The following is a 115,343-nucleotide window of genomic DNA, read 5'->3' as shown; positions in this document are numbered from 1 at the left end:
AGAACGGCAAACCCAAGGGCCGCGATAAGGCCCAATGCCCCCATCGCGCCAAGGGCAACATGCCAGCCAAACAGATCGGTCAGGAAACCGATCACGACACGGCCACTTAGGCCGCCGATCGCCGTGCCACTAATATAAATACCCATCGTCATGCCAAGGCCTTTGGGATCGATTTCCTCGGCCAAATAGGCCATCGCAACGGCCGGAACCCCGCCCAGCATCAGACCTTCCAGCGCACGCACCACAAGAAAGGCATGCCAATCGGAAAGAAACGGCGCGATCAGGTTCAAAACCGAAGCCACACAGATAGAGATCAGCATCAATTGCTTGCGCCCGACGGCCTCGGACACAGCACCGGCCAGCAAAATGGCAAAGGCCAGAAACCCGGTGGTCAATGAGAGTGCGAGCGAGCTTTCAGCCGGTCCAACCACAAAGTGGTTTGCAAGTTCCGGCAACAGTGGCTGCACACAGTAAATCAGTGAAAAGGTCGCGTATCCGGCCAAAAACAGTGCAATGCTGATACGGCGAAATGCGGCCGATCCCGGTTTAATCCACACCGGATCGGCAGACGCATTTGCGTTGGTGGACGCGAGCGGGCTTTGCGAACGTATGGGGGGCGTTGCATCAGATGACGCCGTATCAGCAGCACTATCAGAATGTTGTTCTGGGTCATTGTCCCGGGAAACAGACATTTGCGACCTCTTTTGGAATGGTTCGTGGGGTGACGCTTATGATTGCACTATCGCGCCTATCCGTCCAATATATGGTACTGTCTTCTGTGATATCTTTTGGATATACCACCAATGGAACTGCGCCATATCCGCTACTTCCTTGCCGTCGCCCGCGAGGGAAATTTTACCCGTGCTGCGGCCCGCATCGGCATCGGGCAGCCACCGCTTAGTCAGCAAATCCGCGATCTGGAAAATGAAATCGGCACGGCCCTTTTTCATCGCGTCCCCCATGGCGCAGAACTGACGGAGGCAGGCATGGCGTTTCTTGAGGTCGTCGCCCAATTTCCTGATCTGGCAGAGCGCGCCATTCGTGCCGCCCAACGTGCCGGGCGCGGCGAAGTCGGATCGATCCGGGTTGGCTTCACGGCGTCCGCTGCATTCAGCCCGTCTGTTCCGCGCGTGTTCCGTGATTTTCGGCGCAGTTATCCCGGCGTTGAAATGACGCTCGAAGAAGCCAACTCCGCACAGCTTGTCGCCGGCCTGCGAGATGAACGCCTTGATGCTGTATTTCTGCGCCAGGATACGATTGCGGGCGATGGCATTCGCCTGCATGTGATTTCAAGCGAACCGATGGTGCTTGTCCTACCCTCCGGTCACCCGGCCGCCCAACGTGAAAAGGTCGCCCTGTCCGAACTCCGTGACGAGGCCCTGATCCTGACCCCACGCGCGGTCGGCCCAACCCATTACGACAAGGTCGTCACCGCCTGCCGGGACGCCGGGTTTGAGCCGCAAATGGGCCAGATCGCTCCGCAGCTTGGGTCCGTGATCAATTTCGTTGCGGCCGAGCTTGGCTTTTCGCTGGTTCCCAAACCAATGACGCAGCTTCAGGCAAAGGGTGTCGCCTATCGCGAAATAGAAGGCGAAGTGCCGATTGCACAGCTTTCACTGGCTTATCGCAGCAACGATATCTCGATTGCTCTTCGCAATTTCGTCAGCCGTACGCTTGTCGCCCACAGACAGCCAAGAATTGATGAATAGACGAAAAGCTATGTTTTAATTCAGATACTGGCGATCTTCTTCCGAACAAAACTGACAAGTATGTCAGAAGAAGCACAAAGCGATTGCGCAGCAGTATCAATCACCAGATCCACATCCGGCCAGGGGTGATATTCACGATCACAGACCTTTTTCCAGTCGGGCAGTTTCAGGTTTTCTATGTCACCCTTTCGGGTTTCAACCCGGTAACGATGCTCATCAACATCAGAACAAATCAGTTCAATCTGCACAAAAGGCTTGTCTGCGATTATCGCGGCTTCTCGCCACGCGGCGCGGGATAATTCGATCGGATTTACCGCATCGCCGATCACAAGGTGGCCAAGGCGCAGATTATCTGTCGCGATCCGGTTTGCAGCGACATACCCAACCGGGCCCATTTCATCGGATGGCACGACACCGCAATCAATAACAGCCTGCTCGATTGTATCAATTCGCAGATGGATCGCGCCAAGTTCCTGAGCCGCCAATCTGGCAATTGACGTTTTGCCGACACCGGGCAATCCACCAAGAATAATCAACATTTTCAACGTCCCTTGATTGTGCCTGTATATGAACATTCCAGTTAGGGACTGGCAAGATGGTTCATTCACGCTAGATTAATGCCAACTGTGAAATCAGGCGCGCCGCAGATATGTAACTTCTGCGATGTCCGCGCCAAACCGAAAGTCTGGCTATGCTAAGATATTCCCTTCTTGATCTTTGCCCGGTAAATGCGGGTGAACATCCCTCTGATGCGCTGCGCAATACACTTGCCCTCGCCCAACATGCCGAAAAGCTTGGCTATCATCGTTATTGGCTGGCCGAACATCACAATATGCCCGGCATTGCCAGTGCCGCGACGTCTGTTGTCATGGCCCATGTCGCCGCTGGCACCAAAACCATTCGCGTCGGATCAGGTGGTGTGATGCTGCCCAACCATGCGCCGCTGGTGATTGCCGAACAGTTCGGCACCCTTGATGCGCTTCATCCGGGCCGTATTGATCTGGGCATTGGCCGGGCACCAGGCACGGATCAACGCACCGCAGCCGCCCTTCGCCGTGACATGCATGGCTCCGAGGAACGCTTTATTCAGGATGTATTGCAGGTTCAGGCCTTCCTCGCCCCGCTTGAAGGCAACCCGCCAATCCGCGCCGTGCCGGGCTATGGGTCGCAGGTCCCGATGTGGCTTTTGGGCAGCAGCCTGTTTTCAGCCGATCTTGCCGCACGCCTTGGCCTGCCCTTTGCCTTTGCATCGCACTTTGCACCCGACATGCTGATGGATGCCCTGACCCTTTATCGCAACCGCTTTGAGCCAAGCGAAGCCCTTGATAAGCCCTATGCAGTTGCCGCGATGGGTTTCTTTGCGGCTGACACCGACGAGGAAGGCGAATATCTGGCCACCTCGATGCAGCAGCAGTTCCTGAACCTGCGCCGCGGGACACCGGGCCAATTGCCAAAACCGGTCAAGGATATGAGCGAAATCTGGAACCGCGTCGAAAAGGCTGGCGTTGATCTCGCCATGCGCTATGCCGCAATCGGCGGGCGCGATACGGTGCGCAAGAAACTGCGCGAATTCGCCTATATGACCAAGGCCGACGAAGTCATGGTCACCGCCAACATCTATGATCAGGCGGCACGCCTGAAATCCTTTGAAATCGCTGCCGAGCTGTTTGGCGAAATGAACGCAAAGTCTGAGAACAAAGACTGCGCCTAAGGCCATGCGGCACCTTAATTTCTGCAAATGCCGGGTTCCTCTGTGAATCCGGCATTTTGCTTTCATCATACGAAATACCGGAACACACCACTTGCGCTTGCATCATTGGTCGGACAATATGCGCGTCCCGTTGAAGACTTCAACGATAGCCCCTTGTTTCAAAAGGTTATGGTGCGCCCTTCATGACCAACTTCCTGCTGGCAGCCCTGCCAATTGCGACCATTCTGTTTCTTATGATCAAGGTCAACTGGGGCGCTGCGCGTGCTGGTGCGGCTGCCTGGTTTGTCACCGTTATCCTTGCCGTATTCTTCTTTGGCGCGCCGACAGACATGCTGATCATCGCCCAGGCCAAGGGCGTGATGCTGGCCCTTTACATCCTTTATATCGTCTGGGCGGCATTGATCCTTTATTTCGCGGCCGAAGAAGCCGGCGCGATCAAAACCATCGGGCGTGCCATTCGATCACTCACGGATGATCGGCCGCTACAGCTTTTGATATTGGGCTACGTGTTCGCAAGCTTCCTTCAGGGTGTGGCAGGCTTCGGCGTTCCGATTGCCGTCGTTGCGCCGCTTTTGCTTGGCATGGGCTTTTCACCGGTGTTGGCGGTTGCCGCCCCGATGATCGGCCATAGCTGGTCAGTTCTGTTTGGCAATATGGCAACCTCGTTCGAGGCATTGATTGGTGTTACCGGCATTCCCGGCACCGAATTGACGCATTATTCGGCGATCCTTCTTGGCCTGTCGGGCTTTGTGTGTGGGGCGGCTGTTTTGTGGCTCGATGGCGGATTCCGCACCATTCACCGTCGCATTGTGCCGCTGGTCCTGATTTCCGGCGTGATGGGCGTTGTGCAGTATTTCATGGCCAATTACGGTGTCTGGACGCTGGGTGGCCTGACCGCCGGGATCGCCGGGCTTGTCGCCTCCATCATTGTGACCCGGTTCTGGAAACCACATCCCGATGATGTCGCTGAACAGGTTGCCGATGATCATCAGCACATGCCCTTGATCGAGGCACTGACCCCTTATCTGGTGTTCATCGTACTCGTCACAATGGCGACCTTTGTTCCGGCGGTCGAGATGCTGCTTGGCAATATCCGCTTCACGCTTGATTTCCCGGAAACGGCCACGGCCGCCGGTTGGGTGATCGAAGCCGAAAGTGCCAAGGCCATCGCGATCTTTGGTCATCCCGGCGCGCTTTTGCTTTATACCGCCGCCATCAGCTTTACGTTCTTCAAGCTGCGCGGTCATTATGATGCCGGCATTGGCAAACGTATCTGGCAACGCACGCTGAAAAGCGGCCTTCCGACCAGTATCGGCATGGTGCCGGTGATCGGCCTTGCCATCATTATGGACCATGCGGGCATGACCTATGCCCTGGCCGAAGGCGGGGCTGCGGTCTTTTCCGGGGCCTTTGCCGTCGCCTATCCGGTGATTGCACCGGCAATCGGTGCGCTTGGTGCCTTCATGACCGGCAGCACGAATAATTCCAACGTTGTCTTTGGCATGTTCCAGCGCCACACTGCCGAACTTTCCGGCCTTTCAACCGCCCTTGTTCTGGCTGCCCAAGCAACGGGCGCATCACTTGGCAGCATGCTGGCTCCGTCAAAAATTCTGGTTGGCTGTTCAACAGTGGGTCTGTCGGGCAAGGAAGGACCAGTGCTGTCGGTCGTTCTTAAAACCGGTGTCATCCTGACCGCACTGTGCGGTTTCATGGCGCTGGGCATACTTCTGATCACGACGATGAACGGGGGCGCATAAGATGAAACAGAAATTGTTTAACCCGGTCTTTCTGGTCCTGACTTCGATCATTCTGCCAATTGCGGCGTTTGAGGCACTGGTGACAGACAACGTCGCTGCAAGCGACATTCTGTTCGCCCTGTTTTGTGCCGTCATGGCCCTGATTGTCGTGCGCAAATAAAAAGCCCGCCGATCAATCTGACCAACGGGCTTATCAGAATATCTTGGCCAAACCTTATGGGCGAAGGGCTGCCAGCTTGACGCCAAAGGCAATGAATACTGCACCAGTGGTTGCCTTAAGCGCGCGCTGGAAACGGCCACTCCCGGCAAAGCGGGTCAGGCGTGCCAGCAACATGATCATGGCTGCAAACCAGATGGCGTTGATTGCCGCATGCAAGCACACCAGCATGAAGGCCGAGGTCACCGCCCCCTCTCCCACCGGGATGAATTGCGGAAACGCTGCCAGATAAAAGATCGAGACTTTCGGGTTCAAAGCATTGGTCAGAAATCCTTCGCCATAGGCCTTGATCAGGGTGCGCTTGCGCTTTGCCGGCGATACTTCGGCAACCGTTTTCACCCCGCGCCAAGCATCGCGCAGTGCCTTGAACCCGACCCAGCACAAATAAGCCGCCCCCAAAAACTTCACGATCATGAAGGCCTGTGCCGATTGCACAAGGATGACCGAAATACCAAGGATCGACAAAGTCCCGTGCAGGTAAAAGGCCGTCACAAATCCGGCCACATTGGCCATCCCGGCCATGCGTCCTGATGTCGGCACGGTCTTGGCGACCAGAACGCCATTGGGCCCCGGCGACATGACAAGCAGTGACGCAACCAGCGCAAAACTCAAAACCTGTGACCAATCCATGGGGCGATCCTTTGCAAATGATCAAACGGTACGCATTGACTGATGACGTTTCGCACCTTGCCTTGACTATATCCCGCCTTGATCAACCAACAAGAAAATCATTGTGACCATACATTTTCCCTGCCCGGTCCGGTCAGCCTGCCGGGATCAGGAAAATGATAACTTCTGGGAAAATGATAAAGAATAGAAGTGGCCGCCAGGATCAGGCGGCACTACGGTCGGTGCAATAAAAATCAATATGGCAAAAGCCATGCAACGTCGGGGCACAAAACTCCCCACGAGCAAAATCTTCTGATGTCTTGGCAATGTGCCTGCCCCGCAGGCGCAATGTGAGCCCTGCTGACTAGGTTAAACATGCACGTTACACGATCCATCCGCTCCATCGCCCTTTGCGCCCCCCTCCTGCTTGCCTCCACACTTGGTAACGCCGAAACCGCGGGTCCTAAATGGGGACCGCATATTGACCTGGAAGGCAAAGGTGGCACGGATCGTAACCTTGGCGAGACGGACCTGTTCATTCCGCTTTGGCAGGATGAGGACACACTGACCTTCACCAGCCTTCGCGCCCGGATGGATGACAATAACAGCCACGAAGGGAACTTTGGTCTTGGCATCCGGCAGATGCTTGATTCGGGGTGGAACATTGGCGGCTATGGTTACTTTGACCGCCGCCACAGCCCCTATGTCAACAAATTCAACCAATTGACCTTCGGCGCAGAGGCACTGTCGCTTGATTGGGATTTTCGCGCCAATGCCTATGTGCCGATCGGCACAACACAATACATGGAAGACAGTCTGAGTACTGTTGATGTGAGCGGCACCTCCTTGATGTACAATCAAGGTGAAGAACGCGCATTGCGTGGCTTTGACGGGGAAATTGGCTGGCGCATTCCGTTATTTACGGCTGATGCCGGACAGCAACTCCGTGCCTATGCCGGTGGTTATCGCTTTACGGAAGACGGTGTTGATACGGTACAGGGTCCGCGTGGGCGACTGGACCTGACCTTTGATGAAGTCCCCTTTTTGTGGGAAGGGTCACGCTTTTCGCTCGGGGCGGAAATTCAGCATGACAGCCCACGGGGCACGCAGGGCTTTGCCAGCTTCCGCCTTCGTATCCCGTTGCAAGGCTTCGGCGATACTCCGAAACCCCGCCTGAGCGCGATGGAACGGCGCATGACCGATCCCATCATTCGCGATATTGATGTGGTCAGTCAGGCCGGACAGTTTTCAGAAGCAAGTGAAATCACCCAGACTGCGGACGGGGAAACGATCACAGTTCTGAACAGCAACTCGACATCGGCGGCGAACTTTGCCACTGACATTGCCAATGCAGGTGCCAATTCAACCGTAATCCTGAGCGGCAATTACACCGCAATCAATTCCGTCACAACGGTTCAAAGTGGACAAACAATTGTCGGGGGTGGCGCACTCGACATCAAAACCCCTACAGGACGGTCGGTTACGGTCACCATTCCGGATGCATCAATCTCAGGCAGCGGCAGCAATGGCGGCGCCGGTGGTGCTAAGCGTTTCTTTAACATGGCCGATAACAGCAGCCTGGTTGGTGTGACCGCGAACGTTAACACGACCGGGTCAGCATACATCGTCCACATCGAAGGAAAGCAGAATGTTACTATTCGGAACAACAAACTGACAACGCAGAACGACACCTCAACAGCAGGCACTATTACAATCGAAAACAGCCAGGATGTTACGATCAAGAATAATGTTTCATCCATTACCTCCGATGGAAATGGTACCCGATTCCTGGCGATTATCGGCAACAATTCCAACATCAGCGTCGATGACAACAAGCTTTCCGTGAGCGGAGCAGGCTTCGACAAGCGATTTGTATTCTTCGCCAATTCATCAACCATAAACAACCTGTCAGGGACAGGTAACACCACCAATAACCTCAACCCATGTGGTGACGGCGGCGGAACCCTTCCCACCGTTACTGGCTCAGTCACGGTAGACGGCACCGCGGTAGACGGCAGCGCCTGTCCATAACGTGATGCTGTAAAAATCTGGACATATCGGCTTTGGCTTGAATGTTCTTCTTTTGTTCTTTATTGTGAGCGCATGAAGAACAATATCAGCCAACCCCACGCCCACACCCCCGCCGCCATTTTTGATGATGGATGGTCAAACGCGAAATGTGATCTGAACATCTTGCCCGCCCGCGGACAAAAGGGACGCGGCGCGGTGTCCAATATTGACGGGCGATTTGAACGTCATATCCATCAGGCGGTTGATGATGGATGGCTGGGCACATTGTTGGAAGATCAGGACGCCCCACGAACCAAAACCACCCTTGGCATAGATGGTGCGCGTTCTGTGATCACCCGCAATCAAAGCCCGGATGTCCCGTTTGATCGGTCCATCAACCCCTATCGCGGGTGTGAGCATGGCTGTGTCTATTGCTTTGCGCGCCCGACGCATGCCTATCTGGGTTTGTCCCCCGGTCTTGATTTTGAAACCAGGCTTTTCTGGAAACCGGAAGCAGCCCAGCTTTTGCGCAAGCAACTATCATCAAAGGCCTATCAACCGGCCCCGATTGTTATTGGCACAAGTACGGATCCCTATCAGCCGGTCGATCGCGACAAGAAACTGACGCGGTCGATCATTGAAGTCCTGTCAGACTGTCAGCATCCCTTTTCCCTCATTACCAAAAGCGCGTTGGTCACCCGTGACATTGACCTGATCGCCCCGATGGCCGCCCGAAACCGGGCATCGGTGGCCGTATCCGTCACAAGCCTTGATCACCGGCTGTCAAACCTTCTGGAACCCCGTGCCTCTGCCCCACACCGCAGGCTTGAGGCCATCCGGAAGCTTTCAGGTGCTGGCATTCCCGTCACTGTCCTTTGTGCGCCTATTATTCCGGGCCTGAATGATACGGAGATCGAAAAGATCGTTGCGGCTTGCAAGGACGCCGGTGCGCAATCGATTGGTCACATCGTCTTGCGCTTGCCGCTTGAAATCGCCGATCTGTTCGAAGAATGGCTGGAGGCCCATTACCCTGATCGCAAGGCAAAGGTGATGTCGCTGATCCGTCAGATGCGTGATGGTCAAACCTATCAATCGGAATTTGGCACCCGCATGCGCGGCACGGGTCCGATTGCCGATCTGATCGCCAAACGCTTTGACGCTGCGCGCAAAAAACATGGCCTGACCATCCGGTCTCTCAACCTTGATTACAGCGGCTTCAAACGTCCCAGCGCGAACGGGCAAATGTCGCTGTTCTGACATCAGCAGCAACATTGCCCATATCCCGCAACAGATACCGCATCCGGTTCAGTCCGCGCGCCGGATCAGCATCGTGCTTTTGCCCCCAACCGTAAGGCGCAGCACTTCGCCATCATCAAAGGCGTAGCTCAGGATATGATGGTCAGGATCAATGATCTGCTTGCCTTCGATGGTGACAGCACCACGTGCAACCAGTTCACTTGCCGCCGTACTGGTCTCGGCAAAACCGGCCATCAGAATAAGCGGCACCACCCCGATCCCGTCTTTCAGGGCATTGGGCGTGAAATCAAGTGTCGGCATGCGATCAGCAAGAGAGATATGGGTCATTTTCCGGTTTCCTTGTTGGTGAAGCCACCTCGGGCAAACCGGTTTATGGAAAAAACAAAGGCCGCCCTGGGGCAGCCGGTCTTGGTTTAATTTACAAACACATCAACAGGCGCCGCGCTATGTGCACGACGTAAAATAGGCGTTCTGATGTGTAATAATGTTTTCCATGCTTTTATGCATATGGCGCTTTTTTCGTTTGGTCAAGCCGCTTGTTGGCCACACCCCACGCCAAAGAAAAACACCCGCCAGCAAAACCGGCGGGTGCAACGAGACATTGATGGCCTGACCTGTAAGCGAAGATGCTAGCTGACAACCCGATAGCGGGCATGTACGGCCGGTTCGCTGATGATGGCGGGATCGATCATGGCATTCACCGCGTCCTGTGCTTCGCTGGCGGCCACACCTTCGCGGTCCTTGGCGTTTACATTTCCGTCTTCGCAAAGCGCCCTGGCACGTGCACTTTCAAAGAAGCGCAAACCACGTTTTTCCATGACATACAGGGTTTCACCACCCCACTGTCCGGTCCAGACAAGACCAGAAAGACCTTCCATTTCCCGTTCAATCCGGGTCGGAGAAATCGGCATCCCGAGACAGGTGGTCAAAAGGAAGGAAAGTTCGGCTGCGGTCACCCCGTCTTCACAGCATTCCTCGGCCAGAACCGACATCACCGCCATGGTCACAACCCGAAGCGAAACCTTTTCCGCATCAAGTCCCGGGAACCGGTTTTGCTGAAGTTCAACAATGTCGTTGGCAATACGATCAACATCGCCACGAATGACATAACGGCCCCGCCATACCCGGCAGCTGCTTCTGACTTCCCACGCGCTCATGATTTGGTCCCACCCGTTTTTGTTTGTCCCTACTAAAAAAGATACAACAAACATACATAACGTCAATATCTTTTTCGACTTTTTGTATTATTTCATACACTCATCACGAAACCAGCGGAAGCCGTCAGTTGCAACGGTGTAACCGTCTTCGCCCTCGACTTCTTCAAGGTAGCCTCTTGCCACGGCCGCATGGAAATCCCGGCTAAAATTGCGCGGCATCCGCAGATGATCCTGGCGGCGCAAAAGGCGGCGTACATCACCGCGCGTTACAAAACTCCTGCCATCGCGATATTGCAGCCAGATTGCCGCCAGCAAGATTATCTCGGCAAAGCCACGTGGTTGCAGGCGTCCGACCAGATCGGAAAAACTGCCAACAAATCCCGTAATGAACATGCCGGGATCTATTGCGCCGGAAAATGCCGCATCGCCTGTATATCCAATGGCACCATGTGTCTCGCCCGCCCCCGGCACGCCACGGGTTGCCGTCACGGCGCGATCATCCACCTTGCCCCCCGCACCTTCATTGGCGAAGACATCAACCCCACCGTTCTCGCGCGGGCGACCGCCATCCGAAACACCAGGTACAGAACCATGCATTGCCCCAACAGCCATTCCCGGCACTGACGGTGCCTGCCCGAACAATGCAGCCATCACCACCGGCAAACGCGCAGGCGGAATCGCACATTCGAGATCGACTGGCCCGAAGTCCCCTTCGCCGGAAAGCTTGACATGAATAATGGCTGGCACGGCTATATCACTCCTGAATTACACCGCAGCGATACCATACATTACGTACAATTTTCAACATCAATATTACATTTATGTATACTAACTTACATTCCACCCGAAGGATTGCCGCAACTTTGGTCTCGACAATTGCCGGTCCGCCACCGCACCATAATCCCGGCAATCATTCCATTCGCACCAATCCTGCGCGACGAACGGACGCCCCGGCACCAAACGCCGGGCGGTAAAATCAAGAACGCCATCAACCGCCACCAACGGGAGACCAGAAAACATGACACGCCTGATGTTTCGCGAAGACGCCTATGCAAAGAATTGCAACGCCACCGTCACCAGCATTTCGGATCGCGGGATCGAACTTGATCAAACGGTGTTTTACGCAACCGCCGGCGGCCAATCGGGTGATATCGGCACACTAACCCTTGGCGATGGCGCGGCCCTTCCGGTCGTTACCACAGTCAAGGATCGCGAAACCGGGCGTATCTTGCACATCATTGCCGATGATCATCCCCTGCCTGCGGTTGGCGATACGATCACAGCCGAACTTGATTGGGACAACCGCCACAAGCTGATGCGCTTTCACACCTGCCTGCATCTTTTGTGTGCCGTGATCGAAGGCGATGTCACGGGCGGCAACATCGCCGCCCAGAAGGCGCGGCTGGACTTCAACCTGCCAGAAGTCACGCTCGACAAGGATGAAATCAGTGAGAAGCTTAACGAACTGATCGCACGCGATGCCGATGTCTATGACGGGGAAATCTCCGTAGCCGAGCTTAAAGCCAACCCGGAACTGGTGCGCACCATGTCGGTACAGCCGCCGATGGACGGACATTCCATCCGGACTGTCACCATCGAAGGGATCGATTTCCAACCCTGTGGCGGTACCCATGTGCGCAAAACCGGCGAGATCGGCAAGGTAATGGTTTCCAAGATCGAAAAGAAAGGCCGCCAGAACCGCCGGATCAATATCGTATTTGACGACTGATGCCTTCTATAATTAGCAACCAGCAAACATACGGATCATCACCATCCGGTTTGACTGCCAGTTGCCAGCAAGCGGCAGGACCGTTACAAATTTAAATAGATTCAGGACCAAATTTAAAACAATCCCGGAACCAACCGGAAATCCACCACCGTCAATCGGAGCTTGTCCATGACCAACCCACTTTCCGACGCCCTTGTGTCCACCCAATGGCTTGCGGATCACCTTGATGCACCGGACGTGCGCATCGTCGATGCCAGCTGGTACATGCCGGCCGAAAACAAGAATGCCCGCGACTTCTACGATGCCGAACACATTCCGGGCGCGGTTTTCTTTGATATTGATGATATCGCCGCCGATGACAGCGCCCCGCTGCCGCACATGATGCCCGATGCGATCAAGTTTTCCGCCAAGGTCCGCAAACTTGGCCTCGGCGATGGTGTCCGTGTGGTTGTCTATAGCCAAAAGGGTTCCGCCCTTGCAGCCTGCCGCGCATGGTGGATGCTGCGTCATTTCGGCCATCATGATGTTGTCGTGCTAGATGGCGGCCTGCCAAAATGGATCGCCGAGGGACGCCCGGTGACTGATGCACCGACCCCGCCGCGCGAACGCCACTTTACCGCACGCGCCAACAGCTTTTTACTGCGTGAATATGATCAGGTTCTCTCGAACGTCAAAACCAAACGCGAACAGCTGGTGGATGCGCGCGCAGGCGAACGGTTCCGTGGCGAGGTTGATGATCCCTGGGGCAAATCTGGCCACGTGCCGGGCTCCTACAACCTGCCCTTTACCGAACTTCTGAATGCGGATGGCACGTTTAAGTCGGCGGATGAAATCAAAGCTGCATTCGACGCAGCAGGTGTCGATCTTAACAAACCGATTGTTGCAAGCTGTGGTTCGGGCGTTACCGCCTGTGTTCTTGCCATGGGGGCCTATATTTCCGGCCACAAACAGGTCGCGGTCTATGACGGATCCTGGGCGGAATGGGCCACCACGGAAGACAGCCCGGTTGATACCGGCCCGGCCTGAACATCCGGCCCCGTCCGTATCACACATTTAAAATGAGAAACCCGATGCCCGCCCCATCCCCGTTCGGTTCGGATATGACGAACAAAACCGCCGATGGCGCGGGCATCAGACTTGAACAGCTTAAAGCGCCGTCAAAAGACGACATTGCCGCCATCACCCGCCTTTGGATTGCGACCGGACTGATCCCGGCGATCCGCGATGCACGGCAGGATATCGAAAACTGCATTGCGGCCGATAATGGCAGCCTGATTGTCGCGCGCATGCCAGATGATCAGCAAATCTTTGCCACCATGATGACCGGCCATGACGCTGTGTTTGGCTGGATTCATTATCTGGCGATCGCCAAGCACGCCCAAGGCAGTGGCATTGGCCGCGAACTGGTAAGTTTGGCCGAGGATATCCTGCGTCTTTCGGGCTTAAGTGAAATCCGGGTCACAATTGAAAATGCCGCAGCGGGTGATTTTTACGCCAAACTCGGCTATGACTTTATAGCAAGCGTCACCGATCAGGCTGATCCTGATCCGCACCAAAACAAGATAATGCGCAAGAGTTTAGTCCAATGACCCCATCCAATCCGCGCAAGCTGGAAGTTGTTATCAGCTTCCTTGAAATGCAAAGCCCGCCCGAACGCGCGCCAGCCATCGTCCCGCCCGGCAAGGTCGCGATCATCCGGGCTGAAAACCCGACCCTGTCATTTTATCGCTACCTATATAATACGGTCGGCGAACCATGGCTGTGGTGGCAACGCCGCCTGATGAGCGACGAAGAACTCTCTGCAATCCTCGCCAAGCCGGAAACACATGTTTATGTGCTTTATGTTTCTGGCGTGCCTGCAGGCTTTGCCGAGCTTGATCTGACGGATTTTGAATCGGATAACGTCATTGATCTGCACTATATGGGCCTGATGCCGGAATTCATCGGCAAGGGCTTTGGCAAATATCTGCTGGATTGGGCGATTGATACCGCCTGGAGCTTCAAACCCACCCGCATCACGGTCAATACCTGCACGCTTGATCATCCAAGTGCACTTGGGGCTTACCAAAAGGCAGGATTTGCTATATATGATCGCCGAACCGATATTGTTGATGATCCGCGTGATACAGGACTGATCCCGCATATCGACCACCATGTCGATCATGATGGTCATCCCGCGAGCGATACACCTGATCGCGAAAGTGATCCGGAAAATGCAAATAATGCAGATTCCGACACTTTGATCGTTGACTTTCCCGACCGCGCACGGTAACAAGCGCGCCTGAGTTTACCCAAGCCAGAGGATGATGACCCATGGCAGTGCCAAAGAAAAAAGTGACCAAGTCCCGTCAGGGCATGCGTCGCTCGCATGACAAGCTCGCCAAGGGCTCGTACCGCGAAGACAAAGAGACCGGCGAACTGCATCGCCCGCACCACATTGACCCGAACACCGGTATGTACCGTGGTCGTCAGGTGGTCGAGCCGAAGATGTAATTCCGCACCGGAGAGCTTTTTGCTCTTTGGCGGTTTGCGACGCTATATATTTCCGCGCCAGTCCTATCGGACTGGCGTCTGGTTTAAAAAGGGATGAAACCGTTTGGTTTCATCCCTTTTTATTTATCCCTACTCAAACCCATCCATACCGGTTCCGCACACGATCACCCCGACCCGCCCCGGGTTGGGATCACCGAGGCGATCATTCATCACCGCGGCAATACCGGCGGCGGCGGAAAGTTCGACCGAAATGCCAAACTCCTTCCACAGCCACTTGGCAGATTTTTGCATTTCCTCGTCACTGACCAGTGCGATGCGATCCACATTCTTGCCAATCAGATCGACATTAAGTGCAGATGACTGACGCGGCGCCAGACTGGTGGCGGCTGTATTCACGCTGGGCAAAGTCGCGACCTCGTTGGCCTTAAGGCTTTCAAACAAGGTTGCCGCCCCGGTCGGCTCCACACCGATCACCCGGATCGATGGGCGCAACAAGCGTGCGGCTGTCGCCACACCTGCAATCAGCCCGCCGCCGCCAATCGCCACAACCAGCGTATCAAGGTCGGGTTGCTGTTCTAAAAGCTCAAGCGCGATGGTTCCCTGCCCGGCAATCACCTTGGGATCGGCGAACGGGTGGATATAGGCCATACCGCTTTCATGTGCGTGCTCCATCGCGGCACGGTTGGCGTCATCCCAAACGGCCCCGATCAACGCCACATCAACACCCTGCGCGCGCAGTTTTTTGACTTTGGGCTGCGGGGTGTTGGTCGGCAGGAAGATTTTCACTGGCACACCCAGTGTGCGGGCCGCATTGATCACACCCATGCCATGATTGCCGCCCGATGCCGTGCACAGCCCGGCTGATCTTTGTTCGGGTTCAAGGGCCAGTGCGGCATTCATCGCCCCGCGTGCCTTGAAGGACCCGCTGACCTGCATGTTTTCAAGTTTCAGGAACATCTCGGGGATGCGATCACGCGCGACAAAGCCCGATATATCGCCAAAATTTCTGGCCGCAAACACCGGGGTCAGGCGCATATGGTCCGATATCGCCTTGCGCGCAGTGCGAAAATCCTGAAGTTCAATCACGGGGCCCCCTTGCTGTATTCTGTGTCATTCGTTTCTGTTATTGCCTGTAAAAAATAGCCTGATATCAGGCATTAACAATGGCTTTGACGCAAAAAGCCTTGAATGGCCGCCGCCAAGGTGGTTTGTCTTTGAAGCATAAGACGTCGCGCCCAAGGAGAACCGCCTGTTATGTCATCGCAAAGCCCCAAACATACCGCAACCAAACTGGTCCATGCCGGTCGCCGTTCCAGCCAGTATCACGGCGTGGTCAATCCGCCGGTTCTGCATGCCTCGACCATCCTGTTTGACAGCCTGGCAGAACTTGAAAAGGCCGGTGCCTCGGTCCCCGGAAAAACGACCTACGGCCGCCACGGGACGCCGACGCGCTTCCTGCTCGAAGAAGCCGTTGCCGAACTTGAAGGTGGCTATGGCACGCTGTGCGTTTCATCGGGCGTTTCGGCGATTACCAATGCCATCCTCGCCTTTGTGAAGCCCGGCGATCATATCCTGATCACCGACAGCACCTATTTCCCGACTCGCAACCTGTGCAATACGTTTCTTAAGAAATTCGGGGTCGAGACGGAATATTATGATCCGGCGATTGGCGGCGACATTGCGGGCCTTATTCGCGATAACACCGCCCTTGTCTGGTGCGAAAGCCCGGGGTCGCTGACCTTTGAAATGCAGGATATCCCGGCAATCGCCAAGGCCGCGCACGCGCGCAATGTAAAGGTGATGCTTGATAACACCTGGGCTTCCCCGATCCTGTGCCGTCCGTTTGAACTGGGTGTTGATGTTTCGGTCCAGGCCGGGACCAAATACATTGTCGGTCATTCCGATGTCATGCTGGGCACCATCACGACTGCGACCGAGGAAGACCTTCTGACCATCAAGAAGCAGGTCCTGATTTCCGGTGACGCGGTTGGTCCGGATGATTGCTACCTCGCCCAGCGCGGACTTCGCACCCTTGCCGTGCGCCTGAAACAGCACCATGAAAGCGGCCTTAAGGTCGCGAACTGGCTCCAAACCCGCCCGGAAGTCAAACGCGTGCTGCATCCCGGTCTCCCCGATGATCCGGGCCATGCGATCTGGAAACGCGATTTCACCGGTGCGTGCGGTCTGTTTTCCTTTGTCATGCAGCCGGTCGAAAAGGCGCAGCTTGCCAATATGGTCGACCATATGGAACTGTTTGGCATGGGCTTTAGCTGGGGCGGTTTTGAAAGCCTGATCCTGCCGTCTGATCCGACCAAAATCCGCACTGCCACCAAATGGGACGACGATGGTCAGCTGGTCCGGCTCCATATCGGCCTTGAAGACCCCGATGATCTGATTGCCGATCTTGAAGCCGGGTTCGCGCGACTTAAAACGGCCTGAACCCGAAAATGACAAAGGGCGCTGAACTTTCAGCGCCCTTTTCAGCTCAAGCCCTTCAACCTTCGTGATCTTAGAGCCACGCAAACAAAAGCGACGCAATTACAATCACCGACAGGATGACGCGCAAGTTGCCATACCACGCTGGAAACTGCCCACTTTTCACGGTCTGCAAATCGATCAACAGCATGGCCGCAAAGCTTGCTGCCAGAACAGGCAACCCAATCGCCAGCGGCACAAGCAGTGCCAACCATCCGATAAGCGACGGCACCACACTGATGCCAAGCGAAACCCACAGGAACTTGTCGGCAACCGTCCCCTGATCAAAAACCTTGATCGCCCTTCCCCAATGCACACCACCCAGAAATGACAAAATCACCGCGCCATAGGCGACAAGGGTGAAATAGGCCAGTGATTGATGCGCGCCGGATAAGAACGCCCCGCCAATCGACAGGGTAACAAATGGGATCGCGCCACTTAGCCCGAACCAACGTGCGGGCACAGGGATGGACGCAAAGAAAGGTTCATCCTTCCGCGAGCCCGAAGCGGATGGTGGATTACGATCTGTTGATGATTGCTGCGGCACGCCGATATCCTTTCACGCGGTTCTATCTGCGCTTTACGGAATCGGGTGCCACTTTGATCACCGTGTTTGCGGTGATAACGGGTTAGCTACGTGCAAAGTGGCGCTTGGCACTCATTACAATGCCGCTGGCAACAAAGATCGCCGCGGCCGAAATCACGATGCTTGGCCCCGCAGGCGTATCCACATGCCAGGACAGGGCAATCCCCGCCAGTACCGACGCCGCACCAAACAGCCCGGCACCAATCGCCATCTGTTCAGGTGTGCGGGCAAAGAAACGCGCACTTGCGGCTGGCACGATCAAAAGGGCTGTAATCAGCAAAACCCCGACAATCTTGATCGCCATGCCGATCACAAGTGCCATCAGAAGCATGAAGATCAAACGCAGCCGTTCGACCGGGATGCTTTCGGCCGCGGCAATTTCCGGACTGACGGTCAGCGCAAGCAACGGCCGCCACATCCAGGCAAGGATGCCAAGCGCAAAGGCCCCGCCAACCGCCAAAAGCAAGATATCCCCGGCATTGACCGCCAGAATATCGCCAAACAGATAAGCCATCAGATCAACAGCAACACCCTGCACAAAGGCAAGGGCCACCATGCCCAGTGCCAGCGTGGAATGCGCCAGCATGCCCAGCACCGTATCACTGCCAATCCGCGATTGCCTTTGGCCATAGGCCAGAATAAGCGCGGCTGCCAGACAGGTCGCGATCATGCCGATCCGCACATCGACGCCAATAAGAAGGCCAAGTGCGACCCCCAGCAATGCCGTATGCGCCAGCATGTCGCCAAAGAACGCCATGCGTCGCCAGACGATAAAGGCGCCAAACGGTCCACAGACAATGGCCAGCAAAACACCGCCCAAAACGGCGCGAAACAGGAAATCATCCATCATTGGTTTGTTCCCGCCCCTTCTTTGACGGCTTTATTGTGATCATGCGCGTGATCATCTGCATGATGGTGATGCCCATGGTCATGCGAATGATCGTGACCACATCCGCCAACAACATGGCCCGAAAGATCATGTTCGTGATCATGTTCGTGGTGATAGATACCAATCGCATCGGCCTCGCGCACGCCAAACAAAGACCGGTATTCCGGATGCTGGCGCACGGTTTCGGGAATGCCTGAACAACAGACATGACGATTGAAGCACACCACCTGATCGGTCTTGGCCATCACCAGATGCAGATCATGCGAAATCATCAGAACGGCGCAATCAAGTTCACGGCGGATCTCATCAATCAGGCGATAAAGCTCCGCCTGCCCGGAAACATCGACCCCTTGCGTCGGTTCATCAAGCACCAGCAAATGCGGACGCAGCAAAAGGGTGCGGGCCAGCATCACACGCTGCGTCTCGCCGCCGGAAAGCTGGCTCATCTGCGCGTCAATCACATGCCCGGCCCCGACCTGACCCAGAACCTGTTCGCAATCCGCCCGGCTCACGGATCGGGTCAGGCTCAGAAACCGCTTCACCGTCATCGGCAAGACCTGATCGATGGCAAGCTTTTGCGGCACATAGCCTATCGTAAGCCCGCGTTTGCGCACGACCTCGCCACTATCGGCTTTCTGCAAGCCCAGAAGCGTCTTGACCAGTGTTGATTTCCCGGCACCATTTGGCCCGATCAGGGTAATGATTTCACCCGGATGAATGGCAAGCGATACCTGATCAAGCACGCGCTCATTACCAAAGGACAGAACAAGGTCACGGCCTTCAATGAGTGGCGCAGTCATGGCACAGCCCCTTGATCTCGACCGTGGTCGCCTGAATGGTAAAGCCGACACTGCGCGCCGCCTTGCGCACCGCGTTGCTCATGTCCTCGTTGACCGCCTCGGCGACGCGGCCACAATCGGTACAGATGAAATACTGCCCCAGATGTTCGCAATCAGGCCTATCACAGCCGAAATAGGCATTAAGCGACTCAATTCTGTGCACCAGACCAAGCTCGGTCAGGAATTCCAGCGCGCGATAAACCGTTGGCGGCTGCACCCGCTGGCCTTCAGCGGTCAGCGCATCAAGCAACTCATAGGCCGTAACCGCCTTGTGCGATTGCCAGATCAGGGTAAAGACCTTGCGGCGCATGTCGGTAAAGCGCGCATTTTCTCTGTCACAGACTTTCTCTGCCTGCGCAAGTGCGCTATGCACACATCTGTCGTGATCATGGCCCTTTTTGGGGAAAAGATCGCTCATAGCTGAATATCTCGTATCGACGGCCATCTGGTTTCGGCGGTTTCGGCCCAACCGATTTCAAAAAGCCGTGGCATCTGATGAAATGTTATAATATATCATTTTCTGACGCGCCGAACGTCAAAAGTCAACCACCATCGACCGGAGCTTCCCCATGACGGGCTCAAATGCACTGATTGCCGACAAACTGAAATTCAACGAAAACGGCCTGATTCCGGTAATCGCCCAGCAACATGACACGGGCGAAGTCCTGATGATGGCCTGGATGAACCGCGATGCCGTGCTTGAAACCCTTGAAACCGGCCGGGTGTGCTATTTCTCACGCTCCCGCGGGAAACTGTGGCGCAAGGGTGAAAGCTCCGGCCAGGTGCAGAAACTTGTCGATTTTCGTTATGACTGCGACATGGACACCATTCTGGTCGAGGTCGATCAGATCGGGGTCGCCTGCCACACCGGACGGCGCAACTGTTTCTATTTCGCCGCCCGCGATGGCAACGAAGTCGTGATTTCCAAACCGGAAGTTTCGACCGAAGAACTATACGGCAAGAAATAAGCCCCCAAATCCCACGCCCAGCGCAAAAGACCTGATTGATCATGGCCCTTTCCAACGAACAGTTTGACCGCATCGCCACCACCGTCATCACCGGCTTTCTGGGCAGTGGCAAGACCACGCTTTTGAATGCCCTGCTGACACAGGATGGCATGGATAAGACGGCGGTCCTGATCAACGAGTTCGGTGAAATCGGGCTCGATCATCTTCTGGTGCGCGAAGTGTCCGAAGATGTGGTGTTGCTCAATTCCGGCTGTATCTGTTGTTCGGTGCGCGGTGATCTGATTTCGGGGCTGCGTGATTTATTTGTCAAACGCACGCGCGGTGAAATCCCGGAATTTGATCGGGTGATCATAGAAACCACCGGCCTTGCCGACCCGGCCCCGATCCTGCACACCCTGATGACCGACCCGCTTCTGACCACCAAGTTCCGCCTTGATAGCGTGGTGACCACCGTCGATGCCATCCATGGCGCGGGGCAGCTTGATAACCATCCCGAAAGTGTCAAGCAGGCGGCCGTTGCCGACCGCATCCTGATGACCAAGGCCGATCTGGCCGATGAGGCGACGCGCACAGCCCTTGAAGCCCGCCTGCGCGCGCTTAACCCGGCCGCCCCGATTTATCCGGTGGTCAATGGCGATATTGCGGTTTCAAAGCTGTTTAATGCCGGGCTGTATGACCCGACAACCAAAAGCATGGATGTGCAGAAATGGCTGCGTGATGAAGCCTATGAGCAGCATGGCGATGCGCATGATCATCATCACGACGATCACGGCCATCACGATCATGACCACCACCACGATCACAGCCATGACGTCAACCGCCATGACGACCACATCCGATCATTTTGCATCACCTTTGATGAACCGATCCATTGGGATGCTTTCGTCACCTGGGCCGAAATCTTTACCCAGATGCGCGGCGAGAGCCTTTTGCGTGTAAAGGGCATCCTTAATCTGGTCGGCGAAGACGCGCCTGTCGCCATTCATGCCGTGCAGCATGTTTTCCACCCGCCGGCATCCCTGCCCGCCTGGCCAAGCGATGATCACCGGTCCAAGATCGTCTTCATCACCAAGGATCTTGGGCCCCAGGTAATCCGTGAATCGCTTTATCACCTTAACGCCGCGGTCAGCGAAACCAATGATGGCAACACGGTCAAAGAATAATCGACTGCGTTTGAGCCACATCAAGGATCATCGCCGGTGATTGCGGCAATCTCGTTCTTGGCTTGATACAGCCTCACTCTAAGTCCTGAACTTCGGGCGACCCATGAATTTGGTCGCCCTTTTTCTTTGCCTGAAAATCCCCACCCGCACACGGGGCAGCCCCGGCCCTCTCGCCAATTGCACAGCCCGTACCATCCTGATGTACAGGTTGCGATCGGCGACATGCGCACTAAATCTGGCGCAAATCGGGCAAACTGACACCAGATCGTCATTTGCACATGACACCGCGCAGACCCAAAATCACAACAATCAAACGAAACAAGGGGGTACACCAGTATGATTTACCGGAACTGGCAGGACACTAAAATCCCGGCCCTTGGCTTTGGGACGTACGAGCTCAACAACGACGAAGCGGCGAAAATGATCGCTGAGGCCGCCAAGATCGGCTATCGCCATTTCGATACCGCCCAGATGTATCACAACGAACAGGGCGTTGGTCAGGGCCTGAAAAATTCCGGCCTTGCGCGCGATGACTACTTCCTGACCACCAAGGTCTGGTACGACAAATTCCAAAGCGGTGATTTGCAGACCTCCGTGGTCGAAAGCCTGCGCAAGCTTGATCTGGACCATGTTGATCTGTTGCTTCTGCACTGGCCCAATGATGACGTGCCGCTTGAAGAAACCATGGCAGCCTTGAACGAGGTCAAAAACCTTGGCATGACGCGCCTGATCGGGATTTCAAACTTCCCGACCGCCCTGATTGATCAGGCCGTGTCGCTGACCGATGCGCCGCTGACGGTCAATCAGGTCGAATATCACCCCTATCTTGACCAGTCCAAGGTACTCGAAAGCGTGCGTGCGCATGACATGCTGCTGACGGCTTACTGCCCGATTGCACGTGGCAATGTCATGAAGGACGCAACGCTTAAGGCCATCGGTGAAAAATACGGCAAGTCGCCCGTGCAGGTGACGCTCCGCTGGTTGCTGCAACAAGACAGCGTCATGGCAATCCCGAAATCAGGCTCACCGAAAAATGCCGCGGCCAATTTCGATATCTTTGATTTCGAACTCTCGGAAAACGACATGGAAGCAATCCATGACCTTGCCAATCCAAATGGTCGCCTGATTGATCCGTCCTTCGCCCCGGAATGGGACAAGGCCGCCTGATCACCATCCGGCGTAACCGCGAACAAACATACAAAATTACCAAGACCGGCTTGCTTTAAGCCGGTCTTTTGCGTTTAGCGACACCGTTACATCAAAAACACGCGATTTACGCCGCGATCTTGCCCACCGCTTGTTTCGCACCTGCGAAAAGCGTATTTTATCAAGGCCCTGACCCTAATCTAATCAACCAACTGGCAGCAAACCGCTTATGAGCACCGTAAACACCACCGATAAAACCGCACCAGCCGCAACCAGCGAAACACCCAAAAAGGACGATATCGCCCATCGCCCGTATGAGGATGTGCTGGCCCTGTTGCTGGGCACCATGGTGGTGTCGCTTGGTGTCACGCTTTATAGCGAAAGCATCCTTGTCACCGGCAGTACCGCCGGGGCCGCCCTTCTGATTGAACATGCCACCGGGCTGTCGTTTGGCGTGATCTTCTTTGTGATCAACCTGCCCTTTTACTGGCTGGCTTTCAAACGCATGGGCAAGGCCTTCACCATCAAGACCTTCATCGCCGTTGGTCTGGTCTCGGCCTTCTCGAAACTGACCCCGATGCTGGTGGAGTTCAACACGCTCAACCCGATCTATGCCGCGGTTGCCGGGGGTGCGTTGATGGGGATTGGCCTGCTCATGCTGTTTCGCCATCGCGCTGGCCTTGGCGGGGTCAATATCCTCGCCCTGTACCTACAGGAAAACTTCAACATCCGCGCCGGTTACTTCCAGCTCGCGGTCGACATGGTGATCCTCGTCTGCGCCTTCCTGACCCTGCCCTTCGACAAGGTCCTGCTCTCGATCCTGGGCGCTGTCATCCTCAACCTGATCATTGCGCTCAACCATCGTCCGGGACGGTATTTCACGGCACGATAAGGTTTCTGACTGCAAGTACATGGAAAAAATGGCGATCCCTGCAGGACTCGAACCTGCAACCTACAGATTAGAAGTCTGTTGCTCTATCCAGTTGAGCTAAGGGACCGCTGGGTGGGGTGGTTACGAACCCCGGGGCATGGCATTGGGCGCCTGCCCGACTGTGTTCACAGGCTTTAACGTCCCCTGTCAGACGAAACGGGGCGGAAATCCGCCCCGAGAATTGGTCAAATACGCTGGCGATTTCCAGATCAGACGACGCGTTTGAACGCGAAGTTGTCGGCATAGGCCTTGAGCTGAAGTTTGCGCGGCTTCGGCATTTCGATGTCCGCGATCAGCTTGTGCTTGGCGGCAAAGGCCTGCGCTTCTTCGAGGGTTTCGAAATACATGCGGACCTGACCACGGGTGTCGGTCGATCCGATCCAGCCCATCAGCTGATCGGCGACCTTTTTCGCACCCGGTTCAAATTCCATGACCCAGTGCTTGGTCGCAGCCTGACCGGACTGCATGGCGTTCTTGGCAGGTTTGTAAACACGGACCTTCATCGGGACCCTCGTCTTGACCTTCGGGATAAGATGATGATGGCAGTTAAGCGGGTCTCTCTAACCCCTGCTATCAGTTCATCTTTTACACCTTTTATCGTGACTTGGAAATCCCGTTGGGCATCCGAAAAACGATAAAAGGGGAAATGGTCGGGAAGGCGAGATTCGAACTCGCGACCCCCTGCTCCCAAAGCAGGTACGCTACCAGACTGCGCTACTCCCCGACGCGGATGTGGATTTAGCACCATCTTGCTGGGTGGGCAAGACCGCATTGCGTGTTTTTCTCGAAAATATGACACAAAAACCGACGCAAAAACCAAAGGCCGCAGATATCACCTGCGGCCTTGCTATTGCTGATTGATTGTGTGGCGTGTCGATGGCGTGGCCTAGCGCGGCAGTCCTTCGACCTTTTCGCCAACCTCAAACCCCATCCGGTCAGACGAACCACCATTGAGTTCAAGCACAAAGCGCACAGGCCTTGGCGACGGAATGATGGTTTCTGATTGTGGCACGGTGCGCTTTTCAATGCCGACAATCGTGCCGTCGGCCGCGATGAACAGCATATCAAGCGAGATAAAGGTGTTTTTCATCCACATAGAAATGTCGCGTGGTCCGCCGAAATCAAACAGCATTCCGGCGTCTTCAGCCATTTCGGTACGGAACATAAGGCCGCGCGACCTTTCTTCGGGTGTGATGGCCAGTTCAACATTGAACACTTCGCCATCAACAAGAAGACGCGACCGTTCATAACCGGTTGCCTTTGCATTCAGCCCGGCAACAACCGCCGCGCTGACAAAGCACACAACCAAAGCCATCTGAAAGAACGACTTCATACCCCATATCCTCTTAGTCTTTTGACGCGATCCCGGACCTCGTCCCGGATGGCGCCACCCCGCCATGGATCCACAAGCGTTGTGAACAACTCACTTGCCGGCTGTCTTCCACGACTATGCGCCCATTTTATGACACGCAGGATATTTTCCGCTGTGATGGGTAACACATCAGGTATTTCGATCCCGTTAATGGTTGCCCACACCCCAGACCAACAGCGTGCAACGCCGTATGGACTATATCCTCCGCCGCCAAGAACAAGACTTCGGGGCGCCAATCGGGTCATCGCCCCCACGACTTCCCAGATCGACTGATTGCCCAAAAGCTGTCTGGACAGTGGATCTTCGGCAAGAGTATCACATCCACATTGTAAAACAATAGCTTGAGGTGCAAAACTTAATCCAAGCGGAATCAAATATTCAAAAAGAATGAAACGCATCTCGTCATCATGCATGCCGCCCGGCATCGGAAGGTTGCGCGCCATGCCGCCTGCAATGTCATCAATTGCGCCGGTCTTGGGCCACAGGTCTTCCTGATGGATGGAAACAGTCAGAACGCGTTCATCCTCGGCAAAGGCGATCTGCACCCCGTCGCCGTGATGGGCGTCAATATCAACATAAAGCACCCGGTCCAACCCGCTATCAAGCAAGGCATAAATGCCCAGAACCGGATCGTTGAAGTAACAGAACCCCGATGCCCGATCGCGCAAACCGTGATGGGTGCCCCCTGCCGGATGATGAATGATCCCGCCATCCTTGATCAGGTTGGCTGCCATCACCGATGATCCGGCGGCAGTCGCCGGACGCCGGAAAATTTCCGGATAGATCGGATTGCCATTCTTGCCGAGCCCGAACCGCTCCATCAGATCATCAGGCAGCGCTTGATCGCGCTCGGCCTGCATGACGGCGGCAATATAGTCCGGGTCGTGGAACCGCGCGAGCTGCTCGGGTGTTGCCACCGGCCCGGTCAGATAGGTGGTCTCATCCACCCAACCCAGCGCATGCACCATATCGACCACCAGCGACACCCGCGGGATCGCCAGCGGATGCTTGGGACCATAGCTTGAGCCACGATAAATCTCGGCCGCAATCATGCGCGGGGCAGGATCGGCAATACGGTGGTCAGGTATCTTGTCAGAAAGGATCACAATGGCACGCAGGGCAGATTTGGTTGCAGTGCCGAAAGCATTGACCGTTTCATGATGCTCTTTCAAGTTCTGTTTTGTGCAATTCCCGGCTCGGGACCTAGCGTTTTCCACTTATGGCCGGGATGCTTTTGGGCTAAACACCTGATTTCATCGACATAACCGGTTGCAAGGCGATTGACGGGCCCCCTGACTTCTCGCAATCTGCGAACACTGCCAAATATTCCTTGCTGCCACCAACCTGAAAGGCTGTGCCGTGCCATCGCCCCGCCGCATTCGTTACCGCCGCCTTGTCAGGATGGCGATTGTTCTGTTTGTGCTGCTTGTTGCTGTTCCCGGAAGTCTTGCACTTATCGGATTGTCTGACTTTGATATCAGCAACCGCCCGACCAAACAGATCAGCTTTTCACACGATGATGCTGTTCTGTCGGGCAGCCTGATCTTGCCAGATGCGCAGCATACAGGCCCGATTGCCCTTCTGGTTCACGGCGATGGTCCGCAGGACCGCTTTGCGGGCGATGGCTATTTGCCCCTGATCAATGCCTTGCTTGATCGCGGGATCGGTATTTACAGCTGGGACAAGGCAGGCGTCGGCGAAAGCACGGGAAACTGGCTTTCGCAATCCATGAATGACCGCGCAGACGAAGCCGTTGCGGCGTATGAGGCAATCAAAACGGCCCATCCCGGAAGCCGACAACAAATCGGCTTTATCGGATTTTCCCAGGCGGGCTGGGTGATCCCCGAAGCGTCGCGGATGATCCCGGACAATGCCTTTAATGTCATCATAAGCGGGGCGGTGAACTGGCAAGACCAGGGTGATTTTTATACACGCCAACGCCTCTTGGCCGATGGTGCAACACAAGAAGATATCGAACGTCAAATTGAACGCAACCACGTCCGGGACACCGTGATCTTTGCGCCCGATGCAAGTTACGCAACCTACCTTGCAGAAACCAGTGATCCATCGCCGATGGCATCAGACCGCTACGAATTCGTAAAACGCAACATTACATCTGACGCAAAAGCAGATCTGGCGCAGCTTGAAACACCGACACTTGCCATGTGGGGGCGTGATGATCTGAATGTGGATGCAAGATCCGATGCGGACATCTATCGCGATATCCTGATCGACCAGCATCCTGAAAATGAGGTGGTTGTCATCCCCGATGCCACGCACGGGTTGCTTAGAAGCAATTTGTTTAACTACCAGCTCAGCAGTGAAATGCCGACATCCCGCCAGATGCTTTATGTCGCCCTTGGCCGGTATGCCTATGCGCCCGGCACGTTTGACAAGATCTCGGACTGGATCAAGCAGGTGGTTTCCCGCCCCTAACCCGACGCCCGGAGATCAAATTGCACGGTGATTGAGGCTTCGGCCCCGTACAAATAACGCAAGGGTCAGATGTAACTTATGCTGCGCAATCTGGATCACATCAGGACACGCTGGCGCGTGGCCGAATGATCTTGCCACTTTTGCGCTGTTCAAAAAGATGCGCGATCCAGCCTGCCATGCGCCCAACGGCAAAAATACCAAGCCCTGCCCCCTTCGGCAGACGAAGTTCGCGTTCGATCAAGGCCAATCCGAAATCAAGGCTGGGATGCTGCCCGGTATTTTGCGTGACCAGATTTGCAATGCGCGCCCAGAACGCATCGCCAGTCTGACCACAGGCCTGCATGAGTGCGCGGGTGCGCGGATCGCCATCGGGATAAAGCGGATGACCAAACCCCGGCGGCACATGGTCGGGATCAATCTTGCCGCCACCTTTTTCGACCTGATCCATCCATGCCCGACATCTCGGCGTCAGGCCGCCATGGCGCGTACCCGACAGGGTCGACAACCCCGCCATCAGGGATGCCGGTATGCTCGCCCCGGCCGATGCGGCAACGCGCACGGCATAGGCCGATGCATTAAGCTCGTGATCGGCACAAAGCACGAGAGCCCGACGCAACAGGTCCGGCGCATTTTCATGGGTTGACCATGCATTTGCCAGGACCAAATGGATCGGGCTTTTCCCATCGTCTGAGACCCCGGCAGCAGCCAGGGCGCCCAGCCGAACAATCCGTGCGGCGATCGGGCGGCCATCACCACGGGGCGACCCGGTCATCAGCTCTGCCAGCATCGCCACCATACGCTGAAGCGCCAGATCATGTTTGGCCGGAACAAAGTCCGGCACGGCATTCAACACAGGATCGCATCGAAGCCCGGCCAAAAGACCGGCCGCGTCCTCAAGCGTCATGGTCTGGGACAGTTCGACGGCGTTGTGACCGCGATAGTAAAACTGCCCATCGGCAATGCGGGTGATGCCCGACACCAGGATCGGCTCCCCCCAATCAATGGTCGAGGCCGCAACAGATTGCCGTGACCGTCCACGTCGTTTGCGATCATGCAGTTTGGCAACGTCGCGCCGGTCATACAGGCTTTTGCGTGCATCACCCGGATGGGCAACAGCACGCACAATACCCCGGCTGACATAGGCGTAAAGCGTGTCGCGCGATATGCCGACCTGCGCGCACACATCTGCTGCCGACAATGTGCAGAATGATCCGTCATCGATTTTTTTCATATTGATTATCTTGATCAAGATTGACGGTTTGTCCAGTCCGGCATGATGCTTTGATCATTACTGGTTCCGCCCCCTGAGAATGGAAACGCCATCATGCCCAACCGGTTCACACCCCAGATCGCCAATGCCCTTGGTCTATCTGAAACACCTGCAATCACAACAATCGGCACAGATGCCTTGCCTTCCTATTTCGCAGTCACCGAACTCGCCTGTGCGAGTATCGGGATGGCCGCCGCGATGATTTCAAACTGGCGCGCCCTTGAAACCGGATCAGGCGCACCGGTAACGATCGATCAAAGGCTGGCGTCGAAATGGTTCAGTATGACAATCCGCCCACAGGGCTGGACATTGCCAAACGTCTGGGACCCGCTGGCGGGCGACTATCAAACGCGTGACGGGTGGATCCGGTTACATACCAACGCGCCACATCACCGCGCGGCGGCACTTTCTGTTCTGGGCAATTACCAAACCCGCGATGATCTGGCGATGGCGGTAAGGGAGTGGCGAAGTGATATGCTTGAAAACGAAATTGTCGCGGCCAATGGCTGTGCTGCAACCATGCACAGCCTTGAGGAATGGCAGACACATCCGCAAGGAATATCCATCGCCACCGATCCACTGATCTGCTGGGACCAGCACGCAAACACCAATGTCATCCCCGCGTCAATTGACCCGGCCCGCCCGCTACGTGGCATCCGCGTTCTTGATCTGACCCGTATCTTGGCCGGCCCCGTCGCCGGTCGTTTTCTGGCGGCCTATGGTGCGGATGTGTTGCGCATCGATCCGCCGGGCTGGGACGAAGGTGCGGTCATTCCCGAAGTCACACTTGGTAAACGGTGCGCGGGACTTGATCTGCTGGACCGGGAAGACCGAAAGCTGTTTGAAGAACTGATTAGCGGTGCTGACATCTTGCTGCATGGCTATCGTCCTGACGCCCTGCCGGGATTGGGGTATGACGCCAAAACGCTGCGCGCCATTAACCCGGCACTGATTGATGTGACGCTGTCTGCCTATGGCTGGACCGGGCCCTGGGCCAAACGACGCGGGTTTGACAGCCTTCTGCAGATGAGCTGCGGCGTTGCCGATTGGGGGATGACACATTCAGGTTCGGGAAAGCCCCTACCGCTTCCGGTACAGGCCCTTGATCACGCGACGGGATATTTGATGGCGGCCAGTGCGGTTCGCGCCCTGATCCGCCGCGCCACCCATGGCGAGGTCACAACCGCCCGCCACTCGTTGGCCCGAACAGCACATATGTTAAGCAAGACAGCAACGCCTGACTGCATTGGCATGATTGCCGCGGAAACAGATGCCGATATTGCCCTACAGGTGGAAGACACAGACTGGGGTCCAGCCCGACGCATCGCCTTTCCGGTCAGTATCGCAGGAACACCACATCACTGGGATCATCCGGCAGGAAAGCTGCATCTTCATGCTGCGCACTGGTAAGCTGTGATCAGGATCAAGTCCAGGAACTGTTACAAAACTTGACGTCAGCGATTTGTCTGCGCATAGTCCCCTGATCTCCGGGGGGGCCGATCGTAAATCGGCTGAGAGGTTCGGTGTTGCCGAACGACCCTTTGAACCTGAACCGGTTAAGACCGGCGTAGGAAGGATCGAATGCGCAGCACAGAACACGCGCCCCAGATGGCGCAAGACAATCCAACCAGATTTGATATTGCGCTCCGTGCGGCCCGCGTGGCTTTCAACGGCGTCGATATTTTCCATGATCTCGACCTGACCTTACAGGCGGGCAGCTTTACCTGCCTGCTCGGTCCAAGCGGTGTCGGCAAAAGCACCCTTTTGCGCTATTTCGCAGGCCTCGTCGAAGGCGATGTTAGCGGCACCATCACCTGTTCGGACAAGATCGCACTTACCGGTCGGGTCGCCTATATGGCGCAACAGGACCTGTTATTGCCCTGGCGCAGTGTTCTTGAAAATGTCGCACTGGGTGCCGTTTTACGCCACGAAAAACCCGATTATGAGAAAGCCTCACATTTACTGACCGAAGTCGGGTTACGTGATGCGGCAAACCTGCGCCCCGCTGAATTGTCTGGTGGCATGAAACAGCGCGCCGCCCTTGCCCGCACATTGATGGAAGATCGCCCGGTCGTTTTGATGGACGAGCCGTTTTCCGCCCTTGATCCGCTCAACCGCCTGCGTTTGCAGGAACTGGCCGCACGTGTGCTGCGGGGTAAAACGGTGTTGCTTGTGACCCACGACCCGCTTGAGGCATTGCGCCTTGGCGATCATGTCCATGTCCTGACAGGCAGCCCGGCACAATTGCAAGACGCCATCACGCCCAAGGGCCAAAGCCCGCGCAACATTGCCGATCCCGAGATCCTGGCACAGCAGGCCGAACTGCTCGGCCAACTCGGTGCCGAGCGGTCGGAGGGCGGGGCATGAGCACACAAAACAATCCTCATACAAATAAAAATGCACTGTCGGAGCAACGCTGGCTGATCCTTGCGCGGCCGCTGATTATTATCATTGCGCTGATTGCCACCTGGCAATTGTTGGTGATTGTTACCGGTGCGCCGAAATACATGCTGCCACCGCCAGCTGACGTTTGGCACACCTTGATCGCTCGTCATGCCGTCCTGCTGGATCATGCGAAATACACCATTGCCGAAACCGTGATCGGGCTGTTTGCCGGTGCCGCCCTTGGTACGTTGGCCGCTATTCCGATGGCGCTGTTTTCGCCGGTGCGTTTCTGGTTGATGCCGATTTTGTTGGTCTCACAGGCCATTCCGTTCTTTGCATTGGCCCCGCTTCTGGTTCTCTGGCTCGGCTTTGGGCTGGCGTCCAAAATCGCCATGGCGGCCCTGATCATTTTCTTCCCGGTCACCGTCGCCTTTTTCGATGGCCTGTCACGGACGGAAACCGGCTGGCTTGATCTGGCGCGCACCATGGGGGCAAGTCGCTGGCGGCTTTTGACCCATATCCGATTGCCCGCAGCCCTGCCCGCCTTTGCATCGGGTTTTCGCGTTGCCACCGCCGTTGCCCCGATCGGGGCGGTGATTGGCGAATGGGTCGGGTCCAGTCACGGCCTTGGTTATCTGATGCTGCACGCCAATGCGCGGGTTCAGATCGATATGGTTTTTGCCTGTCTTCTGATCCTGTGTGCGTTTTCGATCACGCAATACTTCATTGTCGATCGCGTGCTGCGCGCGGCCCTGCCCTGGCAACCCGACAGCCTGAAACCGGTTCGGTAAGACACCACATGCCTGTTCGGCAGCGATCTAAATCCTCACACTATTTATTTGGCGCATCTTACGGAGGTTCATCCATGTCACGCCTTAAATCCATGATCACCGCGACCGCACTGGGCGCACTTGTTCTTGGAACGTCTTCAACCGCCTTTGCGGCGGACAAGCTGGTCATACTTCTTGATTGGTTTGTGAACCCCGATCACGCACCGCTGATCGTTGCCAAGGAAAAGGGCTTCTTTGCCAATCATGATCTGGATGTCGAACTGATCGAACCATCCGATCCGTCCGCCCCGCCGCGCCTTGTTGCCGCCGGTCAGGGCGATGTTGCCGTGAACTATCAGCCGCAACTGCATGTTCAGGCGGCCGAAGGCCTGCCGCTGACGCGTATCGGCACCCTCGTTGCCACCCCGCTCAACAGCCTGATCGTTCTTGAAGACGGCCCGATCAAGGAAATCGCCGATCTTAAGGGCAAGAAGATCGGTTATTCGCTGGCCGGGTTCGAGGATGCGCTTCTGGGCACGATGCTCGGCAATCATGGGGTTTCGATTGATGATGTCGAACTGATCAATGTGAACTTCTCGCTCTCGCCGTCGCTGTATTCCGGCCAGGTCGATGCGATCATTGGCGGCTATCGCAATTTCGAGCTCAACCAGATGGAAATCGAAGGCAAGCCGGGCAAGGCATTTTATGTCGAAGAAGAAGGCGTTCCGCCCTATGACGAACTGATCCTGACCGTGCGCAACGACAAGGTCGATGATCCGCGTTATGCCCGTATGCTGGCCGCCCTTGAAGAAGGTGTGCAGTACCTGATCAACCATCCTGATGACAGCTGGCAGGCCTTTATTGCCGCCTATCCGAACCTTGATGATGAACTCAATATCAAGGCATGGGCCGATACCCTGCCGCGCTTTGCGCTGCGTCCGGCAGCCCTTGATAAGGCGCGCTATGCCCGCTTTGCCGATTACATGGTCAAACAGGGATTGATCACCGAAAGCCCGGCGCTTGAAACCTATGCGACCGTGATCGAATAAAATTCAGTCCCCCCTGCTTTCGCAAGGCTCGCCCCAGCAACTGCGAAAGCATTGGTCTGCACCCCGCATGGGCAGACCGCTAAGAAAGGCCGGAATGTGTGTCCCGCGTTCCGGCCTTTCGCTTGCGCAGGTCAAATTCCCAGTTACCTTATGGTCACCCGTACAAAATGCAGAATGGCGACCACATTCAAACCGGACCAGGACCCAAACGTGCAGCAGCAAACAAAACCAGCCCATCACACCGATATCGGCTTTGAAAACCGTCACCCCCTGCCCGATCCGGTAAAACGGTCGTTCTGGCATTTCTTAAAGCGGCGCTATTTCGGTGATGATAACTGGCCAAAGGCCAAGCATCAGGTCGGTAAAATCCCCACCGAAACACCTGATCACGAAGCCATTCACAACCCGGATCCCAAACGCCTGCAAGTCACATGGGTCGGGCATGCCACGGTCTTGGTACAGTATGGCGGGCTCAATATCCTGACCGATCCGGTGTTTTCCGACCGCGCATCACCGTTCAAACGCGTTGGACCAAAACGCTATACCCGACCGGGCCTTGGCATTGATCAGTTGCCCAAGCTTGATCTGGTGTTGCTGTCACATAATCACTATGACCATTTTGACCTGGCCAGCCTGACGCAGCTTGGCAACGCGCCGCGTTATGTCTTGCCGCTGAAAAATGGTGCACTTCTCGAAAAGGCGGGCATTCGTGCTGATCGCTATGTCGAACTGGATTGGGATGAAAGCCATCATCACGATGATCTGAAGATCACCCATGTGCCGTCCAATCACTGGTCAAGCCGCACCACCAAGGACCGCAAGGAAATGCTGTGGGGTGGCTATATCCTTGAGTTTGGTGATGGCTACCGGTTCTATTTTGTTGGTGATACCGGCTGGAACGACGCCCTGTTTACCGAAATGGGTGCAATCCATGGCGGGATTGATTTCGGCCTGATCCCCATCGGGGCCTATGACCCGCGCGACTTCATGCGCAATGCACATTGCAATCCCGAAGAAGCCATTCAGATCATGCAGAAAATGGGCGTCAAACAGGCGCTTGCCATTCATTGGGGCACGTTTGTTCTGACGGCTGAGCCGGTGGATGAGCCGCCGGTCCGGTTGGCCGCGGCCCGCAGGGAAAGCGGAATTGCAGATGGCGATTTCGTTGCCCCACCAATCGGGGCGACCCGGTTCTTTGATGGCAAAGCCGCACCCGCATCGACAACCACGCAAAAGGTCGAGCATACGGCGTCTGGCTCATAGCTGCCCTATCAAGTTCGGTTTGGTGGTTTTTCAAACTGCATGCTAAGCAACAATGATTACGTCACAAAACCGTAACATTGGTTGCCCCGCCATGAGTTTGACTGTCTTTCTTGCTGTAATGGGCGCTGCCCTGATGCATGCCGTGTGGAATGCACTGGTCAAGGGCGGCTCGGACAAATTGATGAACATGACGGCAATCGTGCTGGGTCATACGCCGATTGTTCTGACCCTGTTGCCGTTTGTTGACCTTCCTGCCCCCGAAAGCTGGCCTTATCTGCTGACTTCGCTTGGACTTCATATCGGCTATCAGTTGTTTCTGATCCTGGCCTATCGCTTGGGCGATCTCAGCCAGGTTTATCCGATAGCACGCGGGTCTTCGCCGCTGATTGTTGCGGCGGTGTCCGTGTTGATCATGGGGGTTACCCTGCATGTCAGCGAGTGGCTGGCGATTGTTATCATCGGGGTTGGCATCATCAGCATGTGCATAACGCGACAAGCCGATGGCATGCGTAACCGCAATGCTGCCCTTGCCGCGATCATTACCGGTTGTTTCATCAGCAGCTATTCACTGGTGGATGGCACCGGTGCAAGGCTGGCCGGAACGGCGCTTGGTTATTACAGCTATCAGACGATTGGCAACGTTGTGATCTTTGCCGTGATCGTGACCTTCATGCGCCCGCGTATCCTTGCCGATATCGCGCGATCTGGCAAAAGGGTCTTTGCAATTGGTGGCACCGCATCCTTTGCCGCCTATGCCACTGTGATGTGGGCCTTTACGCAGGCACCGATCCCGCTTGTGGTCGCCCTGCGCGAAACCGGTATTGTCTTTGCCCTTTTGATCGGCGTGTTCTTCATGGGCGAGAAGCTTAACCTTGTGAAGCTGTCCTCGACCATGATGACGCTGGGCGGGGCGATTATCCTGCGTCTGGCGCGCAGCCTGTAACCGCCCCTACCCGATTTCAGTTTCAGAACACGCGATCAGACCCGTGTCCGCGGCGTGCGACGGGTGCCGTCTTCGAACCTTGAAAGTTCCATGCCCTTTAAGGTGATCGACGGTTGCCCATTGGTGATCCAGTCGGCCAGCACCTTGCCAACCACCGGCCCCATAGCAAACCCATGGCCCGAGAAACCGGATGCGACAAAGAAGTGTTTGGGGTTTTCGAACTGATCGATCACCGGCACCGCATCCGGGGTGACATCAATGTCACCCGCCCAGGTATCAACGATGCCGACTTTCTTGATCTGTGGCAGGACCTTCTGCAGATTGCGCATGGCGTTTTTAACCCGCACCTCATACGGCTCTGCCTGATTGGTGCGTCGGCCGATCATGGGGTGCCTTGATGCATCTGATCCCGGCATACGATCCACCAGATCATCGAAGAACCGCTTGTTAAAGTGGAACTTGAAGGTCGCCCAGTTATCAAACAGCCCCGGCATGAAATCGCGGGCATACTTGAACCGGCCCAGTGTCAAATCAATGTCGGTCATGAATTCATCGGCGATGTTCATCGACCCATCTGCGCGTTGACGGAATGCCAGACCAGCCGCCAGCGTGCCCGCGGCAGAAATATCGGGTACCGGTGTGGTGCGGATCACGGTCCCGCGTGTGGTTTGCTGCGGTAAACGCCGCCCGAACTTGGCGACGAATTTATGCGTCGCAGCCCCGACCGCACAGATGACGTATTTGCATTTGATTTCGCCCTGTTCGGACACCACCGAACTGATCGCCCCGGCCTCTGTTTCAATCGAAAGCGCGCCGCAGCCCTCGGCAATCACAGCACCCAATTCACTGGCGCGTTTGGCGATTGCCGGGGCGGCCTTTTTCGGCTCGGCCTGCCCGTCCGAGGGCGTGTAGATCCCGCCAACACCCGGCGTTGTGATCCCCGGTGTCAGTTTTTCGACCCCCTTGGGGTCAAGGACCTGGGTTTCGATGCCAAAGTGTTTTGTCTCGTTAATCCAGCCTTCGAATTCCGACATTTCCTTGTCATCACGGGCGACAAACAGCACCCCGCCTTGGCGCCATTCCAGATCGGCATTCAGTTCCTTTTCAAGACCTTGCCAGATCTTGTTGCATTCAATCATCAATGGCAGTTCAACCGGATCGCGGCCCTGCTGGCGGACAAAGCCCCAGGCACGACCGGACTGGTGTGACGCGATGGTATCCTTTTCCAGAAGCACGACTTTCATGCCGGCCCTGGTCAGGTAATAGGCGCAAGATGACCCGTGAATGCCGCCGCCGATGACAACGACGTCGCATTCCTTGGGCAAGGTGATTTTCGGATAATTCTTCATGTGGGGACCTAAAGATCAGTTTTGGTGGCAATTCAATTTGGTGTGTGGCGGGAACCACGTTATGTTGCGCGCCAACAAATCTCAACCAAATCAGGTGCCACCATGTCTGATCATGCAAAAAAACAGTCCCCCGCCACCGTAAGTGCACAGGCGCTTGGCTGGGTCGATGAAGCCACCAAATCCGTTACACCGCCGCTTTATCCGTCGACCACGTTCGAACGCAACACGGACCTGAGCTATCATGACGGGCGCTGCTATACGCGCGCAGACAACCCGACCTATGATCAGGCCTGTGCGGTCCTGAATGAACTTGAAGGCGGTTCTGAAACCCGCCTGTTTGCATCGGGCATGGCGGCCGCCGTCGCGGTTTTGCATGCGCTGAACCCGGGTGATCATGTTGTAGCACCCAAGGTAATGTATTGGGCCCTGCGCAGCTTCATGCTTGATAGTGGTGTGCGTGCCGGACTGAGCTTTGATTTTGTCGACAACGCCGATATTGCCGATTGGGACAACCACATCGTTGCCGGTAAGACCAAGCTGGTCTGGCTTGAAACCCCGGCCAACCCGGATTGGCAAATCACCGATATCGCCGCTGTTGCCAAACTGGCCAAGGCCGCTGGTGCCTTTGTGGTGGTTGACAACACTGTTGCCACGCCGCTTCTGACCCGTCCGATTGATTTTGGTGCCGACATCGTCATGCATTCGGCGACCAAATATCTGAATGGTCACAGCGACGTTTTGGCAGGATCCCTGACCACGGCCAAGGATAGCGAATTCTGGCAGCGTGTTTGCAAACAGCACGCATCGGGCGGTGCGGTTCTGGGGGTGTTTGAAACGTGGCTTTTGCTGCGTGGCATGCGCACCCTTTCAATCCGCGTCGAACGCGCCAGTGCCAATGCCATGGCGATTGCCAAGCATTTCGAAAACCACCCGGAAATCGAACAGGTTCAGTATCCAGGCCTTGAAAGCCATGTTGGTCATGACATTGCCAAAAAGCAGATGTCAGGCGGTTTTGGCGGGATGTTGTCGTTGCGCGTCAAGGGCGGTGAAAAGCGTGCGGTTGATTTCCACAACCAGTGCAAACTGTTTAAACGCGCGACATCGCTTGGCGGGGTTGAAAGCCTGATCGAACATCGATCCTCGGTCGAAGGCCCGACCAGCCCGGTACCGGCAGACCTTCTGCGTCTTTCGGTCGGGATCGAAGATTGTGATGACCTTGTTAACGACCTTGAAACGGCCTTGCGCTTAAGCAAATAAGACACATCCGTTTTCAATCAGGAATCAACTGATCGATGCCCAAGTCGATGCCGATCCAAATTGCAGTCAGATCATGGACACGTGCCATCAAACGCAGTGTCGGTGTCTCTGTGGTTGCGCTGGCATCGACTATCCTTCCCATCGCCCCGACGGTTGCACATGATAGCAACACCCCCCGGGGCAGCCTGACCGACGTCAATGCCCTGCCCCCGGCGCCGGGTTTGATTTTTGACGTGGTGGCTGGCGAATACATCATGTTTGATACGCTGGTCGAACGCCTGTCAGGTCGCAAATATATCCTGATTGGTGAAAAGCACGACAATCCCATCCATCACCATCATCAGGCACAGCTGGTCAATGCACTCAGCAAGTCGGATGAACGTGAACGTGCGATTGTCTGGGAAATGTTTACCCGTGATCAACAGGCATCGCTTGAAGACAGCTGGCAGACGCTTCCGGTTTCGGAACTCGGACCGGCGATGGCGTGGGAAGATCGCGGTTGGCCGTCATGGCATGACTATGCGCCGATTGCGCAGGCTGCAAGCGACAACGGTTTGATGATGGTGGCGGGCAATCTGCCGGATGATCTGCTTAAACCCATGATCAGCAATGGCAACGATGCCCTGCCCGATGATCTGGCTGCCAAGCTTGATTTGCCAGATATGCCGACAGAAATACTTGATCGCTTCAATGTCGAAATCGCCGAGGGGCATTGCAATATGTTGCCCGAAAGCATGCTGGGTGGTTTTTCCGCTGTGCAGTTTGCCCGCGATGCGTCGCTTGCCCGTGCAATGAGCGATGCGGCAAATATTGACGGCATTGATGGTGCCTTCCTGATTGCGGGCGCCATGCATGTCCGCCACAGCATTGCCACCCCCTGGCATTTGCAGCGCTATGAACCGGAACTTGAGGCGCGCGATATCGCAGTCGTCAGCCTGATCGAGGCCGATGATCCCGGCCCGGACGCGTCAAGCATCGAGGATTACGCCATGCGGTTTGGGGCGCCCGACGACATCGATTTCATGTGGTTTACCAATGATATCGCGCGTGGCGATCCGTGCGAGAACCTGGGGATGGGGCAATAACCCCAAAACCCGTTCAGCCAAGCTTTTCGGCTTACTTGATCTTGCGCGGCAACCAGTCGGTGGTCGCAACCGGTTTGCCTTTGTGAGAGCGCATGACACGCGGGCGCACGACTTCCTTGGCCTCGGGCGTGGTCGCAGTTTTGCGGACCGAGGCATAAAATTCAACCAGTTCGTCGAACGGGATGATCGTTCCGATCCCTTCCTTGTAGGCCTTGGTAAAGGGCGGATGATTGCGCACGGTCACACTGAGATGTTCGACCGTGTGATGACCAAACTGCGCCCAGATGCTTTCAAGAAAATGAATGGTTTTCGGATCAACCGATTTCAGCCGCACATCAGGGCGGGATTCTTCCATCACGGCATAAAGGTTCGGCTCGACCGGGCCGAATTCCTCTGCCACAAAGATGGCAGGCATCAGCATGTTGCCGTGATAGTTCGCGCCGTAATAGGCCTGCGCCAGATACAACAAACGATGCAGTTTTTGCGGCTGCAGATATTCGTTGTCATTGAGTGCGAGCTCAATGAACCTGAATGCGGCATCAAATACCGTATTAAGAACCGGCTTGTTCTTCATGCTGTGCCCGATGGTCATGGGATACGATCACGTGTTGCCAAGGATCATAAAACCTATGGCAGATACCAACAAGCATCACCGATCAGGTTTTTAAATTTTCGGGGAAAGTAGCGGTTTGAAGTGCCTATGAGCAGGCCCGCCTAAACGGTCGCATCCAGATGCTTGCCGCGCACGCCGACACCGTGGGCCACTGCATTGACCACCGCATAAAACGACGTACCGCTATTGGCCGACAGATCAAACGGGATCGACGGATCAAGCAGGCTGGCAAAATCGATCTCGCTGGGCATATCGACAGCCCCCTCGCGATCACTTGCGCGACGGGCAGCTGACAGGTTGCGCTGTTCGGTGCGCTGGTCTTTCTGTTCGCCGGGATTGCCCTGCCCCGATTGACGTTTGTTTTTGCCATCGACATAGGCATTAAACAGAATGCCGTCATCATCGGGGTCATAGGTGTAGTTCTGAGACGATGCCTCAACCTGATTGTCCCGGTCGGCCGTTGCCACACCGCGCGCACCAGCAGGCGCAAGTCGGCCATACTGGCCAACCTGTGAAACTGTCTGTGCGTTTTGGACCGGTGCGATCATGTTCCTCTGCCTTGGCGAAAGCCCGATATGGGCTAAGACCTAATTCAACCCATGCATTATACATGAATATATAGTGATACGGCAGGAAATTCGCAATTCCTGCCCCTCACATCAGTTTCCAAGCGTCTTAATCGCCTTCGAATTCGACCAAGTGGAATTCTTCGATACCGCGATCGCGGATTTTCTGCGCCCCGCCAAGATCAGGCAGATCAATGATGAAGGCGCAGCCTGCGACCTCTGCCCCGATCTTTTCGACCAGATCAATCGCAGCAAGGGCGGTGCCACCGGTCGCAATCAGATCATCCATGATCAGAACGCGACTGCCGGGTTTGACGGCATCCTTGTGAATTTCGATGACGTCGGTGCCATATTCGAGCTCGTACTCGACACCGACCGTTTCAGCCGGGAGCTTGCCCTGCTTGCGGATGGTGACGAAACCGATACCAAGGGCGACGGCAACCGCCGGACCGATGACAAAGCCACGCGCTTCGATCCCGGCGATCATATCGATCTTTTTGTCCTGGAATTCGGCGGCGAAACTGTCGATCACTTCGCTAAGACCATACGGGTCCTCGAACAGCGTCGTGATATCCCGAAACATGATGCCCTTTTTCGGGTAATCGGGAATGGTACGAATCAACGACTTGATCGACATGGGATACTCCGGCCAGATATCAGGAAATGCGACTTCGCAGATCAAAAGCCATGACTATCACGGCCAGATCACATACGGCGTCACTTGATGCCTGAAACAGAGTGAATTGGCAAGGTACATCCCATCATCCGTACCTTGCCGGAGCTGAGCTTTAAAGCGCGTCAAGCCGCGTGCGGTGTGGACAGACGCGGGTTGATATGTGCGACAGACGGTACCGCCGCAACAAAGTCATTGGCGAGCTTCTTACTGATTTCTGCGCGTGTTCCACGTGGCAAGCCGGTTTGTGCCGCCTGACGATTGCCCCAAACGGCCCGGTAAAGGCGATAATCATGGTCATTGATCTGACCGAATACTTTTTCGACTTCCATCAGAGTCTGGACGTAACTCTTTTTCATGTCAGTCATCCTGTTGCTCGTTGGTTTTCGACGGTTTTGCCCATCGAATTTTGTCGCATCCATTTTTGTGATGCGGCGTTTACAGAAGCCATATAGTCCTAACTTCGTGGCCGCTCAACTGCATCACGGTGACAAGATCAGGAAGAATTTGTGACAGTTTGCCCAATTCTTCCGATGCCCTAAAATCAGCCTTTCCTGAGGTTAGAAGATTTGTGCCAGTTTGCGGCTTACCAGCCATATAAAAACGGCCCGCCTTCAAAACAGAAGACAGGCCGAAAATAAATTCGATCTATGCGCAAACGACGCGCCCAAAGCACTAGGCTCAGGACCTAGTTCAGTTTTTTGGCCGCTTCGGTCTGCCTGGCCTCTTCGTCAATCTGCTTTTGCAGGGCATCGCCATATTCACCGTATATCCGCCCCTCAAGCGACAGCTCCAGAAAACGGATATAGTCGTTCTGGTCGGTGATCTTCGCACGCGCGACTTCGATCACGTCAAACGGGCTTGCCGCATCCAGACCGTATTTGCGGATCAGTCCCAGCATTTCTGCGGTGATCTGATCAAGCTTCTTGCGGGTGTCGCTATAGGAAAGCGTCATCAGATTGTCCTGTGTATCGAATGTGTTTTGCTGGGCTGCTTATGCCTGTTTGTCGTTGGGCTTGCAAGCCCCGCAACGTTGTAAACAGCCCGTTTGACGATACGAACTATACCAATTCAATTCGCCCCGCTTGAGGCATATCAAAGCACTTTTTCCGCGATCATGCATGGTTCACAAGCCCGCGAAACAGAACAAAAAACATCCTGTTTCGTCGGGTTTATTGAAGCCTATGCCATCGGGGAGTTACCATGCGCATCCTGTCTGCCTTCAACGCCATGAGCATTCGCAAACGCTTTATGTGGGCGTCCGCATTTGGCGTCTCTACTACTGTGATTATTGCGCTTTTGATGATGACTGTGGTCGAGGAAAAAGCCATGGATGAAAAGCTTCATCAGCTAAGCGAAAACGAGCTGACGTCGCTGCATGCGCTGATTGTCAACGTGATGGCCGCCCGCCCCAATGATGTCGACGATATCGGCATTCAGGTTTTCAACAACTGGTTTGACAGCCGCAATGGTGACTATCCGGGCGAACTCTGGTCCGCATGGGGACCGACCACCATGGCCTATATGGAAGAATTCGGCGAGAAGCCGCTTAAAACCCCGCGCGACGAAATTGATATCGAGGCCATCGAAACCGGCAAGATGATTGGCCGTTATACCGATAATGGCACCTATCGCCTGTCGATGCCGATTGTGCTGGGTGAAACCAAGGGTGCGGATCGCGAAGTTTGCTTTAGCTGCCATGGCGCGATGGAGGCCGACACCGGTGACGTAATCGCCGTTCTGTCCTCAAGCCTTTCCGTCGCACCCGAACAGGAAAAAACCAACCGCATTCTGATCGGTATTGTTCTGGGTGGTCTTGCAATCGCGATTGCCACCATCATTGGTATGCGTGTTTTGCTTTCACGCATTGTCACCGGCCCGCTTTCTGATCTGGGCAACGACATGAATGCACTGGCTGATGGCAATACCAACTTTGAAATCAACGCCCTGTCGCGCCAGGATGAAATCGGCGAAATGGCGAAATCGGTTGATGTCTTCCGCACCAATGCGATTGCCAAAAAACAGATGGAAGCCGAACAAAAAGAAGAATCCCGCCGCCGTGAAGAACGCATGCAAAGCCTTGAACGCCATATCGGCAGTTTCGAAGGCGTGATTGCGCAAATCGTCGGTGCGGTCTCGGCCTCGGCCGAACGCATGCAGACCACGGCACGCGGCCTTGTCGATTCAGCCGACCGGGCCAGCAAAAGTGCAACCACGGTTGCCGCCGCCTCCGAACAAGCAACGGTCAATGTCCGTACTGTGGCCGATGCCGCCGACCATCTGTCTGAATCAATCTCCCAGATCGGGGAACAGGCACAGCAATCAACCCAGATTGCAGCCGAGGCATCGCGCGAAGCCGCCCAGTCGTCCGAAACTGTTCAGGGCCTGTCGGAAGTTGCCAACCGCATTGGTGAAATTGTCGAGCTGATCAGTGACATTGCAGGTCAGACAAACCTTCTGGCGCTCAATGCCACCATCGAGGCCGCCCGTGCGGGCGAAGCAGGCAAAGGTTTTGCCGTGGTCGCGGCAGAGGTCAAAAACCTTGCCAACCAGACAGCCCGCGCAACCAACGAAATTGCCGAACAGATCACGGCCATTCAGGAAGAAACCGGCAAAACGGTAAGCTCGATCGGGGATATCTCAGACGTGATCAGCCGCATCACCGAAATGGTCAACACCATCTCGGCCGCGGTTGGCGAACAATCCGATGCAACCGACGAGATCGCGCAGAATGTTGAACAGGCTGCCATCGGCACCCAGGAAGTCAGCAGCAATATCGAACGGGTCAGCAATACCGTCGCCGATACCGATCAGGCTGCCCATCTGGTTCTTGATGTTGCCGAAGAACTTGGGACGCTTTCCAACGATCTGCGTGCACAGGTCGATCAGTTCCTTGCCGACATCCGCAGCAGCTAGGCACAAACCTGCGCTGAAATCGCTCACCATTGACCGGCGGCAAGACAGTTGTTTTGCCGCCGGTTTTGTTTTTGGCAGCCATCGGATGAACCGAACTTGTGCCAGAAGTTGCGTTGATCACGCCCCCTGCATCTGCCCCCGGCCGACATTATCGACTTTGAATTGAATAAAATTAACTTCAAAACAACGAAATGCGGGCCTATTCTTACGTAAAATAATAATATTCTTTTTTCTAATATCTGGTGTCTTTGACACAGAAAAGCGCCATGTCGACGACCCGGGGGATTGTGGGGACAATGTCGTTTACGACGATTTTAGGCATTATGGTCGGCCTTGGCCTGTTTATCGGGTCGATCTTTATTTCGACCGATAACTATCTGGTATTCTTAAGCCTTTCGAGTGCACTGATGGTGGTTGGCGGCACGCTGGCCGCGACATTTATTGCCTATGAGGCGCGCTATGTACTGCTGGCGCTTAGACTGATTTTCAAGATTTTTCGCGCCCCGCAAATGGGCCGTGGCCAACTGACCGGCGAAGTCGGCCGTGTAGTTAAATGGGGCTATCTTTTGCAGAAAAAGGGCATCAACGCCCTTGAACAGGAAGCCGAACGGGTCGGAAAGGACGAACCATTTCTTGGCTGGGCGATGGAAGTCGTCATCACCGGCTATGACGGCGAGGAAACCGCCGAAATGCTTCACAATGCGATTGATAACGCCTTTAGCCGTAACCTGGTACCGGTTGCTATCCTTAAGAGCATGGCCGCCGCCGCCCCGGCCTTTGGCATGATCGGGACATTGGTCGGCCTTGTCATCATGCTTGATAAGATGGCCGATGATCCAACCTCGTTGGGGGCCGGTCTTGCGATTGCGCTGATTACGACATTGTATGGCATTGTTGCCGCCCGGTTCTTTTTCCTGCCCGCGGCCAGCAAAATCCAGCAGCGCGAGGAAATCATGCGGTTTCGCAATTACCTGATCGCTGAAGGCCTGATCATGCTGGCCGATCGCAAAGGCCCGCGCGCCATTCAGGACAGGATGAATTCCTTCCTTGATCCGGCCATTCATTTCAATATCGACAAGTCGTCGAAGTAAGGGGATCGATCATGGCCCGCGGCAAAAGGCGCCTGCAATTCAAGGAAGAAGAACCGGTCAATGAGGATTGGCTTGCCACCTATGCCGATGCCATCACCCTTTTGATGGCGTTTTTTGTCATGCTGGTCAGCTTTTCTAAGGTCGAAATACCGATGTTTGAAAAGGTCCAAGCTGGTATTGCCGAACAGATTGGCAAACGCGAAGTCGTCCGCCCGACACAGGTGCTTGAGACAGATCTGCGCGATGTGGTTTTCAACATGGCGTTGGACAGTGCAGTCAATGTGTCGACCGATGACGAAGGCATCCTGATGGAAATGGGCAGTGCGTCGTTCTTCCAACCGGGGTCGGCTAACCTGACCAATGATGCTGTCCTGTTTCTCAAGGATGTCGGGGATCTTCTGAAAGAACCGCGCTATCTCGGTTTTCAGGTCGAAGTTTCCGGTCATACCGACGATAGCCCGATCAATTCACCGCGGTTCCCGACAAACTGGGATCTGGCGGCGGGTCGTGCCATCGCGGTTGTCCGGTTCTTTGCCGCCCTTGGCGTTGATCCTGACAGCAAACGCATGCGCGCCATTTCTTATGGCGACACCAAACCGAAATTGCCAAACCGCAATGATTTCGGCGAACCGATCCCGGAAAACCGCGAAGCCAACCGCCGGATTGAAATCCGAGTATTCCCGAAATACTCCCGCGTATTCTGAGATGTCCCCCTGTCACACCACCATAACTTGACGCCAACCCGACCCGGAAATACAATTCAAGGGCGCGCAGATGGCAAGAAAATTCATCCTGAGGTTATCACCGAGCTCAGCCTTCTTTTCTTTTGGCTTGGTCAGACGACCATCTGGTCTGCGCTGACACGTCAAACAGGAAGGTGGGAAAATGAAGCTATTCAGAATTTTTCAAACCCTGACTGCCCTGATGATCCTCCCGTGTGCGGCTATTGCACAAACCAATCAAGCTTCCGAGCGCCCGAATATCCTCGTCATATGGGGCGATGATGTCGGAATGTGGAACATCAGCGCCTATCACCGTGGAATGATGGGTGGTAGCACCCCTAATATTGATCGCATCGCCAATGACGGCATGCTGTTCATGGATCATTATGCACAGGCATCCTGCACGGCTGGTCGTGCGGCGTTCCTGACCGGCCAGTATCCGATGCGTCTCGGACTTAGTACCGTCGGCATCCCGGGATCGCCCATTGGCCTACAGGAAGAAGACCCGACACTTGCAGAAATGCTGCGCGAACAGGGCTATGCAAATGGCCAGTTCGGCAAGAACCACCTCGGCGACCTCGATGAACACCTGCCGACCAATCATGGCTTCGACGAATTCTATGGCATTCTTTATCACCTGAATGCCGGCGAATATGTCGAACAGTACGACTATCCGACCAACAGCAAGGTGGCCGAATACATCGCCCAGCGCGGTATTATCCATTCCCTGCATCAGGAAGACGGTATGCAATCCATCGAGGACCTTGGTAATTTCGGGCGTGAACGGCAACGAACGCTTGATCAGGAAGTCCTCGAAGAGTCCAAACGTTTTATTCGTGATGCTGTGTCAGAGGACAAACCATTCTTTGTCTGGCATAACACCACGCGCATGCATTACCGCACCAATCTAAGCCAGGAATATGACGGTGTAACCGGCTACGGCCTTTACGCCGACGGCATGAAAGAGCTTGATGACGATGTCGGCGAGCTCCTTGACCTTCTTGATGAGCTTGGTGTGGCAGACAACACAATGGTCATGTTCTCGACCGATAATGGCGCAGCATCGAACAGTTGGCCCGATGGCGGCAACCAGCCGTTCCGCGGTGAAAAAGGTGTTGGCGGTTATGAAGGCGGGTTCAGGGTCCCCATGGCGGTCAAATGGCCCGGTGTTGTGCCCCCCGGCACGACAACCGGCGAATTCATGACCATGGAAGACTGGGTACCGACCATCATGTCGCAGCTCGGTGAGAAGGATCTTAAGGAAAAGCTGCTTGATGGTCACAAGATTGGTGATCGCACATACCGGGTCCATCTGGACGGTTATGATCAAACCGATATCCTGACCCAGGATGGCCCAACCAAACGCAAGGAATTCTTCTATTTCACGGAAACGAAGTTCCACGGCTTGCGTTATGGCGACTGGAAATTCCTGTTTACTGAACAGGACCAATGGTTCAACGGTGTGGCCAACAACCTGACCAGCCCATTGATCACCAACCTGAAACTCGACCCTTTCGAGCGGTTCCATGAAGCACGTGGCTTTGATGAATGGCAGGAAAACCGCACATGGACTCTCGCCCCGGCAATTAGCGTCGTGAACAATTTCTTCAAGTCATTTGAAGAATACCCCCCACGTCAGGCCAGCTTTACGGTCAATGTCGACGAGATTGTCCAGGACATGCAAAGCGGTCATTCACGCTAAGGCTGGCTTAGCGTCCCTGCAAGGATCGCAGGGACGCGGCCTTGGGCTTTTTTGCGCGAAAACACTCTATTCGATGTGCAACACCATTTCATCGCGGGCGGCAAAGGCTCCTGACCAGGTGGCGCGTGCCTTTTGCTCGATAACGGTCATTGCCGCATCATCATGTTCCGGATCGTGATGGAACAATGCCAGTTGCTTGGCATTGGCGGCCCGGCACAGGCGAATACCTTCCTGCCATGTCGAGTGCCCCCAACCGACTTTTTGCGGGAATTCTTCGTCGGTGTAGGTGCAATCGTAAATCACCAGATCGGCATCTTCGATGAAATCAAGAATGATCGGGTCCGGGGTTTCCGGATCATGTTCGGTGTCGGTCACATAACACACCGCATTACCATCATGCTCGACACGAAACGCCGTCGCCCCGTTAGGATGACGCAGGGGTGCCGTCTTGATTACGATACCGTCGGCGGGATGCAATTCATCCCCGACACTGAAATCCTCAAATGTCAGCTTCGATTGCATCGCGGACAGCGGCACGGGAAATGTCGGGTCCGCCATTTGCGCCGAAAACACGCGCTCCACCCCACCTTGATGGGTCAGATGCCCCGCCATGACACGGAAGGACGCGTTGGGGTTATAGGCCGGCACAAAGAACGGAAATCCGTTGATATGATCCCAGTGTGTATGGGTCAGGAAGATGTGTGCATGGGTGACATTGCGCCGGATCAGATCCTTGCCAAGATTACGGATTCCGGTCCCGGCATCAAAGATCAGGACCTCGTCACCGACACGCATTTCAATGCAACTGGTATTGCCACCATAAACAACATGATCAGGTGACGGGCACGCAATGCTTCCACGAACGCCCCAAAATTTAACCTCAATCGCCATTCACCAAGCCCTGCTCAAGGATTGATTGCTTATCGCAAACACCAGTTATCACACCTTCAAACGATCACATCACATACTTACGAACCAATCATCGATTGCACGTAACATATTCAATTCACGCCAACAGTGCTTCCGATCACAGCGCCCATCATTTTATCGGCGCGTCCGCAATTCACCGCCACTTCACAGAGCCCGATCGAATTGCGGTAATGGAAAGCCGATCCTTCCGGCACGTCGGAGAAAGTCCGCGCCCCGGAAACGATATGCGCATTGACCGTGATTTTTTCATCAAGTGAACGCGCAGAAAGTCCCGTCATCAGGTTGCCATAGGGATCGACATAGATCACTTCGGCCAATTCATCGGGCCAATCCTGTGCCGGACCGAACCGCGCATCAAGTGCGATCAGATGTGATGCAAAAGCCTGATCGGTTGCAATCCGTGCGGCAATCGGGGCAAAGATATCCCGACCATGGAAGCTTGCCGAGGCATCATCGGGCATCCAGTCAATGACCTTGATCGATACCTTTTCGGCACGCCGTACAATCATTTCAAACAAACCATTATCCGGCCCGACATATGAAACACCGTCGGCCCTAACGACAAGCCCCTGACGCGTGCTACCCACGCCCGGATCAACAACCGCCAAAACCACATCGCCCGCCTGAAATTCGCGGGTCACGGCCGCCAAAAGATAACTCGCTGCTTTCGGATTCCGGTCCGGCGCATCGCACATCAGATCGCAGATCGGCACATCCGGCGCATGACGCATCACGACCGACCGCATGGTGCCGCTATAGGGGCCGTTTACACCAAAATCGCTAAAGACAAAGATCATGGCATGTTACCGGGACATCGGTTGAATAGGGTTAGGCTCAGGACCTAGCTTGAAGACAACAACGCCGGTGGCAACATTTTGATCCCACCGGCGGTGTCGCTATTCTTTTAAGATAAGGTCCATGGACCCGAAGTGCTACTTGACCTCGCAGAACTGGCCGCGTCGTTTAAGCTCCGCACACAGGGAGCTTGCCGCACTATCGCTTAGCCCCGTTGCCATCAGGCGGTAATAGGTGCCCTTGCCCGGAATGCTGGCGCGCGTCACACCATGTTGAAGCGGGGCAAGTTGGCCATAACGGCTGCTCAGGATCTGCCAGCCGCGTTCTGCCTGTGCCTCGTTACGATAAGACGCCAGATGAACGGATTTGGCGCCACTTGCCATTACGGCAGGCGCGCTTGCCATTTCCTCAGCCGCCTGAACCGGGCGGCTTTCACCCGTGGCGACCCGGCGAACCGGTTCCCCGGAATTAAGGGTCATTGCCGTGCCCTGTGCCGGTTCGACAATGGCGGCCTCAATCGCGTCACGTTCGCGCTTGAACTCATCGGGTGTCACCAGCTTCATCTGCTGAAGGTCTTCGATGCGTGCAATCTGGCGTGCGGCATCCATCAGACCTTGCGGCGCTGGCGGCGGGGTTGCGCGTTGGCGCGGCTGGGCTGGCAATAACGCATCGAGAATGGCGGTGCGTTCTGCAACATGTTCCTGCACGGTAATCGCCCCGATCTGAAGCGCACGGTTAAGCTGATTAAGACGTTGTTCGACCTGTTCGCCTTCTGGCGGCGGGTTATTCAAGAATGCCGACGGCGCCGGTTGGCTCATGGGCAGCAAGGCACCAAGGTTTGCCGAACGCCGGGCGGAATATTCCTCGGGCGTGACAAGTCCGGTGGACTGCAGGTTGCGCAAGATCGCAAACCGTTTGGCAATTGCCTCGTCTCCTGCCGACAAGGCCGCACCGGCCGGCACATCCATCGGCCTGGCTGACGCGCTTGTCATGGACGAAGCCGGGTTGCCCGTCATCGGCGCGTTTGTGGCACGACCGGCGGCCACAGCCGCAGCACCATTGCCAAGGCCCGACGGCCCGCTGATGATCTGATCATTGATACTCAGCGACCCGGGCAGGCCGCGTTGAAGCCGCGACAGGTTGAATTCAGCTGCATCCCGCAGCGGGCGCGGTTGGGTTCCTGCCGCTGTGGTCATCAAAACTGTTCCAGCCGGGTTCATCGCAATCAGCGTATCGTAACCATCCCGGGCCCGGTCCGGGCGGTTGGTATTTTGATAAAGAACGGAACGCCACAGCATCGCGTGGCCATCTTGCGGATTTTTGCGCAATGCTTCATCAAAAAGCTTTTCGGCAGAGGCATAGTCCCCCGTCGCCATCTGCTGCAGCCCCAATGCCGTGTAATTGTCATCGGTAAAGGACGTTGCCTCGTCCCAGAAATCCTGATCCAGCAGCGGCGCACAGGCCGACACCCATGAAACCATACCGATCACAGCAATACCCTTGCCGATTTTCAGCCAGTTTCCGGTCCGCTTTGCGGATACCTGCATGGCGCCAATCCCCTATTCCATAAAACCCGTTTCGGAAATCATGCTGTAGTGCCGGTTCATATTCCAGCAAAACCCGGCATGGACTTCCCCCATACAGCCTTGATTTTGCACCCTGCTTGCCAACAATTCGTTAAAGCAAATTAATCACTGTTTTTGACGCGACACTTGTCCTGCCATACGTATAGTTTCTATACATAGAATAGTGCTAACATCAGCCATATAACCATTAACCAGACTTTCAGAACATTATGGTTTGATCAGACTTCGGTCTTCGGTGTATTCAAACAACCTAATAATCAGACAAAAACGTTTTCTCTTTCAGGGGTTTCGGCGTGATTGAACCGCAGCAATATGGCCAACAGGCCCTTCAGGAATACCTGTTGCTGGATTATGTGCAACGGCTGGAGACCCGTAAATACGGGCACCGGGCGGTACATATTCACCTGTCGCGCCTAAAGCCGTTCCATCGCCGCGATTATCATATCCGCGTTGCGACCAATACCTTTGAAAGCTATGTCAAACTCTACGTCGGCCGTATCTTTGTGCTGACCAACAATGATTTGATCTTTGTCTGGAAAGACAAATCGATTGCCGATGTCGAACCGGCCGTTGATACGCTGCGCTATCTGTTCCGCGATGATCCGCTTTCACAGGACGACAGCGAGGAAACCGGTTTCTGCACCTGGTACAACCTCAATACCGAGTTCCAGGAATTCCTGTTGCTCTGTCAGCACCTTGATGAGCGCGCGAAAAAGCTTCAGAAAAGCCTGAATATGCGCAGCGCCATCCAGCGTGAAAAAGACAACAACGTCCTCAACCCGATCACGGCCGAAAACCTCGGCGAACTTGAAGAAACCATTCACACTGCCGATCTGTCCGAACATATTCGCCAGCAACCGGTCTGTGTCTTTGCCCATGGCAGTTCCAAGGAACTGCACCCTGTCTTTGACGAGTTCTTTGTCTCAATCACCGATCTGCGCAACGCGCTGATGCCCAATATTGATCTGGCATCAAACCGCTGGCTGTTCCAGCACATGACCGAGACACTCGACAAACGCATGCTGAACTACCTGTGCAAGCGAACCTTCAAGACGCATGCAAGTTCGTTCTCGATCAACCTTAATCTTGGCACCCTGACGTCCAAGGATTTTGACAAGTTTGATGAAACCGTGCGCCGCAACTGGCAGGGTAACGTGATCATCGAGCTTAATCAGGTTGATCTGTTTTCAAACCTTGAAACCTATCTCAGGGTGCGTGACGATTTCCATGAACGCGGCTATCGCATTCTGATCGACAACCTGACGGTCGAAGCCCTGTCCTTTGTTGATCGCAAACGCCTTAAGGCCGACTTTATCAAAGTCGCATGGCGCGAAGAGATGACCGATAATGTCATCCGCAAAAAATATTCGGAAATGGACAGTCTGGTGAAAAACTCCGGCCGGGAACGTGTGATTCTGTGCCGCTGTGATTCACCCACCGCGATCAAGTTCGGCCAGTCGCTTGGCATTACCCTGTTCCAGGGGCGCTATATCGACAACATGATCGCCCGGCAGCGCCGCGCCAAGCGCGACGCCAAAAAGCCCGTCAGACCTGCCCCGACAAGGCCAACCGACGACAAGCCGACGCGATAACCGACCGCCGCCAGACATCCTCCTGACAAACCGGTCAGTAGCCTTGGTCTACCGGCGACCACCTTCATTTCACCCCTTGGCAAAACAGGAACAAAAGCAGTACACATAAGCATGTTGTACGCGCTTTGCCCGGATTGCCATCACAAATGGCGACTGCATCTTGACCGACCGCTGCCCAAAAGCGGTAGCGGGTCTTATGTGCCCTGCCCGGTCTGTTCCTGCAAGCGCGCCATCGCCCACCCGGAACTGCCGGAGCTTTCGATTGGTCATCTTGATTGCGATGCTTTTTATGCCTCGATTGAAAAGCGTGACCGGCCGGAATTGATCGATCAGCCCGTTATTATTGGCGGCGGTCATCGTGGTGTTGTTGCGACATGCTGTTATGTTGCGCGCAAATATGGTGTTCGGTCCGCCATGCCGGCCTTCAAGGCACGGGAACTCTGCCCCGATGCGGTGTTTTTGAAATCCGATATGAAAAAGTATCAGCGCGAAGGCTATCGCATTCGCGACATGATGCGCGCACTCACCCCCGATATCGAACCGCTGTCGATTGACGAGGCCTTTATGGACCTGACCAAAGCCATGGAAACCCACGGCAAATCGGCGGCAGAATGCCTGATTGATCTTCAGGCGACGATCAAACGCGAAGTCGGCATTACGGTCTCGATCGGGCTTTCCTATAACAAGTTTCTTGCCAAGATTTCATCGGACCTCAACAAGCCGTTTGGCTTTTCCATGATCGGGCGGCGTGAGGCGCTTGATTTCCTGGCCGACAAGCCAGTGCGCATGATGTGGGGTGTTGGCCCCGCGATGGAGCGCAAACTGCATGCAGATGGCGTTAAAACCATCGGGCAGCTGCAGGAAATGGACATCCATACCCTTCAGGGCCGATATGGCAGCATCGGCAAGCGGTTCTTTTACTTTTCGCGCGGTGAAGACAACCGGCGTGTGGAGCAAAGCACGGAACGCAAAAGCCTGTCTTCGGAAACCACATTCAACGAAGATATCGCAAGCCTGTCCGAACTATCCGAGATCGCCACCCGCCTCACCTCAAGGGTTGCAAGCGATCTGGCGCGCAAGGAAATCGCCGGACACACCGTGATCCTGAAACTGAAATCATCGGACTTCAAGCTCCGCACGCGGAATATGCGCCTGACGTACCCGACATTGCGTGAAGACGTCATTCTGGATGCTGCGCTGACGTTGCTTAAAAAGGAAATCGATGGCACGCGCTATCGGTTGCTTGGCGTCGGGGTCGCCGACCTTTACGACGCCGATATGGCTGATCCGGTTGATTTGTTTGCCGGGGATATTGCTGCTATCACCGATGATGCCGCGCAGTCAGACGCAATCACACCAGAAACCCCGCGCACGGTCATCGACCTGCCCCGCCCGACTGCCGAACAATTGCGCGAAAGCCTTACACGGCGTTATCGGCAACACAAAAAGATGGCACCACGCCAACACAAATTTCGTTTCTAGAAGCGAAATCGCAGAAAGGACAAATCATGCACCGCGCGACATTTACGCGCTAACATATTGATTTATATTTGGAAAAAGATGGCGTCCCCTAGGGGATTCGAACCCCTGTTGCCGCCGTGAAAGGGCGGTGTCCTAGGCCTCTAGACGAAGGGGACACAGGCACAAGCATTTATGTGCGAATGTCGTAACTTTCGGTTGGTGGCGTCCCCTAGGGGATTCGAACCCCTGTTGCCGCCGTGAAAGGGCGGTGTCCTAGGCCTCTAGACGAAGGGGACACAGGCACAAGCATTTATGTGCGAATGTCGTAACTTTCGGTTGGTGGCGTCCCCTAGGGGATTCGAACCCCTGTTGCCGCCGTGAAAGGGCGGTGTCCTAGGCCTCTAGACGAAGGGGACACATACGCACCAATCGAAGTCAGTCTATGTTAACGAGTGGCGTCCCCTAGGGGATTCGAACCCCTGTTGCCGCCGTGAAAGGGCGGTGTCCTAGGCCTCTAGACGAAGGGGACGCAGCGCGTTAACGAGGCCGGTTTTTAGCGATTGGGTGGGGTCAGGTCAAGCGGCTTTTTCGCCCCTGTGACGTTTTTTTTAATCCCTTGGCGTAAATGATGCCATTCCCGACCAAATACTGAAAAACCCTGACACACTGTTTAACCAGACGGTTTATTGGCCGCGTCGTCGGGTTCCAATCCAGAAACTGATCCCCGCCACAGCAAGACCACAGCCCAAAAAGACAAACATCGCCTTGTAACCGGTATCCGGGTCGGCCTCGTAATGACCGACAATCAGCCCGGCAATGCCTTGCAGGACAAACAGACCGCCAAATGTCGCAAGATTGATCGTGGTCAGTGCCCGGCCAATCTGATGTTCGGCCACCGCCTTGCGCGATGCGGCGTAATTAAGCGTCGCACTGCTGCCAAGGAAGCCGTGCAGCAACATCAACACCATGGCGATGCCAGTGCCCATCGGCCCGACAAAGGCCTGCAACAGGCAGGCAACCGCCCCGACCAGCACGGCAAAGACGATCAGGCCACGGGTATTGTCAGGCATCATGCGCGACAGTTGCCCGTAGGTCGGCGGACCAATGATCATGCCAATCGTCATGACCAGAAGGATATTGCCAACCTCGACCGCGCCCAGATCAAACACGTCATGCAAATAAGGCCCACCCCACAGGCCCCGCACTGTCAGGATCGTCGGATAACTGAAAAACGCCACCCCCGACAGCAACCAGACCTGCCGGTTTGACCAGACCGACACCATACCGCGCAGGACATCACCGACACTTTCGCCGCGCTGGGCATGGGTTGCATGGCCCGGCGGGTTGTCGCGGACCAGAATGAAATCAAGCACAACCGCAATCAACGCAATACCGGCCAATCCGTAATAAACTGCCCGCCAGCCATAGGCCTCGACCAGTGTCGCAAGCGGCGTTGCCGATGCCAGAACCCCCATCAAACTGAACGAAACAATCAAACCGGATGCGGCGGCAAACTTTTCGGGTGCGGTCCAGCGCGCGGCCAAAACCAGTGCCGACATGAAGGCTGCCGAACAGCCAACGCCAATCACCGCTTGGCCCGCCATCAGGCCCAGCACGCTTTGCGCATTGGCAAAGATAAAGACACCCGCCACGGTGACCATGGTCAGAAACCCGTTGGTCAGGCGCGGCCCATACCGGTCGAGCAGCACCCCTACGGGGATTTGCATGAGCGCAAAGGCAAAATGGAAGCTGCCCGATATCAGGCCAAGCTGTTCGGGTGTCACGGCAAGCTGTTCACGAAGCGGCCCGGCAAGCAGCGCCTGGGCAGAACGGAAAAACTGGCTAAGCGAAAAGGCCAGCATGATCGGCATCAGAACGATCAGAAACGATCCGAGGCCATGCTCGGGCTTCGCAGAGGTGGGTGTGGGGCGCGAATTTTGTGTCATGGTGCCTTCAGGATTAGTCTGATCAATCCATAACGGCAAGCATTTGCAGCATCATAGCTGCCCTGCCCGGGGTCATGTCGCTAGACCGGCAAGGCCACATCATCAATGATAAGTTGCACACCATCACGCCCCTGCCAGCTATCGCGGCGCAAATGCCCCAGAACATGCAACGGGCGCCCGCCATGTTTGATCAGGGTCTGGCCCATATCATTATCAAGGCATCTGAATGCAATTGCCTTAAGCCGCCCCTGCCCGTTTGACCCGGTAAGGATACAGCGCACATGATCCTGTCCGACAACGTCGGCCTTGACCGCCCGGCAATCGACAAAGGCAAATCTGGGCTCGGCATTGCCTGCCCCGAACGGACCAAGCTTTTCAAGTGAGTCGATAAGCTCAAGTGTCGCGCCCTTGGCATGCAACGCCCCATCGACGGTGATCGTCGGGCGAATATCATTTTCGGCGATTATCTTGGCAAAGCGTTCCTCAAGGAAGGCCTCGAACGCGTCAAGCTTTTCGGGGTCAAGGGTAAAGCCCGCCGCCATATGGTGCCCGCCACCGTTGATCAAAAGCCCGGCCTGACGGGCCGCGATAATCGCATCGCCCAGATCAATCCCGCGCACAGAACGCGCAGACCCCTTATAGACCCCGTCAACCTTGCCCATCACAAGCGAAGGCACGTGATAGCGATCCTTAAGTCTGCTTGCGACAATACCGATTACGCCGGGATGCCAGTCATCGCCGCCGACCAGCACCATGGAGCCGACTTTTGACTTGCCCTCCACCGCACTGATGGCCTGATCAAGGACGATATCCTCGATTGCCTTACGCTCACGGTTATATTCATCAAGCCTGCGGGCGATATCCTGCGCCTCTGCGGGGTTCTCGCCCGAAAGCAGGGTAGTGCCCAGAAAACTTTCGCCAACGCGCCCACCGGCATTCACACGCGGCCCAAGGACATAACCCAGGTGATAGGCACTCGGCACTTCGTTGACTCCGGCAATATCGGCAAGTGATGTCATGCCGACATTGGACCGGTGCTTCATCACCTTAAGGCCCTGGGTCACAAACGCCCGGTTCAATCCGCGCAACGGCACCACGTCACACACCGTTCCAAGGGCAACCAGATCAAGCCAGTTGCGCAAATCGGGTGCGCGAACGCCCTTCTTTTCAAGCCAGCCGCGATTGCGCAATTCGCGCAACAACGCCACACAGACCAAAAACGCCACACCAGCTGCACAAAGATGCCCAAGCCCGCTTTCATCATCCAGCCGATTGGGGTTCACGACCGCGACCGCAGGCGGCAATTCTGGCTCTGCCGCGTGGTGGTCGACAACAATGATTTCGATCCCGGCATCGCGGGCTTCTTGCAGTGGGGCATAGGCGGTCACCCCGCAATCAACCGTCAGGATCAGTTTGGCGCCCTTGCGCTGCAGCTCCAGAAGGGCTGGCGCATTCGGGCCATAGCCCTCTTTCATGCGATCGGGAATATGGACAGGAACATCAACGCCAATGGAGCGGAAAAACCGTTTCAACAACGCCGTACTGGTCGCGCCATCGACATCATAGTCGCCAAACACCGCAATCCCCTCGCCCGCCTCAACCGCATCAGCAATGCGCGCGGCGGCCTTGTCCATATCCTGCAAGCTGGAAGGATCGGGCATCAAATCGCGCAGTGTCGGTGACAGGAAACTTTCGGCGTCATCAAGGTCAATGCCGCGCGCGGCCATCACCCGGCCAACAATTTCGGGCACGCCGAAACGCTGCGCAATCGTGGTTGCCAATCGCTCGTCATTTGTGCGTTCCCGCCACCATTTGCCGGTGACGGATCGCTCGATACCCATAAAAGTCTTCTCTTGTGAATGTTCTGTCATGCCCTATGGAATAGCGCAATCTCAGGCGGTCTGAAACCGGATATTTTGCCAATCGATCAAACAGCGCCGAGAGTTCGAAATCCCTAGCCGGCCGGGTTTTCGCCGCACCATTTCAAAACGTTCTCGGCGTCTGCGGCGGGATCATCGACGGGATAGAACACCTTGGTGATCTTGCCATCATCAATGACCATGGTCAGCCGCTTGAACAGGCGCATGCCATCGGCCTCAAAATCCGGCATCGCCATGGCTTCCTTAAAGCGATGATCAGCATCCGACAGCAAAGCAAATGGCAGATGAAGGCGCTCGGCTGCTTCTTTTTGATAATCGGTTGTCTGGCTTGAAAGCCCGAACAGGTTTTCGACCCCGACCGCACGCAATTCCGAGGCGTGATCGCGGAACGAACAGGATTGCGGCGTACAGCCCTTGGCACCGGGAATTTCATTCCAGCCTTCCGGTGACGGCACCCCGGGCTCCGCCGTGCGCGGATAGGCATAGACAACTGTGCGGCCCGCCAATGTCGACAAATCAACGGATGTGTCGTTGGTTGCAGACAACCCCATCGCAGGCAGGATCTGCCCCGTCAGGCGTTCAATCACATGTGCGTCACTTTCTGAACTCATCATGATCCTCCCAGGATACAAGAGCGGGCTTTTGTCACGAACAAGGTTCGGCCCTTTGGCTATCAAGATAAGTCTGAACTCAATGCTTAAAAAGAAGCATCGATTTCGTATTGTGAAAAACATTTTGCTGCGTCACACCATTTGCCTGCGCGGCAAAGCTGTGCAAACTGGTGCGATAACAAAAATGGATACGAGCAATGCCCCACAAAAAAGGTCTCAGGATCGGATTATCCATCCTGTCCATACTTGCTGCCCTGATGTCGATGCCAATGGTGATGTTTTCACCAATGATGTTTGACGCACCGGGATCAGATGACAACGTCTACACCCAGTTCCTGTTTTTCAGCGTCCTGGCATTTCCTGTGCTCTGCCTTCTGGGGGCTATTTTGCCCTGGATATTCAGACGCCACCCGAAATCAATCTGGCTTTATGGGCTCAGCGGCCTTGCCATCGGGCTTCTCATTCTCGCAATCGTGTTGCTTTCGGTTCAGTGCGGCGGCGACTTCGCCTGCTGATCAGACGATGCCTTCGTCCGCTGCAATCAACGCCAATCCATGTGCAACAGACAGGAACGGCTGTCCGATCTCGATGCGGTCCTTGCCAAAGCGGTCTTCGAACAGCTTGCGCACGGCCGGGACATAGGATGTGCCGCCGGTCATGAAGACCTTTGAGACATCACGCGCATCGACACCGGCCTGATCAAGGCAATTCTTGGCTGCCAGTTCAATCTCGGCCATGTCCGGTGCAATCGAGGCTTCGAAATCGGCACGGGTCAGTTTTTCTTCGATCTCCACACCGCCGTGGGCGAATTGCAATATGGTGCTGTCTTTTTCAGAAAGCTCTGCCTTGGCCTTTGACACCGACTGATAGAGGTGGAAACCCATTTCATCTTCGATGATCGCCACCAGATCCTCGATATCATCGGGCTTGGTCGCGGACCTGATCAGACCTTTGATTTCGTTGATGGTTTTGGGCTGGTTCATCATGGCCAGTTCGTGCCAGCGCGAAAACGCCGTGTAATATTGCCGCGGGACCGGCAGGGTCGCGCCCATCGATTTGTATTCTGATCCAAAGCCCAGACGTGGCCAGACGGCCTTCTGGATGATGCGATAGTCAAACCGGTCACCCGCAACACCAAGGCCGGTGTGCGAGAGCGGCTGCACCCCGCGAATGCCCAATCCCGGCGTAAAGCGGATCAGCGAAAAGTCACTGGTACCACCGCCAAAGTCGGCCACCAGAACGGTTTCGGGTTTATCAAGCTCACGCCCGTAATAATAGGATGCCGCCAGTGGTTCGAACACCATGGCCTCGACATCGAAACCGGCCTGCTCATAGGCCGAACGCAAGCGCATTTCGGCAAAGTCATTGTCCGGATTATTGCCGGCAAAAGCGACAGGACGCCCGGAAATCACCCGCTGGCCCAGCCAGCCAAGGCTGTGTTGCGCGAAGTGATGGATCTGTGTCAGGAACGTACCAATCAGATCTTCGATGGAATAGTTGGTCCCGAAGATATCAGTGCCTTCAAAATCCTTGGCCGCCAGATAAGATTTCATCGACTGGATCAGGCGGCAATCGTGGCTTTCCTTAAGGTATTCCTCAATCGCGAACGGGCCGGAAAAGCTTTTGGTATGGGTCGGCGCATTCGGCGCCTTCAGATCCTGATCTTCCCAGAAATACAGAATGGTCCGATAGGTATCGAAGCTTTTGGTGCCGACCTCGAACGTGGCGGATTGCACGTTTCCTGCACTGTCTGCCACGGCAAGAACAGAGTTCGTCGTTCCGAAATCAAGGGCAATAATTTCCGACATCAGGCAGGCTCCGGCATTTGGTGTTGGTCACAGGGGGCGGAGGATGTAACGCAGTCCACCTGCCCCTGCAAGCCATTAAACGAAAAAAGGGAGTGCCGAGAATTACATCAAGGCACTCCCTTTTCGAAGTTTGAGAACTGGTCGCTTATTTGTACCAGATTTTCCGGCTGAAATCGTGCACGGCGCGGACGTAACGTACGGTACCGGATTGCGAACGCATCACGATGCTTTCAGTTTCAGCGCCATTGGCAAAGCGGCGCACGCCACGCAGCATCGCGCCATCGGTCACACCGGTTGCGGCAAACATGACATTGCCCTTGGCAAGTTCGGTCAGCTTGTATTTGCGGGTCAGGTCTTCGATGCCCCATTTTTTCGCGCGCGCGATTTCGTCATCGTTGCGGAAAACAAGACGGCCCTGGAACTGACCACCGATGCAACGAAGGGCTGCTGCGGCCAGAACACCTTCCGGCGCGCCGCCGGTACCCATGTAAAGATCAATGCCCGAGGTTTTCTGCGAAGTCGCGATCACACCGGCAACATCGCCATCCCCGATCAGCATGATGCGTGCACCGGCTTCGCGGGTTTTGGCAATGATTTCATGATGGCGCGGACGATCAAGAATACACACAACCAGATCAGCAACATCGCAACCCTTTGCCTTGGCAAGGCTTTTAAGGTTTTCGGCCGGGCTGGCGTCAAGGTCGACAACATCATCCGGAAGACCACCACCAACGGCAACCTTTTCCATATAGGTGTCCGGCGCATTCAGGAAGCCACCCTTTTCGGCCATGGCAACGACGGCCAAAGAGTTCGGGCCACCGGTCGCGCAAATGGTCGTACCTTCAAGCGGATCAAGCGCGATATCGATTTCCGGACCTTCGCCGGAGCCAACTTCTTCGCCGATAAACAACATCGGGGCTTCGTCGCGTTCGCCTTCGCCAATCACGACCGTGCCTTTGATATCCATGCTGTTAAGCGCATTGCGCATGGCGTCCACGGCGGCCTGATCGGCTGCCTTTTCGTCGCCGCGTCCCATCAGGCCCGAGCACGCAAGTGCCGCCGCCTCGGTTACGCGAACCGTTTCAAGCGCAAGATTTCGATCCATATCTTCTTCCTCGTATTGCTGATGTGGGGTCTGGGGGCCCCATCTCATTGTTGTCTTTTTATTTTTATGCTCGATTTTCTGTCCGAGCTATACAACATCGCCCCGCATCATGGCAGATACGGGGCGAATATGTGTTGTTCATTTTGTTAAGATGCGAAGCTTTCAATCCGCATCAGAACCGGCGGCTGTGAATTGCTTTCGAACGCTGCAATATCATTCACAGCACCCGACATGGCGGACTCAGTCGTTTCGTGTGCCACGATGACCACCGGCACAACGCCGCCTTCGGTTTCGGCGCGGCCATGCTGGATCATGGACGCCATCGACACCCCATGCTTGGCAAGGGTTGCAGTCACCTCAGCCATGACACCCGGGCGGTCCCAAACCATCAGGCGCAGGTAATAGGCACCAACATGCTTGTCGAGGGACGCACGCACGTTTTTCTTCAACCGATCTGCCGGCAGACCAAACACAGGGGCCGCACGACCAGCCGCGATATCGACGATATCGGCAACCACCGCCGATGCGGTCGGACGTTCGCCCGCCCCGCGACCCTGAAGGATCACTGGCCCGACATAGTCGCCTTCGAGGGCCACCGCGTTAAAGACGCCCTCGACCTTGGAAATCTGGGTTGCACGGTCCACCATCACCGGGGATACGCGCTGCTCGATACCCTCGGCAGTCTGTTTGGCGATACCAAGCAGCTTGATGCGATAACCAAGTTCTTCGGCGAGCTGGATATCAAGGGCCGAAACGCTCCGGATGCCTTCGACCGCAACCGCGTCGAAATCCACCTCGACACCAAAGGCCAGGCTGGCCAGAATCGCAAGCTTGTGCGCGGCATCAATGCCATCAACATCAAAGGTCGGATCAGCTTCGGCATAGCCAAGTTTCTGTGCCTCTGCCAGAACGTCGGCAAAGTCACGGCCCTGTTCACGCATTGTGGTCAGGATGTAGTTACACGTGCCGTTCAAAATACCGGTCACGCGCGAAATCTCGTTACCAGCCAGACCTTCACGCAATGCCTTGATAACCGGGATACCGCCAGCAACCGCCGCCTCATAGGCAATGGTGACATCGTTGGCATCGGCAATCCGTGCAAGTTCCGCACCCTTAAGCGCGATCAGCGCCTTGTTGGCGGTAACAACGTGCTTGCCGTTTTCAAGGGCGGCCTTGCAGGTGTCATAGGCAATGCCATCTGATCCGCCGATCAGTTCGACAAGGATGTCGATATCCTTGTCCGCGGTAAGATCACGGGCATCATCATACCAGGTCAGGCCTTCGGTGGAAAAACCACGATCGCGAGTTCGATCACGCGCCGATACCGCTGTGACGACAATCTGGCGACCCGAACGGTCTGTCAGAAGGTCGCGATGTTCACTCAGCAGTTTAACGGTTCCGGCACCGACCGTACCAAGGCCTGCCACACCGATTTTGACGACGTCTTTCACGATAACTCCTTGTCGCGTGGTTACATCTTTGGCTCCGCCCGTGATCAAAAAAGATCACAGCGCCCTGATAACAGAACGCCCGGGACATGTCCCGGGCGAAACACAGAATGCTTTATGAGATATCAGACGGATTTCTTCAACAGTTCACGTGCAGATTCTGCATCGGGGCATTTGGCAAAGAACTGTTTGATGTTGCGATTGGCCTGACGAATGCGGTGCTTGTTTTCCACAAGCGCGATACGCACATGGCGATCACCATACTCGCCAAAGCCAAGACCCGGTGCCACGGCAACACCTGCCTCCTGCAAAAGCAGCTTGGAAAAATCAAGCGAACCCAGTTCGGCAAACGCATCGGGGATCGGTGCCCAGGCAAACATGGTTGCCGCCGGGCTTGGGATTTCCCAACCGGCACTTTGCGCCCCTTCGATAAAGATATCGCGGCGTTCGCGGTACAGGTTGCGGAATTCCTCGACGCAATCCTGCGGACCGTTGAGCGCCGCGGTTGCGGCGACCTGAACCGGGGTAAAGGCACCGTAATCAAGGTATGACTTGATGCGGGTCAGTGCGTTAATCAGCTTTTTATTGCCGGTGGCAAAACCGATACGCCAACCCGCCATCGAATAGGTTTTCGACAGCGAATAGAATTCAACGGCGATATCCTTTGCCCCTTGGCACTGCAGGATCGAGGGCGGCGGATTGCCATCAAAATAAATCTCGGAATAGGCAATATCTGAGAGCACATAGATTTCATGCTTGCGGCAGAAATCGACAACTTCCTGATAGAACGCCAGATCCACCACAAGAGCGGTCGGGTTGGCCGGGAAGTTCAGTACAACCGCACTTGGCTTCGGGACCGAGTGTTTCACCGCGCGATGAAGCTGATCCATAAAGCTTTCGGTATTGAACGTCCCCTGATCATCGTGACCAATCGGGATATGGCGCAATGCTGCGCCTGCAATGATGAAGCCGAACGCATGGATCGGATAGGACGGGTTTGGCACCAAAAAGATGTCACCCGGGCTTGTGATCGCAGCAGCCAGGTTTGCCAAACCTTCCTTGGAACCAAGGGTCACAACGGTTTCGGTTTCCGGATCAATATCCACGCCAAAGCGACGACCGTAATAGGCTGCCAAAGCCTTGCGCAGGCCGGGAATGCCGCGCGACATCGAATAGCCATGGGTGCGCGGGTTCTGGACCGTCTCAACCAGCTTGTCGACGATATGCTGTGGGGTCGCAGGGTCTGGGTTGCCCATGCCGAAATCAATAATGTCCTCCCCCGCTCGCCGCGCCGCCGCCTTCATCGCATTTACTTCTGCGAATACATAAGGCGGTAGACGTTTTATGCGGTGGAAGTCCTGCGACATTATCCTGTTTCCTCGTCAAATCACTGAAATTCGAATTTTATGCGAAAAGCATATCCTCGATTTCTCGAAAGTTGCGTTTAGACCCGTTATTGAGGCCATTAATAGCGTACAATTCGAAGGATGTACCTTTTCTTGAAATCATACTCAACGAATTAATGCGCGGAAAATACGCATAAATGCGATTTACGGCGGGTAAAGGACCGGGTGACGTCAGGCTGACGGCAAAAACCCGACCATTTCGGCACCCGCGATCCCGCACGTACGATGCCCAAACGCAAAAAACGCGGAAGGATTTCTCCCTCCGCGTTTTGCTGTTTCGTTCTGAACTGTTCTAATCGACGTGATCAGTAATCCAGATAAATCTCGACACGGCGGTTGCCGGCTTCGCCCGCCGGAACGCCTTCGTAGTAGCGCGGATCGGCCGAGCCATCCGCACCGACAAAGATCGCATTCGGATTGACGCCAAGCTCAATCAAACGCGACACAACGGCCGCTGCACGGCCTTCGGACACGCGGCGGTTTACCGCCAGGTGCTGTTCAAGCGACATATTGCCTGTACGCATCGACGCATGACCAATCACGCGGATAAAGCCGCTGGTCTGCTGCCAGGTTGCCGCAACCTGTTCAAGCACGTTGTAATCAGCACCACCAAGGTTGGTCGAACCGTGCGCGAACTGGATCTGTGCGATCTGCACTTCACTGACAGCCGGGCCAGCCTGATCAATCGACTGCACACCGAGGCGCGATGCCAGCGCATCGTTGGTGACCGTCATGTCATAAGATGCGGAGTCGCCATACATCGGCTCCGCCCCGCCCAACTGGCTTTCATCGACGATCACCGAACCATTGTCGGAATACATCGAATAATCAAATTCCTGGGTCTGCACTGGCGCCGGTTCGTTGGCAAACACGCCCTGACCTTCGGCCAGACGACGCTGATACTGATCCATGACCGGATCACCAGACGATACAGGAGTACCCGCACTGGTCTGTTGTGCAGACTGTCCACTCTGCGCGGCCTGTGCTGCCTCATAGGCTGCGAGCTGCTGGGCCCGGGCATCAGCCCCCTGGGCCGCAGTCGGTGCTGCAGGCGGGGCTTCTGGCGTCGGGACCGGGCCACTGGAAGGTGATTTTGCATTCCATTCGTCGGCAATCTTGGAGCCGCTTGGTGCAGAGGTTACCGCGCTTGTGGTGGCAGCTGCCGCCGCAGAACTGCCGGTATCGGCCATTGAACTGCTGGAAACCGGTGTTGTCGGTGCCGGATTGATCGCGGGTTGCGACACCGGTGCTGCCGGTGCGGCTTGCAGCGCGTTCACAGGCGGGCTGCTTTGACGGCGGCCACCCTGCTCATACTGGGCATTCTGGCGGTCTGCGGCCAGGCCGGCAACCAGTGCATCACGTTCTGCATCGCCGGTGACAACCGGTTTAGCGGGCGTGTCGGAAAGGTTCGGGTATTCGCCATCTTCACCCGGAATGGCTTCGTCGGATTTGACGGCGCGCTCTTCATCTTCGCCATCAAACATGTCACCGACGGATTTGCCCCACTCGACCGGATTGATCGCATCGGGAACCGAAGAACAGGCGCCAAGTGTCAGCACCACAGCCAGGGCCGAGCCCGTCTGCAGCAATACCCGCAGCTTCCCCCTTGCAGTCTCCTGCCAAGCCCCCTGCCCGGTGGTCGATTTCAGAACGCCCATTTCTTTTCGCTGCTCCAAATTCAGTTGGACGACGTCTGCATTAAATCAATCCGCAAAAACGTCACCTTATAATTCTTGTACTACCCCTAAACGACGCGCTAGGCTAAGGCCATGATAAGCTTGGGATCAAGCAAAGTTTCAACCCGGAACGTCAATCGGATACCCGGAACATAGAACGTCAAAAGTCTTGCGATATTGCAAAGACGCAAAAATGTTCTGAAGTTACCTTGTATCCGCGGCGGTATCATAAGGGAATGCCCCATGAGCGATCAACAGGCCATCGAAACTGAAAACAAACATCCGGATCCCGAAAAGCTCTCTGCCGCTATGGCAGAGATTGCTGAGAAAAGTCAACGACTTGTGTCTGAATTCCTGGCAAAGCAGGCAGAAGATCCGGAAATATCCGACCCGGACCCACTTAATATCGGCTCTGCCTTTGCCGAATTGACCACGCACATGATGCAAAACCCGGTCAAGCTGGTCGAAGCCCAGATGGAGCTTTGGCAGCAATATTATACCCTGTGGCACAACACCACCCTGCGTATGATGGGCGAAGAAGCCGAACCGGTTGTCTCCCCGCAAAAGGGGGATCGTCGATTCCGTGACGAGGCATGGGAAAACAATGAACTGTTTGATTTCATCAAGCAGTCATATCTCCTGTCATCCCAATGGATGCAAAACGTTGTCCACGACGTGGACGGGCTTGACGATAAAACCGCACAGAAAGTCGAATTTTACACCCGCCAATTCGTCGATGCGATTTCGCCGACCAACTTCCTGATGACCAATCCGGAAGTCATACGGACCACAATCGAATCTGGTGGCGAAAACCTGCTTAAGGGGTTGCAAAACCTTCTGGAGGACCTTGAACGCGGCAAGGGCAAACTGCAAATCCGCATGACCGATCTTGATGCCTTCAAGGTTGGCGAAAACGTTGCCACCACCGAAGGATCAGTTGTCGGCAAAACGCCGTTGATGGAACTTCTGCAATACAAGCCAAGCACCGACAAGGTTGCAAAACGGCCACTTGTTATCGTCCCGCCATGGATCAACAAATACTACATTCTTGATCTGCGCCCGGAAAACTCCTTCATCAAATGGGCGGTTGATCAGGGTCACACGGTGTTTGTCCTGTCCTGGGTTAACCCGGACAGCGAACTTGCCGAAAAGTCATTTGAAGATTACGCCAAGGAAGGCGTTCTTGCCGCCCTTGACATGATCGAACAGGCCACCGGCGAGAATGAAGTCAACGCGATCGGCTATTGCCTTGGCGGCACGCTTCTGGCCTCGACATTGGCCTATATGGCGAAAACAGGGGATGACCGGGTCAAATCCGCAACCTTCCTGACCACCCTGACCGATTTTGAAAAGTCGGGCGAACTTTCGGTCTTTGTTGATGACGAACAGATCAAAAGCCTTGAACACAAGATGTCCAAAGAGGGCTACCTTGACGGGCGCGATATGTCGATGTCGTTTAACATGCTGCGCGCCAATGATCTGATCTGGTCGTTTGTTGTATCCAACTACATGCTGGGCAAGGATCCGTTCCCGTTTGATCTTCTGTACTGGAACTCCGATTCCACGCGCATGCCCAAGGCAATGCACAGCTTCTATTTGCGCAATATGTATAACAAGAACCTGTTGCGTGAACCGGGCGGCATCAAGATCTTTGGCGAGCCGATTGATCTGCGTGACATCAAAATCCCGGTCTATTTCCTGTCAACCCGCGAAGACCACATCGCACCGTGGCAGGCAACCTATGCCGGGACGCAATTGATGTCTGGCCAAGTCAAATTCGTGCTGTCGGCATCGGGCCATATTGCCGGTGTAGTCAACCCGCCTGCGGCCAAGAAATATTGCTATTGGACGTACAATCGCAATCCGGCCAATCCCGAAGACTGGATGGCCAAGGCCGCCCAGCATGAAGGATCCTGGTGGACCGATTGGCAAAACTGGGTCGGCCGTCGTGCCGGTGGCAAGGTCGATGCCCGCAAACCGGGCGATGGCAAGCTCAAGGTCATTGGCCCGGCACCGGGCGAGTATGTCAAAGTGAGCTTGTCCTGATCTGATCGCAGACCACCCTGACACATTTTCACGGTCTGCCATCATGGCAGACCGTTTTCTTTTATCCGAATAGATCCAAGGGAATAGTGATGGCCCACACAATCGGCATTCTTGGCGCTGGCCGCATGGCATCGGCGATGATCAAACGCCTGATGTCAAAGGGATATGACGTCAAGGTCTGGAACAGAAACAAAGCCAAACTTGAACCGCTTGTTACCCTTGGTGCGGTCGCCTGCGACACACCGGCAATGGCCGCCAAAGATGTCGATACCGTGATTTCATTTATGTCTGATGACGCGGCAGCACGCTCTGTTTGGCTGGGCGATGATGGTGCGCTTGCCGCCATGCGAAAAGACAGCATTGCGATTGAATGCTCCACCCTGTCGCACGCCTTTGTGCTTGAGCTTTCAAAAACGATCGAGGCCGCGGGTGTTCGATATGTTGATAGCCCGGTAACAGGCATTCCCGCCGATGTTGAAGCCGGCAACACCATCTTTTTGATCGGGACCGCGCCCGCAACGCTTGATCGCATCACCCCGATCCTCAATGACACCGGCAAAAAGACCATTCATTTCGGTCCAATCGGATCGGGCACGGTTTACAAGCTGATGCACAACTTGCTCGGCGCTGTTCATATCGCCGCCGCTGCCGAACTGGTTGCGGTCGCGCAGAAGGCTGGGCTTGATGGCCAAACCGTTGCCGATACCTTTGCCATCGGCGCAAATGCCAGTGGGTCCGGCCTTATGACCGTTCCAGGCATGGTCAGCGGCAATCATCACGAAAACATCCACTTCACCAATGCCTTGCGCGCCAAGGACGCATCCTATGCCCTTGCGCTTGTCAAGGACCTCGGCATGTCGACACCCGTTGGCCAAAGTGCCTATGAAGTCTTTGAAAAGGCGACAAAGTCCGGCCTTGGCGATCTGGCACAAAGTGCGGTGATTGAAACGCTGAAAGCCTAGTTTTCTTTGGCAGCCTGTTGCTGTTCCAAAAGCGGTTCATAGCGCGCGTCGGTCAATGTCTTGAGGAAGGCGACAATGGCATCGATGCGCTTTTCATCAAGGGCATCGCCCTGCTCAAGCTCTTTAAGCGAAATGGTTTCGGCGACTTCCGGTTCGCCCCACGGCTTACCGGTTTCCGGGTTGGTCTGATTGATCTCGGCCTTGCTGTTATATTTGTTATAGAACCGAACCACCGTCTCAAGATCGGCAAAGACCCCGTTATGCATATAGGGCCCTGTCACCGCCACATTGCGCAGTGACGGGGTTTTGTATTTACCGCGATAGACCGGATCGTCGATGGCGGCGTTATCGAGCAACCCGTTATCGGTAAATCCTACATCCTTGCGGACAGCAGCGCGCGTCGCAACATTGCGCGGCACGCCGATATTGTGGAATTCGTAATTGGTGAAAGTTTCGCCCTCTGCCGTCGGGCTGGTTTTCAGCATGTGGCAGGTATTGCAATTGGTAAATTGCTGCGAAAAGAACAGGACGCGACCCAGCTCTTCCTGCGCCGTCATTTTGTATTCGCCGCGCAGGAAGCGGTCATATTTGCTGTCGAACGGTGCGAACTCATCACCCTCTTCAAAAGCGGCAATCGCCTTTGTCATCGCGCCATATGCTTGATCCGCATCCGACCAGATATCATTGCCAAACAACGCCTTGAAGCCTGCGACATAGTCGTCGTCCTCGCGCAGACGCGCAACCACGCTGGCCTTGTCAGGCATCCCCATTTCAATCGGGTTTAGTGGTGGCCCACCGGCCTGTTCGGCCAGATCCATCGCCCGTCCATCCCAGAACTGGCCACCAACTGCGACACCATCTTCGCGCACATGAAATGGCGGGGAGAATTTGGCATAGCTTGCGGTCGGCGCATTACGATCGCCAAGGCTTTCACCATCATCGCCCAATGAAAACGACCCGCTTGCGACATCGACCCGCGGATCACGGAATCCCGTCGATGGATCGTGGCAGGTGGCGCAGGACATGGAGCGATTGGCTGAAAGGTTGGTATCGAAATAAAGTGCTTCGCCCAGTGCCGCCAGGTCTTCAAAGGGTGACTGCGCCGCTGTGGCCGTCGCAACTTCCGACACCCTTGCCGTGTTGCGATGTCCCGTATCGGCAAGCCGATGCAGCATCGCCGACGCATCTTCCGCCAAGGCAGGACTACCCGCAAAGCAGCCCATAAGGGCGAGAACAGAGGTTAGATGCAGTGACGAACGAAGATTGTGGGGCATCGAAAACACTTTGATTTGGTCGATTATCGGGCAAGGGTCACGCAATCGCTCAATCGCGAACGCTTTTCATTTACACCCACACAATTGCTCCTTGCCTTGATCAAAGTCAATGGCTGGCTGCCTTTGGCTTCCTTCACATTCGTTTATTCAAGCGCGCACGGACTATAACCTGCATCACAGGACATCAGTCCAGTAACACGCATTGCTGGTGGACCTTATGCCAGGTCCTCGGGGATCGATTTGACATATTCCTGCGCAAGATCAGCATAGCGATCGGCCGACACCTTGAAGAACTCGATTTCTTCCTGCGTCAGATCCCGCACCTTGCGCGCCGGAACACCGGCCCAAAGTTCGCCGGCTGGAATGCGTTTTCCCGGTGCCAAAAGCGCATTGGCACCCAGCATCCCGCCCTGCTCAATCACGCAACCATCCATCACAGTCGCGCCCATGCCGACAAAGCTTCGATCTTCAAGCGTGCAGGCATGAATGATCGCTGAATGGCCGATGGTGACGTCATCGCCGATATAGGTGCCGAACTTGCCTTTGGCGACATGCACCATAGTTAGGTCCTGAATATTTGTGCGTGATCCAATGCGGATTTCATGAACATCGCCACGAATAACACAGCCAAACCAGATACCGGTCTCAGCCCCGATTTCAACATCACCAATGATCGTCGCATTGGGTGCAATGAAGGCGGTTTCATCAATGGTGGGCTTCACCCCGCGATAGGACAAACGCATGCTATGGGACCTTTCACAAACTGGCATTCAATGAGTTGCCGTCAGTTTAAAGTTGATCCGGCCGACATGAAAGCCCGCTTTGGCAAAATTCGGCCATTGCCCGATAAGCTTCGCCGATAACGAAAAAGGCGGAACCAGATGGCTCCGCCTTTAACTTATTGTTCGCCGGTTCGCTTACGGGAACAGCGGTTCGATCTCAAGGCCCATGGTTTCGGGCAAGCCCAGCATGACGTTCATGTTCTGAACCGCCTGACCGGATGCGCCTTTGACAAGGTTGTCTTCGACCGCAACGATGATCACACGGCCTGGCACACGATCCTTGACGACCCCCATCAACACATAGTTAGACCCACGCACATGGCGGGTTTGCGGCGTGACACCGAATGGCAGAACACGCACAAACGGCTCATCGGCAAACCGCTTTTCAAGGGCAGCCTGAATGTCCTCGGCCGTGGTGCCGTTGGTCATTTTGACGTAGATGCTTTCAAGGATACCGCGGCTCATTGGCATCAGGTGCGGGGAAAAGTTCACCACAACATCACTACCGCACGCCCAGGCAAGGCCCTGTTCGATCTCTGGCGCATGGCGGTGCCCACCGGTGCCGTAGGCGTGAATGCCTTCGGTGACTTCGGCATACAGCGTCATTTCCTTGGGCGCACGACCAGCCCCGGTCACACCGGATTTGGCATCAATGATGATGTCGTCAGCATGCACAAGCTTGCCTTCCAGAAGCGGCGTCAATGCAAGCTGCACCGGGGTCGGATAGCAGCCCGGATTGGCAACAACACGTGCCTTTTTGATCTTTTCACGATGCAGTTCGGTCAGGCCATAAACCACTTCTTTCTGAAGGTCTTGTGCGGCATGCTCCGCGCCATACCATTCCTTGTAGGTCGCCGGATCAAACAGGCGGAAGTCGGCCGACAGATCGACGACCTTCACGTGATCAGGCAGACCGGCAATGACTTCCTGCGTCGTGCCATGCGGCAGCGCACAGAAAATCAGATCCACGGTCGACCAGTCCGCCTCGGCAATCGAGATCATGGTCGGCAGTTTAATATGGGCAAGATGGGGGAAAACTTCCCCGAACGGACGTCCGGCGCGTCGGTCTGCGGTCAACAGGGTAATTTCCGAAGCTTCGTGATGCGCAAGAATGCGAACCAGTTCCGCCCCGGTATAGCCACTGGCACCGAGAATTCCGACTTTGACCTTAACGTCGCTCATTTCAATTCCTACTCCATATTTAGGACCTGCTCGAAAACAGGCATTGATAACGCCCGGATGTTGGCAAACAAGCCCCGCAGATGCAAGCAATTGCTTGAAGCAGGAACGTATTTCCCTGGTTCGCAAAATTACACTAGATTTCAATTCTCATCGCAAAGACAGGGTATTCTACGTTTATGCTCATGCCCTTTGACGACTTGTCACTTAACCATTGAAAAACAAAAGACTTTGTTCGTTGGATTTCTTCAACGACGGGATCAATGTTGAACGATGTGCCCTTGATGTTAATTGCTACGTGGCTTACCCACTTCTGCTCTTGACGGTCATAAACACAACTGTAGTTCTGAACCTTTCCATCAGACCTTCCGAGCATTGCTGTGTAACACTTCAGTTTATCTGACGGATCTACCCAAGACAGAGAACCCCAAACAGGGGTTGTGATACTTTCTGGCTTCGCGAGCTCCTGCCTCAAATGCTGAATGTAATGCCGAAAAGCTTCCACGACTTCCGTCCTGCTCAAAAACTTTCTCATCTCTGGCGATCGCATATTCAAGCCCGGTATTGATTGTACCAATTGTCGCACACGGTAAATGTCATCAACCAAACCCCAAACGCATGACAGTACTCAAAGTAACCTCGCAGGCTCCGAGCTCAACTTTCCAACATCCTCATATAGCTCGCGATTGTGCAGTTCGCACATAGCAATAGCTATAACTAGGGCCTCAAAAATTTGCGCGTATCGCAGCTCAATATTTTTGTTCATGTGAACCTAAGCCTAAGTCTTTTGCGGAGTTATCACTTTTTGCGCGCACGGCGCACTGTATCGGGACAGGCGCGCGCATCCTCGGGCAAAACGGTATAGAATTTCTCGATCCTCTCGTATCCCGTGGGGCTTGCAACAGGATAGCTTGAAACGTAGCGCGCGTCAGACAGTCCAAAGTCACTGGCCTTTAGCCCGGATCGTTGCAGCCACATGCGCCGATGGGCATCCGACACCACGACATCCGGGGCATCCATCAGGAAAATCGCGTCGCGGGCCAGCCGGTCATTGTATTTGTGATGTGTCGGCAACCATGCAGCCAGTTGTTTACGCAGCTCGCCCGCGCTTGGCACATTTCGCGTGCGGGTGACGAACTTTGTCATGCGATCGACAAGATCACTGATATCGCCCGGCGGGACGGAGCCATGGGTTGCGCGGTCGATGAAAAACGCCAGATCAATTTCGGTCGGATCACGATTTATCACCGGTTTCACGGCACTATATAATTTGAAAAATCGCGCTATCTTGCCGCCATCGGCATTGGCGGCGTCATATACCCGATGATATGCCGCCTGCACCTCATACCGTGCGCCATAGGCGGCAAAGCGTTTTTCGAAGGCAGTACGCTTACGCTCATCTACCCAGATCGCACAGAGTATATCAAACGCTGCATCATTGTTGCCAAGTGCCAGACGATGCATATCCTCGGTAAACGGGCCAAAGACTTTTTGCAGCAATCCGGGATTGGCGCGCTCGGCGGCAAACAGAATTTGCTGAATTTCTGCCCCTGCCCCGGCGGTTGCCCCGCGCGGCCCCCATGTCAGGTAAGCGCGCGGGTCATTGGTATGGCAATAGGGATCACCTTCAAGGAAGGTCTTGCCGCTGCGGGGATTTCTCGACTGACAGAAATTGAACTGGATGACGTCGTAGTCCGTGCCCTCCAGCGCAAAGGTCAGGTGATTGGCCCGCGTGATGGCGTCAGGCGGTGGCAGCTGGGCTGGCATCAATAACCGCCAGAGCCCGATCGTTATCGCCCCGTAACTTTCGGCACCAACAGCGCTGCGCACGGCAGAATTCAGACAAGGTTGCAGATCAATGATCGCCTGACGCGTCTTTGCACCGACCACCCCGTCCGGCGCGCCATAGCTACTGGCCGATTTGCCTGCACAGTTCGCCGCCTGCGTAAAAAGCCGCTCTTGAAACACCGCCACCGCGCCATATCGGCCCAAGGTCAGTGCCCGATTTTCAAATCGGTAAAGGACCTGTGACAGGTTCTCAGCTGTTGCCGGATGCACTCCCCCAAAGGCAATGATGCAGACAAGCGCGAACATGGCACCGGCACGGCACGCTGCAACTTTGATACGCGTGTGTGCTCGGAGCATGTTGATCAGCCTTAGTGCGTGAATTCCAAAAGGGGTTTGGTGAACTCACCCTGCGGATATTTGATGAGGCTGTTTAACGCGCGCCGCTGCAATGCCTTACGTTTGGTCGTGTCGGCAACCAAGTCACATACCGCATCGACCAAACCGGCATAGGGCACATCAATGACCCCTTTGCGGAATCGATCCTCGATCACGGTTTCCGGGTTTACTTCCGCGACAACCGCCTTGGCGTTGGTCAAAAGATACGAAACGCGCACAATCTCGAAGATCTGGCTTTCGTAGAAATGGTGATTCAGAATGACTTTTGACCGCGCGATCCACTGATCACGTTCCTTGCCATAAACGCCCATCAGGACCTTCAGGTTGAGCCCCTTGGCTTCAATCTGGCTTAGGATGTCGCGCCGGCGTTCATTGATCGATCCATAAAACAGAACGTCAATGTCCTGTTCGACGCTAATATCGATCCGCTGGAGCTCTTTCTGGAAGCCAATCGGCAAGTAGCGGACCTTTTCAGCCCCCAGCGCCTTGATGACCTCGATATTGGCCGGGCTGTAATCCCAGATTTCAAGGCCGGACTCAAACCAGCCCGTCAGTTGCTCCCGCCACTTCTCGCCAACACCCGTGAGCTGCTCGGTATTAAGGATAATCGTTCCCTCTGGCACAGCACGCAGAGCCGAAACATCCAGTAAATGCGCCCCGACAATAATATTGACCGCCCCTTGCACAAACTGATTGGTCTGAATCTGTGCCGGATACCCCGCCTCCCGGATCGAATACATCAAAAGCTCGGCCAACTCTGCAAACGCCAGCGAATGAATATAACCCGGAGGCTGGACGATGCAGATGTTGTAGCGGGAATTATTGGTCATTCTTGAGTTACCCTTATCGGGGAGTATTTATTTATGCGAGGCGACGACATAAATTTCGCCAGCGATATCGGGGTATCGCTCCCCGAGCTTCATAAAAGCCTCCAGCATCTCGGCAGTCCAATTTGCTTCAATCTGGCTGTTGGAAACAGGCTTCAACCAATACCCACCGAAATAATCAATGTTATATCCGGACTGATAGAATGCCTGGCGGAAGCTTTCGGGATTAAATACTCGACGATGACCGTGGTGCCTATCGAGGTCGTTTAACTCATCCTCAGCCTGCAAGAGCCCCATAATAACCCCAGCCTGCCTATGCAATGAGCGGGCATTTGGTACGGCTGCAAACAAAATACCATTCGGAGCAAGGAACTTCTTCGCGACTTCAAGAATCTGAACCGGATTTTCAACGTGTTCAAGAACATGCCCGAGAACTATGTTGTCAAACTTGCGGTCGGTCTCGAAGTCTTCAAAAAGGCACGTAATGACCTCTATGGACGGATATTTTTCTTTCAAACGCTGGCTGAAAAATTCCGACCCGTCGACACAAACGACTTCTTGCCCGAGATCAACAAGATGGCCTGTCATCAAACCCTCTGCGGGTCCCATTTCAAGAATGCTACCCGGCAAAACAAATCTGCGAAACACCTCAAACTCGTAGTGTATGGTCGCAGCGTTTGCACCTTTGTCATAAAGCGAGTTATTCGCTATGTGTTCAAGCCTGCTTTTTTCCTCGGCATCCATAGTGGATCTCCTTAAATGCGCTCAAATCTGTTTCATTTATCCAAGACGGCGCCAAAGATGGCGTCCCTGACCTCAAGCAGTGAACTGTGCGGACGATCCACTCCCAAACCAGCGAGAAAGGTTGGTGAGCGCTGTCCTGTAGAAATGCCATAGAACGGTGTCCCAGTCCTATTGGCAGCGGCAAAATCGGTTTCACTATCACCAACAAAGCCGGCGAACGAGTGCCGGGACAGTACGTTTGATTTTTCATCGACAGCACAAAACGGGGATACACACTCAACACCCTTGAAATAATCCCTGATCCCAAGACGCGAAAGTTGCTGCAAAAGCAGCCGTCTATTTTGCCGCGCTGTCAGCAAAATCAATGTTTTCCCCGTTTTCCGAAAACTATCAAGTACTGTCACCGTATCGCCAAAAAGTGTATCGAGGCTTAACCAATAGGGTGTCTCTATCTCCTGAATCCAGGCACTGGTAATCTCTTTTGCCTTATCTTCATTCAAACCCATCTCCAACAACGCTGCCCATGTTGAGATGCCTTCGCGCTTCCTTTGCCAAACTGCGTCTTCCACGAGATGCACATCAATGCGTTTTGCAACAGCTCGCAAGAGTGTCATCTGGCGTTGTCGAGCGGTTATAAGGGTACCATCTAGATCAAAAGCATAAATCATTGACGATGAGCCATTACGAACTCGGTATATTGCCTGGTCACGATAAACTCTTCATCCACTGCAAGCTGGCGAACAAACTTGCTGTAATTCTGTCCAGTGCGACATGCAAATGCTGCAGCTAAAACATCGAACCCGGCACTACATGTGATCGCGGTCCCAGCCCCGGATCGAACATTCAAATCGGTAATCGCCCACCCGTTCCTGGCCCTCATCGCCTGAAAGCAAATCGTGCCGCGTTGCTGCAAGCCCTTGCCAATTCTTCGCGCAATATCGGCAAGCTCAGGATCGAAAAAAACCCGCGCCTTAGTACACACGCCCGATTTGATTTCAATCCTTTCGCGGCAATAAGCAAACGATACATCCATTTGCGCATCGTAAAAACTGTCAACCGTGACCTCAGGACCTTCACATACTTCCTGAACAATCAGGCTTTCGAGTTCCGATTTTGAGAGATCACTTAACTCTTCAACAGATACTTTACGGGCCCCCTTACTGCCAAAACCACTGCGAGGTTTGACAAAACACTCTGCCTGCGGTGAAAGTCCAACCGGATCAATGATCTTAGGCGTTGGTACACCGATGCTTTTCAGAAACTGATCGGCTAGTTCTTTGTCTATGCATCGCGCATATAGTTCGGAACTCCAAACATCAAGACCACCAAAATTCGGATCACCGATAATATTTTGCGCAACAAGATGCTCTTCGTTCAAGATTGGAACGTAAACATCAATACCTTCTGAAAGTACGATAGTACGTATCTTGTTCTCGTAGGCAGGATTGTCTGCGAACGGAACCTGTACAAATATATCAGAGAGCAGCGAGGCGGTTACCAACTCCGGCGGATTTATATCCACAGAAACGATACGGACCTCATCGCCCCAAACAGCACGAAGTCTGCTTGCAATGGCAAACGATGTACCGGTCCCGGCCGCACCGAGAAGAATTGCCGTCATGACGTTATCTCCGTCAACCTTCTCCAATCATGTCGATATCCAGAGCTATACTGAACCTTAAAATTATTCGTTAAGTTTTTGTCTGCGCTATGAAAAGATGTACAAGCATCAGAGATTTTTCTGAAATTAACACGAAAGCAAAGTTCTGGTGGTTAACTTTGGAAGATCGAAACATGGGATTTTGATCATATGAGCATTCATCTGTGCAAGATTGTCGAGCTACCCAAAATCTCAAACAGTCAGGGGAACCTGACCTTTATTGAGGCACACAATCATATTCCGTTCGACATACAGCGCGTCTATTACCTTTATGACGTTCCTGGTGGTTCTGTAAGAGGTGGCCATGCACACAAGAACTTGCACCAACTGATTGTGGCCATGTCGGGAAGCTTTGATATCGTGCTTGATGATGGCAAAGAAAAAAAACGCTTCCATCTCAACCGCTCTTACAATGGATTGTACATATGCCCCATGATTTGGCGAGAGCTTGACAATTTCTCATCCGGATCGGTCTGCATGGTATTGGCTTCAAACTTTTATGACGAAGAAGATTACCTCCGGGACTATCATACCTTTCTAACTGCAGCCGCGGACAGATAGTTCAGATTAATAAAAAGACATTCGAAAAAGGGAGACAGTGGCAAAAGATGTCTCAAACCCCATTGGTTTCAATTGTAATACCCAGCTACAAGCCTGAGTTTTTTGAACAAACTCTAAGGACGGCGATCGGGCAAACTTATAGTAACATCGAGATTATTGTGTCTGACAACTGCCCGACGGAAAATATTGCGCAGACATGCGCGCTCTTCAATGGAGTTCATTACTACCGAAATGAATTGAAAGGCGGGCAGAACATTTTGGACGCGATATTTTCCGCAAAAGGAGACTACATCAAACCACTTTTCGATGATGACTTACTTCATCCATTCTGCGTTGAGCGAATGGTTGAAGCATTTCAGTCGAGCTCAAATACTAGTATGGTGTTTTCTGCATCAGCCACAATCAATAACCAAAACAAACGTGGGAAAGAGAGACGCCCGGCAAATCAAGCATTCTTGATTGACGGCAGGGAACTTCAAAGGCAGATGATTCTTAGCTTCCAGAACTTCGTCGGGGAGTTTTCAACAATCATGCTCAGAGGAGAAACTCTCAAACAGTATGACAGGACCAGCTCACTGACCTATAGTGACACTATTTACGCAAAAGGTTTAAGTGACGTTGTCTTTTACTGGAATACTACCCTCAGGCATCAGGCGCATTATATTGATGAAGAGTTGAGCTATTTCCGTTTCGATCCGCAGCACAATTCAAACTCCAACCCAGATAGCAACCCCGATTTCGTGTTTGCAATCACAGACTGGATTGACCTGCTAATCGCCTCACACAAGAACGGCGTTATCACTGATACAGAACTGGCCACTCAAGGTGCAAAGCAAGCAAGGGCGCTTAGTGGTTATTGGTCAAGGAAATTCCCTGACGTTGCAGAATTCGGCACAAAGTTCGAGAATTATCTGAAGAGCATAGCAAATAAGTAGCCGGTTCTGAGTCTCACTCGATGTTAAAATGCCAACTGTATCCGTGAAACATGATGAGCAGGAAAAGCGCCGATGAAAGTTGATTTTCTCGATCCGGGTCATACGTACCGCGCGATCAAGACGGATATAGACGCCGCTTATCAACAGGTTATGGAATCCGGCTTTTACATCCTAGGCGACGCTGTTGAAAGTCTTGAAGATACATATGCAAACTACTGCAATGTCAAACATTGCGTCGGGGTAGCAAGTGGTCTTGATGCACTGGTGCTTTCCCTGCGTGCACTTGATGTTGGCCCCGGCGACGAAGTTATCGTTCCGTCTCATACTTTTATTGCGACCTGGCTTGCCGTTTCGCAGGTTGGTGCAAATCTCGTTCCCGTCGAACCGCGCGCGAACAGTTTCAATATCGATCCCGAACAGATAGAAGCTGCAATCACACCAAAAACACGCGCAATCATTCCGGTTCACCTTTATGGGCAACCCGCTGACCTTGACCCGATCCTTAAGATATCGGAGAAACATGACATCCCAGTGATTGAAGATGCCGCGCAAGCGCATGGGGCCTCTTATAAAGGCCGCAAAATCGGTGGACACGGAACCATCGCAACATGGAGCTTTTACCCGGCCAAAAACCTCGGTGCGTTTGGGGATGGCGGCGCAATCACCACAAACGACGCAGAACTCGCAGAAAAGATAAGAATTCTGCGAAATTATGGCTCCCGGAAGAAGTACTTTAACGAGGTGAAAGGCTTTAATAGCCGCCTAGACCCGCTGCAGGCAGCAATGCTTGAAGTCAAGCTTCGACACCTTGATCAATGGAACAATTTGCGCAAAGAGCAAGCCACAGTTTACTTAGAGGAATTGCAAGACAGCAACGTCATTCTGCCTGCAATCCCGGAATGGGCGGATGCGGTATGGCACCTTTTTGTCATACGTCAGCCTGAACGTGACAAGCTGCAAAGCTATCTTGCCCAGCATAACATTGGTACCGGCATTCACTATCCGGTGCCCTCCCACAGGCAGCAAGCATACGCTGACAGTCTCCCGGCAAACGGCAACTATCCATTTGCAGACCAATTTGCCAAAGACGTGCTTAGCCTGCCAATCGGGCCGCATCTCAGTACTGACCAGTGTCGCTACGTAGCAAAGGCAATTAGAGACTTTTCTGCGAGATAGCCCCGGATCCGCCCATTCACATTTCTATTTTCGGATCGTCGAGATGGAAAAACTCTGTCAATTTCGGCCAATCTGAAACAATCGGATGTCGTACTTGCATCCATTCCTTGAGCAAAAGGCTGTTATTTAGCGACACTCGCTTGAGGTGGTATAACTTGTCCACAATTTCGGCCTTGTCCCCGAATTTGTTGCCCAACCAATTCTCCGTGGGATGCAAATAATGAACGTTATACATTCGTGTATTCAGGAATAGCTGAACCAATCGCTCAATCATAAATGGTCGATGATCAAATTTGCGGTTCCGATGGTAACCAGCACTTGCAAAATAGACCTTCTTGAACTCTTCGTCGGTCTTCGCCAGACGGTCAGCGATATCCAAATACAAGTCAAGGAAGCGCACCAAATCACACCAAAATGCGCGATTAGCGATGATGTACGAAGACATACAGAAGGTGTCTACAGGCAACAGCGATTTGGTTATTTGCCCAAGCTCAAGCTTCGGAAAAACAACCTTGAAACCACCATGCCCGCATGCAATCGCTTGCTCCAAGCCGTTGGCAAACAAAGCGTTATTGGCAATCGCAGGATTAAGGATGATGGCATCGACTTCCTTACGTCGGGCTTTCGCGATCTCTGCCATAAGATGATCATAAGGAACTCCTGACTTCCTTAGAAACTTCCAGGAAAACACGCCCACAAGATCGTCTTCGGTTTCAAACGGATTTTCTTTAAGAAGCTTTCGGAAAAGATCCAACTCCAACAGATCGCTCTTGGCGTTGAAGCTGACATCCCAAGGCTCGAAAACCTTATCGTCCAACTCGTCCAAGAAGGGTTTCTGACTCTCATCGTACCAGGATACGCGGATTTTCAGGTTACCGTTGGAGCTCATCTTTACCTCAAACCTCTTGAAATTTAGCCCACCATAATCACAAAAGGCTTAACTTACACTTACAGCAAGAAGCCATCTCACAGTGTACAATCCTCCATATGAACGACAGACGGTTTACATAATATCGCCAACCGATACCGCCCCACCTTCTTAAACCCAAGCGCTTCATAGGCTTTCGCGGCCGCTTCACTGTCGGTTGACAGAATAGCACGTTTAACGCCCCGTGCCCGCACTGCCAAAAGCGTTTTGGCAACCAGAATACGGGCATAACCGTTGGAGCGTTCCTCGGGCGGAGTCCAGACGGGGCCGACTTGCACCATATCGGGCAAGGTTGCGTTGAAGCCGGATAGCGACACAGCCTTGCCATCGACAATCAGGCCCCACATGGTCCGGGCATCCAGCGCATGGACAAGGCGTGAGGCGATTTTGCTATCAAGGTTGGGGGTGTCTTCCGCACCGAGCGCCTCAATCTCGTAGGCACGCAACCAGCGCAGCATTGTATTGCGGTCAATCTTTTCCGCATCGACCATCTGAAAATCATCGGCGCGGGCGTTTTGCGGCACGATCAGATTGCTGAGATCAAGCTCGTAAAGCACATCCGATGCATTGATCGCATAGACCGCATCCTTAAGCCCCAGCTGGCACAGCATATCCTGCGCCTGATCTGATTGACCAAACACACCTGCAACCGGTTTCAGCGGGTCTGCAACAAACGCAGCCGTCAGGGCCTTTGGAATGGCCTTCTGATCGCCGGCCTCGACAAAGACATTGCCATTGCCAAATTGGGCGACAATCGCGTTGATGCTGCCATCCGGGGCAACTTCCCCGAACCAGTTGCCAGAAAGCGGGTGACGACGTCGTTCGATACCGGCAGTTCGCAGGTTCCCGCGCAGCACCATGCAGGTCGCTGCATGATTGGTAAGGAATGCGTTTGCGGCATCAAAATCGACGTCGTGCAGCTTTCTGTACTGCATATCGGGGGTCCCTTTCTTTGGGCTTCAGGTAAGTGCCAAACTTTCAAATTGGCATAAAAAAAGACCGCTCCATTAGCGGCCCTTCACATATCGCAAGGTTATCCAACAGAGGTTCAAACAGTTATGTTTTGAAAACTCGTCGCATTGTTCTAACCATTGGATCGCACCTTAAATTCAAAAATTTATCGCCTCAGAGATTTGTTAATATCACAACCTTCCGAATATTCGATCCCTCTTTTTAAAATTCTTTGGTGCCAACAACATCGGCCCGAATCCGGCTTACGAAAACAACAACTCAAAAGCTGATTTTCAATTCGGTTTGCGGCAACCTCGGAAAGTGGTATTACCAATACAAGGCACATTTTATTCGGAGTTGAGCTCATGCCAGTGATTACCTGCGTCGAAGACCTTAAACGCATCTATAAACGGCGCACACCGCGCATGTTTTACGATTACGCAGAATCCGGAAGCTGGACTGAGCAGACATTCCGTGAAAACACCACCGATTTTCAGGAAATTCATCTGCGTCAGCGGGTCGCAATCGACATGGCCGGGCGCACCACCAAAAGCCAGATGATCGGTCAGGATGTTTCCATGCCCGTCGCCCTTGCCCCGGTCGGACTGACTGGCATGCAAAGTGCGGATGGCGAGATCAAGGCTGCGCGTGCAGCAGAGAAATTCGGCGTTCCCTATACGCTGTCGACTATGTCGATCTGCTCGATCGAGGATGTCGCCGAAAACACATCCAAGCCGTTCTGGCTGCAGGTTTACACACTTAAAGACGACGACTTCATGAAACGCCTGTTTGATCGCGCAAAAGCCGCCAAATGTTCGGCCGCGGTCATCACGGTCGATCTTCAAATGCTCGGACAGCGCCACAAGGATCTGAAAAACGGCCTCTCCGCCCCGCCCAAGCTGACTTTCAAATCGGTTACCAACATGATGACCAAGGTCCAATGGGGCCTTGGCATGCTCGGCACCAAGCGGCGCTTCTTTGGCAACATTGTCGGCCATGCCAAGGGTGTTGCCGACGCGTCATCGCTGAGCACCTGGACCGCCGAAGCGTTCGATGTATCCCTTGATTGGGATCGCATTCGCGAATTCCGCAAGATGTGGGACGGGCCGCTGATCATCAAGGGGATCATTGATCCGCGCGATGCGCTGGAGGCACTGAATGTCGGCGCAGACGCCATCATCGTTTCCAACCACGGCGGACGCCAGCTTGATGGCGCCCTGTCCTCAATCCGGGCACTGCCCGCAATTATGGATGCCGTCGGCGACAAGATCGAAGTCCACCTTGATAGCGGGATCCGCTCTGGCCAAGACGTTTTGAAAGCCTTGGCGCTTGGTGCCAAGGGCACCTATATCGGTCGCGCTTATGTTTACGGTTTGGGTGCAATGGGCGAAGCCGGTGTAACCAAGGCGCTTGAGCTCATTCACAAGGAACTTGAAGTCTCGATGGCGCTTTGCGGGCATACGGACGTCACCAAAGTTGATCGTGACATCCTGATGATCCCGCGCGATTTCTCGGACCGCTGGCAATAAGCAACAGGCACGTCTGATACTAAACAGAAAGCGGCGCTCTCCTATGTGAGAACGCCGCTTTTTTATTGGCTTTTGCAAAAAGAAAAAGCGCCACCCGAGGGTGACGCTTTTCCAAACAGTATCGCGAGCCTTGTGCCCGAAAACGACTTAACGTTTCGAGAACTGGAAGCTACGACGAGCTTTGGCGCGACCGTATTTTTTACGTTCAACAGCACGCGAGTCACGGGTGAGGAACCCACCGGCTTTGAGTGACGGACGCAGTGCCGGCTCGAACATGGTCAGTGCACGGGAGATACCGTGACGAACGGCACCGGCCTGACCGGAAAGACCGCCACCGGAAACGGTGCAGACAACGTCGAACTGATCTTTGCGATTGGTTACGCCGAACGGCTGGTTGATCACCATGCGCAGAACCGGACGTGCGAAGTAGTCTTCGAACTCACGGCCATTGACGGTGACTTTGCCCGAGCCCGGTTTGATCCAGACGCGTGCAATTGCGTTCTTACGACGGCCGGTTGCATAGGAACGGCCCTGTGCGTCGATCTTCGGCTCCGGCAGGGTGCCTTCTGCAGCAGCAGCAACTTCGCCGCCCTGTGCCAGATCCTTGAGATCTTCAAGAGTTTTGGTGTCGGCCATTATTTGCCACTCCGCTTATTCTTTTCGTTCATAGCCGCTACGTCGAGGACTTCCGGCTTCTGAGCTTCATGCGGATGCTCGGTACCAGCATAGACGTGCAGTTTGGAAAGAACCTGGCTGCGCAGCGGGCCACGGCTCATCATACGCTCAACAGCTTTGATGATGACGCGTTCCGGATGCTCACCGTTCAGGAGCTTGTCCATGGTGCGTTCTTTGATGCCGCCCGGGTAACCGGTGTGCCAGTAGAACTTCTTGTTCTGAAGCTTACGGCCAGTCAGTTTGACTTTTTCGGCATTGACGATGACGATGTGATCGCCACAATCCATGTGCGGGGTAAACATCGCTTTGTGTTTACCACGAAGACGGTTGGCAACAACGGCTGCAAGGCGGCCAAGGACGACGTCTTCTGCGTCGACCACGAACCATTTGCGCTCGATGTCGCTCGGTGTCGCAGTGAAGGTTTTCATTATTTCTATACTCGAAAACTGGGTTCCACGGAGGGAATGTTCCCTCGTTGAAAGTCGGCGCATTATGCCAGCATCCAACAGGAAAACAACAGGAATATTTCACATTAAATCAAAGACTTAACGGTTACGGTATTATTTTACCACAACAATTTAGCCTATTTTTCAGCCGGCGGCATCGCATAAGTCCCGATCACATGGGCACAAAGGCTGTCATCAACGGCAGATCGAATATGGCATTCGGCAATCAAAAGCCGCCTGCCCGCCTTCAGGATTTTGGCCTCTGCAATCAGATCGCCGGGCTTTGCCCCGGACAGGAAGTGCACTGTCGCCTCGGTCGTTACCGCCAGATCCGCCTTGGGGACCACAAGCCATGCCACGGCATATAGTGCAATATCGGCCAGCGCAAAAATCGCCGGCCCGGTCACCACATTGCCCGGACGCAGATAGCGTTCCTTGAATGGCAGCCGCAGGATTGCGGTATCGTCTGAAAGGCTTTCGGTCCTGATATCCATATCGCCGACAAACGGGACTTTCTCGCGCATGATGGCATCAAAGTCGGCTGGCGTTACGCCGGTCCGGGTCACGGAACTGTTCATGGCTTGGATGGCCTCCCTCTGGAGCTGCTTTGACGCAGCATTTTTGTTTCAGGGAGATAGCCTGACATAACGTTTACGTTAACGTCAACAATTTGAGCATACGCAGACTGCTTTTAGGGGACATCAGATCCCCAACCACTAGCGGGTCAATATCCCGGCCAAGTCGGTATAGATCGCCACCACGACACAAAGGATCACGATTGCCGCAATCGCCGTTGCGCCGAGCCCGGGCAAATTTTCACGCATCCACTCACCGGGCGACATCCCCGGCCCTTGATCGGATTTTTGCCTGAAACGGGCGTGAACCGGCCCACGCGAAAGATCACGCAGCGGCTTGTCGACTTCGTCGTTGGATGCCCAGTGAAAGCGGTTCTCAGGCAAGTAAACAGGCTGACGGTCTTCCTGACCGGTTTCGTCATACATCATGGCGACTTCACAGCATCGATTGCTGCCTCCTGCAACAGGGTGAACTGTTATTTCGCCCTGATCCCGGCATCATTTCCATCATGCCATGATCACGGCGGCCCCCGCCTCGGATGATTTTGCTCTGTCTTCCCCGTACCTTGTTCTTATCGTTGCGCAACGCGCAAGGCCCAGACGGCCCTGACGTCACACCACCGAATTCCTTCTTGATATATGGGGATTAAGGCAATCGTTCGGCAATAGTTTGTTATCTGCGTTATCTGCCGAGAATTGCCGAAAATTCGTTGACTGTCAGAACCAGCACATAGCCCACAGCCACCGCTGCAATCATGTAGGCTGCCAACCGCGCGATCATCTTGTTAAAGCCCAAGGGTTCACCCGGCTGTTTACGCCCCTTCGATGATTGCCCTTTTGCAGATCCCGCCGACTTTCCCTGCTTTTGCAAAATCGCCTGACGTTTGGCATCAAGGTCTTCATGCAGGGCCCAGTTGTCTTCGCTATCTGGCAGATTGATGCGGGACTTTCGGACCTCGGCCTCTTTCAGGTCGTCTACCCGGCCTGCAATGTCATTGCCGACATCGCCGCCGTGGCTGTCCTTTTCCCGCGTCCGATCAAGCAATGTCTTACCGCCATTCAGGCTGTCGACATAGTCGTCATAGGCGCTGCGTTCCTTGTCGATGGCAGCCCTTTGGGCAGCTTCATGGGCTGCACGATCCTGCGGTCGCACCAATTGTCCGCCCGCTGCGCCGGCCGCGTCTGATGCACCAGATTTCAGCTGACTATCGTCTGGCAGGAACATCGAAACAAGCCCGCTTGCCTTGTCCGGGACATAGACATGGCGATTAGGTTTGACCTTTGCCGCGGCAACAGCAGCCGGATTTTTAACATCAGAGAGCTTTTCACTCTTAACCGGCATGGTGGGCTTTGGCCCGATCATGGCTGGCGGACGCAGATCTTCCTCGATGACAGGATCAGGTGCATCACCGGCGTCCTCGTCTTCAGGATTGATCTTGGGTTTGGGCATCAGAAAGGCTGGAATATCAAAGCCGTTCTGTAAAAGACGTGCACGGGCCTCTGCGCGATATCTTTCAAGATCGCGTTCCATCATGTCCTTGCTGTCAAACCGCTTGATGGGCGTTTCACGCACGGGTTTTGTCAGCCGCACAGACTCACGGACTGTCCGGGTCGGAACAAAACGCCCCGGTGCCCGCCCCCGCCGATTTGGGAAATCTTTACTCATGCACAACCACTTGCCGAATTAATTTTTATCGATCAGGCAAAGACAGAATAACATTCGGCACATCCCCAGGGTTTTATTATTGGCACAGGCCGCTAACCCTTTGCGTGTAATTCTACTACGGTATACCGTGTTTTAAAAATCAAAAACGTCAAACACATACAGCCATCCGGGAGGCCCGCCATGACCGTTTCCACAACCGAGCCAGAGCTTGTCACACGCACAGATAATGACGGCTTTGTCACCCTGACGATGAACAACCCCAAACGCCGAAATGCCCTGTCGGGGGCGATGATGACGGCCCTGAAGGACGCATTTGACAAGATCGCCAAGGAGACCACCGTCAGATGTGTCATTCTGGCAGCAGAGGGCCCTGTCTTTTGTGCAGGCCACGACCTTAAGGAAATGAATGGCATTACCGAGTGTGATCAGCATGCCAGCCTGTTTACGCAATGCAGCGACCTGATGATGACGATTGTCAGTCTGCCGCAACCCGTCATCGTGCGTGTGCGCGGCATGGCAACAGCAGCCGGTTGCCAGCTCGTCGCCAGTTGCGATCTGGCTGTTGCCGCCAACAGCGCCAAGTTCGCCACCCCGGGGGTCAATATCGGCTTGTTCTGCTCTACCCCCATGGTCGCACTTAGCCGCAACATTGCCCGCAAGCATGCCATGCGGATGCTTCTGACCGGCGATCCGATCAATGCCGAAACCGCCTTTGCCATGGGACTGGTGTCAGACGTGGTCGGCGATGATGAACTTGAAGAACACACCAATGCCCTGGCCGCCGGGATTGCGGCCCGATCGGGCATGACGGTTCGGCTTGGCAAACAGGCATTTTACAAACAGCTCGAAATGCCGCTGTCGCAGGCCTATTCCTATGCATCCGACGTCATGACCGCGAATATGCAAAAACATGATGCCCGCGAAGGGATCGGCGCCTTTATCGAAAAGCGCCATCCGTGCTGGCGCCACGAATAGACTGGCCTATATCCGGCAGATTACCTCATGATGGTATTTGCAAACCCTTCGGAATGACGCATTCTTTGAACAGATACCTTTTTCGGAGTACGCCCCATGTCGTTTGAAATCTGGCTTGCCTTTGCTTTTGCTTGCGCTGTGGTTCTGGCCATTCCCGGCCCGACCATCATGCTTGTCGTCAGCTATGCCTTGGGCAAGGGTAAACAAACTGCATGGGCAACGGTTCCGGGGGTTGCACTGGGCGATCTCACCGCAATGACGATCTCGCTGGCCGGGGCAGGTGCGTTGCTTGCGGCCTCCGCCGAGGCGTTTACCGTGCTCAAACTCGTTGGGGCGGCCTATCTGATCTATCTTGGCATCAAGATGTGGCGTGAAAAGCCCGAAGCCCTGCATGACAACCCGGATGCCAAACGCAACCGTCCGTCGCGCATGTTCCTGCAGGCCTATATCGTCACCGCCCTGAACCCCAAGGGCATCGTTTTCTTCATCGCCTTTGTGCCGCAGTTCGTGACAGCCGGTGATCCGCTTTTGCCTCAGTTCACGATTATGACTGCGACATTCGTCATATTGGCTGCCATCAACGTTGCGATCTGGGCGGTGATGGCAAGTGCGCTGCGTGAACGGTTCCGCCACCCATCCGCCCTGCGTCGCCTGACACGCATCGGTGGCGGGGTCATGATTGGCGCTGGATTGCTGACTGCCCTTACCCGCCGCGCAGCGGGCTGAGGGCCCCTTCCCGCCCAAAAGACCGTCGCCTCCTCCAATCGTCAAAAATTTGCTTCAGGCAATTGTTTGGAGGTTTTCCTATATTCACCGCAACATTATAACCTTTAGATATATAAATACCCGTATTATTTGGTATTCACATAAACTCAAAGTTGAGTTTAGATGATCTCCGCAAGTCTTCAGAAGAATGAATATTTATAATTCTTCTAAGAAAAACAATAGATAGGCGGGGAAGTGTGGACATGCTGAAATCTTTGAAAATAGGTCCGCGACTAAGTATCGCGATGATCTTTATAACCTTTGCGACTGCATTGGTGATCGGGCTTATCAATCTTTCCATTGAACGTGACATTGTCGCAGGCGCTGAACAACGCGAACTGCGCGTCAATTTCGAAAAGTTGCGAAGTGCGCTGGACATGGAAGCCGCCCGTGCGCTTGCGATGGCGGATTTTGCTGCAACCATCCCTGCCGCCCAGAAAGCCATGGCGGAAGATGACCGCGATACGCTGGCCGATATTTTCGGCCCTGGCTTCGCTGAACTCAAAGAAAACCATGGCGTGCGTCAGTTCCAGTTCCATAAGGCTCCGGCGATCTCTTTCCTTAGGGTTCATAAGCTCGATAAATTCGGCGACGATCTGTCTTCGTTCCGCAAGACAGTGGTCGAAACCAATACAAAACAACAACCCATTAGCGGCCTGGAAGTCGGTGTTGCCGGTCTTGGCATGCGCGGTGTCACACCTGTTTTCAACGATGGGACGCATGTGGGCTCGGTTGAATTTGGATTATCCTTTGGTCCGGCCTTCTTTGAAAACTTCAAGGCACACTCCAACACCGATGCGGCACTTCTGATTGACCGTGACGGCACCTTTGAAGTCTTCGCCTCCACCTTCCCGGAAGGTTTCCTTGATATCGCATCGCCCGCCCTTGCTGCGGCACGTGACGGCGAACAGATCCTTGCCCCTAAGGATGCCGAGGGCACCGAACTGGCCCTGATGGCGCGCCCGATCACGGATTTCAGCGGCCAGAACCTTGGCATTGTCGTTATGGGGATTGATCGCAGTTTCTTTGCAAGCGCGATCAACGACGCCACCACCCTGTCACTGGGGGTAAGTATTGTGACCCTGCTGGTCGCACTTCTGATCGCCTTTAGCGTCAACCGGTCGATCTCTCATCCGATCCGGGCCATGACCGTGGCCATGAACAAGATCGCTGGCGGCGAACTCGACACCGAAGTCCCGGCAAAGGATCAAAAGGACGAAATCGGCGAAATGGCCAGCGCGGTCACAATTTTCCAGACCAACGCACAGCGCATGAAAAGCCTTGAGGCCGAACAACAAGAACTGCGTCGGAAAAACGAGGAAGAGAAAAAGACTCTCGGTCGCAAGCTTGCCGATGAATTCGAAAATACAGTCGGGGCCATCATCGACGGCCTTGAAAACGCGGCACGCGACATGGATGACGCATCCCGCGTCATGTCCGGCACGGCTGATGAAACAACCCAACAGGCAAAGATCGGCATGGATGCCGCACAAAATGCGTCAAACAACGTTGCCACCGTTGCGGCCTCGTCCGAGGAACTGTCTGCCTCCATCACGGAAATCAGCCGTCAGGCCAACCATTCGAGCGAGGTAGCCGCCAATGTCTCGAACAAGGCAACCAGCACGCGCGAAACGGTGGATGGCCTTGTCGAGGCCTCTGCACGTATTGGCGATGTCATAGCCCTGATCAACGATATCGCGGCCCAGACCAACCTTCTGGCCCTGAATGCCACGATTGAGGCCGCCCGTGCTGGCGAAGCTGGCAAGGGCTTTGCGGTTGTCGCCAACGAGGTCAAAAACCTCGCATCCCAAACCAGTCGCGCAACACAGGAAATTTCCGAACAGATCGAAAGTATCCAGAACGCGACCAAGCTGTCCTCGACCGCAATCAACGAGATCACCGATATTGTCGGTGAACTTAACGAAAGCGCATCGGCAATCGCGGCAGCAGTCGAAGAACAGGGCGCTGCGACTCAGGAGATTTCCGGCAGTGTTGAAAATGCTTCTGTCGGGACCAGCGGTGTGACCGAAAGCATCAGCTTGGTCAGTGCGGCGGCTGTCCGGTCGACCGAAAGTGCCGATACGGTTCTGAAATCAGCCCATGAACTGATGGAGTACTCGGTCAATCTGCGTCGCGAAACCAACAACTTCCTAAGCAAGATTCGCTCGGAATAATCACACCAACCCGGTCCACTGTCCGTCAGCCGACGGTGGACCGGAATTTCACGAAACCGCAGACATGGCGGGTTATGCCACTTAACGCGATGATGCCTCGGCGGTGACGCTGTTATTGCCAACGAGCCGTGCGATCCAGCTCCTTGCCGGTTTATCTCGCCCGAACAAAGAAATCACACTGATCGCGACGCCGGCCAGCAACACATTCCATGCCGGGCGTAACGGCCACATCCATTCAAGATTGGCTGCAACCACGCGATCGGCCGGAATACCGGTCACCAAGGCATACCAGGCATATTCAATGCCGGCTGTTGCCAACCCGGCAATCACAGCAATGACAGACAAAGTCACAGTGGATTTAAGCGACCATCCCCGCCAATGGGCAAAGCGATAAAGCATCAGGCCGACAAACATCCCGGCCATCAGGGTTGCTTCACTGACATCGACCTTGGACTGCAAAAAGAAATGCACCACGCCCAGCACGGCAATCGGATAGACCAGTTTATGCAGGCGCCCCCACTTGGCGCCCAGTCTGCGCATTGCTGATTTGGTGGACGTCGCGGTCAAAACCGCCAGCCCGATCAGGGCAACAAACCCGATTGTCAGGTAAATCCGCAAAACGATCTCGCTGGCAATGCGGCCAACATCAAGGTTCTGGCTGATCGCATACAGGCCGAAATGGATCATCACATAGCAAAAGGCAGCCACACCAATTTGGCGGCGCACCTGTACCAGTTTTGAAAATCGGGTTATGCGGCGAAGCGGTGTCACCAGAAGCGTGATCAGTAATATCCGGATAGTCCATTCACCGCTTTCCAGAATGGCTTCCTTGACCGGGATGGTTGCCCCGCCCTCGGCAATGACCGGCCACAACAACACAATGCCGGGCACAAGAAGTGCGGCAAAGACAGTCAGTTTGAAAAAGGAAAACCGCCCGGATGGATCAAGCCATGGATACATACAAAATAACCCTGTCAGGTTTCGCCGATCCCCCAGTCAAAAAGCATTTGGTGGCCGCCGTCACTTAAATTGCCATCAACTTTCCGCGAGGGCAGCCATTTGCACGCCCGTGATATGCTTGGTGACGCATATCAAAGTTGCAGGAAGCCACCACTCATATAACATTCATACACAGTGATCACCCGAAGTGGATGAACCCAAATGGACGAATTTCAAAACCCCACCGACCCGGAAATCAAAACGCTTCTGGAAACGACAAAGACCATCGCGCTTGTTGGCGCCAGTCCCAAGCCGGAACGCCCGTCGAACCGGGTGATGAAGTTCCTGCTTGATCAGGGATACAGAGTTATTCCGGTCAATCCCGGTCAGGAAGGCGACACGATTCACGGTCAGACTGTTGTGGCACAACTTTCCGATATCGCCGATCCGGTCGATATGGTCGATATTTTCCGTAACAGCGAAGACGCGGCTGGCGTCGTCGATGACGCCATTGCAATCGGTGCAAAGTCGGTCTGGATGCAGCTTGGCGTGATCAATCCAGAGGCTTGTGCGAAGGCCAAGGCAAACGGCATGACCGCGGTCATGGATCGCTGCCCGGCAATTGAACTGCCGCGCCTGTCGTAAAACACAGGTCCGAAAGGACGCCATCGCATTACAACAACAAAAAAGGCACCGGATCATCCGGTGCCTTTGTCGTTTCAAAACATCTTTGAAAAGCTTAGCTGAGCCCGCACTGCGCAATCAGATCCGGAACAAGGCCCTGGTTGCCGATAAAGACCGGCTGCACGGCACTGGTCACGGTGTATGCCGTGGTTTGCTCATCAACAATCGTGTCGAAGTGACCAGCTGTTTCAAGCACCAGCGACATCACGCCATCCGGCTTGATGCGAAGGGCTGCAAATCCATTGGCGTATTCGGTGCGTGCGCATTCACGACCCAAAATAACATCGAAACGATTGATCAGGGCATAACGCGGATTTTCAACCAGATCGTCACGACCGGAAACCTCACTCGGCTTCACACCGTATTTCGGCACATATTTCGCAAAGTTCGTTTGCGACTGGACGATGTAACCATCCGGGAAATAAACCGCGACATCCTCTGCCAGCAGGATACGATCCCCGATGACCTGGCCTGAACGCAGAAGTTCCTTGATTCGCGTGCCCGGAATTTCACCAGAGAACGCATTGAAACGCAGGGTCTTTCCGTCGCCGCGCAAGTCAGCGAAATAACGTTCAAACGGAACGACCGGTGTTTTGTCTGCCGCGCGCGCAGTCGGCAAGACCGACATGGTTGCAACTGCCAGTGTGGCAACTGCAAGAGCAACGCCCCCCGAGCGCCGCGAAAAGACCGTCTTGATGGCCTTCAGCATTTGTCCCCGCCTCTCACTTAAATCAGGAATACAATCCAGAGATTATTCACATTAATCCCAAATTCAACACCTGTTTCCGCGAAAAATCGCCAGATCGTCAAAACCACATAGAAAAACAACGAGGTGGCATAATGCCACCTCGTTGCCAAAGATTTGGTAAATGTCGGTGATTAGTCGACAGAAATCGTCACACGACGGTTACGCGGCTCGCGAACACCATCCGGAGTCGGGATCAGAAGATCGCCTTCACCAACAGCATCCTGCGAAACCATGTCGCCTTTCACACCGCGACCGGTCAGCTCGCTAAGGGCTGCTGCGGCACGACGCTCGGACAGACGCAGGTTGTAGGCTGCCGGACCGGCGGCATCAGCGTGACCAACGACGGTGATGTCACCCATCGAGGATGCCCACTGCTCAGCAGCTGCATCAAGAACACGCTCGGAAACCGGGGTGATCGCAACGCTGTCAAAATCGAAGAAGATGGTGAACAGACGCGGCTCAGCAGCTGCAACCGGGGCTACAACAACGGCCGGTTGTTCTGCACGCAGCTCAGACATTGCGGCTTCGAAATCTTTCCAGCACTGGCTGATCAGCTCGGTCTGCCAGCCTTCTTCGCTTTCCTCGACCCAGCAGTCATAACGCGACTGTGCGATCGCTGCGGTTGCCGGCATTGCTTCGCGCTTGCCGTCATCAAGAAGGGCCAGAAGCTCGTCACGGACGGCGCGTTTCTGTGCAATTTCCTCATCAGAGAAGCGCCAGTTTGCCGGATCTTCTGGAAGAACAATGGTGTCACCGCTTACGCGACCGGCTTTCTTCGCAAAGAAGTCGGCATCGAAGAAGTCATACCATTCGTCAGCTTCGCGCTGCGCGTATGCAAGATATTCGGCCTTAAGCGCTTTACCGAAGTCAGTGGTCGGCTCTTCGGACGAGAGCGCAGACGAGACCGAGCTGCTGTAGGTGAACGGGTTACCGCCGTAAGGTACCGCGGTGCCGCTGTTGTCCACACTGCTACATGCACTCAGAAGCGCAACGCCACCAAGAGCACAAAGAATTTTCGGATTGATCTGCATGTCTTACCCCTGTCATTAAGGTTGTTCTTCAGCTAATAACTTAACACCAATGATGGTGGAATTATGGTCTTAAACGAACAGAATTCTGGTTTGTTCCAGCCATCTAAAAAAAATGGTGTTGGCGTCCTACTTTTCAAGCGCACTCAAACCTGTAATGCTAATCCTCTCATACAGAAGTATGGTTGGCAATCAACACAATTATGACACGGAGCGGACGAGGTTCAAATGATCGAAACCGATGTAGCGACCATCACAGAAATGCTTAAAGGATTTGCACTGGGCTTTGGCCTCGATTTGCTCGGCGCTGTGCTGATACTCATTGTTGGCTGGTGGGTCGCCGGCCGGGCGGCTGCATTGGTCCGCCATTCCCTAAAGAGTACAAAGTTTGTTGATGCGACGTTAAAGCCGCTTGCATCAAGCATTGTACGTTACGTGATTTTGATTTTCGTAATCGTCGCCGTTCTGTCGAACTTCGGCGTTGAAACAACCAGCATCATCGCCGTTCTCGGTGCCGCTGGTCTGGCAATCGGTCTTGCCCTGCAGGGGACACTATCAAATATTGCCGCCGGTGTCATGATTCTTATCCTGCGTCCGCTCAAAATCGATGAATTTATCGAAGCTGGTTCGATTTCAGGTACCGTTGTTGAAATAACATTGTTCACCACCTTGCTCAAAACGCCGGATGGCGTGTTTATTTCTGCCCCGAACTCGCAAATCTGGAATAGCGCGATCAAAAACTATTCGCGCAACCCAACCCGCCGCCTCGATATCAAGGTTGGCATTTCCTATGATGACGATGTTGATGCGGCCCTCGAATTTCTTAAAAACCTTGTCGCATCCGATGAACGCGTACTGAAGGATCCGGAACCGATGAGCTTTGTCGCCACCCTTGGCGAAAGCTCGGTCGATCTGACCGCACGCGGCTGGGTTGCAACCAGTGAATTCTGGCCGACCTTCTTCGATCTGACCCGTAAATCGAAAACGGAACTCGAAGCGGCTGGTTTCTCTATTCCCTTCCCGCAGCGCGACCTGCACGTCATCGAAAGTGCAGAAACCGCAAGCACCGCAAAATCCATTGCAAAGCCGACTGCCAAACCTGCGGCAAAAACTGCGGCCAAGAAACCAGCAACCCGTTCACGGTCGACCGCATCGAAAACGGCGACCAAAACCATAGCTGCGAAAAAGCCGACAGCATCCAAAAGCTGATCTTCTTTTTCACAAAACCGCATTTCGAAAGAGGCCCCAACGGGCCTCTTTTTTTTGTTTGGGCGACGAGTGCCACAACGTACACCACGTCAACTTCCTCGTACGTAGTACCCCGCTGTTACCCGCCCAGCTCGTATCAGGCGTATAGTTCCCTGCCCTTGCCCAATAGCGGCAAATGAAAACAAGCGGGAGGATAAAACATGTCTGCGAAAAAAATTCTGATGATCACCGGCGACTATGCCGAAGATTACGAAACCATGGTGCCGTTTCAGACATTGCTTGCGGTTGGACATCATGTTGACGCCGTTTGCCCGGACAAGAATGCCGGCGATACGGTTGCAACTGCCATCCATGATTTCGAAGGTGATCAGACCTATAGCGAAAAGCGCGGCCACAACTTTGCGCTGAATGCCGATTTTGCGACGGCGCGTGCCGAAAACTATGACGCGCTTGTCATCCCCGGCGGTCGTGCACCGGAATATCTGCGTCTGAACGAAGATGTCATTCGTCTGGTGCGTGATTTCCATGCCGCCAACAAGCCGATCGCTGCTGTCTGCCATGGTGCACAACTTCTTGCAGCAGCCGATATCATCAAGGGTCGCAAGGTTTCCGCCTATCCGGCCTGCGCACCGGAAGTCAAACTTGGCGGCGGCACCTATGCCGACATCGCCATTGATGATGCCTGCATCGACGGCAATCTGGTAACCGCACCGGCCTGGCCGGCACATCCGAAATGGATGGCGGCTTTCCTCAAGGTTCTTGGCACTGAAATCAATTTGTAATGTATCGGCGCCCAAACGGTGATTGCGTTTGGGCGCCATTTGATCGACCATTGCGCCAAACAAAAAGAAAACCGCTGCACAACTCGTAACAGCGGCACAAACAGGAAAGGGCGTTCAAATGTGTCAGATTTATTCTGGAACTGACCCGGAACTTTATCAGTCTGTCAGCCGGTCTGTGCGGATCAACGGCGTTGTCACAAGCCTGCGCCTGGAGCTGCGTTTCTGGCAAATTCTTGATGAAATCGCCGCGGGTGAAGGTTTCAGCACCCCGCAGTTTCTCGGTAAAATCCACGACGAGGTCGTTGCCCAACGCGGTGACATCCCAAATTTCGCATCGCTTGTGCGCGTGATTTGTACCGTATATCTGGAAAAACAGGCTGGCCTGCATGTTCATGTCCCGGCAAACACCGCGACATCGCAAATGCTGAGCTAGCCAAACGCCAGGCACATCGGCAGCAAAGCCCAGGGCCTGAGCCCTAGTTAAGCCAGGAAGAAAGTTCGCGCGTGCTGAAGCCGCCGCTGGTCATGATGCTGGGCGTCGCGTTGCGCTTCAGGGTCGGCTCAGCCGGTTTGATGATGCTGTTGCGGCGATGCATGCCCGCAGCAGCGCCAAAATCGATCTGTGACCGCCCGACAAGATCAGCCGCCGTGATCCGCGGCCCGGCTGCATCCGCATTGACCGATGCATTGATCGGCGTCTGCTGGGCATGTGGCAACTGCTGTTTCTGCTTTGCCTCGTAGATCCAGCGCAATTCCTGCTTCAGGGTCTGGTATTCCGGGGTATCGGGTGCCGAATTGACTTCATTGACGATCTGAAGCTTTACCATCTGCGGGAACCGATCAAGGCGTTCCAGCAGCATGAATTTCACACTTGGCCGCACCGCGTCTGAGCGCATCAGTTTCATCACCAGACGGCGATAGATATCAATCCGCAGATTGCCATTTGATGCCAGTTCGATGAATTCCTCGACAAACTCGCGCGCGGCCATCTTGCCGTCCAGCAATGCGCGCAGGTTATCCCCCATCGCCCGGCGATAGGCTTCGCGGATTTCCACGACATGATTGGAGGCGCGCGTGCGCACAAGATGGAAGGCTTCGGGGCTGAATGCGTTCTTGGTCAGAAGTTTGGCGCAATCGGCAACCAGTTCATGCTTGGTTGCTTCGGAAACGACTTCAAAGACCCCGGTAATCAGTTCCTTGCATTTGGCATGCGGCCCCATACGGATCGCGGCAGCCAAGGCCATCGGGCTTTCCGGATCCCTGGTTGCGATCACGGCAAGGGCCAGAGGATCGTCATATTGCATCAGGGCAAGGTCGTTGCTCAGCAAATGTTCCGGCATCAACAGGCGCTGCTGTTTGGCCGCCCCGGTCACGGTAAGCGGCTCGCCAGACAGATAGCTTTCCTTGATGGTAAGGGCATGTTTCAGCCCGTCATAAGAGATGCCGTGATTGCTGCTCATGGCACTCAGTCCTCTTTGAGACCTTTGGACCGCCTGTCAGAGACGAGCCCCTCGAGCCCGCCACTGTTGCGCCCACTGCGCGGTCGAAGTCCCTGCCCGCGCGACATGGTCCTGCCGCTTGGCTTTGCCGTCTGTGCAGATGCCGGCGCAGATTCGCTTTCTTTTTCGACCTTCATGCGCGAAGCCACCGGCTTCATGTCGCTAAAGAAATCGATATACCAGTCCATATCGGCAGCAGCCATTGCAAAACGACCACCGGCCGCCGGGCTTTCAATTGCCGATTCCGGGATACCGTTGCTGATCTGCAAGACGACTGCCGCAGGTGCGGTCATCCCTGCCCGCCATGCAAGGGCGGTGATCGCCCGGGCACTGCCGGAATCAAGGATTTTGGAAACGGCATTGGCCCGAATTTGCGCGTAATGGGCAAGTGCCTGCACCACCAGCACATCATCATTGCGCGACAGGGCATCAAGCACATACTGGTCAATCGTCATCTTGGCATCTGTTGCCTCGACGACATCGTTGTCGACCATTTCATTGTCTGCGATCTCGACATCCATGTCTCTATCACGCGACGGCATCAGCATCCGGTTTTCAAAACGGGCCTTTTCAATCCGCTGACGGACCGACTGGCGCAAGGCGCGGGCAACTTCGGTCCGCATCCGGCCCTGCTCGACCAGCGTGTCAAACAGGGACGCCATAATGAAATGGGCAATGCGGCGCTGGGCCTGACGCGAAATGCGATTCTGACCACCGAGGATATCGTTCTCCGGCACCTTTGGCTTTGCGGTCTTTTCAACAAAATGCGGCGTCATCGGCACAACGTTTCGCGGCGCGTCATCAGATGACAGCAACCGGTTCAGCAAACCGCCCTTTTCCTTTTCCGCCTGCTGCTCGATCAGGCGGGCCTTGGCGGCGGCCTCAAGCTCGGCACGTTCACGTTCGGCTGCGGTCTGAATGAATTCACCACGCCCGCGCATGATATCAAGGAAATCGGAATCGCTCAGAAGCTCGATATAATCGGCAATCGATACCCGGCCAATCGCCTGAATATCCTGGCGCAAACGGTTGGCGGCCTGACGGGTCATGTAAGGTGTATGGCCCAGTTCCTGTTCGATCAGCGCAATCACCTGCGGGCGATAACAGTCACCCATATTGGCAATCGCCGAAACAAACTCGTCAACCATTTCCAGTCGTTCAGACGGGCTCAAATCTGTCAGATGCCGACGCAGACGGCGCGCCACATCCATGCGCACGTCGCTGTCAAAATCAGGTACATCCTCGGCATCGTCCAGCGCGTCCAGTTCAGACGAAAGACGGGCTGCGTGTTCAAGGGCCGATGCATCGGCGTTATTTTCGGAAACATGTCTGCGGGGAATCGCGCGACCCTGAACGCGACCTGTATCAGATCCAAACGTTTCAGGTGCGATGGTGCGAACAGTGTCGGCCAGATCACGCAGCTTGGCCGAGGCTTTATCATCAAGCCCCCCATTGCCCGCATTTTTCTGCCGATTGAACATCCAACTCAGCATTATCGCAGTAATTCCCCTGGTCCCGTGCCTGGCGGCGTATCGGCATCGACGTTGCGATACCTTATTTTTGTGTTTTGTCAGAACAGCTTAACCCAAACTGACAGTGTTACACAACCAGACAAGGCGTCTAATTTTCATAACCCGATCTCAAGAGCACATATCAATAGACAGAGCCTTGATTACAGAATGACTATCGGCGCAAAGACTCAAAAAAACATTAACGATACAGGGGTCTATGCCCCCTCCTGCCCGCTGCGATCGAAAAACCTGCGCGCCGACGGATTTCTGGCAGTCTGCGCAAATGAAAACGGGCGCCCCAAAAGGACGCCCGTCATCGAAAATCGTTTCACGCAATCACTTGCGTTAATTATTGCCGACCCATGCAATACGCAAAATATTGGTCGCACCCGGCGTTCCGAACGGCACACCGGCGGTGATCACTAGCGAATCACCCGGTCCTGCAAATTCTTCACGCTTTGCTACTTCGGTGGCGATTCCGACCATTTCGGCAAAGTTGGTCGCATCACGGGTAAAGACCGGATGCACACCCCAGCACAGGGCCAGACGACGTGCGGTCTGAATCCGCGGGGTCAGGCCAAGAATTGGCACTTCCGGACGTTCACGTGCAGCACGGAATGCCGTCGACCCGGACGATGTATAGTTAACAACGGCCTTCGCACCGATGGTAGTGGCCACCTGACGGGCGGCCGCACTGATCGCATCCGGTGCGTTATGTTCCGGATCCGGGCGGTTGGCGTCACGCATACGGTAATAAAGATCGTCCTGCTCCACACGGCGCAAGATACGGTCCATGATCGAAACGGTTTCAAGCGGATATTTACCAACCGCACTTTCGGCTGACAGCATCACGGCATCGGCACCGTCATAGATCGCAGTCGCAACGTCGGATGCTTCGGCACGGGTCGGTGCCGGATTGGACACCATCGAGTCAAGCATCTGGGTTGCAACGATCACCGGCTTGCCAGCTTCGCGGCACGCTTTGATGATACGTTTCTGCAGGATCGGCACATCTTCCGGGGGGCATTCGACACCAAGGTCACCACGGGCAACCATGATCATGTCCGACAGATCGACAATCTCATCAAGGTGATCAATCGCCTGCGGCTTTTCCAGTTTGGAAACGATGGCTGCACGGCCCTGAATGATCTTGCGGGCCTCGGCAACGTCTTCGGGGCGCTGCACAAACGAAAGCGCCACGAAATCAACGCCCATCTCAAGACCGTAATCCAGATCGGCACGGTCCTTCTCGGTCAGCGGTGAGAGCGGCAACATCACATCCGGAAGGTTGACACCCTTGCGGTTGGAAAGCGGCCCGCCGGTAATGACGGTACATTCGGCCGACTTGTCGTCGCATTTCTCGACACGCATGCGCAGTTTGCCATCATCAAGCAGCAGGTTCGCACCCGGCTTGATAGCGGCATAGACTTCCGGATGCGGAAGCGACACGCGCGTGTTGTCACCCGGCTTCTTGTCCATATCGAATTTGAACGTATCACCGGCGGTAAGTTCAACTTCACCGTCGGCAAAGGTGCCAACACGAATTTTCGGACCTTGAAGATCCATCAAAATACCGATCGGGCGGCCGAGTTTTTCTTCGACGACACGGATCGCTTCAAAACGGGCCAGATGTTCTGAGTGTTCCCCATGCGAGAAGTTCAGGCGGAACACATCCACACCTGTCTGCACAATTTTCTCGAGGATTTCTGGCTTTGAACTTGCCGGCCCCAGGGTCGCGATGATCTTCGCCTTACGTTGACGGCGCATCGGCTACTACCTCTTGTTATTCGGTTTACACGTGAGCCTTCCCGCTTCGGCCTGCATCTGCGGCGAGACGAAAAGGCGTCCTGATCTTTTCTGGGGGTAACCCCTTAATAATCAATCAGCCCCTATTTGAACAGGGACTTTTCATTAAATGCCTTTACAAAAATGTGATTTTTCGCTGGACAATTACAAGAAGCACCTTCTTTAAAGAACGCGTACCGGTGAAACCTGCCGGTCAAAAACGAATGCCTTACAGACCAATTTTACGGCGCAGACAGGACCCTTTTCATGAGCAAATGGCACCATCGCTTTCTTGGACTTGCAGCCCATATTGCAGACTGGTCAAAAGACCGCAGCACCCAGGTCGGTGCGGTTGTCATCGGCCCGAAAAAAGAAATTCGTGCTGTTGGCTATAACGGGTTTCCGCGCGGGGTCGATGACGAAGTCGAAAGCCGCCATCAGCGTCCGGAAAAATACGCCTATACCGAACATGCCGAACGCAATGCGATTTATAATGCCAGTTACACCGGCACATCGCTTGATGGCTGCGCCCTGTATGTAACGCACTTTCCGTGCTGTGATTGCGCGCGCGCCATCATTCAGGCGGGCATCGCCGAGGTCTATGTCGACAAGTCAAAACTAACCCCGGACTTTCTTGAACGCTGGGAACAGGATATGAAGATATCGACCGAAATGTTCGAGGAGTCCGGTGTTGCCGTTAAGGTGATTGATGACGACGGCGTCACCAAGCCCATGAAATAAAAAAGATCTTCCTCTTTACTATTGAAAAAAAGGCCCAATATTGGGTGTGTTCAAACCGGACGCGAGCATCAAAAACAAAAAGACGTAAACGTCGTTTGTTCTAACTTTTCAACTGGCTTGGGGTCAGTATTTGTCAGATTTTCGGGCTGAACACAGAGTGGTTTGGCCTTGCTGGAAACCAGACAAAGGTATAAGGGTTTATACATCAGCAACTGGTTAGATTTGCTGCTGTATCCCCCTGAACAGCGACGCATTTCGTGATGATGCTCAGGAACCGAGGCCGGATGAACGCGAAAATAGACTTTAGTAAGATTAGTTTTCTGATCGTTGACGGGGACAAGATTTCAGCTCAGGTAGTCTATGACACGCTCGCCTATCTCGGAGCCAGTCATATACAGCGTGTAAAATCGCCGAATGATGCCTTTGACGTATTACGCACCGAAAAAATTGATATCGTGATTTGTGAATGGCGCTTGCGCGGTATGGATGGCCTCGAATTCCTCGATGTCATGCGCAATTCGACCAATTCGCCAAACCGGTTCATTCCGGTGATTATGCTGACCGCACATTCCGAGATGCGTTATGTGACGACGGCACGTGACCTTGGGATTACTGAATTTCTTGCCAAACCCTTTAACGCCAAGGCACTTTACAGCCGTCTGGTTTCGGTCATCGCCCGACCAAGACGTTTCATCAACACTGGAACGTATTTTGGCCCGGACCGACGTCGCAGACAGGTCCAGTTTGATGGTCCTGATCGTAGGAGCCTTGACGAATGACCCATTATGACTGGGGAAGCGGAGCCATCGTGAAGCCGGAAGAACCTAAGAAAAAGAAGAATGTGCAGATCATCCCTGCGCAGACCGATCTGAAACGCAAAGCTGTCAACTTCATCAAGGGATTTGACATCAACCTGTCACCTGAACAGCTTGAAGAGCTCGAACAGGTTGTACAGCGCAGCTCCGAGACCTTTGTCCGTGACATCGGCAAGGACCTGATGGAATGCCGCAAACTGGTAATTAATGCCCTGCGCGACAAACCCAAGCGGCCAGAAGCCATCATCGCGGCAAATGACCTTGCCTATTCGGTCAAGGCCCTGGGCGGCACTTTCCAGTATCCCCTGATGACCCAGATCGCAAAATCGATGGAAATCTTCGTTGCCGACCGCACCACGGCCAACGAAAAACAGCTGCTGGTGATCCAGCTCCATATCGACTCGCTTTATGTCATTCTTGCCGGCCGCGTGACCGGTTTTGGCTCAACCGTCGAACAGGCAACTGTCGCGGCCCTGACCAAACTGACCGAACGCTACGCAGAACCGCGCGAATAGCCCACACCTCTTGACCGCAGACGATCTCGCTCACTGGGCAGCATTTCACAATGCAGTCTCAGGTGGAGCTTATGCGCGCCTTGCAATCCCAAATACCCCCCTCACCTGCCCGCCTTACCAAAGCCCGACAGGTGAACTTTAACGTGCCCGATGCAGGGTCGGTTTCTACCGCCGGAAGAACGCGGTTAAAAATTGAAAAATCATCGCAAAAAAGCGCTTGCACCACCTGTGACCGGCTGCTAAGCCTCAATTGGGTGGTCTTTATATAAACCGCGCCACGCACCATGCGGGTGTAGCTCAGTTGGTTAGAGCGCCGGCCTGTCACGCCGGAGGCCGCGAGTTCAAGTCTCGTCACTCGCGCCATTCCCTTCCTGATTGGGAATGACGTACAAAATAAGCGCCGCGATTTTTTCGCTGGCGCTTTTTGTTTTTCACTCGCTTTTTACACATCTGCCCCACCCCGGATCGACCGCTTTTCACTGCGAAACAGGCGTCGCATCGAGACTGCCAAGGACGATCAACCAGGTAAATTTCCGGTCCGTCTTTTTTTTGCAAAAAAGCCCTTGCCAGACCGAACCACCCCTTATATAAACCGCGCCACGCCATGCGGGTGTAGCTCAGTTGGTTAGAGCGCCGGCCTGTCACGCCGGAGGCCGCGAGTTCAAGTCTCGTCACTCGCGCCATTCCCTCCCTGATTGGGAATGATGCACAAAATAAGCGCCGCGATTTTTCGCTGGCGCTTTTTTGTTTTTGCGCCGCTTTCTTGGCGATTAAACCGGCAAAACACTTCCGCGCATTTTTCTTTGAAAATCGGTCAAAAAACACTTGCCTCAATTGGGTGGTCTTTATATAAACCGCGCCACGCACCATGCGGGTGTAGCTCAGTTGGTTAGAGCGCCGGCCTGTCACGCCGGAGGCCGCGAGTTCAAGTCTCGTCACTCGCGCCATTCCCTTCCTGATTGGGAATGACGTACAAAATAAGCGCCGCGATTTTTTCGCTGGCGCTTTTTTGTTTCTAAGGCCAAACCCCGGCGTAAAACCACCGTTCTACCCGCGTGGGTAATTTCACCAAGACTTCACACAACCTTAAGAAATGCATTTTCGGGAAAGTTGTGCCATTTGCTGATTTAGACAGCATTGCTGACCGACTGGTCATTGATTAATCGTATAAATTATGCTCAGCTCCACATGCACTAAGCGAACCTGCAGGCCGCCCCGCAATTACAAGGGCCTGAAGGCGTCGATAGAACTCCGGATGGTTATAAAGCTGAGCCCGTCTCGTTTTGGCCCTCCCTTTCGATAGCCGATCAGTCCACGCATTGGCCTGCAGTCCCACAACAACAATCGGGAGGCGCATCATGCGCAAATTTATTGCAGGGCTGGTCATGGGGACCGCGCTCGCGACCGCACCTATGATGGCACAGGCCGAAACGCCGAAAAATGCTTTGGTCATGGCTTTTGCCATTGATGACATCATCACGCTCGACCCGGCTCAGATTTTCGAATTCTCGGGCGCTGAATATGCCGGCAACACCTATGACCGCCTGATCGGTTTCGACAATGACGATGTGTCGAAGATCTATGGCGTCGTTGCCGAAAGCTGGGATGTCTCCGAAGACGGCAAGACCTTTACCTTCAAAATCCGTGACGGCATCACCTTTGCCTCTGGCAACGAGCTGACCGCCGAAGACGCGGCCTTCTCCTTACAGCGCGTGATCCTGCTGGATCAGTCGCCTGCATTCATTCTTGGTCAGTTCGGTTTCACCGCCGATAACGTCAAGGAAAAGATCTACGCAACCGACGATTCCACGCTGGTCATGGAAGTCGACAAGCCTTACGCACCAAGCTTCGTGCTGTATTGCCTGACCGCTGGCGTTGGCTCGGTTGTCGACAAGGAAGAAGTCCTTGCCCACGAAGTGGACGGCGACCTTGGGCACGAGTGGCTCAAAACCAACTATGCCGGTTCCGGCCCGTTCAAACTGAACAAGTGGACCGCAGGTGAAAGCCTTAGCCTGACCGGCAACGAAGATTACTGGGACGGCGCGCCAGAAATGAAGCGCGTGATTATCCAGAGCGTCAAGGAAGCCGCAGCTCAGCAGCTCCTCCTTGAAAAAGGCGATATCGATATTGCCCGTAACCTTGAAGCCGATCAGTTGGCTGCCATTTCTGACAATGACGACATCAAGATGATGTCCAAGGGCAAAGGTGCTCTGTGGTATCTCGGCCTGTCGCAGAAAAACGAATATCTGTCGAACCCGAAAGTCCGCGAAGCTCTGAAATACCTTGTCGATTACAAAGGCATTTCCGAAACCATCCTGGCTGGTCGTTCGCAGATCCATCAGGCCTTCCTGCCTGAAGGTTTCCTGGGCGCATATAACGAGAACCCCTATTCCCTGGATATCGAAAAAGCCAAGGCCCTTCTGGCCGAGGCCGGCTATCCGGACGGGTTCAGCGTAACCATGGACACCCGTAACACCACCGCGATCATGGCGATGGCTCAGTCGATCCAGGCGACCTGGTCACAGGCTGGCATCAATCTGGAAATCATTCCGGGTGATGGCAAACAGACCCTGACCAAATACCGCGCCCGTCAGCACGATATCTATATCGGTCGCTGGGGTCCGGACTATCAGGATCCGCACACCAACGCATCGACCTTTGCATGGAACCCGGACAACTCCGACGATGCCGCTGCCAAGCCGCTCGCTTGGCGCAACTCGTGGGATGCCGGTGACTTGACGGCAAAAACCGATGCCGCCACGCTGGAACGCGACGATGCGAAACGTGCTGCGATGTATGTCGATCTTCAGAAAGCAGTTCTGGAAAATGGTCCGTTCGTGATCATGTTCCAGGAAACCGAGATCGCATCCATGCGCGGCAACGTGAACAACTTCGTCCTCGGTCCGTCATTCGATAACAACTATTATCGTTATGTCACCAAAGACTAATCTCGACGAAGGAGACAACGGTCGTAATGTCCGCTGTTAAACGCAAAAAACGGGACGGGCGCAACCGCGCCCGTTTCGCTTCCGGCCCGACGGGAACTGTCCTGCGGCTGGTATTCTCGCTTGCCATTACATTTTTTGGCCTGCTGTTTGTCACATTCCTGATCGGTCGCGTCTTGCCGATTGATCCGGTGCTGGCCGCTGTTGGCGATCATGCATCGCAAAGCACGTACAACCGCGTGCGCGAAGAAATGGGGCTTAACCTGCCGCTTTGGCAGCAGTTCTTTATTTATATTTCCAACGTACTGCAGGGTAACTTCGGCCAATCGGTGCTGACATCCAACACCGTGCTCGATGACATCAAGCGTGTCTTCCCGGCCACCCTTGAACTGGCAACCATTGCAACCATTATCGGTGTTGTTCTGGGCATTCCCGCTGGCGTTTTTGCCGCCATCAACAAGGGCAAATGGCCCGACCATATGGTTCGCGTGATCGGCCTTGCTGGCTATTCCATGCCGATCTTCTGGCTGGGTCTGATGGGGCTTCTGGTATTTTACATGAAGCTCGACTGGGTCGCGGGTCCAGGACGCCTTGATTCGTTCTATCTCGACTATATCGAACCTACCACCGGTCTTATGCTGGTTGATACTCTGATCGAAGGCGACATGGACCTGTTCTGGAACGCTGTCTCGCACATTGTTCTGCCTGCATCGATCCTGGCTTATTTCTCGTTGGCCTATATCGCCCGCATGACGCGTTCCTTCATGCTCGAACAGCTGAGTCAGGAATACATCCTGACCGCTCGGGTCAAAGGCATTTCCGAACATCGCATCATCTGGCGCCACGCCCTTGGCAACGTCATGGTGCCACTGGTGACCGTGATTGCGCTGTCATACGCTAACCTGCTTGAAGGTTCGGTTTTGACCGAAATCATCTTCGCATGGCCGGGACTTGGTCTTTACATCACCAACTCGTTGCTCAATGCCGACATGAATGCGGTTCTCGGTGGCACGATTGTGGTCGGTGCGGTCTTTATCGGTGTGAATATGCTTTCTGACGTGCTTTACCGCCTGCTCGACCCCAGAGCGCGGAGATAATCATGACAACACAAACACAAGTTTCGCAAACCGGCCTGAAACAATGGCTGACATCCGATACGCCAAAATCGCGCTGGCAGGCAAAATGCGGACGTGCCTGGCTTGGCTGGGTCAAGTTCACCGAAAACAAACTTGCCATGATCGGCCTTTCGATCGTGATCGGCCTTATTCTGGTAACGATCTTTGCCCCGCTTCTGGCCCCTTATGATCCGCTGGCAGCTGACCTTGCCAATCGTATCCAACCACCCGGTGCCGAACACTGGTTTGGCACGGATCAGCTGGGCCGCGATATTCTGTCGCGTCTGATCTATGGTGCGCAATACACCCTTTTGATCGTCGCCCTTGTTGTCATCACTGCAGCCCCGGTCGGCCTGCTGGTTGGCACAGCTGCCGGATTCTTTGGCGGCTGGATCGATGCCACCCTGATGCGCATCACCGATATCTTTCTGGCTTTCCCGAAACTGATCCTGGCACTGGCCTTTGTGTCCGCTCTTGGACCGGGCTTGGAGAACGCCATTCTTGCCATTGCGATTACCGCATGGCCGCCTTATGCCCGTATCGCACGGGCTGAAACCATCACGGTGCGCAAATCCGACTTCATCGAAGCCGCCCGCCTTCAGGGCACATCGAACCTGGGCCTGATTACCGGTCACATCATGCCAATGTGCATGAGCTCGCTTGTTGTCCGTGTGACCCTTGATATGGCGGGCATGATCCTGATTGCAGCCGGTCTTGGCTTCCTTGGTCTTGGTGCACAGCCACCGATGCCGGAATGGGGGGCAATGGTTTCTGAGGGTCGTCAGTTCCTGCTTGAACAATGGTGGGTTGCCACAGTCCCGGGTATCGCCATTTTCATCGTCAGCCTTGGCTTTAACCTTCTGGGTGATGGCCTGCGTGATGTACTTGACCCGCGTGGAGGCGATTGATCATGTCCAATGAAACCCTTCTGTCGGTCAAAAACCTCGAAGTTACCTTCAACACGCCCAAGGGGGATGTGCATGCAGTGCGTGGTGTGTCGTTTGATCTCGGTCGCGAACGGCTTGGAATTGTGGGCGAATCCGGGTCTGGTAAATCCCAGACCGGGCGCGCCATACTTGGTCTGACGGCGGCCAACGGTAAAATTACCGCTGATCAAATGACCTTCCATGATGTCGATCTGGCAAACCTGACGCCCAAACAATGGCGCAAGGTACGCGGTGCGCGCATTTCCATGATCATGCAGGACCCAAAATATTCACTGAACCCTGTCATGACCATTGGCGATCAAATCATCGAAGCCTACCGCGAACACCATAAGGTCAACGCCAAGGAAGCCCGCCACCGCGCGATTGATATGCTTGATGCGGTTAAAATCCGCGATCCAGAGCGCGTGTTTAACTCCTACCCGCATGAAGTATCCGGTGGTATGGGACAGCGCGTCATGATCGCCATGATGCTGATCCCTGATCCTGAATTGATCATTGCCGATGAACCGACTTCGGCCCTTGATGTCACTGTGCAGCTTCAGGTGATGGCGATCCTTGATGATCTGGTACGGGATCGTGGCATGGCGCTGATTTTCATCAGTCACGACCTGCAACTGGTTTCAAGCTTCTGCGACCGTGTGCTGGTAATGTATCAGGGCCACGTGGTCGAAGAAATCAAGGCCTCTGCCCTGCACGAAGCCAAACACCCCTACACCAAGGGACTTTTGAACTGCTTGCCGAAAATGGATGGCGATCATTCTGATCTGCCGATCCTTGAACGCGAAGCAAGCTGGGCCGAAGGTTAAGGGGTAGACACATGATTGAAATCAACAAACTCAATGCCTGGTTTGACGACAACCACGTTCTCAAGGATGTCGACATCAAGGTTCCGAAAAACGGGTCCTTCGGCCTTGTTGGTGAATCGGGATCAGGCAAATCAACCGTTCTTCGTACCATCACCGGCCTTGTCGATGACTGGGAAGGTGAAATTCTGGTCAACAACAAGGAACTTGGCCCCACACGCGACAAGACATTCTATCGCCTTGTGCAGATGGTGTTTCAGGACCCGTTCGGATCGCTTCATCCGCGCCATACCATTGACCGCATCCTGACCGAACCGGTCAATATTCACGGGCTTGGCAATTCCGATGCCCGCGTGGTGCAGGCCCTTGAACAGGTCGGGCTCGATAACTCGTTCCGCTTCCGCTATCCGCACCAGCTTTCCGGTGGGCAGCGCCAGCGTGTTGCGATTGCCCGCGCCCTGATCCTTGAACCCAAGATTTTGCTGCTTGATGAGCCGACCTCGGCCCTTGATGTATCTATTCAGGCCGAAGTGCTTAATCTTCTGTCACGCTTGCGCCGGGAACTTGGCCTGACTTACATCATGGTCAGTCACGACCTCGCCGTGGTGGCCCATATGTGCGACGATATTGCCATTATGAACCATGGCCGTATTGTTGAACGCGCCACTGCAAGTCAACTGGCAGATGGCAGACTTGAACATCCCTATTCGCAACAGCTTTACAAGGCTGCCGGCGGCTATGACCGCGCCGTTGTCGACAGCTTTGTCGACTGGGACTGAACGGAGACACCATGACTTCCGCCACCACACTGAGCTTCGCAACACCCTTCGCCCCGGCCGACAGCAAACTTGCCAATTACCAACGTCGGCATATCCCGTCTTTCACGTGGGATGCGCATGCCTGCCTGCCGCTTGATGAAAAGACGCCGATAGACCTGCTTGATACCTATGTTGCCGGTCACATCGACTATGTCTGTGTCAATGTCGGCATGGATATGAACAGCGTTGCCCATATCCTGCGCGTGATCGCCGCCTTCCGCGCCAAGATCGCCGCCAACCCCGACAAATACATGCAGATCGAAAGCTTTGATGATCTGGCGATTGCCAAATCCAAGGGCCTGCTGGGCGTCGGGTTTGATCTTGAAGGCTCGGTCATGCTCCAGGACATGCCCGAAATGGTGCCGGTCTTTGCCAAGCTGGGTGTGAAGCAGATCCACTTTGCCTATAACCGCAACAACTCGGTCTCCGGCGGCTGTCACGATGTCGATATCCCGTTGACCGATCTGGGTGTTGAAATGGTCAAGGCCGTGAACACCAGCGGCATGATCATGGATTGCTCCCACACCGGGCGGCAAAGCTCGCTTGATATCATGCGGGTCTCATCCAAGCCGGTCGTGTTCAGCCACGCCAACCCCAAGGAATTGGGCGGTCATGAACGCTGCATCGACGATGAACAGATCAAGGCCTGTGCCGATACCGGTGGCGTGATCGGCATCTGCGGATTCCAGCGCTTCATTAAATCCAAAAACGCGCCCGAAGTCCCTGACATGATCCGCCACATCAAATATGCGGTTGATCTGGTCGGGGTTGATCATGTCGGCATCGGGCTTGATACCATGCCATCGGTCGCCGGCACCAACGACTTCCCGGATGGCGTCGACAAGGACTTCTATTGGCCCGCCGCCAGTGGCTACGGCCCCGGCGCAGGTGGTGCTGCGGTGTTCGATCCGCGCAAGCTCCCTGCCCTTGCAGATGCCCTGATTTCGATTGGTTATTCGCCCGATGACGTCAATAAAATCATGGGTGAAAACTTCATGCGTGTTGCCAAGGCAAGCTGGTAACAACGTGCTACACTCTGCCCCGGGCTTCGGCCCGGGGACTTGGGCAGAGGTTTCGATCTAATTTGAAACCGTCACAGATTGCCCAGCCTCAACAGGCAGTTCGATCCTTAACTCTGCACCGCCAAATGCGTGCACCAGATCACCGGCCCTGAGTGTAACACCTGTGATATCGGGTGGGATCGTCACACCGGATAGAGAACGGGTAAAGGGCTGCTCATTGACATGTGGATGGGCCAGAACCCGTTCCCCAATGATCACGCCATCCGGCCCGATCACCTGCCAGACATTGGCATAATGATCCCAACCGGTATCCTCATGCGCCACGGTCACATCAAACCGATAGGTATCTGCGCCGGTCTTGGTCACCTTGGCGGCAACCAAATCGGCCTCGCCCGCGTCGGCTAGCATGGGAAACAACAAAGCCCCGCAGACAAGAACCGGACGGGTCAACAGCGTGGACACAGTGCGGCTCTGCATGGCGGGGCTCCTGAATTTGATCTCGCGAGGGCTTAGGCGTCTGCCTCATCCTTGCGTACCGGGCGCGGCCGACCTTCGGCGTCAATCGCGACAAAGGTAAATGTCGCCTCGGTCACCTTGATGCGTGGCGGTTGATTGCGGCGGAGCACCCAGGATTCGAGATGCAGCACAATCGATGTATTGCCGATCTTCTCGATGTCGCCATAAACGCAAACTGTATCGCCGACATAAACCGGGCGATGGAACGTCATGCCGTCCACTGCGATGGTCGCAACACGCCCTTCGGCGACCTGACTTGCCATCACGCCACCGGCGATATCCATCTGCGACATCAGCCAACCACCGAAAATATCGCCACTCGGGTTGGTATCGGCGGGCATGGCAAGGGTTCGGGTGCAAAGTTCACCGCGCGGCATCGTGCTTTCCGCAAGAAGGGATTGATCTTTCTCAGTCGCCATCAGGCTCACTCCAGTTGGCGGCACGCCTGTTACGGCACGCCATTTTTTTATTGGACCTCCCGGTCGCGGTTTTCTGCGTCCAAGCCCGGCAAAATTATGATCAGAAGTCGCGACCATCACTTGCATTGGATTCAAAAACACATTTTTATGGTCGGTGCGCACCGATCATCTGGTACGAACCGATAAAGATATGGTACTCGTTTAGCGCCGAGGCTTCCAAGACCATAATATCGAAGAACAGATATACGGTATTGGACCTTGTTTTAACACAATAAAAGAAGTTGCGTTCCGGGGCATGACCGACCTTTTTGAAGATTCAAACCAGTCCACCGATAAAGCCTATTCCGCCAAGGATATTGAAGTTCTCGAGGGCCTTGAGCCCGTCCGTCGACGCCCCGGTATGTATATCGGCGGCACCGATGATGCCGCATTGCATCATCTGGTCGCGGAAATTCTCGACAACTCGATGGACGAAGCGGTTGCTGGCCACGCCGACTGGATCGAACTGGAATTGCAGCCAGACAATACTGTGCTGGTGCGCGATAACGGGCGTGGTATTCCGACCGACCCGCATCCGAAATTTCCCGACAAATCCGCACTTGAGGTGATCCTGACCACCCTGCACTCGGGCGGCAAGTTCTCTGGCAAGGCCTATGAGACCTCGGGCGGTTTGCACGGTGTCGGTATGTCGGTGGTGAACGCGTTGACCGACAAGTTCCGCGTTGAAGTCTGCCGTGATCGCAAGATGGTGTTTCAGGAATATTCCAAGGGCACCCCGCTGGGGCCACTTCAGGATGGCGGTCCGATCAACAATCGTCGTGGCACCACGGTTATTTTCAGACCCGACCCCGAGATTTTCGGCACCCGCGCCAAGCTCAAGGCAGCGACCATCTTCCGTATGGCGCGCTCCAAGGCGTATCTCTACAAGGGTGTTGAAATCCGCTGGTCGGTTGACCCGTCGCTTCTGACCAGTGACGACCCGACCCCGCAGCAGGAAGTCCTGAAGTTCCCGAACGGCATTCTTGATTACCTCGAAATGACGCTTGAGGGCCGCGAGATGGTCACAGACCGTCCTTTCGCAGGCGAAGCAAAGTTTTCTGAAAGTGCCGGGCGTGTTGAATGGGCGATTGGCTGGCCGGAAAGCGGCGAAGGCTACTTCCATTCCTACTGTAACACCGTCCCGACCCCGCTTGGCGGCACGCACGAGGCCGGTTTCCGCTACGCCATCACCAAGGCGATCAAGGCCTATGGCGATATGCTGGGGCAGAAAAAGGCCGCTGCCATCACCGCTGAGGACGTCTTTGGCGGCGGCTGTATCATGCTGTCGGTATTTATTCCCGATCCGCAGTTCCAGGGCCAGACCAAGGAAAAGCTGGGTACCCAGGGTGCAACCAAACTGGTTGAAACCGCGGTGCGTGACCACTTTGACCACTGGCTGACCGGGGATACCGAAAACGCCAAGCGTCTGCTTGAACGCATCATCCTGCGCGCCGAGGAACGTCAGCGCCGCAAGGAGAAAAAGGAAACCAAGCGTCAGTCGGCGACCCGTCGTCTGCGCTTGCCGGGCAAGCTTGCCGACTGTTCGCGTTCAATCGCGGCTGGCACTGAAATCTTCCTGGTGGAGGGTGACTCTGCAGGTGGTTCTGCCAAACAGGCCCGAGACCGCGAAACGCAGGCCGTCCTGCCGCTGCGCGGTAAGATCCTGAACGTTGCGTCGGCGACCTATGAAAAGATGATGGCCAACCAGGAAATCAAGGACATGATCGAAGCCTTTGGCTGCGGTTCGGGATCCGATTTCCGGCTGGGTGATCTGCGCTATGAACGCATCATCATCATGACCGATGCTGACGTCGATGGCGCACATATCGCATCCCTTCTGATGACCTTCTTCTATCAGGAAATGCCTGGCCTGATCGAAAACGGCCATCTGTATCTGGCGATGCCGCCACTTTACCGCCTGACCCAAGGTGGCAAGTCGATCTACGCCATGGATGACGCCGAAAAGGAAGTCATCCTCGAAACCGAGTTCAAGAACCCGAACAAGGTCGAGATTTCCCGATTTAAGGGTCTGGGTGAAATGCCGCCGCAACAGCTGCGCGAAACCACCATGGCACACAAGAAACGTACACTTCTGCGTGTTACCCTGCCCGATGCAGCCGAACCGGATGCCCGCGGACAGACCAAGGATCTTGTGACCCGCCTTATGGGCAAAAAGCCGGAGCTGCGCTTCCAGTTCATTCAGGAACACGCCCGCTTCGTCGAGGATATCGACGTCTGATCGGCATCTCGAAATACCAACAAAACCCGGCCTTTGTGCCGGGTTTTTTGTTTTCTACCCTTAAAAATCGGCGCAACCGCGTGACTTTGGCAATTTCCCGACAATATCTAGGGATAGGTTCTTTGGTCTCAGCAAGCCTGAAAGGATGAAAGTCATGTCCGCGCCCGCATCGCGACTGTCAAAATTGACACGCCCGTTTTCAATCGCTGTTGCTGCAAGTGGTCTGCTTGCGCTTGCCGGTTGCAACATCGCCGTGATCGAACGTGCCCATTATGAGGTCACCGAAGTCGACAGCTTCCGGACAGCCGGCGCGCCAAGCCGTGTGATGATGCTTGAAATCGTTGATGCCAATAACACCTTCACCGATGATTTCTGGAGTGCGGCCATGTCAAACCATGGCTACCCGCCGCGTCTGCGCTTTGTCACTGATCCGGCCGACATTGCAGATGGGGAAACCATCAAGCCGGAAAACCGTATGGTTGCCGTCGTCAATCCGGAACAATCCACCATGCGGGGCAAGCTCTGCACTGACCCAAAATCTCTTCCCATGGATGATACAAGTGATCGCGTTACGGTCCGTTTCGGCTTCTGTGTCGGGGATAAAATCATTTCGGAAACCCGCGCACACTTCAATACGGCCCAGTTTGCCGAACAGGTCGAAAACAACGCTGACACGGTCAACTATCAGCTCTTCCCGCGTCATATGCGCAACAATGACGATCGTTATTGCAGCCCGTTCTTGCCAAGCTGCTAACGCACCAAAAGCCCTGCTAGTGACCGGGCAAACTCGACGGGCTGCTCAAGTGGCACATAATGCCCCGCACCTGCAAATTCCTGGTAGGTCGCACCAGGGATGGCATCGGCCATTTCCCGCTGGCTTTCAGGGCTTATAATCCGGTCATGCGTACCGACAACAACGCTGCATGGCACGGCAATATTGCCAAGATCCGTCATGCTGTCCGGACGGGTCGCAACCGCATGATTCTGTCGTTCAAACACACCTACCCCGCATGCGTCGCCCATTGCAGTCAACAGGGAAACCAACCCGGCATTACTGCGGTTATCGGGGTGAAGCATCTCATCAAGCATGCCGTCATTGACCGCAACAAACGGCGTCTTGCCCGCGACAATGCGCGACAGCAACAAACGACGACGTCGCACCGCCTCGCTGTCAGACGTTGCCCTTGTATTGACCAGCATCAGGTGACTGACGCGTTCCGGGGCCTGACGCAGGATTTCAAAGGCGGCATAGCCGCCCATCGACATCCCCACCAGCGCAAAGCGATCCGTCGCGGTTTCAAGCACTGCACGCGCCATATCCGAAACCGTATCCTGATCAAACAATTCACAGAATACCGGTTTAAGTGCGGGCTTGGTCGGATCATCAAGTTCGTCATATGCGGCAACTGCGGGATGCCACATACGCTGATCGGCAAGCATGCCTGACAAAAACACAACGGGCACGCCATCACCATCGACGTGCCCGGTAGCCTTCTTTGAGGTCGAGCTCATTTAATCAGCGCGCTCAGTTCCTTGAATTCCGGCGTACCTGCCACCCGAAGCCATTCAAACATCACGCTTTCGCGGGTTACGATTTTGGCGCCAGCATCACGCATGCGCTCAAGCCCGAAAATCTTGTCATGCTGGCTGCGCGATGTCACCGCATCGGAGACGACATAGACCTCCCGACCGCGTTCGATCAGGTCCATCACCGTTTGCAGCACACAGACATGGGTTTCCATGCCCGCAACCACCACCTGATCACGACCCTGATTTTCTTCCATCTTTTCGATAAAGCCATCGGCCGGAACGGCGGAAAATGCCACCTTGGAAACGACATTGCCGCCATCAGTAGCAT

Annotated in this window: 113 protein-coding genes, 9 tRNA genes and 1 riboswitch (2 of these 123 cut by a window edge); of the genes, 59 read left to right on the top strand and 63 right to left on the bottom strand. The window is 54.6% G+C overall.

Translation table 11 applies throughout. From position 1 onward, the window contains the following. A protein-coding gene (locus TH4_RS09465; RefSeq protein ID WP_157097733.1) for an MFS transporter crosses the window boundary here: on the bottom strand, positions 1-692 show its 5' portion. It extends 667 nt beyond the left edge of the window; only the first 692 of its 1,359 coding nucleotides appear in the window; it begins with the start codon at positions 690-692; its stop codon lies beyond the left edge, outside the window. Positions 693-803: 111 nt separating this feature from the next. On the opposite strand from TH4_RS09465, the gene TH4_RS09460 reads away from it, so the two are divergent. Continuing rightward, entirely contained in the window at positions 804-1,709 is a 906-nt protein-coding gene (locus tag TH4_RS09460) for a LysR family transcriptional regulator (protein WP_064780819.1), read from the top strand. Between the two features lie 20 nt (positions 1,710-1,729). Here the strand turns inward: TH4_RS09460 and TH4_RS09455 are convergent, their stop codons facing one another. After that, positions 1,730-2,248, bottom strand: a complete 519-nt coding sequence (locus TH4_RS09455; protein WP_064780817.1) for a P-loop nucleotide/nucleoside kinase family protein — start codon at positions 2,246-2,248, stop codon at positions 1,730-1,732. A 152-nt stretch (positions 2,249-2,400) separates the two neighbouring features. On the opposite strand from TH4_RS09455, the gene TH4_RS09450 reads away from it, so the two are divergent. The 3 genes from TH4_RS09450 to TH4_RS20645 all read left to right on the top strand — a co-directional run bounded on the left by TH4_RS09450 (position 2,401) and on the right by TH4_RS20645 (position 5,337). Next, the gene (locus tag TH4_RS09450) at positions 2,401-3,420 is read left to right on the top strand and encodes an LLM class flavin-dependent oxidoreductase (protein WP_064780815.1); all 1,020 of its coding nucleotides are present in this window, start codon (positions 2,401-2,403) and stop codon (positions 3,418-3,420) included. A 182-nt stretch (positions 3,421-3,602) separates the two neighbouring features. After that, positions 3,603-5,177, top strand: coding sequence for an L-lactate permease (locus TH4_RS09445; RefSeq protein WP_064780813.1), 1,575 nt, complete (start codon positions 3,603-3,605; stop codon positions 5,175-5,177). A gap of 1 nt (position 5,178) precedes the next feature. Beyond that, positions 5,179-5,337 (top strand): hypothetical protein, encoded by a 159-nt coding sequence (locus tag TH4_RS20645; RefSeq protein ID WP_157092651.1) that lies wholly within the window; start codon positions 5,179-5,181, stop codon positions 5,335-5,337. Positions 5,338-5,391: 54 nt separating this feature from the next. Here the strand turns inward: TH4_RS20645 and TH4_RS09440 are convergent, their stop codons facing one another. Continuing rightward, entirely contained in the window at positions 5,392-6,024 is a 633-nt protein-coding gene (locus TH4_RS09440; RefSeq protein ID WP_064780811.1) for a LysE family translocator, read from the bottom strand. 354 nt (positions 6,025-6,378) lie between these two features. On the opposite strand from TH4_RS09440, the gene TH4_RS09435 reads away from it, so the two are divergent. Both TH4_RS09435 and TH4_RS09430 read left to right on the top strand, forming a co-directional pair. After that, on the top strand, positions 6,379-8,034 hold the full coding sequence (locus TH4_RS09435; protein ID WP_064780809.1) for an inverse autotransporter beta domain-containing protein: 1,656 nt from the start codon (positions 6,379-6,381) through the stop codon (positions 8,032-8,034). A 72-nt stretch (positions 8,035-8,106) separates the two neighbouring features. Then, positions 8,107-9,270 carry a PA0069 family radical SAM protein gene (locus TH4_RS09430; protein WP_064780807.1) on the top strand — a complete coding sequence of 388 codons (1,164 nt, stop codon included), beginning with the start codon at positions 8,107-8,109 and terminating at the stop codon, positions 9,268-9,270. A gap of 48 nt (positions 9,271-9,318) precedes the next feature. Here the strand turns inward: TH4_RS09430 and TH4_RS09425 are convergent, their stop codons facing one another. The 3 genes from TH4_RS09425 to TH4_RS09415 all read right to left on the bottom strand — a co-directional run bounded on the left by TH4_RS09425 (position 9,319) and on the right by TH4_RS09415 (position 11,174). Then, positions 9,319-9,597, bottom strand: a complete 279-nt coding sequence (locus TH4_RS09425) for a tyrosine--tRNA ligase (RefSeq protein ID WP_008890871.1) — start codon at positions 9,595-9,597, stop codon at positions 9,319-9,321. Positions 9,598-9,899: 302 nt separating this feature from the next. Beyond that, a complete protein-coding gene (locus tag TH4_RS09420) occupies positions 9,900-10,427 on the bottom strand; it encodes a hypothetical protein (protein ID WP_040823776.1) in 528 nt (175 codons plus the stop codon). 87 nt (positions 10,428-10,514) lie between these two features. Further along, a complete protein-coding gene (locus tag TH4_RS09415; protein ID WP_064780805.1) occupies positions 10,515-11,174 on the bottom strand; it encodes a hypothetical protein in 660 nt (219 codons plus the stop codon). Between the two features lie 271 nt (positions 11,175-11,445). On the opposite strand from TH4_RS09415, the gene TH4_RS09410 reads away from it, so the two are divergent. The 5 genes from TH4_RS09410 to rpmF all read left to right on the top strand — a co-directional run bounded on the left by TH4_RS09410 (position 11,446) and on the right by rpmF (position 14,649). Further along, complete coding sequence (locus TH4_RS09410) at positions 11,446-12,156, top strand: alanyl-tRNA editing protein (RefSeq protein ID WP_064780804.1); 711 nt, start codon at positions 11,446-11,448, stop codon at positions 12,154-12,156. A 168-nt stretch (positions 12,157-12,324) separates the two neighbouring features. After that, positions 12,325-13,182 (top strand): 3-mercaptopyruvate sulfurtransferase, encoded by an 858-nt coding sequence (gene sseA / locus TH4_RS09405; RefSeq protein ID WP_064780803.1) that lies wholly within the window; start codon positions 12,325-12,327, stop codon positions 13,180-13,182. Positions 13,183-13,256: 74 nt separating this feature from the next. Then, positions 13,257-13,745: a GNAT family N-acetyltransferase gene (locus TH4_RS09400; RefSeq protein WP_167727153.1), complete on the top strand. Its 489-nt coding sequence runs from the start codon at positions 13,257-13,259 to the stop codon at positions 13,743-13,745. Next, positions 13,742-14,428, top strand: a complete 687-nt coding sequence (locus tag TH4_RS09395; RefSeq protein WP_064780797.1) for a GNAT family N-acetyltransferase — start codon at positions 13,742-13,744, stop codon at positions 14,426-14,428. The genes TH4_RS09400 and TH4_RS09395 overlap by 4 nt, the downstream gene beginning before the upstream one ends. 41 nt (positions 14,429-14,469) lie before the next feature. Next, entirely contained in the window at positions 14,470-14,649 is a 180-nt protein-coding gene (gene rpmF / locus TH4_RS09390; protein WP_007090029.1) for a 50S ribosomal protein L32, read from the top strand. A 129-nt stretch (positions 14,650-14,778) separates the two neighbouring features. Here rpmF and TH4_RS09385 read toward each other — a convergent pair whose 3' ends face one another. Next, entirely contained in the window at positions 14,779-15,735 is a 957-nt protein-coding gene (locus TH4_RS09385) for a threonine ammonia-lyase (protein ID WP_064780792.1), read from the bottom strand. A gap of 168 nt (positions 15,736-15,903) precedes the next feature. Here TH4_RS09385 and metC point away from each other — a divergent pair, with 168 nt between their 5' ends. Further along, on the top strand, positions 15,904-17,088 hold the full coding sequence (gene metC, locus TH4_RS09380; protein ID WP_064780789.1) for a cystathionine beta-lyase: 1,185 nt from the start codon (positions 15,904-15,906) through the stop codon (positions 17,086-17,088). A 70-nt stretch (positions 17,089-17,158) separates the two neighbouring features. Here the strand turns inward: metC and TH4_RS09375 are convergent, their stop codons facing one another. From TH4_RS09375 to TH4_RS09360, 4 genes are all read right to left on the bottom strand, one after another. Then, positions 17,159-17,671, bottom strand: coding sequence for a DUF3429 domain-containing protein (locus TH4_RS09375; RefSeq protein WP_064780787.1), 513 nt, complete (start codon positions 17,669-17,671; stop codon positions 17,159-17,161). Positions 17,672-17,753: 82 nt separating this feature from the next. Continuing rightward, positions 17,754-18,560, bottom strand: a complete 807-nt coding sequence (locus TH4_RS09370) for a metal ABC transporter permease (RefSeq protein WP_209272179.1) — start codon at positions 18,558-18,560, stop codon at positions 17,754-17,756. Continuing rightward, positions 18,557-19,399, bottom strand: a complete 843-nt coding sequence (gene znuC, locus TH4_RS09365) for a zinc ABC transporter ATP-binding protein ZnuC (protein WP_064780785.1) — start codon at positions 19,397-19,399, stop codon at positions 18,557-18,559. Before znuC ends, TH4_RS09370 begins: the two co-directional genes overlap by 4 nt. Beyond that, positions 19,380-19,856, bottom strand: coding sequence for a Fur family transcriptional regulator (locus TH4_RS09360; protein WP_064780784.1), 477 nt, complete (start codon positions 19,854-19,856; stop codon positions 19,380-19,382). Before TH4_RS09360 ends, znuC begins: the two co-directional genes overlap by 20 nt. A gap of 151 nt (positions 19,857-20,007) precedes the next feature. On the opposite strand from TH4_RS09360, the gene hisI reads away from it, so the two are divergent. The 4 genes from hisI (at position 20,008) to TH4_RS09340 (ending at position 23,607) form a co-directional block, all read left to right on the top strand. After that, on the top strand, positions 20,008-20,406 hold the full coding sequence (hisI, locus tag TH4_RS09355) for a phosphoribosyl-AMP cyclohydrolase (protein WP_064780783.1): 399 nt from the start codon (positions 20,008-20,010) through the stop codon (positions 20,404-20,406). A gap of 41 nt (positions 20,407-20,447) precedes the next feature. Continuing rightward, positions 20,448-21,569, top strand: coding sequence for a CobW family GTP-binding protein (locus TH4_RS09350; protein ID WP_064780782.1), 1,122 nt, complete (start codon positions 20,448-20,450; stop codon positions 21,567-21,569). Between the two features lie 336 nt (positions 21,570-21,905). Then, positions 21,906-22,736, top strand: coding sequence for an aldo/keto reductase (locus tag TH4_RS09345; RefSeq protein ID WP_064780781.1), 831 nt, complete (start codon positions 21,906-21,908; stop codon positions 22,734-22,736). Between the two features lie 208 nt (positions 22,737-22,944). Next, positions 22,945-23,607, top strand: a complete 663-nt coding sequence (locus TH4_RS09340; RefSeq protein WP_064780780.1) for a YitT family protein — start codon at positions 22,945-22,947, stop codon at positions 23,605-23,607. A 29-nt stretch (positions 23,608-23,636) separates the two neighbouring features. On the opposite strand, the gene TH4_RS09335 is transcribed toward TH4_RS09340, so the two are convergent. The 5 genes from TH4_RS09335 to TH4_RS09315 form a co-directional block, all read right to left on the bottom strand. Then, positions 23,637-23,713 (bottom strand) — tRNA-Arg (locus TH4_RS09335). 142 nt (positions 23,714-23,855) lie between these two features. Then, positions 23,856-24,149 (bottom strand): ETC complex I subunit, encoded by a 294-nt coding sequence (locus TH4_RS09330; protein WP_063089999.1) that lies wholly within the window; start codon positions 24,147-24,149, stop codon positions 23,856-23,858. 144 nt (positions 24,150-24,293) lie between these two features. Then, a tRNA-Pro gene (locus TH4_RS09325) sits at positions 24,294-24,370 on the bottom strand. A gap of 162 nt (positions 24,371-24,532) precedes the next feature. After that, entirely contained in the window at positions 24,533-24,979 is a 447-nt protein-coding gene (locus tag TH4_RS09320) for a DUF192 domain-containing protein (protein WP_008890893.1), read from the bottom strand. After that, positions 24,976-26,190 carry an acetoin utilization protein AcuC gene (locus TH4_RS09315; RefSeq protein WP_083997037.1) on the bottom strand — a complete coding sequence of 405 codons (1,215 nt, stop codon included), beginning with the start codon at positions 26,188-26,190 and terminating at the stop codon, positions 24,976-24,978. The genes TH4_RS09320 and TH4_RS09315 overlap by 4 nt, the downstream gene beginning before the upstream one ends. A gap of 187 nt (positions 26,191-26,377) precedes the next feature. On the opposite strand from TH4_RS09315, the gene TH4_RS09310 reads away from it, so the two are divergent. Continuing rightward, positions 26,378-27,454: an alpha/beta hydrolase family protein gene (locus TH4_RS09310; RefSeq protein ID WP_245227803.1), complete on the top strand. Its 1,077-nt coding sequence runs from the start codon at positions 26,378-26,380 to the stop codon at positions 27,452-27,454. A gap of 100 nt (positions 27,455-27,554) precedes the next feature. On the opposite strand, the gene TH4_RS09305 is transcribed toward TH4_RS09310, so the two are convergent. Continuing rightward, positions 27,555-28,685 (bottom strand): citrate/2-methylcitrate synthase, encoded by a 1,131-nt coding sequence (locus tag TH4_RS09305; protein ID WP_064780778.1) that lies wholly within the window; start codon positions 28,683-28,685, stop codon positions 27,555-27,557. Between the two features lie 93 nt (positions 28,686-28,778). Here TH4_RS09305 and TH4_RS09300 point away from each other — a divergent pair, with 93 nt between their 5' ends. The 6 genes from TH4_RS09300 to TH4_RS09275 all read left to right on the top strand — a co-directional run bounded on the left by TH4_RS09300 (position 28,779) and on the right by TH4_RS09275 (position 35,134). Continuing rightward, positions 28,779-30,134, top strand: a complete 1,356-nt coding sequence (locus TH4_RS09300) for a CoA transferase (protein WP_064780777.1) — start codon at positions 28,779-28,781, stop codon at positions 30,132-30,134. 69 nt (positions 30,135-30,203) lie between these two features. Further along, positions 30,204-30,315: riboswitch (TPP riboswitch) on the top strand. Further along, a complete protein-coding gene (locus TH4_RS09295) occupies positions 30,306-31,091 on the top strand; it encodes an ABC transporter ATP-binding protein (RefSeq protein WP_083997057.1) in 786 nt (261 codons plus the stop codon). It overlaps the preceding riboswitch by 10 nt. Next, positions 31,088-31,900 carry an ABC transporter permease gene (locus TH4_RS09290; protein WP_064780776.1) on the top strand — a complete coding sequence of 271 codons (813 nt, stop codon included), beginning with the start codon at positions 31,088-31,090 and terminating at the stop codon, positions 31,898-31,900. The genes TH4_RS09295 and TH4_RS09290 overlap by 4 nt, the downstream gene beginning before the upstream one ends. A gap of 74 nt (positions 31,901-31,974) precedes the next feature. Further along, positions 31,975-32,928: an ABC transporter substrate-binding protein gene (locus TH4_RS09285; RefSeq protein WP_063090012.1), complete on the top strand. Its 954-nt coding sequence runs from the start codon at positions 31,975-31,977 to the stop codon at positions 32,926-32,928. 210 nt (positions 32,929-33,138) lie between these two features. Beyond that, positions 33,139-34,191 carry an MBL fold metallo-hydrolase gene (locus TH4_RS09280; protein ID WP_245227802.1) on the top strand — a complete coding sequence of 351 codons (1,053 nt, stop codon included), beginning with the start codon at positions 33,139-33,141 and terminating at the stop codon, positions 34,189-34,191. A gap of 91 nt (positions 34,192-34,282) precedes the next feature. Then, entirely contained in the window at positions 34,283-35,134 is an 852-nt protein-coding gene (locus TH4_RS09275; RefSeq protein ID WP_064780774.1) for an EamA family transporter, read from the top strand. Between the two features lie 35 nt (positions 35,135-35,169). On the opposite strand, the gene TH4_RS09270 is transcribed toward TH4_RS09275, so the two are convergent. After that, positions 35,170-36,483, bottom strand: a complete 1,314-nt coding sequence (locus TH4_RS09270; protein ID WP_064780773.1) for an NAD(P)/FAD-dependent oxidoreductase — start codon at positions 36,481-36,483, stop codon at positions 35,170-35,172. A gap of 102 nt (positions 36,484-36,585) precedes the next feature. Between TH4_RS09270 and TH4_RS09265 the strand changes: the two genes are divergently transcribed. Together TH4_RS09265 and TH4_RS09260 are read left to right on the top strand one after the other, a co-directional pair. Then, positions 36,586-37,740: a trans-sulfuration enzyme family protein gene (locus tag TH4_RS09265; protein WP_064781027.1), complete on the top strand. Its 1,155-nt coding sequence runs from the start codon at positions 36,586-36,588 to the stop codon at positions 37,738-37,740. A 35-nt stretch (positions 37,741-37,775) separates the two neighbouring features. Beyond that, entirely contained in the window at positions 37,776-38,825 is a 1,050-nt protein-coding gene (locus TH4_RS09260; protein WP_064780772.1) for a ChaN family lipoprotein, read from the top strand. Positions 38,826-38,856: 31 nt separating this feature from the next. Here the strand turns inward: TH4_RS09260 and TH4_RS09255 are convergent, their stop codons facing one another. The 5 genes from TH4_RS09255 to TH4_RS09235 form a co-directional block, all read right to left on the bottom strand. Beyond that, complete coding sequence (locus TH4_RS09255; RefSeq protein WP_083997034.1) at positions 38,857-39,417, bottom strand: Panacea domain-containing protein; 561 nt, start codon at positions 39,415-39,417, stop codon at positions 38,857-38,859. Between the two features lie 122 nt (positions 39,418-39,539). Further along, complete coding sequence (locus tag TH4_RS09250; RefSeq protein WP_008890907.1) at positions 39,540-39,986, bottom strand: hypothetical protein; 447 nt, start codon at positions 39,984-39,986, stop codon at positions 39,540-39,542. A 127-nt stretch (positions 39,987-40,113) separates the two neighbouring features. Next, on the bottom strand, positions 40,114-40,641 hold the full coding sequence (locus TH4_RS09245; protein WP_064780771.1) for an adenine phosphoribosyltransferase: 528 nt from the start codon (positions 40,639-40,641) through the stop codon (positions 40,114-40,116). Between the two features lie 161 nt (positions 40,642-40,802). Then, a complete protein-coding gene (locus tag TH4_RS09240; RefSeq protein ID WP_008890909.1) occupies positions 40,803-41,036 on the bottom strand; it encodes a hypothetical protein in 234 nt (77 codons plus the stop codon). A 329-nt stretch (positions 41,037-41,365) separates the two neighbouring features. Continuing rightward, entirely contained in the window at positions 41,366-41,632 is a 267-nt protein-coding gene (locus tag TH4_RS09235; RefSeq protein WP_064780770.1) for a hypothetical protein, read from the bottom strand. A gap of 248 nt (positions 41,633-41,880) precedes the next feature. Between TH4_RS09235 and TH4_RS09230 the strand changes: the two genes are divergently transcribed. The 4 genes from TH4_RS09230 to TH4_RS09215 all read left to right on the top strand — a co-directional run bounded on the left by TH4_RS09230 (position 41,881) and on the right by TH4_RS09215 (position 47,108). Next, on the top strand, positions 41,881-43,593 hold the full coding sequence (locus TH4_RS09230) for a methyl-accepting chemotaxis protein (RefSeq protein ID WP_083997033.1): 1,713 nt from the start codon (positions 41,881-41,883) through the stop codon (positions 43,591-43,593). A gap of 296 nt (positions 43,594-43,889) precedes the next feature. Then, the gene (locus tag TH4_RS09225; protein WP_063090019.1) at positions 43,890-44,684 is read left to right on the top strand and encodes a motility protein A; all 795 of its coding nucleotides are present in this window, start codon (positions 43,890-43,892) and stop codon (positions 44,682-44,684) included. Between the two features lie 11 nt (positions 44,685-44,695). Continuing rightward, complete coding sequence (locus tag TH4_RS09220) at positions 44,696-45,388, top strand: OmpA/MotB family protein (protein WP_064780769.1); 693 nt, start codon at positions 44,696-44,698, stop codon at positions 45,386-45,388. A 181-nt stretch (positions 45,389-45,569) separates the two neighbouring features. Next, complete coding sequence (locus TH4_RS09215) at positions 45,570-47,108, top strand: arylsulfatase (RefSeq protein WP_083997032.1); 1,539 nt, start codon at positions 45,570-45,572, stop codon at positions 47,106-47,108. A gap of 66 nt (positions 47,109-47,174) precedes the next feature. Here TH4_RS09215 and TH4_RS09210 read toward each other — a convergent pair whose 3' ends face one another. The 3 genes from TH4_RS09210 to TH4_RS09200 form a co-directional block, all read right to left on the bottom strand. Next, on the bottom strand, positions 47,175-47,999 hold the full coding sequence (locus TH4_RS09210; RefSeq protein ID WP_064780768.1) for an MBL fold metallo-hydrolase: 825 nt from the start codon (positions 47,997-47,999) through the stop codon (positions 47,175-47,177). A 110-nt stretch (positions 48,000-48,109) separates the two neighbouring features. Then, positions 48,110-48,835, bottom strand: coding sequence for an SAM hydrolase/SAM-dependent halogenase family protein (locus TH4_RS09205; RefSeq protein ID WP_064780767.1), 726 nt, complete (start codon positions 48,833-48,835; stop codon positions 48,110-48,112). 135 nt (positions 48,836-48,970) lie between these two features. Then, positions 48,971-50,380 carry an SPOR domain-containing protein gene (locus TH4_RS09200; RefSeq protein ID WP_064780766.1) on the bottom strand — a complete coding sequence of 470 codons (1,410 nt, stop codon included), beginning with the start codon at positions 50,378-50,380 and terminating at the stop codon, positions 48,971-48,973. 332 nt (positions 50,381-50,712) lie between these two features. Here TH4_RS09200 and TH4_RS09195 point away from each other — a divergent pair, with 332 nt between their 5' ends. Together TH4_RS09195 and TH4_RS09190 are read left to right on the top strand one after the other, a co-directional pair. Then, positions 50,713-52,011: an EAL domain-containing protein gene (locus tag TH4_RS09195; RefSeq protein WP_064780765.1), complete on the top strand. Its 1,299-nt coding sequence runs from the start codon at positions 50,713-50,715 to the stop codon at positions 52,009-52,011. A 111-nt stretch (positions 52,012-52,122) separates the two neighbouring features. Next, entirely contained in the window at positions 52,123-53,493 is a 1,371-nt protein-coding gene (locus TH4_RS09190) for a DNA polymerase IV (protein WP_064780764.1), read from the top strand. A gap of 79 nt (positions 53,494-53,572) precedes the next feature. Here the strand turns inward: TH4_RS09190 and TH4_RS09185 are convergent. The 7 genes from TH4_RS09185 to TH4_RS09155 form a co-directional block, all read right to left on the bottom strand. Next, positions 53,573-53,648 (bottom strand) — tRNA-Glu (locus TH4_RS09185). A 44-nt stretch (positions 53,649-53,692) separates the two neighbouring features. Then, positions 53,693-53,768: transfer RNA gene (locus TH4_RS09180), tRNA-Glu, on the bottom strand. A 44-nt stretch (positions 53,769-53,812) separates the two neighbouring features. After that, a tRNA-Glu gene (locus tag TH4_RS09175) sits at positions 53,813-53,888 on the bottom strand. Positions 53,889-53,925: 37 nt separating this feature from the next. Continuing rightward, positions 53,926-54,001, bottom strand: a tRNA-Glu gene (locus TH4_RS09170). A 154-nt stretch (positions 54,002-54,155) separates the two neighbouring features. After that, on the bottom strand, positions 54,156-55,418 hold the full coding sequence (locus tag TH4_RS09165; protein WP_064780763.1) for an MFS transporter: 1,263 nt from the start codon (positions 55,416-55,418) through the stop codon (positions 54,156-54,158). An 80-nt stretch (positions 55,419-55,498) separates the two neighbouring features. After that, positions 55,499-57,259 carry a single-stranded-DNA-specific exonuclease RecJ gene (recJ, locus tag TH4_RS09160; RefSeq protein ID WP_083997031.1) on the bottom strand — a complete coding sequence of 587 codons (1,761 nt, stop codon included), beginning with the start codon at positions 57,257-57,259 and terminating at the stop codon, positions 55,499-55,501. A gap of 113 nt (positions 57,260-57,372) precedes the next feature. Beyond that, complete coding sequence (locus TH4_RS09155; protein WP_063090037.1) at positions 57,373-57,909, bottom strand: peroxiredoxin; 537 nt, start codon at positions 57,907-57,909, stop codon at positions 57,373-57,375. Between the two features lie 197 nt (positions 57,910-58,106). On the opposite strand from TH4_RS09155, the gene TH4_RS09150 reads away from it, so the two are divergent. Further along, on the top strand, positions 58,107-58,424 hold the full coding sequence (locus tag TH4_RS09150; RefSeq protein WP_245227800.1) for a hypothetical protein: 318 nt from the start codon (positions 58,107-58,109) through the stop codon (positions 58,422-58,424). On the opposite strand, the gene TH4_RS09145 is transcribed toward TH4_RS09150, so the two are convergent. From TH4_RS09145 to TH4_RS09125, 5 genes are all read right to left on the bottom strand, one after another. Further along, complete coding sequence (locus TH4_RS09145; protein WP_064780761.1) at positions 58,425-59,717, bottom strand: Hsp70 family protein; 1,293 nt, start codon at positions 59,715-59,717, stop codon at positions 58,425-58,427. Positions 59,718-59,862: 145 nt separating this feature from the next. Next, complete coding sequence (glpX, locus tag TH4_RS09140; RefSeq protein ID WP_064780760.1) at positions 59,863-60,822, bottom strand: class II fructose-bisphosphatase; 960 nt, start codon at positions 60,820-60,822, stop codon at positions 59,863-59,865. Between the two features lie 146 nt (positions 60,823-60,968). Beyond that, the gene (locus TH4_RS09135) at positions 60,969-62,273 is read right to left on the bottom strand and encodes a homoserine dehydrogenase (RefSeq protein WP_064780759.1); all 1,305 of its coding nucleotides are present in this window, start codon (positions 62,271-62,273) and stop codon (positions 60,969-60,971) included. A 122-nt stretch (positions 62,274-62,395) separates the two neighbouring features. Continuing rightward, positions 62,396-63,637 (bottom strand): LL-diaminopimelate aminotransferase, encoded by a 1,242-nt coding sequence (locus TH4_RS09130; RefSeq protein ID WP_063090045.1) that lies wholly within the window; start codon positions 63,635-63,637, stop codon positions 62,396-62,398. A gap of 344 nt (positions 63,638-63,981) precedes the next feature. Further along, positions 63,982-65,334, bottom strand: a complete 1,353-nt coding sequence (locus TH4_RS09125) for an OmpA family protein (RefSeq protein WP_064780758.1) — start codon at positions 65,332-65,334, stop codon at positions 63,982-63,984. 261 nt (positions 65,335-65,595) lie between these two features. On the opposite strand from TH4_RS09125, the gene TH4_RS09120 reads away from it, so the two are divergent. Next, positions 65,596-67,398, top strand: coding sequence for a PHA/PHB synthase family protein (locus TH4_RS09120; RefSeq protein ID WP_064780757.1), 1,803 nt, complete (start codon positions 65,596-65,598; stop codon positions 67,396-67,398). Positions 67,399-67,487: 89 nt separating this feature from the next. Continuing rightward, on the top strand, positions 67,488-68,360 hold the full coding sequence (locus tag TH4_RS09115) for an NAD(P)-dependent oxidoreductase (RefSeq protein ID WP_064780756.1): 873 nt from the start codon (positions 67,488-67,490) through the stop codon (positions 68,358-68,360). On the opposite strand, the gene TH4_RS09110 is transcribed toward TH4_RS09115, so the two are convergent. The 8 genes from TH4_RS09110 to TH4_RS09070 all read right to left on the bottom strand — a co-directional run bounded on the left by TH4_RS09110 (position 68,357) and on the right by TH4_RS09070 (position 76,971). Then, entirely contained in the window at positions 68,357-69,634 is a 1,278-nt protein-coding gene (locus tag TH4_RS09110) for a cytochrome-c peroxidase (protein WP_064780755.1), read from the bottom strand. The two genes, TH4_RS09115 and TH4_RS09110, sit on opposite strands and share 4 nt — an antisense overlap. Before the next feature lie 215 nt (positions 69,635-69,849). Beyond that, positions 69,850-70,377 (bottom strand): gamma carbonic anhydrase family protein, encoded by a 528-nt coding sequence (locus TH4_RS09105; protein ID WP_083952754.1) that lies wholly within the window; start codon positions 70,375-70,377, stop codon positions 69,850-69,852. A 174-nt stretch (positions 70,378-70,551) separates the two neighbouring features. Further along, positions 70,552-71,598, bottom strand: coding sequence for an N-acetyl-gamma-glutamyl-phosphate reductase (argC, locus tag TH4_RS09100; RefSeq protein ID WP_064780754.1), 1,047 nt, complete (start codon positions 71,596-71,598; stop codon positions 70,552-70,554). 795 nt (positions 71,599-72,393) lie between these two features. Further along, a complete protein-coding gene (locus TH4_RS09090) occupies positions 72,394-73,740 on the bottom strand; it encodes a hypothetical protein (protein ID WP_064780752.1) in 1,347 nt (448 codons plus the stop codon). An 11-nt stretch (positions 73,741-73,751) separates the two neighbouring features. Then, positions 73,752-74,609, bottom strand: a complete 858-nt coding sequence (locus TH4_RS09085) for a CgeB family protein (protein WP_064780751.1) — start codon at positions 74,607-74,609, stop codon at positions 73,752-73,754. A gap of 27 nt (positions 74,610-74,636) precedes the next feature. Next, on the bottom strand, positions 74,637-75,350 hold the full coding sequence (locus TH4_RS09080; RefSeq protein ID WP_064780750.1) for a class I SAM-dependent methyltransferase: 714 nt from the start codon (positions 75,348-75,350) through the stop codon (positions 74,637-74,639). Positions 75,351-75,382: 32 nt separating this feature from the next. Continuing rightward, entirely contained in the window at positions 75,383-76,018 is a 636-nt protein-coding gene (locus tag TH4_RS09075; RefSeq protein WP_064780749.1) for an HAD family hydrolase, read from the bottom strand. Then, positions 76,015-76,971, bottom strand: coding sequence for an ATP-grasp domain-containing protein (locus TH4_RS09070; RefSeq protein WP_083997055.1), 957 nt, complete (start codon positions 76,969-76,971; stop codon positions 76,015-76,017). The genes TH4_RS09075 and TH4_RS09070 overlap by 4 nt, the downstream gene beginning before the upstream one ends. 189 nt (positions 76,972-77,160) lie before the next feature. On the opposite strand from TH4_RS09070, the gene TH4_RS09065 reads away from it, so the two are divergent. The 3 genes from TH4_RS09065 to TH4_RS09055 all read left to right on the top strand — a co-directional run bounded on the left by TH4_RS09065 (position 77,161) and on the right by TH4_RS09055 (position 79,682). Beyond that, positions 77,161-77,571, top strand: a complete 411-nt coding sequence (locus TH4_RS09065) for a sugar 3,4-ketoisomerase (protein WP_064780747.1) — start codon at positions 77,161-77,163, stop codon at positions 77,569-77,571. Positions 77,572-77,618: 47 nt separating this feature from the next. After that, complete coding sequence (locus tag TH4_RS09060) at positions 77,619-78,506, top strand: glycosyltransferase family 2 protein (protein ID WP_064780746.1); 888 nt, start codon at positions 77,619-77,621, stop codon at positions 78,504-78,506. A gap of 72 nt (positions 78,507-78,578) precedes the next feature. Beyond that, positions 78,579-79,682, top strand: a complete 1,104-nt coding sequence (locus TH4_RS09055; RefSeq protein WP_064780745.1) for a DegT/DnrJ/EryC1/StrS family aminotransferase — start codon at positions 78,579-78,581, stop codon at positions 79,680-79,682. Positions 79,683-79,698: 16 nt separating this feature from the next. Here TH4_RS09055 and TH4_RS09050 read toward each other — a convergent pair whose 3' ends face one another. Both TH4_RS09050 and TH4_RS09045 read right to left on the bottom strand, forming a co-directional pair. After that, the gene (locus TH4_RS09050; protein WP_064780744.1) at positions 79,699-80,571 is read right to left on the bottom strand and encodes a hypothetical protein; all 873 of its coding nucleotides are present in this window, start codon (positions 80,569-80,571) and stop codon (positions 79,699-79,701) included. Between the two features lie 77 nt (positions 80,572-80,648). Beyond that, the gene (locus tag TH4_RS09045) at positions 80,649-81,545 is read right to left on the bottom strand and encodes a GNAT family N-acetyltransferase (RefSeq protein WP_064780743.1); all 897 of its coding nucleotides are present in this window, start codon (positions 81,543-81,545) and stop codon (positions 80,649-80,651) included. A gap of 381 nt (positions 81,546-81,926) precedes the next feature. Here TH4_RS09045 and TH4_RS09040 point away from each other — a divergent pair, with 381 nt between their 5' ends. Then, positions 81,927-83,090 carry an alpha-hydroxy acid oxidase gene (locus tag TH4_RS09040; protein ID WP_064780742.1) on the top strand — a complete coding sequence of 388 codons (1,164 nt, stop codon included), beginning with the start codon at positions 81,927-81,929 and terminating at the stop codon, positions 83,088-83,090. 147 nt (positions 83,091-83,237) lie between these two features. Here the strand turns inward: TH4_RS09040 and rpsI are convergent, their stop codons facing one another. The 5 genes from rpsI to TH4_RS09015 form a co-directional block, all read right to left on the bottom strand. Continuing rightward, positions 83,238-83,726, bottom strand: a complete 489-nt coding sequence (gene rpsI, locus TH4_RS09035; RefSeq protein ID WP_008890947.1) for a 30S ribosomal protein S9 — start codon at positions 83,724-83,726, stop codon at positions 83,238-83,240. After that, positions 83,726-84,193: a 50S ribosomal protein L13 gene (gene rplM / locus TH4_RS09030; RefSeq protein ID WP_008890948.1), complete on the bottom strand. Its 468-nt coding sequence runs from the start codon at positions 84,191-84,193 to the stop codon at positions 83,726-83,728. The genes rpsI and rplM overlap by 1 nt, the downstream gene beginning before the upstream one ends. A 155-nt stretch (positions 84,194-84,348) precedes the next feature. Beyond that, on the bottom strand, positions 84,349-84,789 hold the full coding sequence (locus tag TH4_RS09025) for a PaaI family thioesterase (protein WP_064780741.1): 441 nt from the start codon (positions 84,787-84,789) through the stop codon (positions 84,349-84,351). Between the two features lie 138 nt (positions 84,790-84,927). Further along, a complete protein-coding gene (locus TH4_RS09020) occupies positions 84,928-85,215 on the bottom strand; it encodes a hypothetical protein (protein WP_157097732.1) in 288 nt (95 codons plus the stop codon). 253 nt (positions 85,216-85,468) lie between these two features. Further along, positions 85,469-86,359, bottom strand: coding sequence for a hypothetical protein (locus TH4_RS09015; protein ID WP_157097731.1), 891 nt, complete (start codon positions 86,357-86,359; stop codon positions 85,469-85,471). 273 nt (positions 86,360-86,632) lie between these two features. Between TH4_RS09015 and TH4_RS09010 the strand changes: the two genes are divergently transcribed. From TH4_RS09010 to TH4_RS09000, 3 genes are all read left to right on the top strand, one after another. Next, positions 86,633-87,427 (top strand): enoyl-CoA hydratase, encoded by a 795-nt coding sequence (locus TH4_RS09010; RefSeq protein ID WP_064780738.1) that lies wholly within the window; start codon positions 86,633-86,635, stop codon positions 87,425-87,427. A gap of 96 nt (positions 87,428-87,523) precedes the next feature. Beyond that, positions 87,524-88,153, top strand: a complete 630-nt coding sequence (locus TH4_RS09005) for a LysE family translocator (protein ID WP_008890953.1) — start codon at positions 87,524-87,526, stop codon at positions 88,151-88,153. 242 nt (positions 88,154-88,395) lie between these two features. Next, positions 88,396-90,366, top strand: coding sequence for a methyl-accepting chemotaxis protein (locus TH4_RS09000; RefSeq protein WP_064780737.1), 1,971 nt, complete (start codon positions 88,396-88,398; stop codon positions 90,364-90,366). Positions 90,367-90,447: 81 nt separating this feature from the next. Here TH4_RS09000 and TH4_RS08995 read toward each other — a convergent pair whose 3' ends face one another. Next, complete coding sequence (locus TH4_RS08995) at positions 90,448-91,326, bottom strand: protein-methionine-sulfoxide reductase heme-binding subunit MsrQ (protein WP_064780736.1); 879 nt, start codon at positions 91,324-91,326, stop codon at positions 90,448-90,450. Between the two features lie 201 nt (positions 91,327-91,527). Here TH4_RS08995 and TH4_RS08990 point away from each other — a divergent pair, with 201 nt between their 5' ends. Further along, positions 91,528-91,950, top strand: coding sequence for a CoA-binding protein (locus tag TH4_RS08990; RefSeq protein WP_064780735.1), 423 nt, complete (start codon positions 91,528-91,530; stop codon positions 91,948-91,950). A 94-nt stretch (positions 91,951-92,044) separates the two neighbouring features. On the opposite strand, the gene TH4_RS08985 is transcribed toward TH4_RS08990, so the two are convergent. Both TH4_RS08985 and TH4_RS08980 read right to left on the bottom strand, forming a co-directional pair. Further along, positions 92,045-92,698 carry a hypothetical protein gene (locus TH4_RS08985; protein WP_008890957.1) on the bottom strand — a complete coding sequence of 218 codons (654 nt, stop codon included), beginning with the start codon at positions 92,696-92,698 and terminating at the stop codon, positions 92,045-92,047. Positions 92,699-92,868: 170 nt separating this feature from the next. After that, positions 92,869-93,768, bottom strand: a complete 900-nt coding sequence (locus TH4_RS08980; protein ID WP_063090081.1) for an OmpA family protein — start codon at positions 93,766-93,768, stop codon at positions 92,869-92,871. A 225-nt stretch (positions 93,769-93,993) separates the two neighbouring features. Between TH4_RS08980 and TH4_RS08975 the strand changes: the two genes are divergently transcribed. The 3 genes from TH4_RS08975 (at position 93,994) to TH4_RS08965 (ending at position 96,189) form a co-directional block, all read left to right on the top strand. Next, positions 93,994-94,974 (top strand): mechanosensitive ion channel family protein, encoded by a 981-nt coding sequence (locus TH4_RS08975; RefSeq protein ID WP_064780734.1) that lies wholly within the window; start codon positions 93,994-93,996, stop codon positions 94,972-94,974. 200 nt (positions 94,975-95,174) lie between these two features. After that, positions 95,175-95,756: a DJ-1/PfpI family protein gene (locus TH4_RS08970; protein WP_063090085.1), complete on the top strand. Its 582-nt coding sequence runs from the start codon at positions 95,175-95,177 to the stop codon at positions 95,754-95,756. Positions 95,757-95,874: 118 nt separating this feature from the next. Then, a complete protein-coding gene (locus TH4_RS08965) occupies positions 95,875-96,189 on the top strand; it encodes a ribbon-helix-helix domain-containing protein (protein WP_008890961.1) in 315 nt (104 codons plus the stop codon). Between the two features lie 43 nt (positions 96,190-96,232). On the opposite strand, the gene TH4_RS08960 is transcribed toward TH4_RS08965, so the two are convergent. The 3 genes from TH4_RS08960 to pyk all read right to left on the bottom strand — a co-directional run bounded on the left by TH4_RS08960 (position 96,233) and on the right by pyk (position 100,533). Next, positions 96,233-97,216 (bottom strand): hypothetical protein, encoded by a 984-nt coding sequence (locus TH4_RS08960; protein WP_064780733.1) that lies wholly within the window; start codon positions 97,214-97,216, stop codon positions 96,233-96,235. Between the two features lie 5 nt (positions 97,217-97,221). Beyond that, entirely contained in the window at positions 97,222-98,748 is a 1,527-nt protein-coding gene (locus TH4_RS08955; RefSeq protein WP_064780732.1) for a DUF2336 domain-containing protein, read from the bottom strand. Between the two features lie 363 nt (positions 98,749-99,111). After that, positions 99,112-100,533: a pyruvate kinase gene (gene pyk / locus TH4_RS08950; RefSeq protein WP_008890964.1), complete on the bottom strand. Its 1,422-nt coding sequence runs from the start codon at positions 100,531-100,533 to the stop codon at positions 99,112-99,114. 285 nt (positions 100,534-100,818) lie between these two features. On the opposite strand from pyk, the gene TH4_RS08945 reads away from it, so the two are divergent. The 12 genes from TH4_RS08945 to TH4_RS08890 all read left to right on the top strand — a co-directional run bounded on the left by TH4_RS08945 (position 100,819) and on the right by TH4_RS08890 (position 110,272). Beyond that, the gene (locus TH4_RS08945) at positions 100,819-101,292 is read left to right on the top strand and encodes a deoxycytidylate deaminase (protein WP_008890965.1); all 474 of its coding nucleotides are present in this window, start codon (positions 100,819-100,821) and stop codon (positions 101,290-101,292) included. Positions 101,293-101,576: 284 nt separating this feature from the next. Further along, complete coding sequence (locus TH4_RS08940) at positions 101,577-102,071, top strand: response regulator (RefSeq protein WP_064780731.1); 495 nt, start codon at positions 101,577-101,579, stop codon at positions 102,069-102,071. Beyond that, positions 102,068-102,622 (top strand): hypothetical protein, encoded by a 555-nt coding sequence (locus TH4_RS08935; protein ID WP_008890967.1) that lies wholly within the window; start codon positions 102,068-102,070, stop codon positions 102,620-102,622. Before TH4_RS08940 ends, TH4_RS08935 begins: the two co-directional genes overlap by 4 nt. A 286-nt stretch (positions 102,623-102,908) precedes the next feature. After that, positions 102,909-102,985: transfer RNA gene (locus tag TH4_RS08930), tRNA-Asp, on the top strand. 243 nt (positions 102,986-103,228) lie between these two features. Continuing rightward, positions 103,229-103,305 (top strand) — tRNA-Asp (locus TH4_RS08925). A gap of 187 nt (positions 103,306-103,492) precedes the next feature. After that, a tRNA-Asp gene (locus tag TH4_RS08920) sits at positions 103,493-103,569 on the top strand. A 411-nt stretch (positions 103,570-103,980) separates the two neighbouring features. Further along, positions 103,981-105,570, top strand: coding sequence for an ABC transporter substrate-binding protein (locus tag TH4_RS08915; RefSeq protein WP_064780730.1), 1,590 nt, complete (start codon positions 103,981-103,983; stop codon positions 105,568-105,570). Between the two features lie 26 nt (positions 105,571-105,596). Next, complete coding sequence (locus TH4_RS08910) at positions 105,597-106,664, top strand: ABC transporter permease (protein WP_083997030.1); 1,068 nt, start codon at positions 105,597-105,599, stop codon at positions 106,662-106,664. A 2-nt stretch (positions 106,665-106,666) separates the two neighbouring features. Beyond that, positions 106,667-107,590 (top strand): nickel transporter permease, encoded by a 924-nt coding sequence (nikC, locus tag TH4_RS08905; RefSeq protein WP_063087267.1) that lies wholly within the window; start codon positions 106,667-106,669, stop codon positions 107,588-107,590. Between the two features lie 2 nt (positions 107,591-107,592). Continuing rightward, positions 107,593-108,435: an ABC transporter ATP-binding protein gene (locus tag TH4_RS08900; RefSeq protein WP_064780729.1), complete on the top strand. Its 843-nt coding sequence runs from the start codon at positions 107,593-107,595 to the stop codon at positions 108,433-108,435. A gap of 11 nt (positions 108,436-108,446) precedes the next feature. Beyond that, positions 108,447-109,211 carry an ABC transporter ATP-binding protein gene (locus TH4_RS08895; protein WP_008891482.1) on the top strand — a complete coding sequence of 255 codons (765 nt, stop codon included), beginning with the start codon at positions 108,447-108,449 and terminating at the stop codon, positions 109,209-109,211. Between the two features lie 11 nt (positions 109,212-109,222). Further along, complete coding sequence (locus TH4_RS08890) at positions 109,223-110,272, top strand: dipeptidase (RefSeq protein WP_083997029.1); 1,050 nt, start codon at positions 109,223-109,225, stop codon at positions 110,270-110,272. Positions 110,273-110,329: 57 nt separating this feature from the next. On the opposite strand, the gene TH4_RS08885 is transcribed toward TH4_RS08890, so the two are convergent. Together TH4_RS08885 and TH4_RS08880 are read right to left on the bottom strand one after the other, a co-directional pair. Continuing rightward, on the bottom strand, positions 110,330-110,749 hold the full coding sequence (locus tag TH4_RS08885; RefSeq protein ID WP_064780728.1) for a hypothetical protein: 420 nt from the start codon (positions 110,747-110,749) through the stop codon (positions 110,330-110,332). A gap of 32 nt (positions 110,750-110,781) precedes the next feature. Beyond that, entirely contained in the window at positions 110,782-111,207 is a 426-nt protein-coding gene (locus TH4_RS08880; protein ID WP_008891479.1) for an acyl-CoA thioesterase, read from the bottom strand. A 295-nt stretch (positions 111,208-111,502) separates the two neighbouring features. On the opposite strand from TH4_RS08880, the gene parE reads away from it, so the two are divergent. Next, on the top strand, positions 111,503-113,485 hold the full coding sequence (parE, locus tag TH4_RS08875) for a DNA topoisomerase IV subunit B (protein WP_008891478.1): 1,983 nt from the start codon (positions 111,503-111,505) through the stop codon (positions 113,483-113,485). A 154-nt stretch (positions 113,486-113,639) separates the two neighbouring features. After that, a complete protein-coding gene (locus tag TH4_RS08870) occupies positions 113,640-114,239 on the top strand; it encodes a hypothetical protein (protein WP_157097730.1) in 600 nt (199 codons plus the stop codon). Here TH4_RS08870 and TH4_RS08865 read toward each other — a convergent pair. Further along, positions 114,236-114,997 carry an alpha/beta fold hydrolase gene (locus TH4_RS08865; protein ID WP_064780726.1) on the bottom strand — a complete coding sequence of 254 codons (762 nt, stop codon included), beginning with the start codon at positions 114,995-114,997 and terminating at the stop codon, positions 114,236-114,238. The two genes, TH4_RS08870 and TH4_RS08865, sit on opposite strands and share 4 nt — an antisense overlap. Next, on the bottom strand, positions 114,994-115,343 hold the 3' portion of the coding sequence (locus tag TH4_RS08860; protein ID WP_083997054.1) for a hydrolase. 211 nt of this gene lie beyond the right edge of the window; 350 of the gene's 561 nt are visible here — the last part of the coding sequence; the start codon falls outside the window, past its right edge; its stop codon occupies positions 114,994-114,996. The genes TH4_RS08865 and TH4_RS08860 overlap by 4 nt, the downstream gene beginning before the upstream one ends.

It is taken from the genome of Thalassospira tepidiphila MCCC 1A03514, from assembly GCF_001662875.1.
Classification (GTDB): Bacteria; Pseudomonadota; Alphaproteobacteria; order Rhodospirillales; family Thalassospiraceae; genus Thalassospira; species Thalassospira tepidiphila.
The sequence above is the reverse complement of the archived record's forward strand: the minus strand, read 5'-3'. Positions and strand labels throughout refer to the sequence as shown.

Bases quoted from the DNA above. Each gene is read 5' to 3' on its own strand.
- TH4_RS08990 (WP_064780735.1), top strand. From the start codon at position 91,528: ATGGACGAATTTCAAAACCCCACCGACCCGGAAATCAAAACGCTTCTG.
- TH4_RS09010 (WP_064780738.1), top strand. From the start codon at position 86,633: ATGACCGTTTCCACAACCGAGCCAGAGCTTGTCACACGCACAGATAAT.
- TH4_RS09080 (WP_064780750.1), bottom strand. From the start codon at position 75,350: ATGGATGCCGAGGAAAAAAGCAGGCTTGAACACATAGCGAATAACTCG.
- TH4_RS09460 (WP_064780819.1), top strand. From the start codon at position 804: ATGGAACTGCGCCATATCCGCTACTTCCTTGCCGTCGCCCGCGAGGGA.
- TH4_RS09360 (WP_064780784.1), bottom strand. From the start codon at position 19,856: ATGAGCGATCTTTTCCCCAAAAAGGGCCATGATCACGACAGATGTGTG.
- TH4_RS09300 (WP_064780777.1), top strand. From the start codon at position 28,779: ATGCCCAACCGGTTCACACCCCAGATCGCCAATGCCCTTGGTCTATCT.
- TH4_RS08915 (WP_064780730.1), top strand. From the start codon at position 103,981: ATGCGCAAATTTATTGCAGGGCTGGTCATGGGGACCGCGCTCGCGACC.
- TH4_RS08955 (WP_064780732.1), bottom strand. From the start codon at position 98,748: ATGCTGAGTTGGATGTTCAATCGGCAGAAAAATGCGGGCAATGGGGGG.
- TH4_RS09350 (WP_064780782.1), top strand. From the start codon at position 20,448: ATGGCCCTTTCCAACGAACAGTTTGACCGCATCGCCACCACCGTCATC.
- TH4_RS09395 (WP_064780797.1), top strand. From the start codon at position 13,742: ATGACCCCATCCAATCCGCGCAAGCTGGAAGTTGTTATCAGCTTCCTT.
- TH4_RS09110 (WP_064780755.1), bottom strand. From the start codon at position 69,634: ATGCCCCACAATCTTCGTTCGTCACTGCATCTAACCTCTGTTCTCGCC.
- TH4_RS09075 (WP_064780749.1), bottom strand. From the start codon at position 76,018: ATGATTTATGCTTTTGATCTAGATGGTACCCTTATAACCGCTCGACAA.
- TH4_RS09330 (WP_063089999.1), bottom strand. From the start codon at position 24,149: ATGAAGGTCCGTGTTTACAAACCTGCCAAGAACGCCATGCAGTCCGGT.
- TH4_RS09455 (WP_064780817.1), bottom strand. From the start codon at position 2,248: ATGTTGATTATTCTTGGTGGATTGCCCGGTGTCGGCAAAACGTCAATT.
- TH4_RS09070 (WP_083997055.1), bottom strand. From the start codon at position 76,971: ATGACGGCAATTCTTCTCGGTGCGGCCGGGACCGGTACATCGTTTGCC.
- TH4_RS08965 (WP_008890961.1), top strand. From the start codon at position 95,875: ATGTGTCAGATTTATTCTGGAACTGACCCGGAACTTTATCAGTCTGTC.
- TH4_RS09425 (WP_008890871.1), bottom strand. From the start codon at position 9,597: ATGACCCATATCTCTCTTGCTGATCGCATGCCGACACTTGATTTCACG.
- TH4_RS09400 (WP_167727153.1), top strand. From the start codon at position 13,257: ATGACGAACAAAACCGCCGATGGCGCGGGCATCAGACTTGAACAGCTT.
- TH4_RS09245 (WP_064780771.1), bottom strand. From the start codon at position 40,641: ATGTCGATCAAGTCGTTGATTCGTACCATTCCCGATTACCCGAAAAAG.
- TH4_RS08865 (WP_064780726.1), bottom strand. From the start codon at position 114,997: ATGAGCTCGACCTCAAAGAAGGCTACCGGGCACGTCGATGGTGATGGC.
- parE (WP_008891478.1), top strand. From the start codon at position 111,503: ATGACCGACCTTTTTGAAGATTCAAACCAGTCCACCGATAAAGCCTAT.
- TH4_RS08910 (WP_083997030.1), top strand. From the start codon at position 105,597: ATGTCCGCTGTTAAACGCAAAAAACGGGACGGGCGCAACCGCGCCCGT.
- TH4_RS09165 (WP_064780763.1), bottom strand. From the start codon at position 55,418: ATGACACAAAATTCGCGCCCCACACCCACCTCTGCGAAGCCCGAGCAT.
- TH4_RS09285 (WP_063090012.1), top strand. From the start codon at position 31,975: ATGTCACGCCTTAAATCCATGATCACCGCGACCGCACTGGGCGCACTT.
- pyk (WP_008890964.1), bottom strand. From the start codon at position 100,533: ATGCGCCGTCAACGTAAGGCGAAGATCATCGCGACCCTGGGGCCGGCA.
- rpmF (WP_007090029.1), top strand. From the start codon at position 14,470: ATGGCAGTGCCAAAGAAAAAAGTGACCAAGTCCCGTCAGGGCATGCGT.
- TH4_RS09190 (WP_064780764.1), top strand. From the start codon at position 52,123: ATGTTGTACGCGCTTTGCCCGGATTGCCATCACAAATGGCGACTGCAT.
- TH4_RS09235 (WP_064780770.1), bottom strand. From the start codon at position 41,632: ATGACGCTTTCCTATAGCGACACCCGCAAGAAGCTTGATCAGATCACC.
- TH4_RS09240 (WP_008890909.1), bottom strand. From the start codon at position 41,036: ATGAAAAAGAGTTACGTCCAGACTCTGATGGAAGTCGAAAAAGTATTC.
- TH4_RS08985 (WP_008890957.1), bottom strand. From the start codon at position 92,698: ATGCTGAAGGCCATCAAGACGGTCTTTTCGCGGCGCTCGGGGGGCGTT.
- TH4_RS09250 (WP_008890907.1), bottom strand. From the start codon at position 39,986: ATGATCGCACCGGTCCAAAACGCACAGACAGTTTCACAGGTTGGCCAG.
- TH4_RS09125 (WP_064780758.1), bottom strand. From the start codon at position 65,334: ATGGGCGTTCTGAAATCGACCACCGGGCAGGGGGCTTGGCAGGAGACT.
- rpsI (WP_008890947.1), bottom strand. From the start codon at position 83,726: ATGGCCGACACCAAAACTCTTGAAGATCTCAAGGATCTGGCACAGGGC.
- recJ (WP_083997031.1), bottom strand. From the start codon at position 57,259: ATGGGTATCGAGCGATCCGTCACCGGCAAATGGTGGCGGGAACGCACA.
- TH4_RS09060 (WP_064780746.1), top strand. From the start codon at position 77,619: ATGTCTCAAACCCCATTGGTTTCAATTGTAATACCCAGCTACAAGCCT.
- TH4_RS09120 (WP_064780757.1), top strand. From the start codon at position 65,596: ATGAGCGATCAACAGGCCATCGAAACTGAAAACAAACATCCGGATCCC.
- znuC (WP_064780785.1), bottom strand. From the start codon at position 19,399: ATGACTGCGCCACTCATTGAAGGCCGTGACCTTGTTCTGTCCTTTGGT.
- TH4_RS20645 (WP_157092651.1), top strand. From the start codon at position 5,179: ATGAAACAGAAATTGTTTAACCCGGTCTTTCTGGTCCTGACTTCGATC.
- TH4_RS09370 (WP_209272179.1), bottom strand. From the start codon at position 18,560: ATGATGGATGATTTCCTGTTTCGCGCCGTTTTGGGCGGTGTTTTGCTG.
- TH4_RS09000 (WP_064780737.1), top strand. From the start codon at position 88,396: ATGCTGAAATCTTTGAAAATAGGTCCGCGACTAAGTATCGCGATGATC.
- TH4_RS09410 (WP_064780804.1), top strand. From the start codon at position 11,446: ATGACACGCCTGATGTTTCGCGAAGACGCCTATGCAAAGAATTGCAAC.
- TH4_RS08880 (WP_008891479.1), bottom strand. From the start codon at position 111,207: ATGGCGACTGAGAAAGATCAATCCCTTCTTGCGGAAAGCACGATGCCG.
- TH4_RS08995 (WP_064780736.1), bottom strand. From the start codon at position 91,326: ATGTATCCATGGCTTGATCCATCCGGGCGGTTTTCCTTTTTCAAACTG.
- TH4_RS09320 (WP_008890893.1), bottom strand. From the start codon at position 24,979: ATGAAGTCGTTCTTTCAGATGGCTTTGGTTGTGTGCTTTGTCAGCGCG.
- TH4_RS09090 (WP_064780752.1), bottom strand. From the start codon at position 73,740: ATGCTCCGAGCACACACGCGTATCAAAGTTGCAGCGTGCCGTGCCGGT.
- TH4_RS09295 (WP_083997057.1), top strand. From the start codon at position 30,306: ATGCGCAGCACAGAACACGCGCCCCAGATGGCGCAAGACAATCCAACC.
- TH4_RS09025 (WP_064780741.1), bottom strand. From the start codon at position 84,789: ATGAACAGTTCCGTGACCCGGACCGGCGTAACGCCAGCCGACTTTGAT.
- TH4_RS08980 (WP_063090081.1), bottom strand. From the start codon at position 93,768: ATGCAGATCAATCCGAAAATTCTTTGTGCTCTTGGTGGCGTTGCGCTT.
- TH4_RS08945 (WP_008890965.1), top strand. From the start codon at position 100,819: ATGAGCAAATGGCACCATCGCTTTCTTGGACTTGCAGCCCATATTGCA.
- TH4_RS09305 (WP_064780778.1), bottom strand. From the start codon at position 28,685: ATGAAAAAAATCGATGACGGATCATTCTGCACATTGTCGGCAGCAGAT.
- TH4_RS09210 (WP_064780768.1), bottom strand. From the start codon at position 47,999: ATGGCGATTGAGGTTAAATTTTGGGGCGTTCGTGGAAGCATTGCGTGC.
- TH4_RS09230 (WP_083997033.1), top strand. From the start codon at position 41,881: ATGCGCATCCTGTCTGCCTTCAACGCCATGAGCATTCGCAAACGCTTT.
- nikC (WP_063087267.1), top strand. From the start codon at position 106,667: ATGACAACACAAACACAAGTTTCGCAAACCGGCCTGAAACAATGGCTG.
- TH4_RS08885 (WP_064780728.1), bottom strand. From the start codon at position 110,749: ATGCAGAGCCGCACTGTGTCCACGCTGTTGACCCGTCCGGTTCTTGTC.
- TH4_RS09420 (WP_040823776.1), bottom strand. From the start codon at position 10,427: ATGAGCGCGTGGGAAGTCAGAAGCAGCTGCCGGGTATGGCGGGGCCGT.
- TH4_RS09105 (WP_083952754.1), bottom strand. From the start codon at position 70,377: ATGCGTTTGTCCTATCGCGGGGTGAAGCCCACCATTGATGAAACCGCC.
- TH4_RS09255 (WP_083997034.1), bottom strand. From the start codon at position 39,417: ATGACCATCGGGCACAGCATGAAGAACAAGCCGGTTCTTAATACGGTA.
- TH4_RS09065 (WP_064780747.1), top strand. From the start codon at position 77,161: ATGAGCATTCATCTGTGCAAGATTGTCGAGCTACCCAAAATCTCAAAC.
- TH4_RS09005 (WP_008890953.1), top strand. From the start codon at position 87,524: ATGTCGTTTGAAATCTGGCTTGCCTTTGCTTTTGCTTGCGCTGTGGTT.
- TH4_RS09050 (WP_064780744.1), bottom strand. From the start codon at position 80,571: ATGAGCTCCAACGGTAACCTGAAAATCCGCGTATCCTGGTACGATGAG.
- TH4_RS09040 (WP_064780742.1), top strand. From the start codon at position 81,927: ATGCCAGTGATTACCTGCGTCGAAGACCTTAAACGCATCTATAAACGG.
- TH4_RS08970 (WP_063090085.1), top strand. From the start codon at position 95,175: ATGTCTGCGAAAAAAATTCTGATGATCACCGGCGACTATGCCGAAGAT.
- TH4_RS09045 (WP_064780743.1), bottom strand. From the start codon at position 81,545: ATGCAGTACAGAAAGCTGCACGACGTCGATTTTGATGCCGCAAACGCA.
- glpX (WP_064780760.1), bottom strand. From the start codon at position 60,822: ATGGATCGAAATCTTGCGCTTGAAACGGTTCGCGTAACCGAGGCGGCG.
- hisI (WP_064780783.1), top strand. From the start codon at position 20,008: ATGACGGGCTCAAATGCACTGATTGCCGACAAACTGAAATTCAACGAA.
- TH4_RS09115 (WP_064780756.1), top strand. From the start codon at position 67,488: ATGGCCCACACAATCGGCATTCTTGGCGCTGGCCGCATGGCATCGGCG.
- TH4_RS08935 (WP_008890967.1), top strand. From the start codon at position 102,068: ATGACCCATTATGACTGGGGAAGCGGAGCCATCGTGAAGCCGGAAGAA.
- TH4_RS09220 (WP_064780769.1), top strand. From the start codon at position 44,696: ATGGCCCGCGGCAAAAGGCGCCTGCAATTCAAGGAAGAAGAACCGGTC.
- TH4_RS09200 (WP_064780766.1), bottom strand. From the start codon at position 50,380: ATGCAGGTATCCGCAAAGCGGACCGGAAACTGGCTGAAAATCGGCAAG.
- TH4_RS09145 (WP_064780761.1), bottom strand. From the start codon at position 59,717: ATGTCGGAAATTATTGCCCTTGATTTCGGAACGACGAACTCTGTTCTT.
- TH4_RS09130 (WP_063090045.1), bottom strand. From the start codon at position 63,637: ATGTCGCAGGACTTCCACCGCATAAAACGTCTACCGCCTTATGTATTC.
- metC (WP_064780789.1), top strand. From the start codon at position 15,904: ATGTCATCGCAAAGCCCCAAACATACCGCAACCAAACTGGTCCATGCC.
- TH4_RS09275 (WP_064780774.1), top strand. From the start codon at position 34,283: ATGAGTTTGACTGTCTTTCTTGCTGTAATGGGCGCTGCCCTGATGCAT.
- TH4_RS09345 (WP_064780781.1), top strand. From the start codon at position 21,906: ATGATTTACCGGAACTGGCAGGACACTAAAATCCCGGCCCTTGGCTTT.
- TH4_RS08975 (WP_064780734.1), top strand. From the start codon at position 93,994: ATGATCGAAACCGATGTAGCGACCATCACAGAAATGCTTAAAGGATTT.
- sseA (WP_064780803.1), top strand. From the start codon at position 12,325: ATGACCAACCCACTTTCCGACGCCCTTGTGTCCACCCAATGGCTTGCG.
- TH4_RS09290 (WP_064780776.1), top strand. From the start codon at position 31,088: ATGAGCACACAAAACAATCCTCATACAAATAAAAATGCACTGTCGGAG.
- TH4_RS09150 (WP_245227800.1), top strand. From the start codon at position 58,107: ATGCCCCACAAAAAAGGTCTCAGGATCGGATTATCCATCCTGTCCATA.
- TH4_RS09215 (WP_083997032.1), top strand. From the start codon at position 45,570: ATGAAGCTATTCAGAATTTTTCAAACCCTGACTGCCCTGATGATCCTC.
- TH4_RS09440 (WP_064780811.1), bottom strand. From the start codon at position 6,024: ATGGATTGGTCACAGGTTTTGAGTTTTGCGCTGGTTGCGTCACTGCTT.
- TH4_RS09430 (WP_064780807.1), top strand. From the start codon at position 8,107: ATGAAGAACAATATCAGCCAACCCCACGCCCACACCCCCGCCGCCATT.
- TH4_RS09260 (WP_064780772.1), top strand. From the start codon at position 37,776: ATGCCCAAGTCGATGCCGATCCAAATTGCAGTCAGATCATGGACACGT.
- TH4_RS09205 (WP_064780767.1), bottom strand. From the start codon at position 48,835: ATGATCTTTGTCTTTAGCGATTTTGGTGTAAACGGCCCCTATAGCGGC.
- TH4_RS08960 (WP_064780733.1), bottom strand. From the start codon at position 97,216: ATGAGCAGCAATCACGGCATCTCTTATGACGGGCTGAAACATGCCCTT.
- TH4_RS08870 (WP_157097730.1), top strand. From the start codon at position 113,640: ATGTCCGCGCCCGCATCGCGACTGTCAAAATTGACACGCCCGTTTTCA.
- TH4_RS09435 (WP_064780809.1), top strand. From the start codon at position 6,379: ATGCACGTTACACGATCCATCCGCTCCATCGCCCTTTGCGCCCCCCTC.
- TH4_RS09450 (WP_064780815.1), top strand. From the start codon at position 2,401: ATGCTAAGATATTCCCTTCTTGATCTTTGCCCGGTAAATGCGGGTGAA.
- TH4_RS09265 (WP_064781027.1), top strand. From the start codon at position 36,586: ATGTCTGATCATGCAAAAAAACAGTCCCCCGCCACCGTAAGTGCACAG.
- argC (WP_064780754.1), bottom strand. From the start codon at position 71,598: ATGAGCGACGTTAAGGTCAAAGTCGGAATTCTCGGTGCCAGTGGCTAT.
- TH4_RS08895 (WP_008891482.1), top strand. From the start codon at position 108,447: ATGATTGAAATCAACAAACTCAATGCCTGGTTTGACGACAACCACGTT.
- TH4_RS08890 (WP_083997029.1), top strand. From the start codon at position 109,223: ATGACTTCCGCCACCACACTGAGCTTCGCAACACCCTTCGCCCCGGCC.
- TH4_RS09020 (WP_157097732.1), bottom strand. From the start codon at position 85,215: ATGATGTATGACGAAACCGGTCAGGAAGACCGTCAGCCTGTTTACTTG.
- TH4_RS08940 (WP_064780731.1), top strand. From the start codon at position 101,577: ATGAACGCGAAAATAGACTTTAGTAAGATTAGTTTTCTGATCGTTGAC.
- TH4_RS09225 (WP_063090019.1), top strand. From the start codon at position 43,890: ATGTCGTTTACGACGATTTTAGGCATTATGGTCGGCCTTGGCCTGTTT.
- TH4_RS09055 (WP_064780745.1), top strand. From the start codon at position 78,579: ATGAAAGTTGATTTTCTCGATCCGGGTCATACGTACCGCGCGATCAAG.
- rplM (WP_008890948.1), bottom strand. From the start codon at position 84,193: ATGAAAACCTTCACTGCGACACCGAGCGACATCGAGCGCAAATGGTTC.
- TH4_RS09085 (WP_064780751.1), bottom strand. From the start codon at position 74,609: ATGACCAATAATTCCCGCTACAACATCTGCATCGTCCAGCCTCCGGGT.
- TH4_RS09340 (WP_064780780.1), top strand. From the start codon at position 22,945: ATGAGCACCGTAAACACCACCGATAAAACCGCACCAGCCGCAACCAGC.
- TH4_RS09270 (WP_064780773.1), bottom strand. From the start codon at position 36,483: ATGAAGAATTATCCGAAAATCACCTTGCCCAAGGAATGCGACGTCGTT.
- TH4_RS08900 (WP_064780729.1), top strand. From the start codon at position 107,593: ATGTCCAATGAAACCCTTCTGTCGGTCAAAAACCTCGAAGTTACCTTC.
- TH4_RS09445 (WP_064780813.1), top strand. From the start codon at position 3,603: ATGACCAACTTCCTGCTGGCAGCCCTGCCAATTGCGACCATTCTGTTT.
- TH4_RS09155 (WP_063090037.1), bottom strand. From the start codon at position 57,909: ATGAGTTCAGAAAGTGACGCACATGTGATTGAACGCCTGACGGGGCAG.